The organism is Kitasatospora papulosa (assembly GCF_000717245.1).
GTDB classification, from domain to species: domain Bacteria; phylum Actinomycetota; class Actinomycetes; order Streptomycetales; family Streptomycetaceae; genus Streptomyces; species Streptomyces papulosus.
The window spans coordinates 1-113,039 of the sequence record NZ_JNYQ01000016.1 but is presented as its reverse complement, the minus strand read 5'-3'; the positions used below and the strand labels follow the sequence as shown (position 1 = coordinate 113,039).

Below are 113,039 nucleotides of genomic sequence, written 5' to 3'. Positions count from 1 at the left end.
GGTTGGCGACCGCCTGTTTGACCAGTGTCCGGCCGAAGTCCCACACCAGCCCGCCCCCGCTGTGCGCGTCGTCCATGACGGCGGTGAACGCGGTCACGAATCGGTCGACCTCCGGCTCCCCGATGACCAGCGGCGGGATCAGCTTGATCACCTCCAGGTGGTCGCCGGAGACCTGGGTGAGGATGCGGTGCTTCTGCAGCAGCGGCACCACGACCATCTGTGCGAAGAGCCCCTTGCGGGCGGCCTGCAGCATCGCCCACCGGCTGCGGAGCTTGAGGGAGGAGGGCCGGCCGAACTCGATGCCGATCATGAGTCCTCGTCCGCGGACCTCGTGCAGCAGTTCGTAGCGCCCGACGAGCGCGGCGAGGCGTTCGCGCAGCAGGTCACCGGTGCGACGGGCGTTCGCGACGGTCTCCTCGTCCTCCATCACGGCCAGGACGGCCAGTCCCGCCGCCATGGCCTGTGCGTTGGAGCCGAAGCTCGCCGAGTGGACGAGGACCCGGTCCATGGACGAGTAGACGCGCTTGAAGATCCAGTCCTTCCCGATCGTGGCGCCGACCGGCACGTAGCCGCCGGACAGCGCCTTGGCGACGCAGAGCAGGTCGGGCTCGACCCCCTCCTCGTGCTGGTACGCGTAGAAGTCTCCGGTCCTGCCCAGCCCGGTCTGCACCTCGTCCACGACGAGAACGGCCTTGTGCCGGTGCAGCAGGTCCTGCGCCTCCCGCAGGAAGCCGGGTGGTGAGGCGTGGACGCCCTTGCCCTGGATCGGTTCGACGACGAGCCCGGCCACGTCGCCGCGCTTCAGCTCGCGTCGCAGCGCGTCCAGGTCGCCGAGCGCGATGGCCGTGTCGGGCAGCAGGGGCGCGAACCCGTCCCGGAAGCCGCGCTCACCGTTGACGGAGAGCGAGCCGGCCGTGAGCCCGTGGAAGGCGTGGTCGCAGTAGAGGATCCGTGGCTTGCCCGTGGCGTACCGGGCGAACTTCAGGGCGGTCTCGACCGCTTCGGTACCGCTGTTGCCGAAGAACACCCGGTCCAGGTGCGGGCTGTGGGCGAGCAGCTTCTCGGCCAGCAGTCCGGGCAGTGGCTGGCAGTCGAAACGGGTGAGGTCGGCCAGCGGGGCGTCCAGGACGTCGTGGAGCGCCCGGCGTACGACGGGATGGTGCCTGCCGAGACCCATCACGCCGAAGCCGGCGAGCATGTCGAGGTAGTCGTTGCCGTCCGCGTCCCAGAAGTACGCGCCTTCGGCCCGTTCGTAGACCTTGTCGAATCCGAGGGTGTGGAGCATCCGTGGCAGCTGGTGGTTCAGGTGCCGGGTGTGCAGTTCGTAGCGCTCGGCCCCCCGTTCCTCGATGAGCCGTGCCAGGTCGAACCCCTGCGATCGGTCCTTCACGTCCCGCTCTCCTTCGGCATGCGGCGCCCTCCCGTCCCCCGTGCGGCGCTCCGGCGCGGCCTGCGGTCTCCGGCGTGAGCCCGGCCCCGGCGAGCGCCTCACCGCGGCCGCCACGGGCGAGGAACCGGCGAGGGCCGCCGGGGGCGGCGCGGGCGGCCGGACCGGGGAGGTCCCGGTGCGGCCGGCTCCGGCTCGCTCGTGTTGTCAGCGGCCCCCGCCGACGGTCTCCCGCGCCGCTCGCAGGGACTCCTTCAGCGACCCCATGGTGGCGAGCACCGCCGTGGGTTCGTACCCGCAGTGCGCCATGCAGTTGGCGCAGCGCGGGTCCTTGCCCCGGCCGTACTTGTCCCAGTCGGTGTCCTCGATGAGCTCCCGGTAGGTGGGGACGTAGCCGTCGCTCATCAGGTAGCAGGGCCGCTGCCATCCGAAGAGCGAGTAGTTGGGGATCGCCCAGGCCGTGCACGGGAAGTCGGCCTTGCCCTCGAGGAAGTCGAGGAAGAGCGGGGAGTGGTTGAGCCTCCACCGGCCGCGGTTGCCGCCCGCGAAGGACTTCTTGAAGAGCTCGCGGGTCTGCTCGACCCCCAGGAAGTGTTCCTGGTCCGGCGCCTTCTCGTAGGCGTAGGCGGGAGAGATCATCATCTCGTCCACATTGAGTTCGTCGTTGAGGTAGTTGAGGACCTCGATGACGGTCTGCGGGGTGTCCGTGTTGAAGAAGGTGGAGTTGGTGGTGACCCGGAAGCCGCGCCGCTTGGCCTCCTTCATGGCCTCCACCGCCTCGTCGAAGACCCCTTCCTTGGCCACCGACTCGTCGTGCCGCTCGCGCAGTCCGTCGATGTGCACGGCGAAGGCGAAGTAGGGCGACGGGGTGAACTTCTCCAGCTTCTTCCGCATCAGCATGGCGTTGGTGCAGAGGAAGACGTACTTCTTCCTGGCCACCAGCTGACGCACGATCTCGTCGATCTGCGGGTGCATCAGCGGTTCGCCACCGGCGATGGACACCATCGGGGCGCCCGATTCCAGCACCGCGCCGACGGCCTGCGCGACCGGCATGCGCTGCTTGAGCACTCCGGCCGGGTGCTGGATCTTGCCGCAGCCCTCGCACGCCAGATTGCAGGCGAACAAGGGTTCCAGCTCGACGATCAGCGGGAACTTCTCGCGCTTGCGGAGCTTCTGTTCGAAGAGATACGTCGCAACCTTGATGGACTGGCGAAGCGGCATGGCCATCTGGGCTCACCTCCTGGGGAGCAGCAAAGATCGGTGCCATTCATGGAAAGCCGGAAGGACGGCACGAAGAACGCGGAATGCCGATATTCCACCGCGGACCGTGCCGATACGGACGAGCTCATGCTCTGGAGCGTCCACGACCACCCGTACGGCCGCAACCGGGCGTGGGCCCGTCCGGACCGCGGTGCGCAGCGTGGCCGCGGACTCCATGTCCACCGCGACGGCACCGGCGGCCCGGAGCCCGGCCCGCTCGGCGCCCCGGACGACGTGTCCGGAGCCGGTCAGCGGGCCGGTGTGGACGGTGCGGCCGGGCACCGCCCTGACCAGTGCGTCGACCAGCAGCCCGGTTCCGGTGCAGGCGGTGGTGCCACCGGCGTCCCGGGTCTCCTCGGCCACCACGAGGTCCCCCGGGTGCATGCCCGGCTCAAGCCCGGCACAGAAGCCCGAGGCGATGACCGCGGTGCCACCGGCCCCGGGCCGTCCCAGCGCCTGGCGGACGGCGTTCTCCGCGGCCCGGGGTCCCATCCCGGACCTGATGATGCTCACGGGGCCGGGGCCCGGTTCGCCGCCCCTCCTGCCGGTCCGCAGGGCGAAGCGCTCGATGCCGAGCGCGCAGGCGATCAGCAGCGGTGTGGTGGGACCGGGCGGCACCTCGGCGCCACCCATCGGTTCAGGCCCCCTTGCCGGTGCCGGCGCCGATGGCGGTGGCGGTCGCGAAGGGGTCGCCGTAGACGTACCGGCCGAGGGCCGTCAGGGGGAACACCTGGCGGTAGAGGTGGTAGTTGATGGAGAAGTCCCAGGGGAACCCGGTCCCGGTGAAGTGGGGTTCGTCCCAGGAGCCGTCGGCCTGCTGCGTCGCGGCCAGCCAGGCGACCCCCCGCTCGACGGACCTGGTCTCCCGCTCCCCCGCGGCCAGCAGGGCGAGAAGCGCCCAGCCGGTCTGTGAGGCGGTCGAGCTGCCGTGGCCGATCCACTTCTCCTCACGGTAGGAGCGCAGGTCCTCGCCCCACCCGCCGTCGTCGTTCTGCACGGATCTCAGCCAGTCGACGGCCCTGCGCACCGAGGGGTGCGCGGCGGGCAGGCCGGCCGCGATCAGCGCGGGCACCACGGAGCCCGTTCCGTAGATGTAGTTGACGCCCCACCGGCCGAACCACGCCCCGCTAGCCTCCTGTTCGGCGAGCAGCCACTCGACGCCCCGCCGGGTGCGGGGGTCGTGCGCCCGTCCCTCGACGGCCAGCATCTCCACGACGTGTCCGGTGACGTCGGCCGACGGCGGGTCGATGACCTCGCCGAAGTCGCAGAACGGCAGCCGGTTGGGGAAAGGGCTGGTGTTGTCCGCGTCGAAGGCACCCCAGGCGCCGTTGCGCGACTGCATGCCGAGGTTCCAGCGCACCCCGCGTTCGATGGCGGCGTCGACCCTGGCCGGGTCCGGGTGGCGGACACGGCGGAGCGCCAGAGCGACCTCGGCGGTGTCGTCGATGTCGGGGTAGTTGACGTTGTGGAACTCGAACGCCCAACCGCCCGGGGCAAGTCCGGGCTTGCGGACCGCCCAGTCGCCGGGCCGCACGATCTCCTCGCCGAGCATCCAGTCCGCCGCCCTCACGAGCGCAGGGTGGTCGGGACTCACCCCCGCGTCGGCGAGGGCGATGGTGGCGAGGCAGGTGTCCCAGACCGGGGACTGGCAGGCCTCGATCATGCGGGCGCCGTCCTCCCGCCATACGGCGAACCGGTCCAGCGACTCCAGCCCGGCCCGCATGACCGGGTGGTCGAGGTCGTAGCCGAGCAGGTGCAGGGCGATGACGGAGTACACCGCGGGAGGCTGGATTCCGCCCCAGCAGCCGTCGTTCTCCTGGCGTTCGATGATCCAGCGGGCGGCCTCGTTCATGGCGATGCGCCGCAGCCGGCGCGGGGCGACCTTGTGGTAGAGGTGCAGCGCCTTGTCGAGCCGCTGGAACACCCCGTCCCAGCTGGCGGCGGGAGCGGTCGGCCTGGACGGATTGGGGCACGCCGGGTCGGTGTGCAGCTCGTCCAGGGTGAACGGGGCGGGGCGTACCGGCCGCTTCGCGGACACGATGGTGAGCGGCACGATGGTCTGGCGGGCCCAGCACCCGAAGTCGTAGATGTTGAGCGGGACCCATTTGGGGAAGAACATCAGCTCGGGCGGGAGCTCGGGCAGGTCGTCCCACTTCCACCAGCCGAAGAGCGCGAGCCAGATCCGGGTGAAGACCCGGGATTCCGCGATGCCGCCCTGTTCCCTGACCCAGCCGGCCGCGCGGATCATATGAGGGTCGTCGGGCCGGTCCCCGGCCAGCCGCAGCGCGACGTACGCCTCGACGGTGGCGGAGAGGTCGGGAGGCCCCTCGTAGAAGGTGTTCCAGGTACCGTCGCCGAGTTGCTCGCCCCGGATGAAGCGGGCCGCGGCCTTGACGGTCTCCGGGTCCTGGATGCCCAGGAACTGACGGAGCAGCAGGTCCTCCGCGTCCATGGTGACGTTGGTGGCGAGGTCGCCCTTCCACCAGCCCTGCTCGTCCTGCCTGCCGAGGAGGTGCTCCACCGAGCGCTCCGCGGCGTGCCGCGCCACGGCCATCATGTCGGGCGCGGCACTGGTCGATTCGGTCGGATCGCTCGCCGCTGCCGCGCGGAGGTTCGCGGCCCCGGTGCTTCCGTCGGTCGTCGCTGTCATGGCTTCCCCTTCGTGCAGTTTGGTCCTCTGCTGTGCTGGGGTCTCCGTCGGCGGGCGCCCCGTGGGGCGCCCGCCGGCGACTGCGAGTCATATCTGGATGGTGATCATCTCTTTCGTACGACCACGAAGTCGGCGAGCTCGGTGAGCTGCGCCCGCACTCGTTCCGGCATGTCGACGCCGTGCAGCGCCTCGATGGCTACCGCGTGCTGACGGCGGGCTTCCTGGGCGGTCCACTCGCGGCCGCCCGCCTCCTCGATGAGTGCCGCGCGGGCGGCGAACTCCTCTTCGGAGAAGCTGTCGAAGTCGCTGCTCTTGGCGTCGTCGGCGAGCAGCTCGCCGAGCCGCTCCGAGGCCGGTCCGCCCGCGGCGAGCGCGGCGACGACGGGCAGCGACTTCTTGCGCTGGCGCAGGTCGCTCCAGGTCTGCTTGCCCGTGGACTCGGGGTCGCCCCAGATCCCGAGCAGGTCGTCGACCGCCTGGAAGGCGAGGCCGAGGTGGTAGCCGTACGCCTCCAGGGTGTCGGCGGTGCGGTCGTCGGCTCCGCCGAGCACGGCGCCGATGGAGACGGCGCAGGCGAGCAGGGCGCCCGTCTTGTTGCCCTCCATCTCCAGGCACTCCTCGACGGTGACCCGCTCGCGGTGCTCGTACGAGATGTCCTGGGCCTGGCCGTCGATCAGCTTGCGGCTGGCCGTGGTGAGGCGGCGGGCAGCCCGGCCGGCCTCCACGGTGCCGAGCTCCAGCAGGACCTCGTTGGCCAGCGCGAAGAGCGCGTCGCCGACGAGGATCGCCTGGGCGGGGCCGTGCACCTTCCACACGGTGTCGCGGTGACGGCGCTGCTCGTCGCCGTCCATCAGATCGTCGTGCAGCAGCGAGAAGTTGTGCACGAGTTCGACGGCCACGGCTCCGGGGATCCCGGCCTCCGCCGGGGCGCCGGCCGCTTCTGCGGACAGCAGGGCCAGCGCGGGACGCACGGCCTTGCCGCCGTCGCCCTCGGCCGGACGGCCCTGGGCGTCGATCCAGCCGAAGTGGTAGGCCGCGACGGTGTCCATGGGCGGCGCCAGCCGGTCCACGGCAGCTCGCAGCACCGGCGCTGACAGGGCCCTTCCACGCTCCAGAAGCGCGGTGACGTCCGTGGGGTCCGCCACGGTGTCGTAAGCCGGATTCGCCGGGGTCACAGACTCTCCTCTTGTTCCGGTGGTACTGCTCATGCCGCCTCCTGCAGCGGATGTTCGTGTGGCCTGCCGAGGGCCTCGAGCGCGGCGTCCACGGCGGTGAAACCGCTGCGGACGGCGCCCTCCATCGTCGCGGGCCAGCCGGTGGCGGTCCACGCTCCCGCCAGGTGCAGCCCGGGGGCGCGGGTGTGGGTGCCCGGTCTCAGCCGCCCCACGCCCGGCGTGGGCGCGAAGGTCGCGGTGCGTTCGCGGGTGACGAAGAAGTCGCGGATCCCGGCTCCCCGCGCCGCCGGCAGGAGCCGCTCCAGCTCGGGTACGTAGCGGCGGCGCAGTTCGGCGACGGGCAGGTCGATCTCGTCCTGTGCCGCGGACTGGGACACCGCGAGGTACTGGCCGTGCCCCTGGAGGCCGGAGGACGCGGTGCGGTCGAAGACCCATTGCACCGGGGATCCGAGCGCGGCGAAGAAGGGCCTGCGCAGGACCTTGCGGTCGTAGACCACGTGGACGTTCAGGATGGGCGCGTCGGTCAGTTCGAGCAGCCGTCCCGGGTCGTCCAGCGCCCCGTCGGGCAGCAGCCGGTGGGTGTCGCCCTGCGGCACCGCGAGGACGACGGTGTCCGCGGCGAAGCGTTCACCGTCGGTCCCGACCGACCAGCGGCCGTCCTCGGTGCGCGTGAGGGAGTCGACCCGGGAACGCAGGTGGATCTCCACGCCCGCCGATTCGAGTGCCTTGCGGGCGAGGGTGTCATGGAGGTCCCCGAGCGGCACGGCCGCCCAGCCGATGTCGGCGGCGCCCGGTTCCGAGAGGAGCCCCGTCCTGAAGACCTTCGCGGCGAGCGCCGCCGAGGCGTTCGGCGCGGTGGCGTTGAGCGTGGCGACACCGACGAGGTCCCAGAGGGCCTCGATGGTGCGCTGCGACTGCCCCTGACGGCGCAGCCAGGTGGCGAAGTCGATGCCGTCGAGCGCGGGGTCGGCCGGATCGAGGCGGCCCAGTGCCAGCGCGGCGCGGGCGACGCCGGCCTTCTCCGCGAGTGAGATGTGCGGGTAGGCGGCGAGTCCGCCGGCCAGGTGCAGCGGGACGGGCAGCGCGGTACGGCGCAGTCGTCCGAGCCGGGGCCCGGCGGCCCTGCCGACGTCGAGCACGGGCACGTCGAGCCGGTCCTGCAGCGGGGCGAGGTGGGCTCCCTCGATCCGGTCGAGGAACCAGCGGTAGGCCGTGCAGCAGCGCAGGTAGACGTGCTGGCCGTTGTCGACGGACAGGTCGCCGCGCCGGAAGGAGAAGGCGAGTCCGCCGAGCCGGGGGCGGCCCTCGAGCAGCTTCACGTCGAGTCCCGCGTCGGCGAGACGCAGGGCCGCGGTGACGCCCGCGAGCCCGCCGCCGACGACGACCGCGCGGGAGTTGGCGGGGCTCCGGCCGCTCATGCCCGCTCCCTTCGCCGTGCCACGTCGGTCGGCGGCACACGCCGCGTCGTCGCAGACAGGGACGCACCGGGGCGCCCGGGGGTTGCCCGTTCCGGGCATCGGTCCGAGGCCGTCATGAGACCCTCCCCCGGGCCGTCCGGCGTGAGATGTACCGCGCGTCGAGGCCCGACAGTCCGCGCACCGCAACGTACGCCTTCTCGTGGCCGGGCAGCGAGACCCTGCCCCGCAGGACCGCCTCGGGATCACGTTCGATCCGGTCGAGGAGCCTGCGGTAGATGCCGGCCATCGCGGCCACGCAGGCGCCGCTGCGCCGGTCGAGCATGGGCAACAGCCGGTAGCCCTCGGCGAAGAGGGCCCTGGCGCGCCGTACCTCGAAGTGCACCAGACCGGCGAAGTCGGAGCCCGGCGGCGGTGTGGCCCGGTGGAACCCGGCGGAGCAGCCGAACTTGGCGAGGTCGTCGGCGGGCAGGTACGTGCGCCCGTTTCCGGCGTCCTCGCGGACGTCACGCAGGATGTTGGTCAGCTGGAGCGCGAGACCGAGGGTGTCGGCGTACTCCGCGGCCCGCTCGGCGCCGGGGGCGCCCGGCTGCGTGCCGAAGACGCCCAGGCTGAGGCGCCCGATGGCGCCCGCGACACAGCGGCAGTACGTCTTCAGGTCGTCCCAGGTCTCGTACGTCGCGCCCCTCACGTCCATCAGCACGCCGTCGATGAGCTCGTCGAGGCCGCCGAGCGGCAGCGGGAACCGGCGCGTGGAGTCGGCCAGCGCGACCGCGACCGGGTCGGTGTCGTCCTCGTCGACGGCGCCGTCCCGGATGCGGCCGAGCAGTCCCCGGGTCTCCTCCAGGCGGACGTGCTTGGTCTCCGGGTCCAGTTCGCCGTCGCCGATGTCGTCGACCCGACGGGAGAAGGCGTACAGCGCCGACATGGCCTGCCGCTTCTCGTACGGCAGCAGCCTGATGCCGTACGCGAAATTACGGGCCTGCTGTCCGGTGACGGCCTCGCAGTAGCTGTATGCGGCCTGTACCGGTGCCGACATGTACGTCGTCTGTCCCTCCACGGTCCGGCTCACCCCTCTCTGTGCGCTCTTCGCAGGACGTCTCCCACCTCGCGCAGCAGTCGCGGCGCGGTGGGCTTGGGCGGTCCGGGCAGTACGTCGAAGCCCGCGGCGGAGATCGCGCCGAGGGCTGCGCGCCCTCCGCCGACGAATCCGGCGAGCAGCAGCTTGAGCCGGCCGTGGACGCTGCCCACCAGGGGGACGCCCTCGTCGAGCAGCGCACGGGCGCGCTCCGCCTCGAACGCGACCAGGGAGCGTACGGCCGAGCCGGCTGACGGTGCGGCCAGTTCCCTCTCGCCGACGCGGAAGCGTGCCATGTCCTCGGCGGGCAGGTAGATCCGGTCGCGGCCGAGGTCCTCAGCCACGTCCTGGAGGTGCTCGGCGATCTGGAGGGCGGTGCAGACGGCGTCGGAGCGGCGGATCCGTTCGGGGCTCGCGGTGCCGGTGATCTGCAGGACGAGACGGCCGACGGGGTTGGCGGAGAGCTCGCAGTAGGCCAGCAGGTCGCCGTAGGTCTCGTAGCGGCGGACCTTCTGGTCCTGCCGGTTGGCCTCGAGGAGCCCGAGGAAGGGCTCGGGGGTGAGCGCGCAGCGCCGCACGGTGGGGCGCAGGGCGCGCATCAGGGGGTGGCGCGGGCCGTCACCGGTGGGCGAGAAGACGCGGTGGAGATCGGCTTCGAGGGCGTCCAGCGCGGCAAGGCGGTCCTCGTCCTGACCTGGTTCGAGGCCGAGGTGGCGGGCGTCGGCGCCGCCCGGGGCGAGGTCGCCGTCACCGATGTCGTCGACGAGGCGGGCGAATCCGTAGACCGCCATCAGGTCGTCACGCCAGGCGCGGGGCAGGAAGAAAGGAGCCACGGGGAAGTTCTCGTCCGCGGCCTTGTCGAGCGTGGCGGCGGCGTCGGCGCACGCCTGCTGGGGACGGGTCACTGCGTACCACCCGACGTGGGGACGGCGAAACCACGTCGGAGCTGGAGATTTTCCATCATTGCCGTCATATCTCCCGTTCTACACTGCTGACCCAAAACATCCCTTTTCGGACACGCCGCTCGTCCGGCCGAGTGCGACATGCTCACAACGGGCGATGCGCCGGGGGCATACGCCCCACATTGCCGCGAATCAGCACCGTTACAGCTTACGTTGTACAGCTCACAGAGCCGCGCCGGGGTGCGGTGCCCTCCCGCGCGACCCCTCGGTCTCCTTCAACCTTTACCGGACACCGAGCAGTTGACGTCATCCGCCGGGAGGAGATCCGCGCCGGAGCGCCTGCGGCCGTGCGGACCTCGGCCGACGCCCGACCCACGAGGGCCCCCGCCGTGCTCCGGCGGGGGCCACGGATGTCGACGGCTACTTGCCCGTCTCCCGTTCGTAGGCCTTCAGCACCTCTTCGGTGGGGCCGTCCATCAGGAGCTCGCCCTTCTCCAGCCACAGCACCCGGTCACAGGTGTCCCTGATGGTCTTGTTGTTGTGGCTGACCAGGAAGACGGTGCCCGCCTCCTTGCGGAGCTCGCGGATCCGCTCCTCGGATCTCACCCGGAACTTCCGGTCCCCGGTGGCCAGAGCCTCGTCGATCATGAGGACGTCGTGGTTCTTGGCGGCCGCGATCGAGAAGCGCAGCCGGGCGGCCATGCCGGACGAGTACGTCCGCATCGGCAGCGTGATGAAGTCGCCCTTCTCGTTGATCCCCGAGAAGTCCACGATGTCCTGGTAGCGCACGCGGATCTCCTCGCGGCTCATCCCCATCGCCAGGCCGCCGAGCACGACGTTGCGCTCCCCGGTCAGGTCGCTCATCAGGGCCGCGTTCACACCGAGCAGCGAGGGCTGGCCGTCGGTGTACACCTTGCCCTGCTCGGTCGGCAGCAGGCCGGCGATGGCCCGCAGCAGGGTGGACTTGCCGGAGCCGTTGGTACCGATGAGGCCGATGGCCTGGCCGCGGTAGGCGGTGAAGGAGACACCCCGCACCGCGTGCACCTTGCGCACACCGCGCGGCTCGCCCTTGCCCCGGCGCATGATCCGGCTCAGCGCCGCGGTGGCGCTCCCCTTGCCTCCGCCCGTGCCGTTGACCCGGTACACGATGTGCACGTCGTCCGCGATCACGGTGGGGATGTGCCCCTGGGACGTTTCCTCAGCCACGGCCGTACCGTTCCTCTGCCTTCCAGAAGTACACGAAGCCCACGACGCCCACCACGAGCGCCCAGGCGAGCCCGACGGCCCAGACGTGCTGCGGCAGGTTCTCGGAGCCGTAGCCGTCGATCAGTGCGAAGCGGACCAGGTCCATGTAGATGGCCGCCGGGTTGTACTGCAGCACGTCCGCGATCCACGCCGGCTTGCCCTCCAGCATCACCGGGATGGAGAACATGACGCCCGAGCCGTACATCCAGGTGCGCATGATGAACGGCATCAGCTGGGCGAGGTCGGGGGTCTTGCTGCCCAGCCGGGCCATGACGAGCGCCAGGCCGGTGTTGAACAGGAACTGCAGCGCCAGCGCCGGGAGGATGAGCAGCCAGGACAGCGACGGGTAGCTGCCGAAGCCCACCGCCACGGCGAACAGCACGATCATCGAGTACAGCAGCTGCTGGAGCTGCTGGAGCGAGAACGAGACGGGCAGCGAGGCCCGGGGGAAGTGGAGCGCCCGGACCAGGCCGATGTTGCCGGAGATGGACCGCACCCCCGCCATGACCGAGCTCTGGGTGAAGGTGAAGACGAAGACCCCGGTCACCAGGAAGGGGATGAAGACCTCCTGGCTCATCCCCCGGTTGGTGCCCAGGATCAGGCCGAAGATCAGGAAGTAGACCATGGCGTTCAGCAGCGGTGTCGCCACCTGCCACAGCTGGCCGAGCTTGGCCTGGCTGTACTGCGCGGTCAGCTTCGCCCTCGAGAACGCCAGGATGAAGTGCCGGCGGCCCCAGAGCTGCCGGACGTACGCGAACAGCCCGGGCCGGGCCCCGCTCACCGTCAAGCCGTACTTCTCGGCCAGCCGGCTCGCGCTCAGGACCTCGTCGGCGGACGGCGGGCTGCTCAGGGCAACTCCGCCGTCGTGGGTCGTGTCACTCACAGTTAAGAACTCTCGTCTTCACAATGCGCAGCCGGTCGCGGGCGCGGCCAAGGCGGACAGGGTCCCCGTACGAATGAATACGGCTCATGGTCTCAGAGGAGAGCCTCTCAGATCACCGGCGGCCGGCCCAGCCTGGTCAGCCGCCACACCGTACGCCACCGCATGGGGCGCCGGGGTCCGCAGGGCGTGGTCCAGCCTTCCCGGAACCCTCCGAACCATGCCTTGAGAGCGGGCAGGGAGGGCCGTCGGACCAGGGTGAGGAGCAGCCAGACCCCGACGTACACGGGGACCAGCGGCGCGGGCAGGTTCCGGCGGGCGAGCCAGACGCGGTTCCGGGCCACCATGCGGTGGTAGACCGCGTGCCGTGAGGGGGCGGTGGTGGGGTGGTTGAGCACCATGTCCGCCCGGTACTCGATCTGCCAGCCGGCGTCCAGGGCACGCCAGGCGAGGTCGGTCTCCTCGTGGGCGTAGAAGAACTCGCCGGGAAGCGGGCCGGCCTCGGCGATCACCTGGCTGCGGACGGCGTTCGCACCGCCCAGGAACGTCGTGACGCGGGACGAACGCATCGGGTCGGAGGCACGCAGCCGCGGCACGTGCCGCCGCTGGGTGACACCGGTGTCCGGGTCCGCGATGCGGAAGGTGACGATGCCGAGCCTGGGGTCCGCCTCGAACGCCTGCCGGCAGAGCTCGGCGGTGTCGGTGTTCGGCAGGTGCCCGTCGTCGTCGAGGAAGAGCAGGGCGTCCACATCGGCACCGGACGGGCCGAAGGCCTCGATGCCGACGTTGCGGCCGCCCGGAATACCCAGATTCTCGGGCAGCTCGACGGTCCGTACGCCCGCGGGGACGTCGGGGACCGGGGCGCCGTTGCCGACGACGACCACCTCGATCCGGTCGCCGTCCTGCCCGGCGACCGAATCGAGGAGGGCGCGGAGTTCGTCGGGGCGGTTGCCCATGGTGATGATGACCGCGCCGAGTTTCATGGGAGAGCTCACTTCAGCCTGCTGGAAGCCAGGATCGACACCAGGTGCAGGACGGTCTGGAGGAGGGCGATACCGGCCATGACCGCGACCGCGAGACGGCTGAAGAAGAAGTCGTCCCTGACGGTGTCAAGCACGGCCACCAGCAGGATGACGAACGACGCCTCGATGCCGAGGATCAGCCGGTGGAACTTGAGCGCGCCCGCCGCCCGGCGGGCCAGCGCCATGCCGGAGGAGCGCGGCTCGGACGCGGCCTCCTTGACGGGCGGCAGTCCGCCCTGGTGGCGCGCGACGCCGACGAGGTCGGTCTCGGCCTTGATGAGGATGGCGCCCAGCGCGGCGAGCGTGCCCAGGAAGGCCCACAGCCAGTCGATGCGCCCGGGGCCCCACAGGTCCGCGGCACGCAGGCCGAAGCCGACCAGGACCGCCGCGTCGCAGAGGTAGGCGGCCACCCGGTCCAGGTAGACACCGCCCAGGGAGTACTGCTTCTTCCACCGGGCCACCTCGCCGTCGACGCAGTCGAAGAGCAGGTAGAGCTGGACCGCGACCACGCCGAGCAGCGCCCCCGGGATGCCCGGGACCAGAAGAGCCGGAGCCGCGAGCACGCCGGCGACGGTCATCACGTAGGTCAGCTGGTTGGGCGTGACCTTGGTGGTCACCAGGCGCCGGGTGATGCGCAGCGAGACCTCGCGCATGTAGAGCCGACCCGCCCAGTGCTCGCCGCTGCGCCGGTCCTTCACACCCGGAGGGTGCACGACCGGACGGAGTTCAGCTATGGATGGCTTTTGCATAGTCGGCGTACGCGTCCCTGATCTGGTCGGTGGAGAGGTTGAGGTGTTCCAGGATCGTGAAGCGCCCCGGGCGCGTCTGCGGGGCGTAGTCGACCGCCCGCACGAACTCATCGGCGGTGAAGCCGATCTCGTCGGGCAGCACGGGCAGCCCGTGGCGCCGCAGCACGGCAGCCATCTGGGCGGACTCCTCGTGGGCGCCCCTCAGGTGCATGGCGAAACAGGCGCCGAGGCCGACCTGCTCACCGTGGCTGGCCGCGCGCTTCGGGTACAGCAGGTCGAAGGCGTGGTTGATCTCGTGGCAGGCACCCGACGCGGGCCGGGAGTCCCCGGCGATCGACATCGAGATGCCGGTGAGGACCAGCCCCTCGGCGAGGACCTTGAGGAAGGCGTCGTCGCCGACCCCTCCGGGATGGCGCAGCACCGCCTCGCCGGCCTGCCGGGCCATCGCCGCCGCGAGTCCGTCGATGTCCTCGCGGCGGATCTCGTGGGCGAGCTCCCAGTCGGCGACGCAGGAGATGTTGGAGACCGCGTCGCCGACGCCGGAGCGCACGTAGCGCGCGGGCGCCTCACGGATCACGTCGAGGTCGATGACCACGGCGATCGGGGTGGGGACGCCGTACGAGCCCCGCCCGTTGTCGTTGTCGAGGGTCGCGACCGGGGAGCAGAGTCCGTCGTGCGACAGATTCGTCGCGACGGCCACCATGGGCATGCCCACGCGCGCCGCGGCGTACTTCGCCACGTCGATGATCTTGCCGCCGCCGAGGCCGACCACGGCGTCGTAGCGGTTGCCCTTGATCTCGTCGGCGAGCCGCACGGCCGAGTCGATCGTGCCGTCGGTGACCGGGTACCAGTCGGCCCCCGGCAGCACCGGGGCGAGCCTCTCCCGCAGGGCGCGCCCTGAACCACCGCTGATCGCGATGGCGAGCTTGCCCGAGGCGGAGATCCGCTGGTCGGCGAGGAGACCGGCCAGATCGTCCATCGCGCCGCGCCGGATGTCGACGACGACCGGGGACGGGATGAGGCGGGTCAGTACCGGCACGCGATCTCCCTGCCGCGGGCGAGGTCGTCGTGGTTGTCGATCTCGACCCACGTCACCTCGCCGATGGGCGCCACGTCGACGGTGAAGCCGCGGTTCACGAGCTCCTGGTAGCCGTCCTCGTAGTAGAGGTCGGGGTCGCGCTCGAAGGTGGTCCTCAGGGCGTCGGCGAGCTCCTCGGCGGCCTCCGGCTCGATCAGCGTGACGCCGATGTACTCGCCGGTGGCGGTGGCCGGGTCCATCAGCTTGGTGATCCGCCGGACGCCCTTGCCGTCCTCGGTGATGACCTTCATCTCCTCGTCGGCGAGGTTCTTCACCGTGTCGAGGGCGAGAATGATCTTCCGGCCCTCACCGCGGGCGTCCAGGAGCGTCTTCTCGACGGAGACCGGGTGGACGGTGTCGCCGTTGGCGAGGATGACGCCCTTCTTCAGGACCTCACGCGCGCACCAGAGGGAGTAGGCGTTGTTCCACTCCTCTGCCTTGTCGTTGTCGATCAGCGTCAGAGTCACGCCGTACGTGGCCTCGAACTCGGCCTTGCGGGCGTAGACCGCCTCCTTGCGGTAGCCGACGACGACCGCGACCTCGGTGAGCCCGACCGCCGCGAAGTTGGCCAGCGTCAGGTCGAGGACCGTCTTCTCGCCGTCCACCGGCACCAGGGCCTTGGGCAGCGTGTCCGTGTAGGGACGCAGACGGCGTCCGGCACCGGCAGCCAGTACGAGGCCGATCATGCGAGTTCTCCTTCGTCGTGTACGGCGGGGGCCGAGGAGGACACCCAGAAGCGGATGGACTCCACGAGCACCACCAGAGCCACGGCGGCCGCCAGTGCGGTGAGGGCCGTGGTGAAACCTGAACCATGGGTCAGCAGGGCGGCGAGCACGGCCACGACGAGGGTCCGGCCCTCGTGTCCGCCGATGACGCGCACCAGCCACCCGGGCGGCGCTCCGGTGCCGCCCCGGATGCGGTACACCGTGTCGTAGTGATGGTAGGCGACGGCCGAAACCAGCCCGAAGGCCGCGGGAACGGCGTGCGGCACGTCACTGCGGGCGGCCAGCACCAGGATCGTGCAGTACTCGGCGGCCCGGAAGACCGGCGGGACCAGCCAGTCCAGGGCGCCCTTGAGCGGCCGCGAGACGGCCAGCCCGGAGAGCACCGCGTAGACCGCTGCGGCGCCCACGGCGGACCAGCCCCCGTACGGGGTGAAGACCGCCGCGCCCACCATCACCAGCGCTCCGACGAACGCGAGGAGCGGGGCGGTGAAGCCACCGCCGGGGCGCCGGACCGCCGCGGCGACGGCCTGGGCGAGCGGCCCCGAGTCGGCGAGGTCGGCCAGCGCCCGGGCGGCGCGGTCGGTGCGCTGCGCCTTGCGGGTCAGCGAGCGCAGCAGCCGGCCCGCCGTGGTGTAGCAGGCGGCCAGGGCACAGCCGACGAGCAGGGCGTAGAAGACGATCCGGGGCGCGGTCACGGCGGTGAGCACCGCGATCATGGCCCAGCGTTCGCCGATGGGCAGGACTATCATCCGGCGCAGCCAGACCGTCCAGCCGACGCTGTCGAGCTTGTCGGAGAGCGCGGCGGTGGGACTCGTGTTGGACACCGCGTCGTGGTTGGCCTCGTTGAACGAGAAGTCGACGACGTGGCGACACGCCTGGAGCACCATCGCGCCGAGCGCCAGGACCCATACGTCGTCGCCGGTGCGGGCGGCGCCGAGGGCCAGGCCGGCGTAGTACGCGTACTCCTTGGCCCGGTCGAAGGTGGCGTCCAGCCAGGCGCCCATCGTCGAGTACTGCAGGGAGTACCGGGCGAGCTGCCCGTCGGTGCAGTCCAGGACGAAGGAGAGGAGCAGGAGCACCCCGGCCGCGACGTAGCCGCCGCGGGTGCCGGTCGCCGCACTGCCCGCCGCGATCAGCGCCGTGACGAGCGAGGCCGTGGTGACCTGGTTCGGGGTGAGTCCCCGGCGCGCGCACCAGCGGGCGATGTAGCGGGAGTACGGGCTGATGAAGTAGGTGGTGAAGAAGCCGTCATGGGCCTTCACCGCGCTGCGCAGCCGTACGGCCTCGTCGTCGACGGCGGCCACGGCGGCCCGGGCGGTGTTCCGCTCCTCCGGGCGGTCCGGAACCGAGGCCGTGAGCGAGCCGAGTTCGGGGCGCTGCACCGCGGTGCCCTCCGCGTCCAGCGCGTCAGCCAGCCGGCCGGGGACCGTGCGGTCCTCGGCTACGGCGACGGCGTCGGTACCGGACGACGCGACGGGGGCTCCCGCGCCGCCGGCGGTCACGGCGCGCCGCAGGGCACGGAGCAGCGCCGGCCGGGCCTCGGGCTGCGCGGTGAGCGCTCCGGGGATCGACGCGGCGGCGAAACGGGGATCGGTCAGTCCGAGCCTGAGGGCGTGGACGTGCCCGATGAAGCGTGGGTCCACCAGCGCGACGCGCCTGCCCGCGGGGACTGCGGCGAGCAGCTCCGCGGCCTCGCCGGCGTCGGCTGCGGCAGTCACGTCAAAACCGAGTGACCTCAGATCGTCCTCGAGCGACGAGCCGGGTACCGGTGCACCGGTGAGGATGGCGGTCGACAGACGAACTCACTCCTTGGTGCTGACGGGAAGGGCGCGCGGCACAGCGGCCCGTGGGTGGGCCGGCGGCACGTCGGCTGAGGCTATCGGATGAACGGAAGACCGAGTTCATCACCCGTTTGTGCTCCGTTCGGGCGAATCGGCCACCATGCGGCGCCGTTCGCGATCATCATGGTCGATCAACACCTCGCCCCACAAACCGCGTCCGGTCAGCGCATAAGCTGACGGGCATGACGTGGTTGATCACAGGCGGAGCCGGTTACATCGGGGCACATGTGGCGAAGGCCATGACGGGTGCCGGGGAGCGGGTCGTCGTCCTCGACGACATGACCACGGGCATCGCGGGGCGGCTGCCCGCGGAGGTCACCCTGGTACGGGGATCCGCGTCGGACCGCGCGGTCCTCGACAGGGTCCTGGCGGAGCACGCCGTCACGGGGGTGGTGCACCTCGCGGCGAAGAAGCAGGTCGGTGAGTCCGTCGAGAAGCCGCTGCTCTACTACCGGGAGAACGTGACCGGCCTCGCCGTACTGCTGGAGGCCGTGGTCGCGGCCGGTGTGAAGCGTTTCCTCTTCTCCTCGTCGGCGGCGGTGTACGGCGTCCCGGACGTGGATCTCATCACGGAGGAGACGCCGTGCGCGCCGATCAACCCCTACGGCGAGACGAAGCTCGCCGGGGAGTGGCTTGTCCGCGCGGCGGGGCGGGCGCACGGAATCTCCACGGCCTGTCTGCGGTACTTCAACGTGGCCGGGGCCGCCGAGCCGGAGCTGGCCGACACGGGGGTCTTCAACGTCGTCCCGATGTTCTTCGACCGGCTCACACGGGGCGAGGCACCGCGGATCTTCGGGGACGGCTACCCGACACCGGACGGCACCTGCGTACGCGACTACATCCATGTCGCCGACCTGGCGGAGGCGCACCTCGCGGTGGCCCGGCACCTGGACGGGACGCCGGAGGGCGGCGACCTCACCGTGAACATCGGCCGGGGCGAGGGTGTGTCCGTGCGCCGTCTCGCCGAGCTCGTGGGTGAGGTCACCGGACTGCGCACGGAGCCCGTGGTCGATCCGCCGAGGCCCGGGGACGCGGCCAGGGCGGTGGCGTCGGCCGACCGGATGGCCGGGCAGCTGGGCTGGACGGCGCTCCGCGACATGCGCGAGATGGTCGAGTCGGCCTGGGAGGGCTGGTGCCTGCGCCACCCCGAGGCACGCGCCGCGAAGTGAGGGACGGCACGTGGGCGACGCTCTGACCTGCGATCGTTTTCGCAGGTCAGAGCACATGACAACGGTGTTCAGTGCCGTGTTGCCCCTTACCCCTCCCCCGTAGTTCACTGGCCGCGTCGGGCGAGGCTCGTCCGCGCTGCCCGGGAAGCACGACGGGCATGACGGGTGTACGGAGGCGTTCACATGGGGGCTGGCCACGATCACGGGCACACGCACGGAGGGCCGCCCCCGACGGGAACGGCGGCCGCCGCCTACCGGGGCCGGCTCCGCGTCGCCCTGGGCATCACGCTCGGCGTCATGGTCATGGAGATCGTCGGCGGGGTCCTGGCCGACTCGCTCGCCCTGATCGCGGACGCGGCCCACATGGCGACCGACGCCCTGGGGCTGGGTATGGCCCTGCTGGCCATCCACTTCGCCAACAAGGCCGCGGGCCCCAACCGCACCTTCGGATACGCCCGTGCGGAGATCCTGGCAGCCCTGGCGAACTGTCTGCTGCTCCTCGGGGTCGGCGGATATCTGGTCTTCGAGGCGGTGGACCGCTTCATCACCCCGGCGGAGACCAGGGGCGGTCTGGCCGTCGCGTTCGCCGCGGTCGGTCTGGTGGCCAACGTGGTCTCCCTGTCCCTGCTCGTGCGCGGGCAGCAGGACAGCCTGAACGTGCGGGGTGCGTACCTCGAGGTGGTGGCGGACACGCTCGGTTCGGTGACGGTGCTCGTGTCGGCCGGCATCATCATGGCCACCGGCTGGCAGGCAGCCGACCCCATCGCCTCGCTGCTGATCGGCCTCATGATCGTCCCCCGTACGGTGAAACTGCTGCGGGAGACGCTCGACGTGCTGCTGGAGTCGGCGCCCAAGGGTGTGGACATGGACGAGGTGCGCGCCCACATCACGGCCCTGCCCGGGGTGCTGGACGTCCACGACCTGCACGCCTGGACGATCACCTCGGGCATGCCCGTCCTCTCCGCGCACGTGGTCGTGCATCAGGAGATGCTGGACTCGATCGGGCACGAGAAGCTCCTTCACGACCTCCAGGGCTGTCTCGGCCACCACTTCGACGTCGAGCACTGCACCTTCCAGCTGGAGCCCAGCGGGCACGCGGAGCACGAGGCGCGGCTCTGCCACTGAGCGGCGCGGGCCGGGGCCCGGTGGCGATACCGTGCGGGTTCCGGTGGGCATGATCCGTTCCCGGCGGCCTTCCGGGGCCGCCGGGAAGTCAGCCCCCGCCCCGCTCCCCCCGCCGGGCGGGTCGGACATGCCAGCACCCGAAGTGCGGACAAGCGGCTTTTGTACGGCAGACTTGACCGCACTCGAGGGGTCCGGCGCACGAGGCCGGGAACCAAAGCGAAGGATGGGTATGCCGACCACACCAGCCACCGCGGCGCACAGCTCGTCGAACGGCACAGCAGACGCGATCATGCTCGAACTGGTCGACGAGAACGGCACGACCATCGGCACCGCGGAGAAGCTCGCCGCTCACCAGGCGCCCGGCCAGCTGCACCGCGCGTTCTCCGTCTTCCTCTTCGACGAGCAGGGCCGGCTGCTGCTCCAGCGCCGTGCGCTCGGCAAGTACCACTCCCCCGGCGTGTGGTCGAACACCTGCTGCGGTCATCCGTACCCGGGAGAGGCTCCGTTCGCGGCGGCCGCCCGGCGCACGTACGAGGAGCTGGGGGTCTCGCCCTCCCTGCTGGCCGCGGCGGGCACGGTCCGCTACAACCACCCCGATCCGGCGTCGGGCCTGGTGGAACAGGAGTTCAACCACCTGTTCGTCGGAATGGTGCAGGAGCGCCTCCGGCCGGACGAGGACGAGGTCGGCGAGACCGCGTTCGTGACCTCCGGTGAACTGGCGGAGCGGCATGCCGCCGCACCGTTCTCGGCGTGGTTCATGACCGTGCTCGACGCCGCGCGTCCCGCGATCAGGGAACTGACGGGACCGTCCGCGGGCTGGTGAGGCCACGGCCCGCGCAGGGGGCGGTCAGAGCTGCGTCTTGAGGGGCAGCGCCGCCCAGATGATCTTGCCGCCGCCCGCGGTGTGCTCCACGTCGCAGGTGCCGCCCGCCTCGGCGGTGATCTCACGGACCAGGAGCAGGCCGCGTCCGCCGGTCTGCGCGTGGTCGGTGACCAGGGCCGTCGGACGGTAGGGGTGGTTGTCCTCGACCGCCACCCGGATCCATTCGGCCCCGACGGCCACCTCGACGGCGAGCTCGGGCGAGAGCAGCGCCGCGTGCCGGACCGCGTTGGTGACCAGTTCCGACACGATCAGCAGCAGCCCCTGGAGGATGTCGTCCTCGACGGGTACGCCCTGCCGCTCGATCAGGTCCCGGACCGCGTGCCGGGCCTGCGGTACCGAGACGTCGACGGCGGGCGCGTCGAAGCGCCACACGCCCTCGTACGGCACGGGACGGGCCGGAACACTCCCACGGCTCTCCATGGACCGCCACCCGCTCTCGACTCGCATCTCACCGACCTCGCGTACCGAGTGTCGGGAGGAGCGTGGTCCGAGCCACAGCACTGACCACAAATGGTCACCTACGGATCGGATTTGACCGAGCGCGTATGACGCCGTCAGGTGAGGGGACTACTTCGCGCCCTCTTCGGGCTTCATCTGGTCCGTGACCATACTGACGACCCGTCTCCCGCCCACCCCGATCGCGACCAGCCCGAGCCCGTCGAACAGGAGGGCGAGAGAGAAGAAGCAGCCGAGCACGTAGAGGCTGCTGTGCGGCCAGTCGACGAGCACCAGCACCCCCAGGAGCAGCCCGAACGCGCCCTGCAGCAGCGTCCAGCCGAACTGGGGCCCTCGTACGACGACGCTGCCGACCAGCCGGAACACTCCCCCGGTGAGGAAGAGCAGGGCCGCGAACATCGTCAGCGCCTCGGCCGTGCCGACCGGGTTCTTGATGACGACGATCCCTGCGGCGATGTTGAGGGCGGCCACCACCACACCGAGCCAGAAGTACGCGGTGCCGCGCGCCTGGACGGCGTGCACGAGGCCGACGAGACCGCCGACGAGCAGCAGCCAGCCGAACAGGATCATCGAGGTGAGCGTGGCGACGCCGGTGTAGACGAGGCCCACCAGGCCCGCGACGACCAGCAGGACACCGAGCAGGGCGAGTCCGCCGAAGCTCCGGTGGAGTCTCTTCCCCTCGGTCGTGGGACCGGCCATCGACAGCTCCTCAGGGTGTGTGCGCGCTTCGCGGCCCCTTCTTGATCATAGGTTCGAGCCGTACGGATAGCATCCGGCGCATGGACCTCGGCGAACGGACGGCGGGCACCGGGCCACGGCTGGAGCACACGGTCGTGGACGGCGTCGCGACCGTCGTCATCAGCAACCCGGCCAAGCGCAACGCCATGACCGCGGACATGTGGCAGGCCCTGCCCGTACTGTTGGAAGGGCTGGCAGCCGATCCGGCGGTGCGCGTCCTCGTGCTCACCGGGGCCGGCGACACCTTCTGCGCGGGAGCGGACATCTCCTCCCTGCGGGACCCGGCAGGGCGGCCGCAGACGCTCGCCGTCCGCGCGGAGGAGGCCCTGGCCGCGTTTCCCGGGCCGACGCTGGCCGCCGTGCGCGGCTTCTGCGTCGGCGGCGGCAGCCAGCTCGCTACCGCCTGCGACCTGCGGTTCGCCGAGGAGGGCGCGTCCTTCGGGGTCACCCCGGCCAAACTCGGGATCGTCTATCCCTCGTCGTCGACGCGCAGGCTGGTCGCGCTCGTCGGCCCGGCCACCGCGAAGTTCCTGCTGTTCTCCGGGGAGCTGATCGGCACGGAACGGGCCCTGCGGACCGGGCTGGTGGACGAGGTCCTGCCCCGGGGCGGGCTGGAGGAGCGGGTCCACCGGTTCACCGAGGTGCTCGCCTCGCGTTCGCAGCTGACGCAGGCCGCGGCCAAGGAGTTCGCCGACGGCCGTGAGGACCGCGACGCGCACTGGTCGTTGCAGGCACGCGGCAGCGGCGACACCGCCGAGGGGGTCGCCGCCTTCCTGGAACGCCGCGCCCCCCGCTTCACCTGGACCGCGGGGAGTGCCGGGGACACGTCTACGTCAGGATGAAGCGGCTCCTGGCCCGCCACGTCTCCACCATGGCCGCCGGGGCCTTCTCCGGAGATCCGCAGTCGTAGGGCGGCCGGGGATCGTACTCGGTCAGCAGCTGGACGGCCCGGGCGTGTTCGTCGCCCGCGATCCTGCCGAGCAGGGTGAGACCCATGTCGATGCCGGCGGAGACGCCCGCGGCGGTGACGTACTTGCCGTCGGTGACCACCCGCTCGCCCGTCGGCTCGGCCCCGAGGGTCCGCAGGGTGTCCAGGGCCAGCCAGTGCGAGGTGGCACGCCGGCCGGTGAGCAGTCCCGCGGCGGCCAGCAGCAGGGATCCGGTGCACACCGAGGTCGTCCAGGTACTGGCGGCGTCGGCCGCCCGCAGCCGGCCGAGCAGCTCCCCGTTCTCCATCTGGGCACTCTGCCCCGGGCCTCCCGGGACGACCACCACGTCGGGCGCGGGCACGTCGGCGAGCGCCCGGTCGGCGACCAGGGCGAGGCTGCCGCTGTCGTTGCGCACGGCACCCGGCCGCTCGGCGACGAACACGGTCTCCGCTCCCGGAACACGGCTGAGCATCTCGTAGGGGCCCACGGCGTCGAGCGCGGTGAACCGGTCGAAGAGCACGATCGCGATCTGCATGATGGTCCTTCCGTCGTTTCACACGGGATGGGAGCGGAAGCGGCGCCGGTATTCGGCGGGCGCCGTCCCCAGGGCCTTGACGAAGGCGCGGCGCATCGCTTCCGGGGTGCCGTAACCGCTGGCACGGGAGATGCCGACGACGCCGTCGGCCGTGTCCTCCAGCAGCCGCCGCGCCTGTTCCAGACGTACGCGCTCGACGTAGCGGCCCGGGGTGAGGCCGGTCTCCGCCGTGAACGCGCGGGCGAAGTGGCGGGGTGAGAGTCCGGCCCGGGCCGCGAGCGCCTCGACCGAGAGGTCGGCGTCGGGGTGTTCGGTGATCCAGTGCTGGACGCCGCGGAGCGGTGCGCGGACGGCGGTCTGCGCGCTCAGCTGGGCGCTGAACTGGGCCTGGTTGCCGGGGCGCCGCAGGAACACGACGAGATGACGGGCGACGGTGAGCGCGACGTCCCGGCCGTGCTCCTCCTCGACCAGGGCGAGCGCGAGATCGATGCCCGCGGTGACACCGGCCGACGTCGCCAGCCGTCCGTCGCGCACGAAGATCGGGTCCGGGTCGACCCGCACCGCCGGGTACGTCCGGGCCAGCGTCTCGCAGACGGACCAGTGGGTGGTGACCCGGTGGCCGTCGAGCTGGCCGGCCGCCGCCAGCAGCAGGGCGCCGGTGCACACCGACACCAGCTGCCGGGCGCGGGGCCCGTGGGCGCGCAGCCAGTCGACCAGCTCCGGGTCGGGTGTCCTGGTCCCGGCTCCTCCCGGCACGAGGAGCAGATCGGGCGCCGGGGTGTCCGCGAGCGTGCCGTCGGGGACGAGCGTGAGGCCGCTGGAGCAGCGGACCGGCGCGCCGTCGAGCGAGGCGGTGCGCAGCTCGTAGGAGACCCCGGGGAAAGCGGGAGGCGCCGGCGAAGACCTCCGCCGGGCCGCTCACGTCGAGGCTCTGCACGCCCTCGAAGAGGACGACGAGGACGGATCGCTGCTTCATGTCCGCAATCCTGGCCGGACCACACGATGGCCGCAATGACGAGTTGCCCACCCATGCTGCCATGCACACGTCGCTTCGACCCGGGTCTTCTCCACGTACCAACCAGTCGGTAACGTGCGGGCATGAGTACTCTTCCCCCGCGCGCCGGACGCCGCTGCCACAACGCGCTCAACCCGTTGCACTCCTGTGTCTACTTCTCCCCCGATCTCGGCAAGGAGTTCGCGGAGCTCGGCGTCGACGACGCGAGCCGGGTCTACTTCGCCGCGCGCGGCGCGGCCCTCGGCGCGGCGGGCGCGGGCACGGTCACCGCGACCTTCTACAACTTCAACCACGATCTGGTGGCCCGGCACCTGCCGTCCGTGTGGTCGGAGATCACCCCGGGGGCGGCACTGGACGCACGGCTGAGGACGGCCGACTCGACGCTGCGCCGGGTGCTCGGCGAGGAGACCGTGGCCTCGCCGGAGATGGCGGAGGCGGCCGGGCTCGCCCTGCGTGCGGCCGAGGCCTGCACCCGCCACGCCCGTCCGCTGTACGCCGCGCACGCCGATCTCCCGGTCCCGGACGAGCCTCACCTGGCGTACTGGCACGCGGCGACGCTGTTGCGCGAGCACCGCGGCGACGGACACCTGGCGGCACTGCTCTCGGCCGGCCTCGACCCGCTGGAGGCACTGGTCAGCCACACCGCGACCGGCAAGGGCATGGCTCCGCGCTGGATCCTCGCCACCCGCGGCTGGCGGCGCACGGACTGGGACGCGGCGGTGGAGCGGCTGCGCGAGCGGGGCGTGCTGGACGCGGAGGGCGAGCTGACCGGTACGGGCACCGCGCTCAGGGCGGAGCTGGAGGAGGCGACGGACCGGATGGACGCCGCACCGTACGAGCACCTGGGCGCCGACGGCGTGGCGCGGCTCACCGAACTGGGCCGGGGATTCCTGTTCGCGGCGGCCTCCGCGGGCGCGTTCCCGGAGGATCTGGTCGGCAAGGGCTGAGCGCCGGAACGTTTACGGCGGATCTCACGGGCCAGGCGATCGGTACACCCTACGAAGGAGGCACACCGTGTTCCGTGCGATCGCAAACGCTCTGAGTACCGTCGGCTCGGCCATTGCCACCGTGGTGACTCTGCCCTTCCGGCTCCTGGCAGGTCTTTTCGGCGGCGCGTCGCGAGGCGGCAGGACCCGTCGCGCCTGACCGGGGCCTTCTCGGGCACGTCGGGGCCGTGATCGAGCAGGTCACGCGACACGGCCCCCGGCCACCCGGCACAATGCAGGCGAAGGGGACCACCCGGGTGTGGACCACCCCAGTGGCACAGCCAGCACAGCCAGTACGAGAAGGCGAGTCGGGAAAACCGTGACGACGTCCATCGAAGGCAGGATCGCCGAGGAGCTCGGCGTACATGAGCGTCAGGTGAAGGCGGCCGTCGACTTGCTCGACGGCGGCTCGACCGTGCCGTTCATCGCGCGCTACCGCAAGGAAGCGACCGAGATGCTCGACGATGCGCAACTGCGCACCCTCGAGGAGAGGTTGCGCTACCTGCGGGAACTCGAGGACCGCCGTGCGGCGGTCCTCGATTCCGTGCGTGAGCAGGGCAAGCTCGACGAGGCCCTGGAGGCGCAGATCCGTGCCGCCGAGACCAAGGCGCGGCTGGAGGACATCTATCTCCCGTTCAAGCCCAAGCGGCGGACGAAGGCGCAGATCGCGCGCGAGGCGGGCCTGACCCCCCTGGCCGACGGGCTGCTCGCCGATCCCTCCGTGGACCCGTTGACCGCGGCGGCGGCGTTCGTCGACAGCGAGAAGGGTGTGGCGGACCCGGCGGCGGCGCTGGAGGGCGCACGGGCGATCCTCACCGAACGCTTCTCGGAGGACGCCGACCTGACCGGTGAGCTGCGCGAACGCATGTGGTCGCGCGGCAGGGTCGTGGCCAGGGTGCGGGACGGCAAGGAGGAGGCGGGAGCGAAGTTCGCCGACTACTTCGACTTCGCGGAGCCGTTCACCGCGCTGCCCTCGCACCGGATCCTCGCGATGCTGCGCGGCGAGAAGGAGGACGTGCTCGACCTGGTGCTGGAGCCGGAGGAGCCGTCCAAGGAGCCTGGCCCCTCCTCGTACGAGAACATGGTCGCCCGCCGGTTCGGGGTCGCCGACCGCGGCCGGCCCGGGGACAAGTGGCTGGGCGACACGGTCCGCTGGGCCTGGCGGACCCGGATCCTCGTGCACCTCGGGATCGACCTCCGGCTGCGGCTGCGTACGGCGGCGGAGGACGAGGCCGTGCGCGTCTTCGCCTCCAACCTGCGGGACCTGCTGCTCGCCGCCCCGGCGGGCACCCGGGCCACGCTGGGGCTCGACCCCGGGTTCCGTACGGGGGTGAAGGTCGCCGTGGTGGACGCGACCGGGAAGGTCGTCGCGACCGACGTCATCCACCCGCACGTGCCGGCGAACCAGTGGGACCGGTCGCTCGCCACGCTGGAGCGCCTCGCAAAGGAGCACCACGTCGACCTGATCGCTATCGGGAACGGTACGGCGTCCCGCGAGACCGACAAGCTCGCGGGTGAGCTGTGCGAGAAGCACCCGGAGTTGAAGCTCACCAAGGTGATGGTGTCCGAGGCCGGTGCCTCCGTGTACTCGGCCTCGGCCTTCGCCTCGCAGGAACTCCCCGACATGGACGTCTCGCTGCGTGGAGCCGTCTCGATCGCGCGCCGGCTCCAGGACCCGCTGGCCGAGCTGGTGAAGATCGACCCGAAGTCGATCGGGGTCGGGCAGTACCAGCACGACCTGTCCGAGGTGAAGCTGTCGCGCTCCCTGGACGCGGTGGTCGAGGACTGCGTGAACGGCGTCGGCGTCGACGTCAACACCGCTTCGGCGCCGCTGCTCTCACGGGTGTCGGGCATCGGGTCCGGTCTGGCCGAGAACATCGTGGCCCACCGGGACACGAACGGCCCGTTCCGCTCCCGCCGGGCCCTGAAGGACGTGGCGCGGCTGGGCCCGAAGGCGTACGAGCAGTGCGCGGGCTTCCTCCGGATCCGGGGCGGCGACGACCCGCTGGACGCGTCGAGCGTGCACCCCGAGGCGTACCCCGTGGTGCGGACGATGGTGAAGCGGACCGGCGGTGACGTCGCCTCGCTGATCGGGAACACGCAGACGCTGCGTTCGCTCCGCCCGGACGACTTCGTGGACGAGAAGTTCGGCCTGCCGACGGTGACGGACATCCTGCGGGAGCTGGAGAAGCCCGGCCGCGACCCCCGGCCCGCCTTCAAAACCGCCACGTTCAAGGAGGGTGTGGAGAAGCTCGGCGACCTCGTACCCGGGATGGTGCTGGAGGGCGTCGTCACGAACGTCGCCGCGTTCGGCGCGTTCGTCGACGTCGGCGTCCACCAGGACGGCCTCGTCCACGTGTCCGCGATGTCGCGGACGTTCGTCAAGGACCCGCGCGACGTCGTGAAGCCGGGCGACATCGTCAAGGTGAAGGTCATGGACGTCGACATCCCGCGCAAGCGCGTGTCGCTGACCCTACGGCTCGACGACGAGGCCACGGCGGGTCAGGGCGGCGGGCAGGGCCCGAAGCGGGAGCGGAACACGCAGGGGGGCGGCGAACGGCCGCCCCGGCAGCGGCAGGGACAGGACAACCGTCAGGGAGGCGCCGGACAACGCCGCGACCGGCGCGGGGGCGGCGGCACGGGCGCACCGCGCCCCGCCGCGGCTCCGGCGAACAGCGCCATGGCCGACGCGCTGCGGCGCGCGGGTCTCACGGGCGGCTCCGACCAGGGCGGGCGCAAGCGCTGAGAGGCGTGCGAGGGCGGGGCCGCCCTCGCACGACGCCCGCCCGTCCCGGAGCTCCGGGACGGGCGGGTTCGCGGCGCGGCGGGGTCCTGTCAGCCGGACTCGGTGACCTTGCCGTCGGCCACCTCGACACGGCGGGTCGTACGGACGGCCTCCAGCATCCGCCGGTCGTGGGTGACCAGCAGCAGCGTTCCGGTGTACGCCTCCAAAGCCGACTCCAGCTGTTCGATCGCCGGAAGGTCCAGGTGGTTCGTCGGCTCGTCCAGGACCAGCAGATTGACGCCTCTGCCCTGGAGCAGGGCGAGGCCCGCCCGGGTGCGCTCGCCGGGTGAGAGCGTCGTCGCGGGGCGCAGCACGTGGGCGGCCCGCAGACCGAACTTGGCGAGCAGGGTGCGCACCTCGGCGGGCTCGGTGTCGGGGACCGCGGCACAGAAGGCGTCCAGCAGGCTCTCGGTGCCGTGGAACAGCTTGCGGGCCTGGTCGACCTCGCCCACCACGACGCCCGAGCCGAGGGACGCGTGCCCCGCGTCGAGGGGGAGCCTGCCGAGCAGCGCGGCGAGCAGGGTGGACTTGCCGGCCCCGTTGGCGCCGGTGATGGCGACCCGGTCCGCCCAGTCGATCTGCAGGGTGGCCGGTCCGAAGGAGAAGCCGCCGCGGACGACGGCCGCGTCGCGCAGGGTGGCCACCACGGAGCCGGAGCGCGGTGCGGAGGCGATCTCCATCCGCAGCTCCCACTCCTTGCGCGGTTCCTCGACGACGTCGAGGCGCTCGATCATGCGCTGGGTCTGCTTGGCCTTGGCCGCCTGCTTCTCGCTGGCCTCGCTGCGGAACTTGCGGCCGATCTTGTCGTTGTCGGTGGCCTTGCGTCGGGCGTTCTTGACGCCCTTGTCCATCCATCCGCGCTGCATCTGGGCGCGGCCTTCGAGCGCGGAGCGCTTGTCGGCGTACTCCTCGTACTCCTCGCGGGCGTGCGAGCGCGCGCGTTCGCGCTCCTCCAGGTACGAGGCGTAGCCGCCGCCGTAGAGGTTGATCTGCTGCTGGGCGAGATCGAGTTCCAGGACCTTGGTGACCGTGCGCATCAGGAATTCGCGGTCGTGGCTGACGACGACCGTGCCCGCGCGCAGTCCGGACACGAAGCGCTCCAGCCGTTCCAGGCCGTCGAGGTCGAGGTCGTTGGTGGGCTCGTCGAGCAGGAAGACGTCGTAACGGGAGAGGAGCAGCGAGGCCAGGCCGGCGCGGGCCGCCTGGCCCCCGGAGAGCCCCGTCATCGGCTGGTCGAGGCCGATGGTCAGGCCGAGGTCGGCCGCGACCTCCTCGGCGCGTTCGTCCAGGTCGGCGCCGCCGAGGGCCAGCCATCGCTCCAGCGTCTCGGAGTAGGCGTCGTCGGCGCCCGGCGCGCCGTCGACCAGGGCCTGGGTCGCGGTGTCCATGGCGGCCTGGGCGTCGGCGACCCCGGTGCGGCGGGCGAGGAACTCCCGCACGGACTCGCCCTCGCGCCGCTCGGGCTCCTGCGGGAGGTGGCCGACGGTGGCGGTGGGCGGGGAGAGCCTCAGCTCGCCCTCCTCGGGCCGGTCGAGCCCGGCGAGCAGGCGGAGCAGCGAGGATTTGCCCGCACCGTTGGCTCCGACGAGACCGATCACGTCGCCGGGGGCGATCACGAGGTCGAGGCCCGCGAAGAGTGTGCGGTCGCCGTGGCCGGCGGCGAGTTCCTTGGCGACGAGGGTGGCAGTCATCAGGGTGCCGATCCTAACCAACCGCGGGGGCCGGGCCTCCCTCCGGACCGGGGTGCGACCATGGCTCCTCCGGCCCCGGCTCGGGCGGGGTGGTCCGAGGACAGGGGTGGGCGCGGTGGCGGACGTGATCGTGGTGGGCGGCGGGGTCAGCGGGCTGACCACGGCGCTGCTGCTGGCGGAGCGCGGCCTGCGGGTGCGGGTCTGGTCCCGGGACCCGGCCGGGGCGACGACGTCGGCGGTGGCCGGCGCGCTGTGGTGGCCCTACCGGATCGAGCCCGCGGAGCTGGTGGGCGCGTGGTCGCTGGAGACGCTCCGGGTGTACGAGGAACTGGCCGCGGCCCCCGCGGAGACCGGAGTGCGCATGGTCGCGGGGGTGCACGAGGGCGAGCGGCTGGCGGCGCTGGGGCCCTGGGTCCGCGCTCTGGACCGGGCCTCCGAGGTGCCGGAGGGCCTGCGGGTCACCCTTCCGCTGATCGACATGCCGGCGCATCTGCGCTGGCTGGAGGGCCGGGTGGCCGCGGCGGGAGGCGTGGTCGAGCGGCGTACGGTGCGGGCTTTCGCGGAGGCGACGGCCGAGGCGCGGGTGGTGGTCAACTGCACGGGTCTGGGCGCCCGCGAGCTGGTCCCGGATCCCGGGGTACGGCCGGTCCGGGGCCAGCTGGTGGTGGTGGAGAACCCCGGCATCGACGAGTGGTTCACCCACGCGGACCCGTCGTCGAGCGCGACGACGTACTTCTTCCCGCAGCCCGGCCGGCTGGTGCTGGGAGGGACCGCGGAGGTGGACGATCCGCGGACGGAGCCCGACCTCCGCACGGCGAGGGAGATCGTGGAGCGTTGCGCACGGGTGCGGCCGGAGATCGCGGGGGCCCGCGTCCTCGGCCACCGGGTGGGGCTGAGGCCCTCCAGGGACGCGGGCGTGCGCATCGAGGCGGAGGACCTGCCGGACGGAGGTCTGCTGGTGCACAACTACGGGCACGGGGGTGCGGGCGTGACGGTCGCCAGGGGCTGTGCGCGGGCTGCGGCCCAGCTGGTGGACTGAGCCGCAGCGTCGGTCAGGCCGGCGGTTCGTGCTTGTGGCGTTCGTCGGTGGTGACCTCGGCCGTACCGGGTCCGATCCGGATCTCGAAGTCGCCGTCGTACTTGGCGTGCCCCTCGATGACGGCGGACTCGACGGCCTCGACGCCGAACTCCCTGCGGACGATCATCGGGTCGTGCCGCAGGTCCCTCATCAGCGCCACGCACATGCCGATCATGACGATGGTGAAGGGCGCCGCGACGAGGATGGTCAGGTTCTGCAGACCTGCCAGCGCGTCACCCTGACCGTCACCGATGAGCAGCATGACCGCGGCGACGGCGCCGGTGACGACGCCCCAGAAGATCACGACCCAGCGGGAGGGTTCGAGGACGCCCTTCTGCGAGAGCGTGCCCATCACGATCGACGCCGCGTCGGCACCGGAGACGAAGAAGATGCCGACCAGGACCATCACCAGGATGCTCATCATGGTCGCGACGGGGAACTGCTGGAGGACGCCGAAGAGCTGGGCCTCCGGGGTGTCGCCGATGCCCTTGAGCTGACCGGACTCCTCCAGCCTGATCGCGGACCCGCCGAAGACCGCGAACCAGATCAGGCTGACCGTGCTGGGGACCAGGATCACACCGCCGACGAACTGACGGATCGTACGGCCCCGGCTGATCCGTGCGATGAACATGCCGACGAAGGGCGTCCAGGAGATCCACCACGCCCAGTAGAAGACCGTCCAGCTGGCGAGCCAGTCGGCCACCTCCCCCTTCCCGGTGGCCTCGGTGCGCCCGGCGAGCTGGGCGAGGTCACCGAAGTAGGCGGCGATGGAGGTGGGCAGCAGGTCGAGCACGATGATGGTGGGCCCCGCGATGAAGACGAAGACCACCAGGATCAGCGCGAGGACCATGTTGATGTTGGACAGCCACTGGATGCCCTTCTCGACCCCGGACACGGCGGAGGCGACGAAGGCGACCGTCAGGGCGGCGATGATCGCGACCAGCAGGCCCGTGCCGGTCTTCTCCATCCAGTCGAGTTCCTGGAAGCCGCTGCCGATCTGGAGCGCGCCGAGCCCGAGCGAGGCCGCGGAGCCGAAGAGGGTCGCGAAGATGGCGAGGATGTCGATGACCCGGCCGAGCGGTCCGTGGGCGCGCTTCTCGCCGATCAGGGGGACGAAGACCGAGCTGATGGTCTGTCTTCTGTGCCGGCGGTAGGCGCTGTACGCGATGGCGAGCCCGACGACCGCGTAGATCGCCCAGGGGTGCAGGGTCCAGTGGAAGAGCGTGGTGGCCATCGCCGTCTGCATGGCTTCGGCGGCGTCCTCGGGGCGGGTGCCGGGCGGCGGGTCGACGAAGTGGGCGAGCGGTTCGCTGACTCCGTAGAACATCAGGCCGATCCCCATGCCGGCGCTGAACATCATCGCCACCCAGGAGACCGTCCGGAACTCGGGCTCCTCGCCCTCCTGACCGAGCGAGATCGTCCCGTAGCGGCTGATGGCGAGCCAGAGGGCGAAGACCACGAACCCCGAGGCCGCCAGCATGAAGGCCCAGCCGCCGTTGTGGATGAGGCCGGTCAGGAGCGAGCTGGAGACGTCCTCCAGCGAGTCCGTGGCCGTGGAACCCCAGATCACGAAGGCGACGGTCAGCACCGCCGTGACGCCGAAGACCACCCGGTCGGTCGTGGGGCGCCGACCGTGGAGCGGCTCGGCGGGTAGCTCGGCGGTGACCGGGAGATAGTCCCCCCGCCCGCCGGAACCCTGCTCGTCGTGTGACACAGATGGCACCTTTCACGCAGTGCGAAATTTCGCTCTCCGTAGGCAGTACCACACGCACCGTGTCACACACGGGACCAACAAGCGGTTCCTGCTTGACCATGTTCAGGGGCATATGTCCGCCGCCCGCTGTCCGAATCATCTGTCAGGTCGCCCGGACCGGGCGGTTAGGCTGACGGCGTTCGTGACGAACCCGCCGGTTCCAGCCGTTCCCAGCCGGGACGTGCGTACGAGGAGCGACTCTTGCCCGACCCGACCCCCGACCCGCACCGTGACGTCCGGCCCACCCTGGAAGCCGTGGCCGCCCGCGCCGGTGTGTCCCGGGCGACGGCGTCCCGCGTCGTCAACGGCGGTGCGGGCGTACGACAGCCCCTGGTGGACCAGGTGCGCAAGGCGGTCGAGGAGCTCGGCTACATCCCGAACCACGCGGCGCGGACCCTGGTCACCCGGCGCAACGGCGCGGTCGCGGTGATCATCGACGAGCCCGAGTTCAGGGTCTTCTCCGACCCGTTCTTCTCCCGGCAGATCCGCGGGATCAGCCGCGAGCTCAACGCCCACGACGCGCAACTGGTGCTGCTCCTCGTGGAGGGCAGCGGCGACTTCGACCGGGTCACCCGCTATCTGGCCGGCGGTCATGTGGACGGCGTACTCGCCTTCTCGCTGCACACCGACGACGAACTGCCCGCGATCATCCGGCGGTTCCGGGTCCCGACGGTCTACGGGGGTCGTCCGCAGCACGCGGCCCGGGGCCAGGACGACCCGGAACTGCCGTACGTCGACTGCGACAACCGGGGCGGCGCCCGCGAGGCCGTACGCCACCTGGTCTCGCTCGGCCGACGGTGTGTCGCGCACATCGCCGGGCCCCGCGACCAGGTGTCGGCGCTGGACCGGATCGACGGCTACCGCGACGTGCTGCCGGACGCGGCGGAGGAACTGGTCGTGGACGGCGACTTCACCACGGAGGGCGGGGCCCGTGCCATGACCGAGCTGCTGGACGCCCGTCCGGACGTCGACGCCGTCTTCGTGTCCAACGACCTGATGGCGTCGGGTGCGCTGCGGGTGCTGCGCGAACGGGGCGTGCGGGTCCCGGAGGACGTCGCCGTGGTGGGATTCGACGACATGGCATCGGTCGCCGAGGCCACCGAACCGCCGCTGACGACGGTCCGTCAGGATGTCGAGGGCATGGGGCGGCTGATGGTGAGGCTGCTGATGGAGCGGCTGAACAGCGGCACGGGGGCCTGGCCCGATTCCGTGATCACCCCGACCGAACTGGTCCGCCGGGCCTCGGCCTGAGGCGCGCCCGCGCCGGGTGCGCGGGCGCGTCGGGAGCTCACCCCCGGCCCGCCCTCCACGCGGCGCGCGCCGACCTGGCGCGCGGCAGGTAGCGCAGCCTCTCCGGGAGCACGGGCACGATCCGGCGCACCACGGCCCCGAAGCGCCTCAGCCGCCGCTCCTGCGCCGGGGTCCAGTCGAGCCCGATGGCCTGCCGGGCGTCCGGCGGCATCAGTCCGACGGTGAGGAACCGACGGAACCGGGCCAGCGGCGGGAGAAGCACCGGCCACAGCGCCCGCAGGAGCAGGCGCAGGAGGAGGGGGCCCCGGTCGGGTGGCGGCACGGGGGCGTCCGCGGCAACCAGTTCCCGTACGACGACGGTGGCCTCCACCTCCTCGGCCAGCATCCTGCGGTAGTAGGGCCAGAACTCCTCGATCGTCTGCGGCATGTCCCGGTCGTGGATGCCCAGGATCCGGCCGACCTGGAGCCACTCCCGGTACAGGGCGCGTTCCTGCGCCCCGGTGAGCGGACGGACGAGATAGCGCGACGCGTGCCGGTACACGGGGAAGCCGGTCGCGTGCACCCATGCGTAGTTCTCGGGGGTCAGCGCGTGGTACCGGCGGCCGCGGGTGTCGGTCCCCTGGATCGTGCGGTGCAGCCTCCTGAGCCTGCGCCCCTCCTCGGCGGCCTCCTCTCCCCCGTACACCCAGAGCAGGAGGGAACTCAGGGACCGTTCGCCGCGGCCCCAGGGGTCCGTGCGGAAGACGGAGTGGTCGTCGACGCCCGCCCCGACCGCCGGGTGGGCGACCTGGAGGGTGAGGGCGGCGGGCAGCATCAGCAGTCCGCGGACGTCGCCCGCCAGGCTCCACAGGACTCCGCCCGCCGGGGGCGGTGACGGCTCTCCCGTACTGGCCATGCGGGTGCTCCCAGCGTTCGGCGGCGCCCGGACCGCTGCCGGGTCCGTGTGCCTTCCAGTATGCGAGCACGGGCCCACCGGTGATCCGCGAGGGCGGGCACGCCCGTCCGGGCCTCCCTGCTCGAATCCGTGTCAGCAGTGTTGACGCACCCCATGAAACAAGTCAATAGTATTTGTAACTTTGACTCTCTCTCCGGCTCTCCCAGGACATCCGCCCCACCACGTGCCCCGCAGCCGGAACGGCCGTATCGACCAAGGAGGTCGCACCATGGGCCGCTACAGCAGACTGCGCGAGATCCGCCGGATGGATCCCGCCCGCGACTGCGCCGAGATACTCCAGCTGATGTCGCAGTACGAGTTCCCGTGGGACTACCGGCAGGGCATAAGCGTCGCGTTCCTGCGCGACTACGGCGTCCCGCGGATCTCCGTGCTGCTCGACCGCACCCAGGAGTTCGAGCGCAACGGCCAGAAGCGCTACGACGACACCGTCCTGTTCGGCTACGAACTGGCGGCGGAGGGGTTCGACTCCGAGCGCGCCAGGGCCGCGGCCCGCCACCTCAACCGGATCCACGGCAGGTACCGCATCCCGAACGAGGACTACCTCTACGTGCTGGCCACCACGGTCGTCGGGCCCAAACGCTGGATCGACCGTTTCGGATGGCGCCCGCTGTGCGCGCAGGAGACCGCCGCGCTGGCCGAGGTGGGGCGGCGGATGGCCGCCATGATGGGCATCGAGGGCGCTCCCGGCACCTACGAGGGCTTCGAGGAACTCCTCGACGCCTACGAGGACCGGATGTTCGCGTACGACCCGGCGAACCGCCGCGTCGCCAACGCCACCTTCCGGGTCATGGCCGCGTGGTACCCGGCACCGCTGCGCCCCCTGGTCGCCAGGTTTTCGCTCGCCCTCCTCGACGAGCCGTTACTCCGGGCGCTGGGCTTCCCCGCACAGCCGCGGTGGCTGCGGGCGGCGGCCGTGCGGACGGTGCGCGCCCGGTCGCGCGGTGTCCGCCTGTTGCCGGCGCGGCCCCGGTGGCTGCCCTCCCGCCCCCGGCCGCGCAGCTACCCCTTCGGATACCAGCTCGACGACCTCGGTCCGCACTGGGCGCAGAGCCGCCCGCTGGAGCCCCTGCCCATGGAGACCTCATGACGACCGGAACGAACCATCCCGCGCACACCGCCGAGGACGTCCGCGCCGCCGTGGCGCGGGCCAGGAGCGCCGGGCGGAGCTGGGCCGCGCTCGGGGCGCGGGAACGGCGCGCCGCACTGCTGCGGTGGAAGCGCGCCCTGGCGGCGCGGGCGGACGAGTTCGCGCAGGTGATCGCGTCCGAGACCGGCAAGCCGGTGCACGACGCGCGTGCCGAGGTGCTGCTGACTCTGGTCCATCTGGACTGGGCCGCGCGCAACGCGCGCCGGGTGCTGGGCCGGCGCCGGGTGCCGTCCGGTCTCCTGTCGGTCCACCAGCGGGCCACGCTCGCCTACCGCCCGCTCGGGGTGATCGGTGTGATCGGGCCCTGGAACTACCCGCTGTACACGCCGATGGGCTCGATCGGCTACGCCCTCGCGGCGGGCAACGCCGTGGTGTTCAAGCCGTCCGAGCTCACACCGGGGGTGGGGGCCCTGCTGGCCCGGAGCCTCGGGGAGGCCCTGCCGGATCACGCGGATCTGCTGCAGGCGGTCACCGGCCCGGGTTCCACCGGGGCCGCGCTCGCCGGTGCGGAGGGTCCGTCCGGGGTGGACAAGGTCGCCTTCACGGGCTCACCGGGCACCGCCCGCAAGGTCGCGGCGGCCTGTGCGGCCACGCTCACGCCGCTGCTCGCCGAGTGCGGGGGCAAGGACGCGGTGCTGGTCGCGGCGGACGCCGATCTGGACGCGGCGGCCGACGCGATCGTGTGGGGCGCGATGGGGAACGCCGGCCAGACCTGCGCCGGGGTGGAGCGGGTGTACGCGGTGGAGTCGGTGCACGAGGCCCTGTGCTCACGCATCGTGAGCCGGGCCCGGGCGCTGACTCCCGGTGAGGCGTACGGGCCTCTGACCCTGTCGTCGCAGCTCGACGTGGTGGAACGCCATGTGAAGCAGGCACTCGTGGACGGCGCCACGGCCAGGCTCGGCGGACCCGACGCCCTGCGGGCCCCGGTACTCGGCCCGGTGGTGCTTTCGGGGGTGCCGGAGGATTCACCGGCCGTGACGGAGGAGACCTTCGGCCCCGTCGTCGTGGTGAACCCGGTGCGCGACATGGACGAGGCGGTGGAGCGGGCCGACGCGTCGGCCTACTCGCTGGGCGCCGCGGTGTTCACCCGCGACCGGGCGGCGGGGGTCGCGCTCGCCGAACGCCTCGGATCCGGGGCCGTGTCGGTCAACTCGGTGCTGGGCTTCGCCGCGATCCCCTCCCTGCCGTTCGGCGGTGCGGGCGAGTCGGGGTACGGCCGGATCCACGGCGAGGAGGGGCTGCGGGCGTTCGCCGCTCCGCACTCGGTGACGGTGCGGCGGTTCGCACCGGCGGTGGACCTGACGTCGTTCGCGACGCCCCGGGAGAAGGTCGCCCGGGCGGTCGAACTGGGCAGGAGGCTGCACGCCCGCTTCTGACGGCGGTCACGCGGGAGCGGGCGCGGCGGTCGCGCGGCGCCTGACACGGCGTTCGCGGAGCGCCGGAGGACGGCCACCCGGCTCCGGGCGCGACGGTCAGCCGGCGCTGAGCAGGGGCACCAGGTAGCGGCGGGCGAAGGCCGCCACCTGCTCGTCGTCGTCCAGTTCGAAGCTGCTCACCGGGTTGAGGAGGAAGGAGACGGTGATGCGCACCATCAGTTCGGCGACCGGCGTCGGATCCGTCTCCGGCCGCCCTTCCGCGCGCTGGGCGTGGCGGAGCCGGTCCGCCAGGTATCCGCGCATCGCGAGGAAGGCGGGGCCGCTCTCCAGCGTGAGGAAGGGGAGCATGATCTCGGGCTCCAGCTTCAGCAGCCCGCCGACGAGCGGGTGTTCACGGATGTGCCGGAGGACCGTGACGAAGCCGGCGACGAGCCGGTCCTCCATGGTGGGCAGTGCGGCGACCGCCTCGTCCACGTCGCTGACGAATCTGCGGTACTCCCGCAGCAGGCAGGCGGAGACCAGGCTGTCCTTGTTGCCGATCCGGCGGTACACGGTGACGCGCGAGACCTTGGCGCGCTTGGCGACGTCGTCGACGGTCGAGCGGCGCAGCCCGAAGGTCATGAACTGCTCGCGCGCCGCGTCCAGGATCTGTTCGCTCAGCGCGTCGGACGGTGGTGTCGCGCCGAGCGCCCTGGCCAGCAGTGTCTCGTCGGTACCCGATGCCGCCATGAGCCCTCCCCGTCCGTTGCCCCCACTCAACCATACCGAATCCGCAACAGTGTTACCTGACCCGTTGCTTTGTAACTCCTTCCGGAGGTCTCCATGTCCACGGTCCACGCCCTCCCGCGCTCGCTCTCCGAGGAACAGCGGGCCTTCGTCACGGCCCTACGCGACTTCGCCCGGCGCGAGTGCGGCACGCGTGAGCAGCGCGACGCGCTGGCCGCCGAGGCGGGCGGCCCGCACGCCCCCTCGCTCTACGCCCGGCTCGCGGAGCTCGGCTGGCTCGGCGTGTGCCTGCCGGAGGCATACGGGGGCTCGGGCGGCGGGATGACGGACGCCTGCCTGTTCCTGCGGGAGACCTCACGCGGTCTGGTACCCGCCGGAGGGTTCATCACCTCGGTGATCACGGCGAAGGCGTACGAGCGCTTCGGGAACGAGGCACAGTGCAAGGCGGCGGTCGGCGGTGCGGTGGCCGGCCAGGTGCTGTCGATCGCGATGTCGGAGCCGGAGGCCGGGTCGGACGTGGCGGCCCTGCGGTGCGCGGCCGAACGCACGCCGGACGGCGGCTGGCTGGTCAACGGTCACAAGACGTGGATCTCCAACGCCCACCTGGCCGAGCACATCCTGCTGGTGGCCCGGACCGACGCGAGCGGCACGAAGCGCGAGGGCCTGACCATGTTCCACGTCCCCGCCGGGACGCCCGGGATCCGGATCCGTCCCATCGAGACGATGGGTGGCCGTGAGGTCAACGACGTCTACTTCACCGATGTCAGGCTGCCCGCGGACGCCGTGGTCGGCGTGGCCGACCACGCCTGGCCCCAGCTGATGGCCGGCCTGGACGCGGAGCGGCTCTTCCTGGCCGCGAACATGCTGGGGCTGGCCGAGCGGGTCCTGGAGGACACGGTCGCGTATGTGCGCGACCGCGAGCAGTTCGGCCGCCCGGTCGGCTCCTTCCAGGCGCTCCGGCACCGGCTGGCCGACCTGGCGACCGAGATCGAGTGCGCACGCCTCCTGGTCTTCGACGTGGCGGCGGCCTGCGACGCGGAGCCGGGCAGGCGGTTCTCCCGCGAGGCGTCCATGGCGAAGCTCAAGGCGACCGAGACGGCCCGGAACGCCGCACTGGAGGGCATGCAGATGATGGGCGGGTACGGCTACGCGACGGAGTACGACATGGAGCGCCATCTGCGGGCGGCGGTCGTGTCGACGGTCTACGGCGGCACGAGCGAGATCCAGCGCGACATCATCGGCCGGAGTTACGGCCTCTGAGCACCCGGGGCCCCCGCTCCGGCCGGGGGCACCCCTGCTCGGGTCTCATCCGTGGTCGTAGACCGTGACGTGGACCCCCCGGTCCACCAGGCGCCTGGTGACGAGGGGTTCCACCCTGGTCCAGGTGCCGCCCGCGAGGCCGCAGCCGATCCTCGGCATGTGCACCGAGGCGCCCAGCACGGCGGCCTGCTCCGCGACCTTGCGCAGCCCCTCGTCGATCGCCTCGTAGCGCACCGGAACGCCCTTGCTGCCTCGTCGCATGCCCCGCTGGCCCACGACGTTCGCCACCCACAGGAAGGGCTCGACCTGGACGAACTGCGCGGCCCCGAGCCCGAAGTCGTTGCCGGCGCGCTCGCGGTGCCAGCGCCGGTAGGCGGCCTCGGGGCCGGGCCAGCGCCGGGACAGGGCGAGGACGAACCCCTTGCCCCAGCCGCCCAGGTCGTTGCAGACGTGCACGATCAGCTTGACGCCCTTGCCCTGGGGCGCGGTGGCGTCCCCCCGCACATAGGTGATCCCCGACATGCCTCCACCGTACGGTCCGCCACCGACGACGGGCCCCCGCTCAGGCCTCTCCCTCCGCGTACAGCGCGTCGAGGACCTCGGCGTAGCGGTCTCTGATCACCCTGCGGCGCAGTTTCAGCGAGGGGGTCAGTTCGCCCGTCTCGGGGCCCCACTCCCGCTCCAGCAGCCGGTAGCGCTTGATCTGCTCGGTGCGGTTCAGCCGGGCGTTGGCGGCCTCGACCGCGCGGGCGATCTCCTCCCGCACCGCGGGGTGGGCCGCCGGGTCCCCCTCGATGCCGTGGGCCGCGGCCCAGGCCGGTGCCATCTCGTTGTCGAGGACGAGCAGGGCCACGAGGTAGGAGTGTCCGTCGCCGTGGACCAGCGCCTGGCCGATCAGCGGGTGTTCCTTGAGCGTGTTCTCGACGAGTGCCGGGGAGACGTTCTTCCCGGTCGAGGTGATGATCATTTCCTTCTTGCGGTCGGTGAGCCAGAGATAGCCGTCGTCGTCGACCCGGCCGATGTCGCCGGTCGGGAACCAGCCGTCCGCGTCGAGCGCCCCGTCCACGGTGCCGTCGGCGCGCAGGTACCCGGCGAACACCGTCTCGCCGCGCACCAGGATCTCTCCGTCGTCGGCCACGCGGAGTTCCAGGCCCTCCAGCGGGCGCCCCACCGAGCCGAGGCGGAAGGCGGACGGGCTGTTGGTGGTGAAGACCCCCACCGTCTCGGTCAGCCCCCAGGCGTCCATGACGACGATGCCGAATCCCGCCCAGAAGCGCACCACGTCCAGGGGCATCGGCGCGGAGGCACTGGCGGTCCACACCAGCCGTTCGAAGCCCGCGAGCGAGAGCAGGGGGTCAAGGACCGTCTCCTTGGCCGCCCGGTAGGCGGATTCCAGCTCGGCGGAGGGCTGCTCGCCGCGCTCGCGGCAGGACACGTGCTCCCGGGCCGTCGCGTTCGCCGCCTCGATGGCGGCCGTCTGCTCCTCGGGGAGCGTCGCCAGCGCGGCGCGCACGGAGGCGGCGAGCTTCTCCCACACCCGGGGTACGCCGAAGAACTGGGCCGGGTGCAGGGTGCGCGCGGTGGACGCGACGGCTGCGGTGTCCGCGCAGAGGTGGACGTGGGAGGCGCGGAAGACGGGCAGGTAGATGCCCAGCATCCGCTCGGCGATGTGCGCGAACGGGAGGTAGCAGATGTGCTCCACGTGGTCGGGCAGTTCCACCACCCGGTCCAGGGCGAGGGCGTTGACGACGACACTGCGGTGGGTGATCGGAACGGCCTTCGGGTCGCCCGTGGTGCCCGAGGTGTAGACGACCGTCAGCGGGTCCTGGGCACGGGTCTCGCGCCACGCCTTGTCGAACGCCTCCTGGCTCCCCAGGCGTTCGCCCGTCGCGCGCAGTTCGCCGTAGGACGGATGCGTCCCGGCGGCGGCCGGCTCCACCACCACGAGCTTCTCCAGCGGTACGGTGGCGTCCTCGACGAGGGATTCCCAGCGCTCGCGCTCCCGGGTGCCTTCGACGATCGCGAACCTGGCACGGCTGTGCCGGGCGATGTGGGCGATCTGGCCGGGTGCGGCCGTGCCGTACACGGTGACGGGAACGGCACCGAGGTGGGTGAGGGCGAGGTCGCTGAGCCAGTGCTCGGGCCGGTTTCCCATCATCATGAGGACCTGCTCGCCGCGTTCCACCCCGAGGGCGCTGTATCCGGCGGCGAGCACGGCCGCCTCCCGGCGTACCTCCCGCCAGGTGAGGGTGGTCCATTCCGCGCCGTCCCCGCCGCCGCCCGCGGCGCGCCAGGAGAGCGCGGGGAGGTCGCCGTGGTCCTCGGCGTTGCGCAGCAGCAGCGCGGGGAGGGTGAGTTGATCGGGTCCGGTGGGAAGTCGCAGGATCGTGGTCACGGCCGCCTCCTGTCCGTTGGGCCGGACCGGTGCGGTCCGTACCGGGGGTGGGACTGCGCTTCGATGCTGCCGGACACTTTCACAACAGTGGTGAGACAGCAATACTGTTGCACCGGATCGGTGCAGGGAAGGGGACAGGTCCGGACGCGGTCACGGGCCGCGCACGACGGCACCCGTCACCACCGCACACGAACGACGGCACAGGAACGACGGCACCGGCGACCTCGGTGCCCCGGCAAGGAGGAGTGGACATGGCGACCGGGACGGACGAGCCGACGCTGACCGTCGACGAACTGGCGGCGCGCGCGGGAGTCACCGTGCGCACCGTGCGCTTCTACAGCACGCGCGGTCTGCTGCCGCCCCCGGTGATCGGCCCCCGGCGCGTCGGGCACTACGGACACGTACACCTCTCCCGGCTGGCCCTGATCGAGGAACTCCAGCACCAGGGCATGACACTGGCGGCCATCGAGCGCTACCTCCAGCAGCTGCCGCCCGACCTGAGCGCGCAGGACCTGGCGATCCACCGCGCCCTGGTGGCGTCCTGGGCGCCGGACTCGGCCGAGGACATGGAGCGTGCCGAACTGGAGCGACGGGCGGGCCGGGAGCTCAGCGGTGAGGACGTGGACCGGCTGGCGGCCATGGGCGTGCTGGAGCGCCCGTCGAGGCCCGGGGGGCCCTTCCTGGTCGACCCGGGTCTGCTGCGGCTCGGGGTGGAGCTCCTGGAGGTGCCCATCGCGCACGAGACGATCCTGGCCGCCCGCACCGTCCTGCTGGAGCACACCCGTTCGGCCGCCCACGAGCTGAGCCGGCTCTTCCGGGACGAGGTGTGGACCCCCTACCGGGAGCGGGAGTCGGACCCCGAGCACGTGAAGGCGATGAAGTCGCTCTCGGCCCATATGCAGCCGATGGTGCTCCAGGCGCTGCTGACGGCCTTCCAGCGGTCGCTGAAGGAGGAGCTGCGGGCCGCGTTCACCGCGGACGAGGAGCGGTGAGCACGGCCCGCAGGGGCGAGGTCAGTCGTGGAAGGTCTCGCCCTTCCCGGCTTTCTCCACCAGGTACGCGGACGGCAGGAAGCGGTCCCCGTAGCGCTCGGCGAGCTGCTGGGCGCGCGCCACGAAGCCGGGCAGGCCGCCCTCGTACCCGTTGATGTACTGGAGCACTCCACCGGTCCAGGCGGGGAAGCCGATGCCCATGATGGAGCCGATGTTGGCGTCGGCGACGGTCGTCAGGACGTTCTCCTCCAGGCAGCGGACGCTGTCCAGCGCCTCGGAGAAGAGCATCCGCTCCTTCATGTCCTCGAACGGGAGCTCGGTGCCGGGCTTCGTGAAGTGCTCACGCAGGCCCGGCCAGAGGGCGCCCCGGCCGCCGTCCTCGCCGTACTCGTAGAAGCCCGCTCCCCCGCTGCGCCCGGGCCGCCCGAACTCGTCGACCATCCGGTCGATGACCGCGTCCGCGGGATGCGTGGCCCAGCTGCCGCCCGCCTCCTCGACGGCGCGCCGGGTCTCGTCACGGATCTTGCGGGGCAGGGTCAGCGTCAGCTCGTCCATGAGGGAGAGGACCTTCGCCGGGTAGCCGGCCTGTGCCGCCGCCTGTTCGACCGAGGCGGGCTCGACGCCCTCCCCGACCATCGCGACGCCCTCGTTGATGAAGTGGCCGATGACGCGTGAGGTGAAGAAGCCGCGCGAGTCGTTGACGACGATCGGCGTCTTCTTGATCCGGCGTACGAGGTCGAAGGCACGGGCCAGGGCCTCGTCCCCGGTCTTCTCGCCCTTGATGATCTCGACGAGCGGCATCTTGTCGACGGGCGAGAAGAAGTGCAGCCCGATGAAGTCCGCCGGCCTGCTCACGCCTTCGGCGAGCACCGTGATGGGCAGGGTCGAGGTGTTGGAGCACAGCAGCGCGTCGGGCTCGACGATGTCCTGGATCTCCTGGAACACCTTGTGCTTGAGCGCGGTGTCCTCGAAGACCGCCTCGATCACGGCGTCGCAGCCCGCGAGGTCGGCCGGGTCCCCGGTCGGGGTGATCCGGGCCAGCAGCTCGTCCCGCTTCGCCTCCGTCGTGCGGCCCCGGGAGAGCGCCTTGGCGAGGAGCTTCTCGCTGTAGGCCTTGCCCTTGGCGGCCGCCTCGGTGGAGACGTCCTTGAGGACGACGTCGATGCCGGCGCGGGCGCAGGAGTAGGCGATGCCGGCGCCCATCATCCCGGCGCCGAGCACGGCCACCTTGCGGACCTGGCGCTCCTCGACGCCCGCCGGCCTGCTGGCACCGGAGTTGACCGCCTGGAGGTCGAAGAAGAACGCCTGGATCATGTTCTTGGCGACCTGGCCGGTGACCAGCTCGGTGAAGTAGCGCGCCTCGATGGTCTGCGCGGTCTCGAAGTCGACCTGCGACCCCTCGACCGCCGCGGCCATGATGTTGCGGGGCGCGGGCATGGGCGCGCCGGCGATCTGCTTCTTGAGGTTGGCCGGGAAGGCGGGCAGGTTGGCCGCGAACTTCGGGTTCGACGGGGTGCCGCCGGGGATCCGGTAGCCCTTGACGTCCCAGGGCTGCTGCGACTCGGGATGGGCGTCGATGAAGGCGCGTGCCTTTTCGAGCATCTCCTCCCGGGTGGCCGCGACCTCGTGGACCAGGCCGTTCTCCAGCGCCCGCCGCGGGGTGTACTGGGTGCCCTGGAGGAGGACCTTGAGCAGGGCGTCCGTGATGCCCATCAGCCGCACGGTACGCGTGACCCCGCCGCCTGCGGGGAGCAGGCCGAGGGTGACCTCGGGCAGGCCGATACGGGTGCCGGGGGCGTCCAGGGCGACGCGGTGGTGGGCGGCCAGCGCGATCTCGTAACCGCCGCCGAGCGCCGCGCCGTTGATGGCGGCGACGACCGGCTTGCCGAGCGTCTCGATGGTGCGCAGCGACTTCTTGATCGCGGTTCCGGCGTCGAACGCGGCCTGGGCGTTCTCGGGACCGATCCTGATCATGTCCTTGAGGTCGCCGCCCGCGAAGAAGGTCTTCTTCGCGGAGGTGTAGATGATGCCCCGGATGGAGTCCTTCTCGGCCTCGGCACGCGCGGCGACAGCCGCGATGGAGTCCTTGAAGCCCTGGTTCATCGTGTTGGCGGACTGGTTGGGGTCGTCGAGTACGAGGGTGACGACGCCGGTCTCGTCCTGTTCCCAGCGAATGGTCGTGCTCTCGGTCATTGCTTGTCTTCTCCGTGAGAGGTCCGGGGACGGGACGGTCAGAGACGCTCGATGACGGTGGCGACACCCATGCCGCCGCCGACGCAGAGCGTGACGAGGCCGTAGCGCTTGTCCTGGCGCTCCAGTTCGTCGATGAGGGTGCCGAGGATCATCGCGCCGGTCGCGCCGAGCGGGTGGCCGAGGGCGATGGCGCCGCCGTTGACGTTCACCTTGTCGAGGCTCAGGCCCATGTCCTTGACGAAGCGCAGGACGACTCCGGCGAAGGCCTCGTTGATCTCCACGAGGTCGATGTCGTCGATGGTGAGTCCGGCCTTGGACAGCGCCTTGCGGGTGGCGGGGGCCGGTCCGGTGAGCATGATGGTCGGCTCGGAACCGGAGACGGCGGCGGAGACGATACGGGCGCGCGGGGTGAGCCCGTAGCGCTCGCCGGTCTCCTTGGAGCCGATCGCGACGAGGGCCGCGCCGTCGACGATCCCGGAGCTGTTGCCCGCGTGGTGGACGTGGTCGATCCTCTCGACCCAGTGGTACTTCTGGAGCGCCACCGCGTCGAAGCCGCCCATCTCACCGATGGCGGCGAACGAGGGCTTGAGGGAGGCGAGGGAGTCTGCGGTCGTGCCGGGGCGCATGTGCTCGTCGTGGTCGAGTACGAGCAGTCCGTTGCGGTCCCTGACGGGCACGACGGACCGGGCGAAGCGCTCCTCCTTCCAGGCGATCGCGGCGCGCTCCTGGGACAGCGCGGCGTACTCGTCGACGTCCCGGCGGGAGAAGCCCTCGAGGGTGGCGATGAGGTCGGCGCCGATGCCCTGCGGGGCGAAGCCGGTCTCGAAGCTGGTCATCGGGTCCATGGCCCAGGCGCCGCCGTCCGAACCCATCGGCACACGGGACATCGACTCGACACCGCCGGCGAGGACGAGGTCCTCCCAGCCCGAGCGGACCTTGGCGGCGGCGAGGTTGACCGCTTCCAGGCCGGAGGCACAGAAGCGGTTCTCCTGCACGCCGGCCACCGAGTCGGGCAGTCCGGCCGCGATCGCGGCGATGCGGGCGATGTCGGAGCCCTGGTCACCGAGCGGGCTGACCACGCCGAGGACGATGTCGTCGATCGCCGCGGGGTCGAGGCCGGGGAAGCGGTCGCGGATCTCGTGGATGAGGCCGACGACGAGGTCGATCGGCTTGGTTCCGTGCAGGGCGCCGTTGGCCTTGCCGCGGCCGCGCGGGGTGCGGATCGCGTCGTAGACGAATGCTTCGGTACTCAAGGCAGCTGCCTTTCGGGGTCGTTGCTGGGCGGGGGTTCAGGCGAGCAGCGAGCGGCCGATGATCTCCTTCATGATCTCGGTCGTCCCGCCGTAGATGGTCTGGATACGGCCGTCGGTGAAGGCCTTGGCGACGCGGTACTCCGTCATGTAGCCGTATCCGCCGTGGAGTTGCAGGCAGCGGTCGGCGACCCGCTTCTGCAGCTCGGTGGCCCACCACTTCGCCATCGAGGCGTGGACGGCGTCGAGGGTCCCCTCGGAGTGGTCGACGATGCACCGGTCGAGGAAGGTCCGGGTGACGGCGCACTCGGTGGCCATCTCGGCGATCTCGAAGCGGATGTGCTGGAGCTTGGAGAGCGGGCGCCCGAAGGCCTCGCGCTCCTTGACGTACCGGGTGGTGATCTCCAGGAGGTGTTCGGCGGCGGCGATCCCGGCGACCGCTATGCCCATGCGTTCCTGGGCCAGGTTGGTCATCAGGTGGACGAAGGCGCCGTCGAGCTCGCCGAGGAGGTTCTCCTTGGGGACGCGTACGTCGTCGAAGAACAGCTCGGCGGTGTCCTGGGACTTCTGCCCGATCTTGTCGAGGTTCCGGCCCCGTTCGAACCCTTCGGCGCCCCGCTCGACGACGAGCAGCGACAGGCCCTTGGCACCGCCCTCCGGTGAGGTCTTCGCGACGACGATCACGAGGTCGGCGAGGATGCCGTTGGAGATGAAGGTCTTGGAGCCGTTGAGGAGCCAGTGGTCGCCCTTGTCCTCCGCGGCGGTACGGATGCCCTGGAGGTCGGAGCCCGCGCCGGGTTCCGTCATGGCGATGGCGGTGATCGTCTCGCCGCTGCAGAAGCCGGGCAGCCAGCGGCGCTTCTGCTCCTCGGTGCCGAGTCCGGTGAGGTAGGGGCCGATGATGTCGTTGTGCAGGCCGAGGGCCAGCCCGGACACCCCGGCCCGGGTGAACTCCTCGGCGAGCACGGCGCTGTAACGGAAGTCCGTGTTGCCTCCCCCGCCGTACTCCTCGGGGACGGCGAGGCCGAGCAGCCCCTGCCGGCCGGCCGCGCGCCAGGCCTCACGTGAGACGATGCCGTCCTTCTCCCACTGCTCGTAGTGCGGAAGGACCTCCTTGGCCAGGAAGGTGCGGACCGTCTCGCGGAACGCGTCGTGCTCTTCGGTGAAGATCTGCCGCTGCACTTCAAGCCCCCTGGAGCCAGTTCTTGACGGTGGAGATCAGCCTGGCCGGCTCGGGGCCGACGGGCGTGACGTTGAGCATGGTGACCCCGGCCTCGCGGAAGGCCTCGATGCGGTCGCGTACGTAGCCCTCGGGGCCGCAGAGCGTCATGAGCTCGCAGAACTCGTCCGGGACGGCCGCCTCCGCCTCCCGCTTCTTCCCGGAGAGGTAGAGGTCCTGGATGGTGGCGGCCTCCTTCTCGTAGCCGTAGGCGACGGCGAGGTCGTTGTAGAAGTTCTTGCCGCGCGCGCCCATGCCGCCGACGTACAGCGCGATCTGCGGGCGGGCCATGTCGCGGACGGCGGCCGCGTCGTCGCCGATGGCCAGCAGGCCGCCCGCGACGGTCTGCAGGGGGCCGAGCTCCGGGTCCCGCTTCGCGGCGCCCTCGGCCAGGGCCGCGCCCCACACCTGCCGGGCCTTCTCCGGGATGTAGAGGGTGGGCAGCCAGCCGTCGGCGATCTCGGCGGTCATCCGGACGTTCGCGGGGCCGAGCGAGGCGACGTGGAGCGGGATGGTGTCGCGTACCGGCCGGGTGAGGATCTTCAGCGGCTTGCCGAGCTTGCCGCCCTTCTCCTTCGGCAGGGGCATGTCGGTGATGCCGTGGTGGTCGATGACCTCGCGGCGCCAGATGCGCCGGCAGAGCTCGACGGTCTCGCGGGTCCGGCCGAGCGGCCTGTCGTAGGGCTTGCCGTGCCAGCCCTCCACCACCTGCGGGCCCGAGGCACCGAGCCCGAGCAGCGCGCGGCCACCGGAGACCGCGTCGAGCCCCGCACCGGTCTGGGCGATGAGGGCCGGGGTCCGGGAGTAGACGTTGAGGATCGCCGCGCCGATCTTCATGCGCTCGGTGCGGGCGGCGAGGTAGCCCATGAGGGTGGGTGAGTCGAAGCCGTACGCCTCGGCGACCCACACGGCGTCGAGGCCGGCGGACTCGAGTGCGGCGACCTGGTCACAGGCGGCGCGCGGGTCGCCCGCGTAGTTCAGCGGCAGGGAGAGTTCCATCAGCCGGTCGTTTCCTTCCCGGTGGTCGGCAGGCCCGGCAGGTCCCAGTCCGCGGCGACGGCCTCGGTGTCCGCCCCGGGCAGCGCGGGTCCGCTGCGGACGGAGGTGGGCGTCGCGGAGAAACGGGGCGCGGGGGCGGGCTGGGTGAGTCCGCCGTGCTCCACGAAGGTGGAGCGGGCGGAGAGGTGGGGGTGTCGGGGTGCCTCACGAAGGGAGAGGACGGGGGCCACGCAGGCGTCCGTCCCCTCGAAGACCTCGGTCCACTCCGCGCGCGGGCGGGCGCGGAACCGGTCGGCGACGAGGGCGCGCAGTTCCTCCCAGCGTCCGAAGTCGTTGCGGTCGGGGGCCTCGTCCCCGAGCCCGAGGAGCTCGGCGAACTCCTCGTAGAAGCGCGGCTCCAGGGGACCGACCGCCATGTACAGGCCGTCGGAGGTCTCGTAGGCGCCGTAGAAGGGGCAGCTTCCGTCGAGGAGGTTGGAGCCGCGCCGGTCCTGCCAGCTGCCCGCCGCCAGCATGCCGTGGATCATCGTGGCGAGGTGGGCGGCGCCGTCGACGATGGCCGCGTCGACGACCTGCCCGGCCCCGTCCGGCGTACGGGCGTGCTGAAGGGCCGCCAGCACGCCGACGACCAGGTAGAGCGATCCGCCGGCGTAGTCGCCGACGAGGTTGGCGGGCACCGTGGGCGGTTCGCCCGATCTGCCGATCATGGACAGGGTGCCGGTCAGGGCGATGTAGCCGATGTCGTGGCCCGCGCGGTCGGCGAGCGGACCGTGCTGGCCCCAGCCGGTCATCCGCCCGTAGACGAGCCGCGGATTGCGTTCCAGGCAGGCGTCCGGCCCCACGCCCAGGCGCTCGGCGACACCTGGGCGGTAGCCCTCGATCAGGACGTCGGCGCGCTCGACGAGGTCGAGGACCCGGTCCGCTCCGCCCTCGGCCTTCAGATCGACGAGGACCGACCGTTTGTTGCGGTTGGTGAGGTCGAAGGCGGGTTCGATGCCGATCACCGAGCCGCCGGGCCGGTCGACGCGCACCACGTCGGCGCCGAGGTCGGCGAGGAGCATCGCCGCGAACGGCCCCGGGCCGATGCCCGCCAGTTCGACGACGCGCACCCCGGCCAGCGGGCCCCGCGGCCCCTGTCCTGTCGTTGCCATCAAGCCCCCAGCGGTATGACACAACTGATGTAACATCGATGATGCTAAGAACCGACCGCGCTCCGCACAACCCTTTTGGCCGAGCAAGCGCTTAGTACTTTCCCTCGGATCCTCTCTCACCGAAGCCCGCCCGGCCGCGCGGCACCCCGAACGCCTCGGCTACCCTCTGCCTGCTACATCGGCGCCGGCCCCTGCGGAGGCAGTCATGAACAGGCAGAACGGGGCGGAACGCCCTTACGACGTCATCCTTTTCGGGGCCACCGGCTTCGTGGGGGAACTCACCGCCGCCTACCTGGCCGCGCACGCGCCGGACGGCTGCCGCTGGGCACTGGCGGGCCGCAGCCTCGGCAAGCTGGAGCGGCTGCGTGACCGCCTCGCCGCGACGCACCCGCGCTGCGCGGACCTGCCCCTGGTGCGGGCGGACGCGGACGACCCCGCCTCCCTGCGCGAACTCGCCGAGTCCGCGCACGTGGTGGCGTCGACCGTCGGACCGTACGTCTGGTACGGCGAGGCCCTCGTGGCCGCCTGCGCGGAGGCGGGGACCGACTACACCGACCTCACCGGGGAGGCGGAGTTCGTCGACCGGATGTATCTGCAACACGACGGCCGGGCCCGCGAGACGGGTGCCCGGCTCGTGCACGCCTGCGGGTTCGACTCCGTCCCGCACGACCTCGGCGCATACTTCACCGTGCGGCAGCTCCCCGAGGGGGTGCCGCTGACGGTCGACGGCTACGTCCGCACCGACGCGGTCTTCTCCGGGGGCACGTTCGCCTCGGCGCTCACGGCGATGGGCCGCGGCCCGCAGATGCTCCGGGCCGCACAGGAGCGACGTCTGCACGAACCGCGGCTCGTCGGACGCCGGGCGCGCGCCCCGCAGGGTGCTCCGCACTTCAGCCCGGAGACCGGCACCTGGGCGCTTCCGCTGCCGACCCTGGACCCCCGTGTGGTGGAGCGGTCGGCCCGGGGGCTGGAGCGCTACGGCCCCGACTTCCGCTACCGGCACTTCGCCTCGGTCAAGCACCTGCCCATGGCGATCGGCGGCACGGCGGCGATCGGCCTGCTGGTGGGCGCGGCCCAGATCCCGGCAGCGCGGAAATGGCTCTCCGCCCGGGTCGAACCGGGCACGGGCCCCGACGAACAGCGCAGGCGGCGCAGCTGGTTCACGGTCCGCTTCGTCGGGGAGGGCGGCGGCCGCCGGGTGTACACGGAGGTCTCGGGCGGCGACCCCGGCTACGGCGAGACGGCGAAGATGCTGGCCGAGGCGAGTCTGGCGCTCGCCCTCGACGACCTGCCGGCGACGTCGGGTCAGGTCACGACGGCCGTGGCGATGGGCGACGCGCTGCTGGAACGCCTGCAGGCCGCGGGACTGCGCTTCCGGGTCGCTGCGTCGCGCTGAGCCCGGACGGGACGGTGCTGCGGTCAGAGCATCCAGGACGCCAGCGTGACGACCATGGACACGGTCCAGCCTGCGCCCGCCAGAACGCCCAGGGTCATGCCCACGGCGACGCCGCGCTGGGAAAGACGTACGGTTCCGGTGCTCATCTGAGGTGCGTGGTGGTCGATCATGTGTACAAGCCTGCCCCTGATGTTCGACGAAGAACATCCGTACTTGTACTCAGTTGGCAACAGAACCCTGAGCGGATCCCCGCCCGCCGGCGACAGCTTCCCGGAGGGCGGACCGGCACAGGGCATCGGCCCTGCGCGTGGTCTCCGGCTGGCGGAAGTCGCGGGCCAGCGCGAGCGTGTGGACGCAGGCGTTGTCCAGGGTCGTGCGGTGGCCCACGGAGACGAAGAGGGGCTTCGTGGCGTCCTGTGTGCGAAGCGCGCGTCCCACTTCCTCGTCCTCGTCGAGGAGCGGGGTGAAGTCACCGCGCCGGGGCCCGGGTTGTTCGTAGCGGAAGGTGAAGGGGTTCTTCGCGACGCCGATGACCGGCAGCCCGGTGAGCACGCCGAGGTGGCTGGCGAGCCCGAACCTGCGCGGATGCGCCTGCCCGTAGCCGTCGCAGACCACGAGCCCCGGGTCGACCGGCAGGCCCTCCAGCGCGGAGAGGACGGCCGGGATCTCCCTGAAGGCCAGGAGCCCGGGGACGTACGGGAACGTCACGCGGCCCTCGGCGGTGGACGCGGCGATCACCTCCAGGGTCGCCGCGTCCAGGACGACGGCCGCCGCGACGACGAGATCCCTGTCGTCGTCGTACGCGACGTCGACCCCGGTGACGCGGCCGGTTCCGGGCGGGGGCCCCGGCTCGTCCAGCACCACCCGCGCACGCAACGCGTCCTGGACGGCGCGGGCTTCGGCCTCGTCGGCGGGCATGCGGAATGTCGTCATGACCGGTCAGTCTAGGAGCCGGCCGGACCGGCGACCGTGCTCGCGTGCGAGTCGGCCCGCGGCGCCCCGGCACAGGAGGGCGACGGACCGCGCACACCGGCTAACCGACGGCAGGGCCCTGCCGCAGCCGCGCGACACGGCCCTTCTCACCCGCGGCCCAGCACCCGCCGTCCGGTGCGCAGTCGACCGTGTCGTACGAACCGGTGTCCACGGTCCGCCAGCTCCGGCCGCCGTCGCGCGTGACGTCGGTGCCGGTCGGTCCCACGGCCAGCGCCGACCGCCCGCTGTGCGGCAGCCAGGTGACGCCGGACCGGTAGGCGGGTGGCGGGGTGTCCGCACGCCGCCAGCTCCGGCCGCCGTCGCCGGTGACGGACCCGGCGTCCGCGGACTCCTGGCCGGCCCGGTAGTCGCCGCCCACCGCGATGCCGTGGGTCCGGTCCCGGAAGGCCAGACCGAACACCCCCCGCGCCGGGTCCCCCGCCGGGATCGGTGACGCGGAAGCCTTCCAGGTGAGCCCGCGGTCACCGGAGTGCAGGACCCGGGCCGTCGCGCCTCCCCCGGTGGCGAGCCAGACGTCCCTGTCGCCCGCGGAGACGAGACACTGGCCGCTCGCGGCGAATCCGGCCTCGCCGGGCTGCGCCTCGGGCATCCCCGCGTCGGGCAGCACACGCCAGTTGCGCCCGCCGTCCGAGGTGGACAGGACGCGGAACCGCCCGTCCACCGGGTCGCTCATCGCGAGCCCGTGGCGGTGGTCGAAGAAGGTCAGACAGTCGTAGAACGCCCGGGTATCGGTGTTGCGGAAGGATTCCGTCCAGGTCGCGCCGCCGTCGTCGGTGCGGAAGACCCGGGACGCCTCGCCCTCGCCGATGGACAGTGCCACCGCCCGCCGCCGGTCGAACGCCTCGATGTCACGGAATTCCAGTCCTGCCGCGCCGGCCGGCGAGACATCGCGCCAGTGGCGCCCGCCGTCCGTGGTGCGCAGCACCACGCCTCCTGAGCCGGCGACCCACGCGGTGTCGCGGCCGACGGCGGCGAGGCCGCGGAAGCGTGCCTGGGTGTCCGTGCCGGTGAGTACCCATCCAGGGCCGCGATCCTGGTGCCCGCCGGGCGTGGCCTGCGCCGTCGGCGCGGCCAGTGCGGCCGTCACCGCCGCACCGCACAGCACCGAAGCCACCAGCCGTCTCGTCTTCCCCATGGCCGTCATGGCGCTGGAAGCTAACCCACCGGGGGACGGACGTCCAGGGTGCGCCTCGCGAAACGGGGCAGTTGATCAGGGAGAGAGTGGGGGCGGTGACGCAGCTCACGCCACCCGGCAGTGCACGGATGGAGACGTTCCGTCGTCTACTCCAGTGCCGGGAGCCGTTCGTCCGAGGCGAGAGGGAGCAGGTCTTGTCCACCGTAATCGAGCAGTCCGTGCAGGCACGCATGGTCGCGTCCGCACCGCGCATGGAGACGCTGCCCGCCACCCTGCACTACGACCGCAAGGACCCCTTCGCCGTCCGCATGGCTTTCCCGGCGCCCGCGACCCTCGAAGGCACCGAGGTCTCCTGGGAGTTCTCCCGCGAACTGCTCGCCACGGGCATGGACGCACCGGCCGGGGTCGGGGACGTCCGGGTCCGGCCGTTCGGTTACGACCGTACGGTCCTGGAGTTCCACGCGGTGGAGGGCATCGCGATGGTGCACGTGCGGACGTCGGAGCTGCGCCGTTTCCTGAAGCGGGCGCAGGAACTCGTCCCGGCGGGCGACGAGTCCCTCTTCCTGGACCTGGACGGCGACCTGACGGATCTGCTGGGCGGTTCCGGCTGAGCCGGCGTCCGACCCCTGCCGCCGGGACACGCGGCCGGCCGCTCCGGCACGGGGCGGGCAGGGCGGGCATCGCCGCGAGGCCCCCGCTCCCCCGCCCGTAATTCCGTTGCCCTGCGCCCGGGTCCGCTCGTAACGTCACCTGTGTCCCTGTCGTCGTCGGATCGGAGAAGGACGTTGCTCCACATCTGAGGTGTCCGCTCACCGCGTCGTGTGCCCTGCCGCGCCGCCGTGCCCTGCGTGACCCCAGTGTCCGAGCCGTTCTCCGTGATTCCTCCGACGCAGCCGGGAGACCCTTGTGTCCGCATCCACCACGCACATCCTCTGCTCCTCCCTCTCGTTCGCCTGGCCCGACGGGAGCAAGGTCTTCGACGGCTTCCAACTGACCGTGGGCGGCGGCCGTACCGGCCTGATCGGTCTCAACGGCTGCGGGAAATCGACCCTGCTGCGGCTGATCGCGGGTGAACTCGATCCGACGGACGGGCACATCAGGACCGCCGGCGACATCGGCCACCTCCCCCAGGACATCACCCTGGACACCGCCCTCCGGGTGGACCAGGTGCTGGGTGTCGCCACGGCACGCGCGGCGCTCCTCGCCATCGAGGCGGGCGATGCCGACGAGGCCCACTTCGCCGCCGTCGGGGACGACTGGGACGTCGAGGAGCGCGCCCGCGCCGTGCTCGACCAGCTGGGCATGTCCGCGGTCGGTCTCGACCGCACCGTCGGCGAGCTGTCCGGCGGCGAGTGCGTGCTGCTGCGCCTGGCGGCCCTGCTGCTCGCACGCCCCTCCGTCCTCCTGCTGGACGAGCCGACCAACAACCTCGACCTGTACGCCCGCCGGCGGCTGTACGACGCCGTCGACGCCTGGGCGGGGGGGGCTGGTCGTCGTCAGCCATGACCGGGAGCTGCTGGAGCGGGTGGACCGGATCGCGGACCTGCGCGACGGCTCGGTCACCTGGTACGGCGGCCCCCTGTCGGCGTACGAGGAGGCGCTGGCCGTGGAGCAGGAGGCCGCCGAGCGGATGGTGCGGGTCGCGGAGGCCGATGTGCGGCGGCAGAGGCGCGAACTCGCCGACGCGCAGGTCAAGCTCTCCCGTCGCAAGCGGTACGGGCAGAAGATGTGGGACACCAAGCGGGAACCGAAGGCCGTGATGGGCCGGCGCAAGCAGACCGCCCAGGAGTCGGCCGGCAAGCACCGCATCATGCACACGGAACGGCTCGCGGACGCGGAGGGGCGTCTCGACGAGGCGGTCGAAGCGGTACGGGACGACGAGGCGATCCGGATCGAGCTGCCGCACACCCGGGTCCATCCGGGCCGTGGCGTGCTGGTGCTGCGCGATCTCGAACTCGCCCACGGCGCACGGCTGCGGGGCGAGTGGGATCTGCGCGGCCCCGAGCGGATCGCGCTGATCGGCCGCAACGGCGCGGGGAAGACGACTCTGCTGCGCACGATCGCGGGCGAGCTCGAACCGGTCTCCGGCGACGCCGTCGCGCAGGTGCCGACGGGCTTCCTGCCCCAGCGTCTCGACGTGCTCGACGACGCGTTGTCCTTGGTGGGGAACGTGGCACGCGTCGCGCCGGGCACCACGGACAACGGCATCCGGGCGAGGCTGGCGCACTTCCTCTTCAAGGGCGGCCGGGCCGACCGCCCGGCGGGGACCCTCTCGGGCGGTGAGCGCCTGCGGGCCACGCTGGCGGCGCTGCTCCTCGCGGATCCGGCTCCGCAGCTGCTGATGCTGGACGAGCCGACGAACAGCCTCGACCGGTCCGGCGTGCACCGCCTGGCGTCGGCGCTGGCGGCGTACGAGGGCGCGCTGATCGTGGCGAGCCACGACCTGCCGTTCCTCGAGTCGCTGGGAATCACCCGGTGGCTGCTCCTGGACGCGGACGGACTCCGGGACGTGGCCCCGTCGGAGCTGCCGTGGGCGGGCGACGAAGGCGCCTGACTTGTCCCCTCCGTTTCAGCCTTGACCTGTTCTCATGACAGTGAGTGATCACGCGGTACGAGGACCGGGCTTGGCTGTGGCCTTACTGCCGCCTTAACCTACGGTCACGTAACCTACGAAGCCGTAGGTAATTCTCCCGTCCCCAGGAGCCCCCGTGACGATCACCTCTCCCCACCTCGGCAGTTCGAAGGCGTGGACAGACGCCCAGCTGCTGTACGCACTGGAGGAGGTGGTGGAGAAGGAACTCAACCGCCATCTCAAGGTCGCCAAGGACTGGATGCCCCACGAGTACGTACCGTTCTCCGACGGCCGGAACTTCCCCGGCATCTTCGAGGACGGCGAGGCGTGGGAGACCGGCCAGTCCAAGGTCACCGACATCGGGCGCATCGCCCTCGTCGTGAACCTGCTGACCGAGGACAACCTCCCCAGCTACCACCACGAGATCGCCTCGCTCTTCGGCCGCGACGGCGCCTGGGGCACCTGGGTGCACCGATGGACCGCGGAGGAGGGCCGGCACGGCATCGTGATGCGTGACTACCTGCTCACCTCTCGCGCGGTCGACCCGGACAAGCTGGAGCAGTTCCGCATGGCGCACATGGCGGAGGGCTTCGAGTCCGACAACCGCCACTCCATGCTGCACTCCGTGGCGTACGTCGCCTTCCAGGAGCTCGCGACCCGCGTCTCGCACCGCAACACCGGCCACCAGTCGGGCGACCCGGTCTGCGACCGGATGCTGGCCCGTATCGCGACCGACGAGAACCTGCACATGGTCTTCTACCGCAATCTGCTGGGCGCGGCCTTCGACCTGGCCCCGGACCTGACGATGCAGTCCGTGCGTGACGTCGTGGTCAACTTCCGGATGCCCGGACACGGCATGCCCGGCTTCGAGCGGGCCGCCGCGCAGATGGCGATCGGCGAGATCTACAACATGCGCATCCACCACGACGACGTCATCCAGCCCGTCCTGCGGTACCTGAAGGTCCTCGACATCGACGGCCTCGGCCCGGAGGGCCTCAAGGCGCAGGAGGAGCTCGGGCTGTACATGAGCGGCCTGGACAGCGAGGCGTCGAAGTTCGACGAGAAGCTGGCGGCCCGCAAGGCCCGCGTGGCGGCGAGGGCCGCCCAGGGCTGACCGTCCGCACGTCCACCCGGCCAGGGCTCGGTATCCGCTCCCCGACCCGCCGGACCGCGGCGCGCGCGTGACGCGTGCGCCGCCGCCGTGCGTCCCACTGCCGCCCGGGCCCGCCGCCCGGCGGCGGAGGACGGCCCCGGAGGCAGGACGGCTCGGGCCCCCGGGTTCTCAGCCACGCCCTCTGCGCAGCCGCTCCCGCTCCTTCTCGGACAGGCCGCCCCACACGCCGAAGCGCTCGTCATGGGTGAGTGCGTACTCCAGGCAGGCGACGCGGCCCTCGCAGGCGTTGCACAGCTGCTTGGCCTCACGGGTGGAGCTTCCCGGCGCCGGGAAGAAGAACTCCGGCCCGGCCTGCGCGCACAGCGCGGTCTCCTGCCAGGTGAGTTCGTCGGTCATGGTGTTGATCGGCATGGCGGCCACGATGCCCGGTGGCGATAAACGTGTGATCAACGATGGTTCAACGCACGGTCCCGCCGGGGCCGCGCGCCGACGGTCCGGACCGTCGGCGCAGGTCAGGAGGTCACGGCATCGGCGCGGGCCTGATCACCGCGAAGGTGGCCCCCGCAGGGTCGGCGATGGTCGCGATCCGGCCGACCTCGGGCAGGTCCGTGGCCGCCATGGTCACGCCGCCGCCCAGCCGCTCCGCGGCGGACACCGTGGCGTCCGTGTCGTCCACGGCGAAGTACGGCAGCCAGTGCGGTCCGGCCGCGGTCTCGCTCGGCACCTGGTCGAGGGGGACGAGTCCTCCGAAGGCGGACTCGTCGTTGTCCGTGCCCGCGGGCCGTACGACCGTGTAGGCGCCGCCGGGGAAGCTCATCTGGTTGGTCTGCCATCCGAAGACCGTGTTGAAGAAGGCGGCCGCCGAGGGCACGTCCGGGGTGTACAGCTCGGACCAGATCAGCGAACCCGGCTCCATGATCATGCCGAGACCCGGGTTCGTACCGGGCTGCCAGACGCCGAAGTACGCACCGTTGTTGTCGGTGAAGCCGCCCATGCGCCCGTAGTCCAGTACGTCCATCGGCGGGAAGGCCGCGGTGCCCCCGGCCTGCTCGACCGTCCGCGCGGTCGCGTCCGCGTCAGGGGTCTGGAAGTAGACCGACCAGGAGGGCTTCCCCTGGCCCTCGGGTACGGTCATGACGCCCGCCACGCTCCGGCCCCGCAGCTGGTACGTCCCGTAGCCGCCGGTCTCGGGACCGCCCGGCTGCAGTTCCCAGCCGAACAGGCCGTTGTAGAAGGCCGTGGCCGCGTCGATGTCGGGTGTGCCGAGATCGACCCAGTCCGGGGCGCCGGTCTCGAAGGACGGGTCGAGCATGGTGTGCTCCTCGGGCGGATCCTGTGCCTCGCGTGGTCCGTCACGCCAGGCTTCCCTGACCCTCCGAGTCTGGCACCGGGCACCGGCGACCGCAGCCCCGGCGGGCGGGCCGGGCGCCCGGTCCACGGAGCGCGGCCCGCCGGCGGCAGGCACGCGGCGCCCGGCGCGGCAGGACACCGGGCGGCGGGCCTCCTGACGGGCTCCGGCGCGGGCCGCGGAGCTCAGTGCGCGTGTTCCTTCGCCGCCCCTGCCGCGTGGTGCGGCGGGTCGTACCCCGGGACCGTGCCGTCCGCCTTGGCGACGAGCAGCAGTCCGGCCATCCCCATGTCGGAGTGGCTCTGGACGTGGCAGTGGTACATCCAGGCGCCGGCCCCCACGTGCTCGCCCGCGATGATCTGGAAGCCGAAGGAGTCCGCGGGGCCGCAGATCTTCGTGTCGACCACGCGGCTGGGGTCGTCGGGTCCGGTGAGCAGCCCCGTCCGGTTGTCCGCCCAGCGGTGCCCGTGGATGTGGAACGTGTGGTAGTACTCGCCGTGCGTGATCATCACGACCTCGACCCGGTCGCCCACGGTCGCCTCGAAGTTCGGGCTCTCGTGGGCCGCCTTGTTGTTGATCGTCATGTCGTTGAAGACGATCGTGATCGTCTTGTCCGGCAGGACGTCCCCTTTGCGGCGCACGACAAGGGGCCCGTACAGCCCTTTGCGGATGCCGCCCGTGCCGTGGTCGGTGCCCACGACGTGGTCGTGGTAGTGCCAGTAACCGGCGCTGCCCGCCTGCCAGGTGCCGTCCTTGCGGCGGCCCGGGGCGTGGGTGCGCCAGGTGTACGTACGGGTGCCGCCCGGTTCGACGTGGCTGCGGTTCATCCGTGTGCCGTCGCTGGCGATGTCGTAGTCGACGCCGTGGACATGGAGGCTGGCGTCGACGTCCGTGGTGTTCTCGAACTCGATGTGCAGCGTGTCGCCCTCGGTGATCTCGATGAGCGGTCCGGGTACCGACGCCTTGCCCTTCTCGAAGCCGTATCCGAGTTGGCCGTCCGCCAGCTTCTCCGCGTACAGCTTGAGATGGCGGACGGCGCCGCCCGCGGGCGCGGTCTTCGCGGGGTTCTCCGCGGAGGTGGCCTGCACCGCGCCGAGTGACATCGATGTCACGCCGGTGGCCGCCGCCACTCCGCCGCCCACCAGCATCCGGCGGTTGAAGGTCCTTCGGTCCATGTCGAACTCCCCACTGCGAGACGGAAACTGACGCGCTGTTCCCCTGGACGGCCCACACGGTAGCCGGGGGCCGTGCGTTTATCCACACTCAGGACAAAGTTCGTTCGATTGCTGCCATACCTATTGGCGAGTCACGAAAAGAGGTCTAGCTTCGTGCGCTGTCGCAGTGACCACAGAGGTGCGGTGACGAAGTAGTGACCGGAGAAGTGACCAAGAGGGGTGGGTGACCACATGCAGCGCACACCACATCGCAGGTCCAGATCGCGTCGCGGTGTCGCGGCGGCCGTGGCGGCAGGGGCTCTGACCGCGTCCCTGCTCGGCGGCCAGGCGGCCACCGCCAGCCCGTATCCGGATCCAGGGCTGAAGGAGAGGATGGCGACAACGTTGTCCCTGCCTTCGCCGCCGGGCGGGGCCGATGTCCGAGTCCTGGTGTTCCACGCCTCGGCGGGCGAGGAGCCCCCGACCGTGGACGCGGGCATCGCGGCCATCGAGAAGATCGGACTCAGCGGTCCGGAGTCCGGGCGCTTCAAGACCGTCGCCACGGACGACGCCGGGGTCTTCACCAACGGCAAGAAGCTGGGCAGGTTCAACGCGGTCGTCTTCCTGACCGGCGGCGGCGACGTGCTCGACCCGGAGCAGGAGGCGGGCCTGGAGGCGTACATGGAGGCCGGCGGCGGCTTCCTCGGCATTCACGACGCCGCGCGCACCGAACCGTACTCGGACTGGTTCACCGGTCTGGTCGGCGCCCGTCCGGCCGCGGACAGTCCGACGGCCGTCCAGCGCGCCACGGTGGAGATCGGCGACCGGCAGCACCCGGCGACGAAGAACCTCCCGCTGGAGTGGAAGCGCCCGGACAAGTGGCTGAACTGGAAGGACAACCCGTCCGGCGACGTCCACACCGTGGCCCGCGTCCGCGAGCTCACCTACTCCCCCGGCAAGAGCGCAAACGGCTGGGACCACCCGGTCTCCTGGTGCCGTGACTACGACGGCGGCCGCTCCTTCTACACCGCCATGGGCGGTACGGCGGCCGGCTTCGCCGAGACCGACTTCCGGGACCATCTGCGCGGTGCGCTGGCCTGGACGAACCGTATCTCGCAGGCCGACTGCAAGGCGACCATCGACTCCAACTACACGGCGCAGCGGCTCACCCAGCCCAACCAGCCGGGCCGGAACGACCAGATCGGCGAGCCCCACGGCCTGGTGACCGCGAAGGACGGCCGGGTCTTCTACATCGGACGCGGCGGCGCGGACAGCAGCGTTCCCGTGGTCACCGACTGGAAGGACCCGAACGTCGGCAAGGGCGAGGGCGAGATCCATGTGTACGACCCCGCGACGAAGAAGGTCACCCTCGCCGGCAAGCTGAGCGTCTTCGGCAACAAGGGCGGCGGCGACGAGCTGGTCAAGGTCGAGGAGGGGCTGCTCGGCATCGAGCTGGACCCGGACTTCGCCACCAACGGCTGGGTCTACCTGCACTACACCCCGCACGCGAAGATCGACCGCGACAAGCAGATGGCGGTGCGGCAGGTCTCGCGGTTCACCTTCGACCACGCCACGGACAAGCTGGACCTGGCGTCCGAGAAGGTGCTGCTGCACTGGCCGGTCCAGATCCACAGCTGCTGCCACGCCGGCGGCGGCCTGGCCTGGGACTCGAAGGACAACCTCTACATCGCCACGGGTGACAACAACTCCTCGGGCTTCAGCGACGGTTACTCGGGCAACAACCCGCAGCCGAACTACAAGGGCGTGTCGTTCGCCGACGCCCGCCGCACCGCGGGCAACACCAACAACCTCAACGGCAAGATCCTGCGGATCCACCCCGAGGACGACGGCACCTACACCCTGCCCGAGGGCAACCTCTTCACCGGCAAGGAGCCGGACGAGGGCGGGGGCAAGACCCGTGGCGAGATCTATGTGATGGGTGTCCGCAACCCGGCGCGCATCTCCGTCGACACGTCGACCGACACGCTGTACGCGGGCTGGGTCGGCCCCGACGCGGGCGCTCCCAGCACGACCTGGGGTCCCGCGAAGTACGACACGTTCGCGGCGATCACCAAGGCCGGCAACCACGGCTGGCCGTACTGCATGGGCAACAAGCAGCCCTACCGGGACCGCAACCTGCCCGACCCGTCCAAGCCTCTGGGCTGGTACGACTGCAACGCCCCGAAGAACGAGTCGCCCAACAACGACGGCCTGGTCAAGCTGCCTCCCGTCACGTCGAACACCATCTGGTACTCGCCCCAGGGCGGCGGCGTGGACTACCCGCGCGACGCGAACGGCGTCCCGAGCTACAAGGTCGAGGACCAGAAGCAGCTCCTGCCCTGGCTCAAGGGCGGCGGCCAGGCCACGATGAACGGCCCGGTCTACCGCTACGACGCGGCGAGCACGAGCGAGGCCAAGTGGCCGTCCTACTGGGACGGCAAGTGGTTCGTCGGTGACTTCTACGACGACACCCAGCCGCGTCACGCCGTGCTGACCGACCCGAAGACGGTCGGCAAGGGCGGCCTGCCCACGCACGCGGAGTCCCTGAAGAAGATCATTCCGGTCGGTGCGGACGGCATCCGCAACCTCATGGACTGGAAGTTCGCCCCGGACGGATCGCTCTACGTCCTGGACTACGGTCGCGGCTTCTTCACCTCCGACTCCAAGTCCGCGCTGTGGCGCGTGACGTACAAGGGCGGCGGTCCGACCCCGGCCGCCGCAGACCTGGCCAGGAAGGCGGCAGCGCAGTGAGACACCCCTCGCTCCTCGCTCGACGGCGGTACGGGCCCGCACGCTGGTGGCTCGCCCTGCTCGGATCGTTCCTGATGGTTCTGGGGCTGGCGTCGACCGCCGCCTACGGACGGGACGACGACCGGTCGGCGGCCGCCGCCGACCAGGTCCTCAACTGGACCGCCGGTGACCCCATCGACCACTACCTGACGGCGCCGAGGACCGCGGTGGCCGGCGCCGCGACGATCGTCTTCGAGAACAGCACGGCCACGGGCAACACCACGGGCATGCCGCACACGCTGACCTTCAGCGTCTCGGACCCGGAGTTCAACGACGACGTCGCGGTCAACATCCTGGCCAACCCCAGTGACAGCGAGGGCGGCAAGCACAGCGTCGAGGTCACTCTCACGCCGGGCCGGTACTTCTACCACTGCACGATCCCCGGCCACGGCTCGATGCAGGGCATCCTCACGGTGACCGAGGACGGCGGCGGCGAGGACACCACCGCTCCCGAGACCTCGGCGACCGTGGACGGCGACAAGAACGCCGACGGCGCGTACATCGGCCAGGCGACCGTCACCGTGGCGGCGACCGACGCGGGTTCGGGCGTCGACACGGTCGAGTACGCCGTCGGGGCGGACGGCGCCTGGCAGCCGTACACCGCACCCGTCGTGGTGAACGAGGTCGGATCGCACTCGATCCGCTACCGCGCCACCGACAAGGCGGGCAACGCCGCGGCCGAGAAGAAGGCCGACTTCGCGGTCGCCGCACCCCCGACGGACGACAGCACCGCGCCGGAGACCTCGGCGACCGTCTCGGGCGAGAAGGACGACGCCGGGGCCTACCTCGGCATGGCCACGGTCACCGTGACCGCGTCCGACACCGGCTCGGGCGTCAACACCATCGAGTACGCGATCGGGGCGGACGGCGCCTGGCAGCCGTACACCGCACCCGTGATGGTGCACGAGGTGGGTACGCACAGCGTCCGCTACCGCGCCACCGACAGGTCCGGCAACGTCGCCGCGGAGAAGTCCGTGGACTTCACGGTCGTCGAGCCGCCGTCGCAGGACGGGAAGCCGCCGGAGACCTCCGTGGTGGTGTCGGGCGACAAGAACTCCGACGGCGCGTTCATCACCAGTGCGAAGGCCACGGTCACCGCGACCGACGCGGACTCGGGTGTGGACAAGGTCGAGTACTCCCTCGACGGCGGCCCGTACCTGGCCTACTCCGCCCCCGTCGTCGTCGACCGGGTCGGCCGCCACACGTTCGCCCACCGGGCGACGGACAAGGCGGGGAACACCTCGCAGGCGAAGCAGGCCTCGTTCACCGTCGCGCGGAGCGGCGGCGTACCGGCGCCCAACTGCCCGGAGTTCGACGAGCGGCTCACCGTCATCGTCGGCACGGTCGACACGGGCGTCCCCAACCGGCTCACCGGCAACCGGTGCACGATCAACGAGCTGATCGAGGACGAGAAGGACTGGTCCTCGCACGCGCTGTTCCTCAAGCACGTCGACAAGGTCCTGGACAAGCTCCTCGCCGACGGAGTCGTCGACGCCCGTGAGCACAAGAAGATCTACAGGGCAGCCAAGCAGTCGGGCATCGGTAAGCCGGGCCAGGACGAGGGCTACCGCAAGCTGTTCGACGGCACCGCCGACTCCCTCGCCCAGTGGGAGCAGGTCGGCGGCGGGAAGTTCGGGCTCAACACCGAGGACGGTTCGATCACCAGCTCCACCACGGTGGACGGCATGGGGATGCTGTGGTTCCCGGCCAGGCAGTACGGGGACTTCTCGCTGAAGCTCCAGTGGCGTGACGACGCGCCCGGCGCGGGCAACGCCAACGGCGGGGTCTTCGTCCGCTTCCCGGACGTCCACGACCACCCGGAGGAGTCCCGTCCGGAGTGGGTCGCCATCAAGTACGGCCATGAGATCCAGGTCAACGACCGGCCCGACGGCGACATGTACAAGACCGGGTCCGTCTACGGGTTCGACCGGGTCGGCCTGGGCGGCGCCGGTGTCACGCCCAAGGGCACCTGGAACGACTACGAGATCCGGGTGGTGGACCAGCACTACTCGGTCTACCGCAACGGTGTCCTGCTGAACGAGTTCGACAACAACGGCGGTCAGCTCTTCGAGCCGCCGCGGGGCGACGACCCGGGCACCGACGGCCGACGGTACGCCTCCGGCTACGTCGGGCTCCAGGTCCACAGCACCACGGACGTGATCTCGTACCGCGACATCCGCATCAAGGAGTTGTAGGCGCGAGGCACACTCAGGCGGCCGCGGCCGCGTGCTCCGGCACGCGGTCGCGGCCTCCCGGGTGCCGGTGGCGCCAGACCCAGAAGACCGTGCAGGACACCAGTGCCCAGGCCGCCAGCACCAGGTACGGGAAGACGTACTGGTGGCCCTGGTAGTAGACCGCCGTGTGCTGGGCGTTGACGGAGGCACCGGGCGGGAGCCAGCGCCCCACGTGCCCGAGGACCGAGGGCAGCAGGGGCCAGGACACCGCCCCGCCGGACGAGGGGTTGCCGAGCAGCACCATGACACCCCAGGTCGGGATCATCGCCCAGCGGCCGATGAGGGTGTTGAACATCGTGAAGACCATCCCCGACGTGAACATCGTGAACGCCAGGATCAGCCACGACTGCACGAACGGCAGATCGAGCGCGCCGAGCCCCCAGTCGACCACCGCCGCGATGGCGAACCCGCCGAGCAGGGCGTAGGCGACGGTGAACAGGATCCGCTCCAGCGGGTTGAGCGCGCGGGCGTGGACGCTGAGCTGGATCGCCCCGACGAAGCCGATGATGACGGCGGCGAGCGAGATGTAGAAGAGGGCGAGACCGCGCGGGTCCCCCTCACCGAGCGGTTTGACGTCCTTGACGGTGAGCGGGACGCCGAGGGTGCGGGCGACCTTCACCCCGGTCTCGCCCAGCAGCTGGGCCACGGTGGCGCCGGAGGCCCCGGCGACCTCCATCGCCACGCCCTTCCCCTTGCTCCGCAGGATCGCGAAGACCTTCTGCTCGTCGAGCGCCTCCTCGGCCTGTGCGCCGTCCGGGTACCGGTGGAGTTCGAGCGAGGCGTCGAGGGCCTTCTCCATCCCCTGGACGAACCGCGCGGCATAGGGAGACCTGGGGCCCTCGACGACGGCGACCGGAATGCGGTGCGGGGTCGGGTTGGCCATCGCATAGGTGTACGAACCGGCGAAGAGTCCGGCCGCGGCCGCGAGGATGAAGAGCAGGACCACCGCCGGAAAGTACGGCGACTTCTTGTACGACTCCCACTTCTCCCGCCGGGTCGGCGGCCTGCCGTGCGCTCCGTGGGCGCCGGAGGCCCCGCCCGTCATGCCGGGTCACCGTCGTCGCGGCGGGCGCGGCTGGGCTGCACCCGTTTCGGCTCACCCGGCATCTTCGGGTACTCCGGCGGATAGGGCAGGTCGCCGAGTTCGTGCTCGTGCTCGTCGCGTCGGGCCAGTTCGAGCAGCCCGTCGAGGCGGAAGGCGTGGTCGTCCATGTCGGCGTGCAGGTCGCCGGCCTCCGCGTACCGCGCCGGCATGGTCCGGAGGTCGAAGTCGCGGGGCTCGGCGTCGTCGATCTCCTCCCAGCGCAGCGGGGCGGAGACGGGGGCGTGCGGGAAGGGGCGTACGGAGTAGGCGGAGGCGATGGTCCGGTCGCGGGCCGTCTGGTTGTAGTCGACGAAGATCCGCTCGCCGCGTTCCTCCTTCCACCAGGCGGTGGTCACCCGGTCGGGCATCCGGCGCTCCAGCTCCCGCCCCACCGCGATGGCCGAGCGTCTGACCTGGGTGAACGTCCACTCGGGGACGAGCGGGACGAAGACGTGGATGCCGCGGCCGCCGGAGGTCTTGGGCCAGCCGCGCAGGCCGTGGTCGTCCAGGACCGCGCGCAGTTCGTGGGCCGCCCTCACCGCATCGGCGTAATCCGTGCCGGGCTGCGGGTCGAGGTCGATGCGCAGTTCGTCGGGGTGGTCGGTGTCCGCCCTGCGCACCGGCCAGGGGTGGAAGGTCAGGGTGCCCAGGTTCGCCGCCCAGAGGACGGCTCCGAGTTCGGTGGGGCACATCTCGTCGGCGTGCCGGCCGCTGGGGAACTCGATCCTGGCGGTGGGGGTCCAGTCGGGGAGGTTCTTCGGCGCCCGCTTCTGGTAGAAGAAGTCGCCCTCGACACCGTCGACGAAGCGCTGGAGCGTGGTGGGCCGCTCGCGCAGGGCCCGGAGGATCCCCGGCCCCACGGCCTGGAAGTAGTCGGCCACGTCCTTCTTGGTGTAGCCCTTCTCGGGGAAGTACACCTTGTCCGGGTTGGACAGGCGCACGGCCCGTCCGTCCACGTCCAGCTCCACCGCTGCTCCAGCTCCCATGTCGGACACCGTAGGCCGGGGCCACATACGCCGCATATCGGGAGACGTGCCGCGTGCGGTGGGTGAGAATCGGGACCATGGACCTGCCGGTGATGCCTCCCGTGAAGCCGATGCTCGCCAAGTCCGTGTCCGCGATTCCCCCCGGGATGCAGTACGAGGCGAAGTGGGACGGGTTCCGGGCGATCGTGCACCGTGACGGCGACGAGGTGGTGATCGGCAGCCGGACGGGCAAGCCCCTGACCCGCTACTTCCCCGAGGTGGTCACAGCCCTGCTGGAGAACCTTCCCCGGCGCTGTGTGATCGACGGTGAGATCGTCCTGCCGTACGACGGGCGGCTGGACTTCGACCGGCTGAGCGAGCGCATCCATCCGGCCGACTCCCGGGTCCGGACGCTCGCCGAACGGACCCCGGCGAGCTTCGTCGCCTTCGATGTCCTCGCCCTGGACGACACGTCCCTGCTGGCCGCTCCGCAGACCGAGCGGCGCAGGATCCTGGAGGAGGCGCTGGCGGAGGCCTCGGCGCCCGTCCATCTCGCCCCCTCCACCACGGATCCGGCCCTCGCGCGGGAGTGGTTCGAGCGGTACGAGGGGGCGGGGCTCGACGGAGTGGTCGCCAAACCGCTCGATCTGCCGTACCGGCCGGACGCCCGCGTCATGTACAAGATCAAGCACGAACGGACCGCGGACTGCGTGGTGGCGGGCTACCGCTTCCACAAGAGCGGCCCCGTGGTGGGCTCGCTGCTGCTCGGGCTGTACGACTCCGGGGGCGCCCTGCAGCACGTGGGGGTGTGCGCCGCCTTCTCGATGAAGCGGCGCGCCGAACTGGTCGACGAGCTGGATCCGTTGCGCATCGAGCCGGCGGAACATCCGTGGGCCGCCTGGGCGGACGCGGCGGCGCACGAGGGTTCACGGCTGCCGGGCGCTCCGAGCCGCTGGTCGGGCAAGAAGGACCTGTCCTGGGTGGCGCTCGCGCCCGAGCGGGTCTGCGAGGTGGCGTACGACCACATGGAGGGTGACCGCTTCCGCCACACCACCCAGTTCCGCCGGTGGCGGCCGGATCGCACCCCCTCCGGCTGCACGTACGCGCAGCTGGAGGAAGTGGTGCGCTACGACCTGGCCGAGGTGCTGAGCACCCGCTGACCCGTCAGGCGGTGGGGGTGGGGCAGGGCTCGGCCTCACCGGTGGGAGCCGCCGGGTCGGGCGGCCCGGCGGGGGTGGTGGGGCAGCCGGAGTCCGACGGCGTGGGCTCCGGGTCGGGAGTCGTGGTCGGGTCGGGCGTCGTGGTCGGATCCGGAGTGGTGGTCGGGTCGGGCGTCGTGGTGGGGTCCGGTGTCGGGGTGGGCCCGGTGGGGCCGCTGTCCGTCGGGCCGGGGCTCGGGGTCCCGCCGGGGCCGGGGCTGCCGGAGTCCGTCGGCGTGGGGGTGGGCGTGACGGTGGGTGAGGTGGACGGCCGCGGGGTGCCGCCGGGCTGCGGGCCGACGACGATGCCGCCGCCGCCCTTGCCGGGGTCGCTCGGGCTGCCGGGGCCTCCGACCGGGGCCTTCGGCGTGTGGGTGCTGCCCGCTCCGGGGCTCTTCGGGACGACGCCCTTGCCGTCGGGGACGGCGTGGGTGCCCTTGCGGTAGAACTCCAGCCAGGACAGGACCGTGCGCAGATAGGTGTCGGAGTGGTTGTAGCTGAGGACCGCCCGGTCCAGGTCCGCCCGTGCGGACAGGTCGCGGGTCCCCGCGCAGAGGTAGTGGCCTGCGGCGAGGGCCGCGTCGGCGATGTTGCCGGGGTCCTTGCGTCCGTCGCCGTTGCCGTCCCTGCCCCAGTGCGCCCAGGTCGAGGGGATGAACTGCATGGGCCCGACGGCACGGTCGTAGCGGGTGTCGCCGTCGTACGCACCGCCGTCCGTGTCGGGGATGTTCGCGAAGCCGGCTCCGTCGAGGACGGGGCCGAGGATCGGGGTGAGCGTGGTTCCGGCGGCGTCCACCCGCCCGCCGCTCGCGTGGCCGGACTCCACCTTCCCGATCGCGGCGAGCAGTTGCCAGGGGAGGTTGCATCCGGGGTCGCTCCGGCCGAGGGCGCTCGCCGCGGCCCGGTAGGCGGCCAGGACGGTGGTGGGGATGCCCGCCTCGGCCCAGCTCTGCACGACCGCGGGGCCGGGCTTCTTCCCGCTGTGCGGACTCCTGGGCGGCTCCGGTGACCGCAGGGGCGGAAGCTCGGTGTGGTAGCTGTCGTCGTTCGGCACCTCGGTCCACACGACGTCGTCCGCCGCCACGTTCTTCATGTCGTCGCCGGTGCCGCCCACGAGCCCGGGGGCCTGGGACGCGGTGAGCGCCGCCATGGCGGCCACGGCGGTGGCCGTCCCGGTGAGTCCGCGGCGCATCGTTCCGTTGAACCTCATGTGTCCTCCCTCTCCTGGGTCATCGCGCGAAGGTGTCGATGGCGGCGATCCGCCAGGTGTCACCGCGACGCACGGCGTCCACGGCGAACATGGCCGCCGCGTAGGTGGTCTCCTCCTCCTTGCCCGTACGGGTGTTGCTCTGGTCGGCGAAGACCAGCAGCCGGGCCCGGTCGCCGTCGAGCAGTTCGACGCCGCTCTCGGTGACGGTCGTGGTGAGCACCAGCTTCTGCTTCGGCGCCTGGGCGCGTACCTCGGCGAGCATGTCCTTGTGCTGCTGGACGGCCTTGCCGGTCAGGTACTTCTGCGCGGCCAGGTCCGACTTGCCCGGCGACGCGTACGTGTACGAGAAGACGGCGCCCACGGCCTCGGAGATCTGGCCCTTGACCTCGCTCGTCCGGCTGATGTCGGTGAGCGCGGTGTTCTGCCGCGTGGGGTCCTCCCGGAGCGTCGCCGCGGAGCTGAACGCCCAGGCCGCGAAGGCGCCGAGCAGCACGGTGGCCGCGCAGAGCACGGCGGGGAGCCGGATGCGGAGGCGGGGAATCCGGCGAGGGGGGCGTACGTCCCCGGCCGCCTCGTCGGAGGCCTCGCCGTCGGCCTGCGCATCGGGGTCGGCATCGCCCTCGGGGTCCTCAGGAGGCTCGTGGGCCTCGGAGGGCCCCGCCGCCTCGGCCGCCTCGGCCGCCCCGGTGGCCGGTTCCGGGGCCGAGGATGTGCGCGCCGGTGCGTTCGTCGCGGTGACGGTGGCGAGCCTGCGACGGCGGTTGACGAGGTGTCGGGTCGTCGACATGTCGGTGGTCCTCTCGAAGGGCTTCGGTCGGGCGGGGTTCAGCCGGCTGTGTTGCCGACCGGGGCCTGGCCGAGGGCGCTGAGCTTCCACCCCTCGGAGGTGCGGGTGAGTTGGCCCAGCATCCGGCTCTCCTTGACCGCGGGCTTGCCCTCCGGGGCCGTCACGGTGACCCTGAGGGCCACCATCACCCCCGCCTTGCCGGCCCGGTCGTCGAGCTCCGTCACCGCGCCCGACAGGATCTCGGCGGTGCTGACGGTCCTGGCGGCCTCGATCTGCTCGACGAACGCGTCCCTCCCGTCGACGAGTTGCTTGTGCAGGTCGCCGGTGGTCGACTCCTCCCAGCTGTCGAGCCCCTGCTCCACCTTCGCGTGGTCGAGCGTGTTCATGTTCTGCACGGCCTGCTCCCCCGCGGCCAGCGCCTCGTCGCGGGCCCCCGCGTAGGCCGCCGCGTCGTCGTGCGTCGCCTCGTAACGCTCCCAGCCGCCCCAGCCCGCCGCGCCGGCCGCCGCGACCGCCAGCACGATCGCTGCCACCACCAGCGGATTCCTCGTCGTCCGTACCCGTGCCATTGGTGCCTCTCCCCTACCTGGAGGTGATGTCGACGATGATCCAGCGGTCGCCACGCAGTTCCGCCGTCACCGAGAGCTGCGCGGCCGCCGTGGTGGCTGCCTTGCCCTCGCGCTCGGAGACCTGGTCGAGGAAGACGAGCAGGCGGGCGCTGCGGGTGCCGAGCCGGGTGACCCCGGCGCGTACGGCCTGCGAGGTGAGCGTGAGCTTCTGGTCGGCCGCCTGCTTCTCGACCTGGCCGAACAGGGCCGCGTACTGCTGCAGGGCCTTGCCCGCCAGCAGCCGCTTCGCCGATTCCTTGGTGGCCGCGGTGCTCCGGGGGTTGTACGTGAAGACCTTGCCCAGGGCGCTGCTGACGTCGCCCACGACCCGGTTGGTCCCGGCGGTGTCGGTCAGCGCCCGGTTCGAGGTCGCCGGGGTATCGCGCAGGTGCCGCCCCTGGACGAAGAGGACGGCCCCGGCGGCCAGCAGGGCGACGGCCAGGGTGGCCGCGAGAACACGGCGCCAGGCAGCGCGGGGCGTACCGGTACCGCCCTCCTCGGTGCCGGTCCGCGTCGCCGTCCCCGGCTCGCGCTCCGGCTCCCGTTCCGGCTTCGAGGAGGTGTCCTGGACCGTGGTCCCTCCGGACTGTGTCATCCGCCGCTCCCGACCGGTATCGCGTCCAGTGCCTTGATCTTCCAGCCGTCGCCGGTCCGGGCCAGGGTCGCCTCGAAGCGTTTGCGCTCGGTTCCGCCCTTGCCGGTGCGGGGGGTGACGGCGACGTCCACGGTGGCGATCAGCACCGCTGTGCCGGCGCGTACGTCGAGCGCCGTGAGGGCGGCGTCGGTGACCTTGCCGCGCGCGGTCGCCCCGGCTTCGGCGAGCTCGGCGGTGTCCTTCTTCCGGGTGCGCTCCAGCTGTGTGCGCAGCGGGCCCGTGGAGGCGGCGAGCCAGGCCGTGAGCCCTGACTTCACACTCGCCGCGCTGGTGCCGTCCATGCTGTTCAGCCGCGCGAGCCGGCTCCTGCCGTCGGCGGTCGCCGCGTCACGTGCCTTGGCGTAGGCCAGGGTGTCGTCGCCGCGTGCCTGTGTGTAGGACCAGCCTCCGAGTGCGCAGACCAGCGCGGCCGCGAGCATGACGGCCCATCCGCCCAGGCTCCTGGTACGGGCGTTCACGCGCCGCCTCCCAGGCCGAGCAGTCCGGCCATACCGCCGGCCGGACGTGGGGTGTCCCCCGGGGCGCCGAGGGCGCCGGGAAGTCCGGAACCCTCCGTACCGGCGATCAGCGAGCCGGGCTTCGCCGGCGTCGGCACTCCGCCGCCGTCGGGGGCGTTGCCGCTGCCGCGTACGTTGATGCCGCTGCCGGGCGAGGAGGCGCAGCGGGCCTTGGTGTTCACCGGCGGTGCCGCCGAGAGGTCCTTGCCGGGGCGGTAGGTGGTGGCGCCGTATCCGGAGGTGCAGGGCAGGGGCTCGAAGAAGGTGACGGCCATCCCGAACCGGGCGGCGCCGTCCTCGTCGATGATGCTCGCCCCGGCCGCGGCGACCGCGGGTACCTTCACCAGCAGTTCCTCCAGCCCCCGTTGCCGGGTGACGGCGACCTCCGAGGTGGTGAGGAGGTTGGCGACGACGACTCCGAAGCCGGGTTCGAGGTCCCTCAGGAGCCCGCTGATCTGGGCGGTGGCACCGGGCGCCGCCGCGATCAGCCGGCGCAGGTCGGTGTCGGAACCCTTGAGTTCGGCGGCGAGTTCCTCGGCACCCGAGGCGAATCCCTTGAGCGCCTCGCCCTGTTCGGCCTGGGTGCGCAGCACGGTCTCGCCGTCCGTCATCAGCTTGGTGGTGGTCGGCAGGGCCTGGTCGGCGGCCTCGACGAACTCGCCGCCGGTGTCCAGCAGCACCTGGAGGTCGTCCCCGCGTCCCTCGAACGCGGCGCCGAACTCCTCGACCACCGTGCGCAGGTCCTCGGTGTCGACGGAGGCGGTGAGGTCGTTGACGCTGGTGAGGACGTCGGTGACCGGCGCGGGGACGGTGGTGTCGGCCTGGTCGATGACCGAGCCGTTCTCCAGGAACGGACCGTCCTTGCGGGTGGGCCGCAGGTCGACGTACTGCTCGCCGACCGCGGAGAGGCTGGCGACGACGGCTTCCAGACTGTCGGGGATGCGCGGTGCGTCGTTCTCGATGCGCAGCTCCGCCTCGACTCCCTCGTCGGTGAGCTCGATCGGACCGACCCGGCCGACCGAGACACCGCGGTAGGTGACGTTGGAATGGGTGAAGAGGCCACCCGTCTGCGGCAGTTGGATCTTCACCGTGTAGTAGCCGCGCAGGCCGACGTAGTGGCCGAGGTCGGCGTAGCGGGCGCCCAGGTAGCCGAGGACGAGGACCGCGATGACCAGGAAGGCGATGTTCTTGAGACGGGTGGCGAGGGTGATCATCAGGAGGTGCCCTCCGTGCCGGATGCGGTGACCGACGGGAGCGGCAGGGGCAGCGCCGATCCGGACTTCTGAGCGGTGCCGGCCGCCGGCGGGGTGAGTGCGGGGATGATCTGCGTGCCGGGCACGGCGGTGACGTCCAGGTAGACGTTCAGGTAGTCGCCCTTCACCCCGCGCAGCACCTCGTCCGTGAACGGATAGGTGAGCAGCACCTGCAGGGAGTCGGGGAGGTCCTTCCCCGAGTCGGCGAGGGCCTTCAGGGTGGGGGCGAGGGCCTTGAGGTCGGCGATCATGTCCGCCTTGCTCCTGTTGACCGTGTCGACGGCGACGGTGGAGAGCGTGTCGAGCGAGCGCAGCATGGTGAGCAGTGATCCGCGCTGCTTCTCCAGCACCTTCAGGCCCGGGCTGAGGCCGGTGAGCACGGTTCCCACGTCCTGTTTGCGGGTGGCGAGTGTGGCGGCGAGCCGGTTGACGCCGTCGAGTGCGTCGGTGATGTCCTCCTTGTGGGTGTCCAGGTCGGTGACCAGGGTGTCGACGCGGCTCAGCATCGAGCGGATCTGGGGTTCCTGGCCGGCGAGCGCCTTGTTGAGCTCGGTGGTGATGGTCTTGAGCTGGGCGATGCCGCCGCCGTTGAGCAGCATGGACAGGGCGCCGAAGACCTCTTCGACCTCGGGGTTGCGGTTGGTGCGGACGAGCGGGATGCGGTCGCCGTCGGACAGCGAGCCCTTCGCCGTGCCGTCGGCGGGCGGTGAGAGCTGGACGTACTTCTCGCCGAGGAGGCTGGACTGTTCGAGGTGGGCGTAGGCGTTGGCGGGCATCCTGATCTTCCCGTTGACGCGCATGGTCACCTTGGCGGTCCAGCTGCCCGGGGTGAGGGAGATCTTGGTGACCCGGCCCACGGCCACGTCGTTGACCTTGACGGAGGACTGCGGGGCGAGGCTGAGGACGTCCCCGAACTCGGCGGTGATCTCGTACGGGTGGTCGCCGAGGTCGGCTCCACCGGGCAGTGGCATCTGGTCGATGCCCGAGAACGACGGCAGTCCGGTGGTGGTGGCGACGAGTGCGAAGCAGACGCCGGCGGCCACCAGGGCTCCGAGGCCCGCGACCGCGCGGGTGCCGGGTCTGCGCAGGTCGGGGGTCATCGGTCCGCCTCCTTCTTCTCGCCCGCACCGGTCTTCTTCTCGGTCCCGGTGTCCTCGGGGGTGCCGTAGACGGTGCCGACGGCGGGTAGCGGCAGGACGGGCAGGGCCTTCTGCCGGGTCGTGTCCACCGGGGCGAGCCCCTGGAGGCCGGCGTTCCCGGCCACGGGTTCGGTGAGCGGGCCGCCCATGGACAGCTCGTTGAGGTTCGTGCGCCCGTCGAGGGTCCGGTTCGCCGGGTCGTAGGCGTTGAGCACGTTGCCCGCCGCGAGCGGCAGCGTGTCGAGCGACTCGGCGAGCGAGGCACGCTGGTCGACGAGCGTTTGGGTGAGCGGGACGAGGAGGTCCACGTTCTTCTTGAGCGCGCCCCGGTTCTTCTGGATGAAGGTCTTCACCTGGCCGAGTGCGGTGCCCAGTTCCTTCAGGGCCGCGCTGAGGTTCTCCTTGTCGTCGGCGAGGAAGCCGGTGACGGTGTTGAGCTGCTGCTCCGCGGCGCGTACGTCGCCGTCCTTCTCCTTCAGCATGGTGGTGAAGGTCTGCAGGTAGGACAGCGTGTCGAAGAGGTTGCCACTGGACTTGTCGAGCGTCTTCGTGGCCTTTCCGAACTGTTCGATTGAGTCTCCGATGGCCTCGCCGTTGCCCTTGAGGTTCTTGGAGCCTGTCTCCAGGAGTCCGGCGAGCGCACCGTCGGCGTTGGCCCCGTCGGGGCCGAGCGCCGTGGAAATCTCCGTGATCGACTCGTAGAGCTGGTCCACCTCGATGGGCGTGGCGTTGTTCGCCGCGGGGAGGACGGCTCCGCCCTCCAGCCGCGCTCCCCCGGTGTAGGCCGGGGCGAGCTGGACGTACCGGTCGGCCACGAGGCTGGGGGCGACGACGACGGCGTGGGCGTCCGCGGGCACGTCGACGTCCTTGTCGAGCCGCAGGGTGACGCGGACCTCCTCGCCGCGCGGTGTCACCGATTCGACGGTGCCCACCTTCACCCCGAGGATCCGCAGATCGGACCCGGGGTACACGCCGGTGGCCCGGTCGAAGTAGGCGGTGACGGTGGTGCCGTCCTGGTCCAGGGCGCTCACGCCCGAGCCGACGGCCACGGCCACGACCGCGAGTCCGGCGCCGATGCCGATGATGCGGATGCGTCGCATGTCAGCGGCCCCCCTGCTTCGGCGGCATGCAGTCGTTCGCCGGAGGAGTGTCCTTCGGCAGGTAGGTCTTCGGGACGACTCCGCAGACGTAGTTGTCGAACCACCGCCCGTTGCCGAGGGTGTTGCCGACGAGCCGGTTGTAGGTGCCGGCCATGGAGAGCACCTTGTCGAGGCTCTTGCGGTTCTTCACCAGGACGGTGGTGACCCGTCCCAGGGAGTCGAGGGTGGGTTTCAGCTGCTTGTCGTTGTCGGTGACCAGACCGGTGAGCTGGGTGCCCAGGTCACGGGTACCGGTGAGGAGCAGGTGGATGGAGTCGCGGCGGGCCTGGATCTCGCCGAGGAGCAGGTTGCCGTCCTCCAGCAGCGTCTCGAAGCTGCTCTTCTTCGTGGCGAGCGTCTTCGTGAGCTGCCTGCTGCCCCTGAGGAGGGTGGCGAGCTGCGCGTCACGCTCGGAGACGGTCCTGGACAGCGCGGAGAGGCCTTCAGCGGCGCTGCGCACGTCGGGCGGCGAGTCCTTGAAGGTGTCCGAGATGGTCTCGAAGCTCTGGGCGAGCTGTGCCGTGTCGATCTCGTCGATGGTCTCGCCGAGTCCGTCGAACGCCTGGGTGACGTCGTACGGGGAGGTCGTCCGGCTCGACGCGATGCGGGAGTCGGGGTCCTGCGGCGCGTCGCCGAGCGGGTCGACCGCGAGGTACTTCTCGCCCAGGAGGGTCTTGACGGCGATACCGACGGTGGAGGAGTCGCCGATCCAGGCGTCCTTCACCTTGAAGTCGACCTTCACCTTCGCCCCGTCGAGGGAGACGCCGGTGACCTCTCCGACCTTCACCCCGGCGATGCGGACCTCGTCCCCGGCGTCGAGTCCGGCCGACTCGGTGAAGTCGGCGCTGTAGGTGGTGCCTCTGCCGATGAACGGGAGAGCGTCGGCCCGGTAGGCGGCGAGGCCCACGAGGGCCAGGACGACGAGGCCGATGACCCCCAGGGCGACGGGGTTGCGTTCCCGTACGGGCTTGATCCTCATCCCGTGCACCTCGATCCGCCGATCGTGATGCCGGTGGGCGGCGCGCTGCCGTCCTCGGTGGTCACCCCGGTGACCTTCGCCTCGCACAGGTAGAGGTTGAGCCAGGATCCGTACGAGGTGAGGCGGGTGATGGCCTCCATCTTGGCGGGAGTCCTCCGCAGGAAGTTCTCGATCTGCGGGGCGCCCTCGTCGAGCTCTCCGCTGAGCCGTCCGAGCTGCGCGATGTCCTTCTTCAGGGGGGCGCGTCCGTCCTGGAGCAGGTCCGCGGTGACGGTGGTGAGGGCGCCCATCGCGGTGACGGCGTCGCCGAGCGGCTTGCGGTCGCCGGAGAAGCCCTTGACGAGTTTCTCGAGGGTGACGACGAGGTCGTCGAAGCCCGCCTCGCGGTCGTTGACGGTCTTGAGAACCGTGTTGAGGTTCTTGATCACCTCGCCGATCACCTTGTCCTTGGCCGCGACGGTGCCGGTCAGCGATCCCACGTGGGAGAGGATGCTGTCGACGGTGCCGCCCTCCCCCTGGAGGACCTGCACGATGGAGCCGGCGAGCTGGTTGACGTCCGGCGGGGAGAGCCCTTCGAAGAGCGGCTGGAAGCCGTTGAAGAGCTGGGTGAGGTCGAGCGCGGGGGTGGTGCGCGAGAGCGGGATCGTCGCCCCGGACCTGAAGGTCGCCCCCACGGCCCCGACACCCTGGTCGAGGTCGATGTAGCGCTGGCCGACCATGTTGAGGTACTTGATCGACGCGGTCACCGAGGCCGGGAGTCTGCGGCCCTTGCGCACGGCGAAGCCGACCTCGGCCTCCCGCCGGTCGGCGACCTCGATGGACTCGACCTGACCGACCTTGACGCCCGCGATCCTGACGCTGTCGCCGACGACCAGTCCGGTGGCGTCGGTGAACCTCGCCTTGTACGAGGTGGTGTCGCCGATGCCGGTGTCGGCGATGGACAGGGCGAGGACGGTGGTGGCCAGCGCGGTCACCACGACGAAGACGAGGGACTTGACGAGCGGTCCCGCGAGGGAGCGGCGCTTCACTTGAGCTTCACCTCCGCACCGCGGAACGCCGGACCGATGAGCACGCTGCTCCAGTCGGGCAGGGACTGCGGCTGGACCTTGAGTGAGGGTGCGACGAGTTCGTTGACGAGGCGGCTCTCCTCGGGGGAGTTCGGCATGCCGAGCCCGCTGCCGGCGTCGGGTGCCTCCACCGCGTCCGCGCCGTCCGCGGCTTCCGTGCCTCCGGCGCCGTGGGTCGCTGCGGATGCCCTGCGCGCGTCGGCCGTCGGGACGGTTCTGCCGGTGTAGGGCACGGAGTAGCAGTGCGGGCCGCCGGTCGCGTCGTAGACCGGGGTGTCCTGGCCGGCGACGTACTTGCCCTTGGACTCCACCGCCTCGACGGAGACGTGGAGCCCCGGCGCGTCGGTGCCCTTGCCGAGCGCCTTGTCCATGGCGGGGACGAACCCGGCCATGGTCCGCAGGGTGCAGGGGAAGGCGTCGGAGTACTCAGCGAGGAGCTCCAGGGTGGGGCGGCCGGAGGCGGAGAGACGGATGAGGTTGTCCTTGTTCTTCCGCAGGAAGGCGGTGACGTCGTCGGCGGAGGCGGTGGTGGATCCGTACAGGTCCGCGAGTTCCGCCTGCTGTTCGGCGATCGTGCCGCTGGTGGTGGTGAAGTCGGTGAGCGCGTCCAGGACGTCCGGTGCCGCGTCCGCGTAGAGGTGGCTGACCTTGACGAGCTCCTTGATGTCCGCGTTGAGCGTGGGGAGCTGGGGGTTGAACTCCTTCAGGTGCGCGTCGAGGGTGACCAGCGTGTCGCCCAGCTTGTCGCCGCGTCCTTCGAGCGCCTGGGACACGGCGTTGAGGGTGGCGGCGAGCTTCTCCGGCTTGACCGCGGTCAGCATCGGCAGGACGTTGTCGAGGACCTCCTCCAGCTCGATGGCGTTGCTGGAGCGGTCCTGCGGGATCACCGCCCCGGCCCGGAGTGTCTCCGCGGAGGGGACGGCGGGCGGCACGAGGGCGACGAAGCGTTCTCCGAAGAGGGTGGTGGGCAGCATCTGCGCGGTGACGTCGGCCGGGATCTGCCCGAGCCGGTCCGGCCGGATGGCGAGGGTGAGCCGTGCCCCGTCGCCGTCGGACGCGATGTGGCGCACCTCGCCGATCACCACGCCGCGCAGTTTCACCTCGGCGTTGTCGTGCATCTCGTTGCCGACGCTGCCGGTGCGTACGGTCACGGTGGCGTCGTCGGTGAAGTCCTTCTCGTACACCGAGACCGACACCCATACGAGGACGGCGGGCACGAGCACGAAGGCCACGCCGGCGAGTCTGCGGCGCACCGTCTGCGCCGTGGAGGAGGTCATCAGCCGGCCACCTTCACCGTTGTCGTCGCGCCCCAGATGGCGAGCGAGAGGAAGAAGTCGGTGACGCTGATGAGCACGATGGCGTTGCGCACCGACCGCCCCACGGCCACACCCACCCCGGCGGGTCCGCCGGTGGCGTGGAAGCCGTAGTAGCAGTGGGCGAGGATCACCAGCACGCTGAAGATCAGCACCTTCAGCACCGACAGCAGCACGTCGTCCGGGGAGAGGAAGAGATTGAAGTAGTGGTCGTAGGTGCCCGCCGACTGCCCGTTGAACAGGACGGTGATCCAGCGGGACGCCAGGTAGGAGGAGAGCAGCCCGATCGCGTATAGCGGGATGATGGCGACGACGCCGGCGATGATCCGCGTGGTGACGAGGTAGGGCATGGAGCGCACACCCATCGCTTCGAGGGCGTCCACCTCCTCGTTGATCCGCATCGCGCCGAGCTGGGCGGTGAAGCCCGCGCCGACGGTCGCGGAGAGCGCGAGTCCGGCGACGAGCGGGGCGATCTCCCGGGTGTTGAAGTAGGCGGAGATGAAGCCGGTGAAGGCGGAGGTGCCGATCTGGTCGAGGGCGGCGTATCCCTGGAGGCCGACGACCGAGCCGGTGGCGAGGGTCATCGCGATCATCACGCCGATGGTTCCGCCGATGACTCCGAGGCCGCCGCTGCCGAAGGCGACCTCGGCGAGCAGCCTCTGCACCTCCTTGAGGTAGCGGCGCAGGGTCCGGGGTATCCAGACGAGGGCCCTTACGTAGAAGGTGAGTTGCTCACCGGAGCGGTCGAGCCAGCCGAGCACGGACATCGCTCAGCCCCCCTTCGGGGGGACGATCTGGAGGTAGATCGCCGTGAGGACCATGTTCACCGCGAACAGCAGCATGAAGGTGATGACCACGGACTGGTTGACCGCGTCGCCCACTCCCTTGGGGCCGCCCCGGGGGTTCAGCCCTCGGTAGGCGGCGACGATGCCCGCGATGAAGCCGAAGATCAGCGCCTTGAGTTCACCGACGTAGAGGTCGGGCAGCTGGGCGAGGGCGGAGAAGCTGGCGAGGTAGGCGCCGGGGGTTCCGCCCTGCATGATCACGTTGAAGAAGTAGCCGCCGAGCGTGCCGACGACGGAGACCAGCCCGTTGAGCAGGACCGCGACGAACATGGTGGCCAGGACCCGTGGGACGACGAGGCGCTGGACGGGCGAGACGCCCATGACCTCCATGGCGTCCAGTTCCTCGCGGATCTTGCGGGAGCCCAGGTCCGCGCAGATGGCGGATCCGGCGGCCCCGGCGATCAGCAGGGCCACGATGAGCGGGCTGGCCTGCTGGATGACGGCGAGGACGCTGGCGCCGCCCGTGAAGGACTGGGCGCCGAGCTGTTCGGTGAGCGAGCCGACCTGGAGGGCGATGACCGCGCCGAAGGGGATGGAGACGAGGGCCGCGGGCAGGATGGTCACGCTCGCGACGAACCAGAACTGCTCGATGAACTCCCGCACCTGGAAGGGCCGGCGGAAGATGGCGCGGGCCACCGCCAGGGCGAGCGCGAAGAGCTGACCGGTCTGGCGGAGGGGTGCGAGGAGCCGCGAGGGCGGCTTCCGCCCCGGCGTCCCGGTGGCCTTCTCCGTGGCGGGCTCGGCCGGTGGCCGTACGGGCGGCGGTGCCGTCATCGGCGCCCACCGCCCAAGGTCGGCGTGTAGCTGTTCATGATGGCCGTACGGGCCGCCTCCGGGAGCTGGCCCATCATGGAGACGACCCGCTCCCGGCGGCGCAGGGCCGCCTGCCTCACGGGCATGCCCGGGGAGGGCTCCAGCTGCGGTACGACGGTGCGCGGGGCGGCGTGGCCCCAGCCGTTGCCGCTCGTCTGCTCCGCGGCGAGGGTGGCCGCGTCCTTCTCCTCCGACATCCCGATGGGGCCTTCGCGGCGTCCGGCGAGGAACTGGGAGACCACCGGCATGTCGCTGGTGAGCAGCACCTCACGGGGGCCGAAGGTGACGAGGTTGCGGCAGAAGAGCATGCCCATGTTGTCCGGGACGGTGGCCGCGATGTCGAGGTTGTGGGTGACGATGAGCATCGTCGCGTCGATCTGCGCGTTGAGATCGATGAGGAGTTGCGAGAGGTAGGCGGTGCGCACCGGGTCGAGTCCGGAGTCGGGCTCGTCGCAGAGGATGATCTGCGGGTCCAGGACGAGGGCGCGGGCCAGGCCGGCCCGCTTGCGCATACCGCCGGATATCTCACCCGGAAGTTTTCCCTCCGCACCGAGCAGGCCGACGACGTCGATCCGTTCCATGACGATGCGCCGGATCTCCGACTCCTTCTTGCGGGTGTGTTCACGCAAGGGGAAGGCGATGTTGTCGAAGAGCGACATCGAACCGAAGAGGGCGCCGTCCTGGAACATGAGGCCGAAGAGTTTCCGGGTCTCCATGATGTCCCGTTCGGGGCTGTTCACCATGTCGACGCCGTTGATGAGCACACGGCCCTTTTCCGGCTTCAGCAGTCCGATGATGGACTTCAGGAAAACGGTCTTCCCGGTACCGGACGGTCCGAGCATGACGCTCACCTCACCGGCCGGCAGGGTGAGGCTGACGTCCTGCCAGATGTTCTGCTTGCCGAAGGATTTCGTCAGGCCTTCGACGACTACTTCGATTCCCATCGGCCCTCCCTCGAAGTGGTGGTGAACGACGTCATCTGTCTGCGCTCCGGCTCCGGTACATGCAAGGACGGCTCGTCACCCGTGCACCAGGAGGCGCACGGTATGTCCGTCGAATCCGCCAGGACAAGCCGTTGAGCAGCGGAAATCGCCGGATGTCGATCTCGGTGTGGATCACTTGTCACCGATTGACAAACCCGCTCGGCGGCTTTGTCGCAAACTGCGCAATCTTTCCGGGGTGCACCGCGGTCCTGCGGCCCGGGGGGCCGGAACCACGAGACCCCGGGAGAGGAGGACATCCCCCGAATGAAGGTCCGGGGCCGGAGGAACTCCCGGCGGAATCCCGGACCAAGAGGGCTCGACCAGCACTCCACGTACGTCGGACAAGCAGGTACGGACGTGTTTCCGAGCTGCTCAAGCGGGACGTTACGGGCCAGTAACCTGAGTCCGCAATAGCACTTCACGAACTTTCTCCGAGGTAATCACTCAGCCCCGTTTTCTTATGCCCTGGTGAGTAATCGGCGCGCGAAACCTGTCGAAAAGTGAGGGCCTTCGGGTAGTCACGGCCGGCTCCGTGAGGGCGCCCCGGACATGCCGAAGCCCGCCCCGACCAGCGTGCATGCGGTCGGGGCGGGCTCATGGGCGGAGAGGGCCGGGGCGCATCAAGTGACAAGAACAGGAGGTGTCACCGGCCTTCTGCGGCGCTACTTCACCGCGGAGTGCCAGCCCTCTGCGAGCTCCTTGCCGGCGTCGGGCACGGACAGACCGGGGGCCGTGAGGCCGGCCGTGTAGGTCTTGGCATCGTTCAGGACGAGGTTGTTCGAGCCGGCCGCGGCGGGCAGGCCGACCTTGAGGTCGATGGCCCAGCTGAGGAGGCCGCCGAGACCGCACCCGCTGGCCTTCGGCACGGAGAACTGGCTGTCCCCCTGCGCGGCGCCGGACAGAGCGATCTGGATCATCGACCCCTCGTCAGGGTTCTCGGAGCCGTCGGCGTTGAACCTGGCGGCGGAGATGCCGGGGGCGCTGAGGTTGCCGGGGCGCAGAAGCACGGGGTTGCTGCTGCTTCCGATGTAGCAGTTGGATCCGAGCAGCGGGTTCTCCAGGCGGATCTTGACGGGCAGCTTGACGATCGGGCCCGAGGATATGCCGGCGACCAGGCTGAATTCGGTCGGCGTACCGGCCGACTCGACCGTGGCGGTCACCTTGTTCAGCGTGGCGTTGGTGATCTGCCCGCAGACGGCGGAGACGACGGGGACGTTGCTGGGGCACATGATGCCGAGGAGACCGCCGGGGATGGTGGTCTTGCCGCTGACGATGGAGCCGGCCGCCGGCGGGACGACCGTGTAGGTCCCCTCAGCAGGGTGCTGGACGACACCGAACTGCAGGTTCGTCGAACCGGTCGTCGCCGTCACGTTGCCCAGCTTGATCGTCCCGCTGGGCGAGGTGGACGTCACACACAACGGGACGTCGACGTCACCGTCGGTCGCGAGCATGGCGGGTGCGTCCACCGGACAGCGGTCGAACGGAGCCCAGGAGCCGTTCAGCTGGGCGGCGGCCGTGGCGGCCCCGGCCGGGGTGGCAGTCAGGGGCATGACCAGTGCGGCGGACGCGGCGACCGCGCCGGCGGCCTTGATCCAGGTCTTCGAGGCAGGTCTCATGGTTCCCTCAATTCGTGAGCGGGGCGGGAGAATCTGCTGTGCTCCGTGCGGTTGGTCGGTTCGGCTGCGGGTCAACGGCGCGCTTCGGGCACGTCCACCGGTTCGAGGGCGTCCGTGCACACCCCGCCGTCACCGGGCGTGTGCTGCGAGGGCGCGCAGGGCGCCCCCTGCACCTGCTTGACGTAACCCGGCACCCCGGACAGGGACGCGGTGAAGAGGTTGTCCAGGTCCTCGTCGGCGCCGCACCCGCTGAAGGGGGGCAGCGTGACCGAACCGGTCAGCTCACCGCCGGTCACCAGGGTGTACCCCTCCTGGACCCCGTCCTTCAGCGTCATGCGCCCCTCCAGCTTCAGCGAGAAGGGCTTGCTGGTGCGGCAGTTGTCACCCACGTCCAGGGGCACACCGTTGACCTCGACGTCATGGAGTCTGAGCATCAGCTGGAGGGTCACGGTCGTGACGGCCTTGGTCGACCCTTCGGCGATGTTGATCGCCAGGTCGGACTTGATGTTCGGAACACGCGTCCCGTCGGGGTTGGTCGCCGGGGGGATCTGAGTCATTTCCAGGGTCGCGGTGGTCGGCATGAATCCGAACGTCAGGAAGGTGCCGGAAGCCGGGGGGAGCTGCGTCTTCCCCTTGTAGTCGAGGTCCACCGCCGAGTCCTGGTACACGTGCAGGAATTCGCCGTCGGGCACGATCCGGCTCTCGCCCTGTGTGATCCGGGCACAGGCCAACGGGAATTTGGTCGCCCCCTTGAGCTTCGCCACGTTGGCGTAGCCGGTGACGAAGGCGTTCATGCTCAGGTCGTCGGCCGCGTCCCCCACGCAGGGGGGTGCGTCGGCCGCGGCGGGCTGCCGCGCCGGCTTTCCGACCTTCGGAAGCTCGTCGTCCTCCTCCGCCGGCTGGTCCTCGGGCCAGGATTCGCCCGGGGTGGGATCCGCCTCCGCCTCGCCGCTCCCCGCGCTCACGGGGACCACCGCCAGTCGGGCGTCCTGCCCGGTGTCGGGCGAGCAGCTCAAGGTGAGGGCGGACGGTTCGGCGGGTGCCCCGTCGGCCGCCTTCAGGGTGAGTTCCACGGACAGGGCGCCCGCCTCGAACTCCAGATCGCCGGGCACCTCGGGCTTCACGTAGGGGACGTTCCCCGACGTACTCAGCGTCAGGTCACCCGTCTCGGGCACCCGTACCGCGTCGCCGGTCCGCCCGATCCACTCCGTACGAGCGCGCTGATCGCCCTGGGCCACATCGACCGAGAGGCGCGTCTGCGCGCTCACGGTCGCCGCTCCGGAGCCGGCGAGCACGGCCGACGCGTCCTCGGGGAGCGTCAGGTCCACGGCTTGTTCCTCGGGCTGCACGGTCTGGCCCGCCCGACCGGCCTCGGGGAGTTTCGCGGTGATCCTGGCCGTGGTCTTCACCTCCTGTCCGCCCTCCGGAAGGCGGCAGGTGTAAGCCAGCGCCGTATCGACGTCCTGCACACCGGCTGCGGCCCGCGCCCCGGGAACCATGCCTCCCAGCAGCACCGCGGTGGCCACTGCGGCACCGCGTGCCGTGCGCCTGCGTGCTTCCGTCGTACGAGTGCCTCTCACTGGCGGTCTCCCCTTTCGGACCGGTCGGACGTCTGTCGCGCGGCGGACGGACCCGCGACGGGAGGTGCTGCTCGCTCAGGTCCCGTGGGTACCCGTCCGGATCAGGGGTGCACACGACGCTCGGCCCGCACGGCCGGCGCCTCCGTCGCGCGGAGGAGGGTCGGGCACGGGGATCGCACGGCGGACGGTTCCCGCCGTGCGATCCCTGCTCACTCCTGAGCCGTTTCCGGATCAGGGGGTGTAGACGATCGTCGGCTTGGTGGTGCCGCCGCTCGGCGTGACCGCGTTGTAGTTGGCGGTGTAGGTCGGGTTGTTGCCCACGGCCGCGATGCCCGCACAGCCCGCGGTGACGGTGGCGACCGTCAGCTTGTAGGTGGCGTTGTTGCTGACCGCCAGCACACCGGTGGAGTTGGTGTACTTGGCGACGACGTTGCCCGTCACCGTGAAGGTGCAGGTGAGGACCTTCAGCGTGGCCTTCACTCCGGAGATGTATCCGTTGGTGACACCGGCGCTGTAGGTGTTCGCGTTCAGCTTCCACGGGGTGGACGTGTCGGCGGTCGGGGTCACCGGGCCGAAGGGGCTGGTGCAGTTGCTCCAGGTCAGCGGAGCGATGGTGCCGACCTGCACGTTCGTCGTGCCGGAGGCGCTGGCCAGGTTGCCCGACGCCGCGGAGGACGTACACGTCATCGGGATGCCGTTGAGGGAGAGGGTGACGGTGCCGGAACTGGCCGAGAACGTCTCCGGCGAGTTGGGGCCGACCGTCCACGTCGGGGCGGCGACGCCGGCGGTGGCGGTGGTGGCTCCGAGGGTGACGGCGGCCGCGGCGGCACCAGCCGTGAGTGCGATCTTTCTGAGGGTGTTGCGCACAGTGAGTTCCTCCGATTCGGCAGTGCGGATGCACTGTTGCGGGGACAGCACTCGAATTCCTGCAAAGACGCAGCGAGTGCCGCGATGAATCGTTGCGTGGGGGGCCGTGCTGCTCTTTCAGCCACACACGTTCTGTGACAGGGCGTGACGTTACTTGCGGGAAACTTGGAGCACAATCCTGCGGGTCAAGATTGGCCGGGTGAGTTTTTTTCCTCGTCAGCAGGTCACTAATTCGCGCGGCACACTTGTCACTTGGTGCGCAATATCTCGGTGGAATGTCTTCCTTCGGCACGATGCCGGACCCGGCCCTTGTCGCCGCCGCCCGCACAGAGGCCCGGGGGTGACGGGTGGAGGCGCACGGAACACCTCGCCCCCGCGACGGGAGGGTCGTTCGTCCGGGGGGCCCGCAGGGGGAACGATGCAAGACACGGCCGAAAATTTTGTCCGGAAGTGAGCATGTAGCGCGCGACCTGCACGGGAGCGCCACAACAGGGCCATGATGTGTGCCCCTTGCACTTCGATCTTGTCCAGGCGGTGTGCACCCCGCCCGACTTGGTCTATCTTCGGCGCCGATGTTGGTATACACCTGTCGGTCCGTGGGAGCGCTTTCCCCCACCTGCTCCGCCCAGCCGGACCCAGGAAAGCGAGGGGACGTCATGCCGAGACTCATCCAGCCGCTGGACACCGGAGATCCGCTGGGGCCCCTCCCCCAGGAGTTCGCCGCGATCATGCGACCCGAACTGCCGAGCCTGATCAAAGAGATAGGCATGGAAGTGACCCGGGCCTATCCGGAATACGCGCGTCTCCTGAACGGCCCCAACGGCGCTTCCATCCGCATGGGCGTCGAACAGAGCCTTTCCTCCTTCGTCGACCTGGTCGCCGAGCCCACCTCCCCCACGGTCCTGCGCGACGACATGTGCCGTCGATTCGGCCGGTTCGAGGCGTACGAGGGCCGCACCATGGACGCGCTGCAGGGCGCGTACCGGCTGGGCGCGCGGGTCGCGCTGCGCAGGGCGAAGAAGGTGGGCCGGAGCTACAACTTCTCGCCCGCGCTGATGCTCAGCTTCGCCGACGCCCTGTTCGCGTACGTGGACGAGCTCGAGTCGCTGTCCCGCCAGGGCTATCTGGAGGTGCAGGCCCAGTCCGACCAGCAGAGCGAGGCGGTACGCCGCCGGCTGCTGCACCTGATCCTCACCGGCAGGCCGGTACCCCGCAGCGCCATCGCCGAGTTGTGCGAGCAGACGGGATGGGCGCTGCCCGAGCAGGTCACCCTCGTCGCCGTACGCCCCCCGTCCGGACTGGACCGGATCAGCGCGGACCACGACGTCCTGATCGATCCCGGCGACCCGCAGCCGCACCTGCTGATCCCGGGGGCGTTCGACGACGCGCGCAGGGAGATGCTCGACCGGACGATTCCGGGCGGGGGCGCGGCGATCGGGCTCACCGTGCCGACGGCGCTCGCCGCGGACTCGATCCGCTGGGCACGCCGCGTCCTCGAACTGGTGGACGCGGGAGTGATCGAGGACGCGCCCTTCATCCCGTGCGAGGACCACCTCATCACCCTGTGGCTCCTCTCCGATCCCGCCCTGCTCGACCAGCTCGCCACGCGTGAACTCGCCCCCGTCTCCGGCATCAGCGCCACCCGCCGGGAGAGGCTGATCGAGACCCTGCGGATCTGGCTCGACACCCGGGGCACCGCCGCGCAGATGGGCGAACTCCTCGACGTGCACCCCCAGACGGTCCGCTACCGGATGCGCAGCCTGGAGGCCATCTTCGGCACCCAGCTGACCGACCCGGAGAGCCGTTTCGCCACCGAAGCCGTGCTGCGCGCGACGCAGTTACGTGCCCGCAGCGGCCAGATCCTCAACTGAGGGCCCATCACACGCGGTACACCAAGTCAACTTACTGCCAGGTAACGCGAAATAGACGGTCAGTCCCAAACGGTTGCGACACGGAGACGTTCTCAACGAGAAACCAGGAACTGCGTCCCGTTACATAAGGAGGAGCCACGGCCCACCGGTCGTGGCGGAGCACCACCTCCTGGCCAACCATCCGAGAGGGAACCCCCCATGACCGCCTCGCACCTCCTCGTCCCCGTGCCGATCCCCGACCGGGTCGCCGCGCTGATCGGCGCCTGCACCCCGTCGCACATTTTGGAGGCGGAGTTCGACGCCGACTGTGCCGCCCGTGAGGTGCGTAGGTTCCGGGGGCCGAGGCTCGGCATCGAGGACCAGGCGGACCGCGAGCAGGCGCTGTCCGAGCTCGCGTGGGCCAACAAGGTGCTGTCCGCCCATCACCCGCATCTCGCGGTCCGCCCGAACAGCGCCTGGTGACGCTTCTTGCGCTGCGGCGACGGCCGCCTTACCTTACCCAGAAGTAAGTTTACTCTGGAGTAAGGATTTGGCGTGCCCGACCACAGCAGCGGCAACCTCACCGACGAACTGTCCGGGCTCGACTTCGCCTCCGTCTCCCCCGAGGACTTCGCGCGGATCGTCAAGGGCCTGTCCGCCAGGCAGCTCGACGAGGTCATGCACGGTGACCTGCGCGCCCGGGTGCTGCGCGAGGTGTTCGGGCGTATGCGGCAGCAGTTCCGCCCGGAGGCGGCCGGCCGGCTGAAGGCCCTGATCCGTTGGAAGATCACCGGTGAGAGCGAGGAGGTCTACGAGACCTCCATAGCCGACGGCGCCTGCGTGGTGAGCGCGGGCCGCTCCGACGCCGAGCCCCGGACGACCCTGGTGATGGGCGACGCCGAATTCCTCCGGCTGGTCTCCGGCAACGGCAATCCGGTGACCATGTTCATGATGCGCAAGCTGAAGGTCGTCGGCGACGTCGGCCTGGCCTCGGGTCTGACCCGTTACTTCGACATCCCGAAGGCCTGAGTCCATGAGCTACTTCTCCCTCGCCCTGACCGAGGAGCAGCAGGACCTGCGCGACTGGGTGCACGGCTTCGCCGCCCAGGTGGTGCGCCCCGCGGCGGCCGAGTGGGACGCCCGGGAGGAGACCCCGTGGCCGGTCATCCAGGAGGCCGCGAAGATCGGTCTCTACGGATTCGAGTCGCTCGCCGACATGTACGGCGATCCCAGCGGGCTCTCCCTCCAGATCGCCAACGAGGAGCTCTTCTGGGGCGACGCCGGGATCGGCATGGCGCTGTTCGGCACCTCGCTCGCGGTCGCCGGGATCTTCGCCTCCGGCACCCCCGACCAGCTCGCCGAGTGGGTCCCGCAGTGCTACGGCGACGAGGACGACCCGAAGGTGGCGGCCTTCTGCGTCTCCGAGCCCCAGGCCGGCTCCGACGTCTCGGCGATGGCCACCCGGGCCCGCTACGACGAGGCCAGGGACGAGTGGGTGCTCGCCGGCCAGAAGGCGTGGATCACGAACGGCGGGATCGCCGAGATCCATGTGGTGGTCGCCTCGGTCGATCCCACGCTCGGAGCCCGCGGGCAGGCCGCCTTCATCGTGCCGCCGGGGACCAGGGGTCTGGAGGCGGGCCGCACCGTCAAGAAGCTCGGTCTGCGCGCCTCGCACACGGCGGACGTCTTCCTCGACGACGTACGCGTCCCGGGGCACTGTCTGCTGGGCGGGAAGGAGAAGCTGGACAGGAGGCTGGCCCGGGCCAGGGAGGGCGGCACCGCCAAGGGCCAGGCGGCCATGGCGACCTTCGAGGTCAGCCGCCCCACCGTGGGCGCGCAGGCCCTGGGCATCGCCCGGGCGGCGTACGAGTACGCGCTGGAGTACGCCGGGGAGCGCGAGGCGTTCGGCAGGCCCATCATCGAGAACCAGTCGATCGCGTTCGCCCTCGCCGACATCCGCACGGAGATCGAGGCGGTGCGCCTGCTGATCTGGCAGGCCGCCTGGATGGCCCGCAACGACCGGGCCTTCGACGCCGGCCAGGGCTCCATGTCCAAGCTCCGCGCGGGCGAACTGGCCGTCGCGGCGACGGAGAAGGCCGTGCAGATCCTCGGCGGTGCGGGCTACAGCCGGGAGCACCCGGTGGAGCGGATGTACCGGGACGCCAAGATCTACACGATCTTCGAGGGCACGAGCGAGATCCAGCGCCTGGTCATCTCCCGGGCCATCTCGGGGCGTCACATCCGCTGACGCCGCGGAGCCGGTGCGCGGTCCAGCGCACCGGCTCCCCCTGCTCAGCCCGCTGCCGGTGTGAACCGCACCGGGAGCGACGCCGGGCCGCGGGTGAAGACGCCCTCCTCGACGGGCTGGAACCCGTCGGCGAGGCGCAGGTCCGGCATGGCGTCGAGCAACTGGTTCACCCCGGTCTCCACCTCGGCGCGGGCCAGCAGAGCGCCCACGCAGAAGTGCCGGCCCAGCGCGAACGCCAGGTGGTCGGCGGCCGCCGAGAACGCCGTCGTGCTCGTCAGGTCGTCGCGGAACAGGTCGAACCGGTCCGGGTCGGCGTAGCGTGCGTCGTCCCGGTTGGCCGAGCCGATGAGGCAGGTGACGGTGGCGCCGGCCGGGACCGTGCCGCCGGACAGCTCCACCTCGCCCGCCGTCTGGCGCATGATCATGTGGACCGGCGGGGTGTAGCGCAACGTCTCGGCGAAGGCACGGTCGACGAGGGAGCGGTCCCGCCGCACGGCAGCGAGCTGCTCGGGGTGGGCCAGCAGGTTGGCGAAGACCGAGGCGATGGCCTTGTCGGTCGTCTCGCCGCCCGCGGCGAGCAGCAGGCTGCAGAACGCCTTGATGTCCTCGTCGCTCATCCGTACGCCGTCGACCTCGGCGGCGCACAGCGCGGAGAGCAGGTCGTCCCCGGGCTCCTCCCGGCGCCGCTGGATCACCGGGATCATGTACTCGGCGAACTCCTGGCGGGTGCGCTCCCCGGCCGCCATGACCGCGGGGTCGCCCGCCAGGTTGCCGAGGAACGCGATGACGTCGGTGTACCAGCCGTGGAAGCGCTGGTGGTCCGCCCGGTCCAGGCCCAGCATATCGGCGATGACCAGGACGGGGAAGCGCGTCGCGAACGCCTCGACGAGGTCGGTCTCCCCGGTGTGCCGGAAGGCGTCGATGAGCTCGCGGGCGTTGCGCTCGATGACGGGCAGGAACTTCTCCTGGAGGTCCGCCCCGCGGAAGGCCGGAGCGACCAGGGCCCGGCGCACCGCGTGTTCCCTGCCGCTGAGCTGGAGGATGGTCCGGCCGTGGACGGGCTCCAGCTGCCAGTCGTAGTTCTCGGTGGTGAACTCCTGGGCCCGGTCCTTGAAGACGCGCTCGACGTCCTCGTACCGGGAGACGAGATAGCTTCCCGTGGGCTCGTGGTGGATCAGGGGGGCACGCTCGCGCATCGCCCGGTAGGCCCCGTAGGGATCGGCGGCGAAGGCGGGCGAGAGAATGTCGGGCGGTGACGAAGCCTGGGACACGTGTGACTCCTGCGGGGCAGAGATCAGGGTGCTTCATGACGGTGAACGGGCTGCACCGGCAAGGCTATTGACGTCCGGCCCGATACCGAACCCCCTGGGAGCACTCTTGACCGCCGCGTCCGGCCCACCACGCCCCTCCGTCCTGTTCGTCACCGATCTCGCCTACGAGGCGCGCGGACGGCGCTACTGCGACGAGGACATCTTCCTGACCTCCCGGCTCCGCGAGACCTTCGACGTCGCCCTCTGCCACCCCCGGGACGCGGCGGCCCTGCTGGACGGCTTCGACGCGGTCGTCGTCCGCAACAGCGGACCGGTGCTGCACCATCAGGAGGCGTACGACGCGTTCGTGGCCCGGGCGCGGCGGTCGGGTGCCCGGGTCTGCAACACGCTCGACGGACGCGGGGACATGGCGGGCAAGCAGTACCTGGTCGATCTGAGCCGGGCCGGCTTCCCGGTGATCCCGACGGTGGACAGCCGGGACGATCTCGGGCTGCTCCCCCGGTCGGACGGGTACGTGGTCAAGCCCAAGCTCGGCGCGGACTCGATGGGCCTGCGGTTCACCGAGCGGCCGGAGCTTCCCGAGGGCGCCGGGGGCACCCTTCTCGTCCAGCCCCGGATCGACTTCCGCTACGAGGTGTCCTTCTACTTCGTCGACCACGACTTCCAGTACGCCCTCCACGCCCCGCATCCGGAGCGGCGCTGGGTGCTCGAACCGTACGCGCCGAGTTCCGAGGACCTGGACTTCGCACGCCGGTTCGTCGAGTGGAACACGCTCACGCACGGCATCCAGCGGGTGGACGCCTGCCGGACACCGGAGGGCGACCTGTTGCTCGTCGAGCTGGAGGACCTCAATCCGTACCTGTCCCTCGACCGTGTCCCGGAGGAGGTCCGTGACGCGTTCGTGGCCCGGATGACGGCCTGCGTACGGGAGCTGCTGGCCTGACCCGTCCGGCTCGCCCCCGCATGCGTGCCCCCGGGCCGGGTGTGAGGGTGCGAGGGTGACCACTGCCAGCGAGACCTCACCCGCCGCGCAGAGTGCCGCAGCGCCACCCGTCCTCGACCCCCGGCGCCGGAACATCGTCTTCGCCACGATCGTGCTGGGGATCCTGCTCGCCGCACTGGACCAGACGATCGTGGGGACGGCGCTCCCCACGATCGTCTCGGACCTCGGCGGCGCGGAGCACATGTCCTGGGTGGTGACGGCCTATCTGCTGGCCGAGACCGTGGCCACGGTGCTGGTCGGGAAGTTCGGTGATCTCTTCGGCCGGAAACTGATCTTCCAGATCTCGGCGGTCATCTTCATCACCGGCTCGTTCCTGTGCGGGCTCGCCTCGAACATGCTGCTGCTGATCATCTGGCGGGGTCTCCAGGGCATCGGCGCGGGCGGGCTCATGGTCACCTCCATGGCACTGATCGCCGACGTCATCCCGCTGCGGGAACGGGGCAAGTACCAGGGGGCCATCGGTGCGGTGTTCGGCGTGGCCACGGTCGTCGGCCCCCTGCTGGGCGGACTGTTCACCGACCATCTGACCTGGCGCTGGGCGTTCTACGTCAATGTGCCGATCGCGATCGTGGTGGTCGTCGCCGCGGCCCGCACCATCCCTTCCGTACGGGCGGCCGGACGCCCGGTCATCGACTACCCGGGCATCGGGCTGGTCGCCGTAGGGTCCGGCGCGCTGATCCTCGGCACGAGCTGGGGCGGCAACGAGTACGCGTGGGGTTCCCCGGTCATCATCGGCCTGTTCGTCGGAGGGCTGATCGCCCTGGCGCTCTTCTGCCTCGTGGAGACACGGGCGAAGGAGCCGATGCTGCCGATGCGGCTGTTCCGCGGCCCGGTGTTCGCGGTCTGCTCCATCCTGAGCTTCATCGTGGGCTTCGCCATGCTCGGCGCGATGATCTACCTCCCGACGTACCTGCAGTACGTCGACGGCGACTCCGCCACCCTCTCCGGGGTGCGGACCCTCCCCCTGGTGATCGGCCTGCTGGCCGCCTCGATCTTCAGCGGCAACGTGGTCAGCAGGACGGGCCACTACCGCTTCTTCCCGGTGATCGGTTCGCTCGTGATGGCGGCCGGTCTCTACCTCCTGTCCCGGATGGGCCCGGGCAGCGGGGTGTGGCTGGAGTCGCTGTACATGCTGGTGCTGGGCATCGGCATCGGCCTGTCGATGCAGGTACTCACCATCGCCGTGCAGAACACGGTCGACTACGCGGACCTCGGCACCGCGACCTCCGGCGTGACGTTCTTCCGCACGCTGGGCAGCTCGTTCGGCACGGCCGTCTTCGGCACGATCTACGCGAACGCGCTGCGTCCGAATCTGACCCAGGGTGTCGAGCAGGCGGCGCGGGCGGGAGGCGATCCGGCGTCCCTGGCGCGGGTCGCGGAGAGCCCGCAGGCCGTGCACGCCCTGCCGCCCGAACAGACCGCGCCCCTGGCGCAGGCCTACGCGGACACCCTCCACACGGTCTTCCTGTGGACGGTGCCGGTGGCCCTGCTGGGGTTCGTGGTCTCGCTCTTCCTGAAGCAGGTGAAGCTGCGCGACAGCGCCCGCGCGAGCTCCACGGACATGGGCGAGGGCTTCGCCCAGCCGAGCACCGGGGACCCGGCGAAGGTCCTCGAATCGGCCGTCGCCGGAATCCTGCGCCGGGCGGGGCCCGACACGGCACGGCGCATCGTCGCGGAGTCCGACACCCGCCTCGACACGGCGGGGGCCTGGGCCGTGATGCAGGTCGACCTCTTCACCCGGATGGTGGGCCACGCCGGGCTCCGGCTGATCGCGGCCAGGCACCGGATCCCCCCGGAGGTCCTGGTGCCGGTCTTCGACCGGATGATCGAGGAGGGCTACCTCACCGGGGACGGCCGGCTCTTCGCCCATACGGCGGCCGGCAGTCGTGAGGCGGCGACGATCTCGGCGGCCTGGGGCCGCTGGCTCAACGAGCGGCTCGCCGAGGACGGGGCGCGGCCGGACGACCGGCAGCTGCGGGCGGCGGTCGACGTGATCGCCAAGCGGCTGCTCGCGGAGGACCTGGAGCAGCAGCTCGCGCCGTCGACCGAGCGGTCCGCCGCACCGGTGTGACGGTGCCCGCTCAGAGCTCCCAGGACCGGGGACGGTCCAGGGCCTCCCATTCCGTGCGGAGCAGGGAGAGCACGGCGTTGTCGTAGCGGCGGCCCCGGTGGAGGCAGGACGAGCGGCGTACCCCCTCCGGCGTGAAACCGGCGGCGCCGAGGACCGAGAGGGCGGGGGCATTGTCGGTGTGGGTGAAGGCCTCGATCCGCTGCATCGGCAGTTCGCCGAAGGCCAGGTCGGTGAGGGCGTCCAGGGCGGCGACGCCGAGGCCGCGCCCCCGGTGCTCCCGGTCCAGGATCAGATAGGCCTCCGCGGTGCCTTCGGCCAGCTGCTGGTCGTGCAGGGCGACGATGCCTGCCGGGGTGCCGTCGGGCAGCAGGACGAGGAAGTCGTCGCGCGAGTTGTCGTCGAGGTGGCGTTCGATGCGCTCGGTCAGCTCGTACAGCGAGCCGGGCCAGACACCCGTCTCGTGCGCCGCCGCCGGGTCGGACCGCCAGCGGTGCACCAGCGGTGCGTCCGTGATCTCCAGAGGTGCGAAGGCGATACCGCGGCCGCTCCAGCAGTGTGTCCGTCCGGCGTCCTGCTCCGTCGCGCTCTCGCTGTCCATCCGCGGATCCTAGGAAGATCCGTCCGGCCGGGGCAACGGGATTTCAGTCGACGAAGACCGCTGCCGCGTAGACCCACGCGCCCTCGTGGCGGACGAATCGGCTCTTCTCGTGGAGCGCGTCGGGGCGTCCGCCGTCGGTGTAGCGGGCCCGGAAGGTGACCGTCCCCGCGCTGTGGAAGGCGCTGCCGTCGGTCGTCTCCAGGATCTCCAGACCCGTCCAGCGCATGGCCGGGTCGAAGTCGACGCCCGGCGGGCGGGTGTCGGGGTGCCAGGTGCGCAGCAGGTAGGCGGCGTCCCGGACCACGAAGGCCGCGTACCGCGAGCGCATCAGTGCCTCGCAGGTCGGGGCGGCCGCGGCCCCCGAGTGGTACCTGCCGCAGCAGTCGGCGTACGTGGCAGGCAGGCCGCACGGGCAGGGGGACTCCGGGCCGGTCGGCCCGGGGTCCGCTCCGGCGGAGGCCCTGGCGGAGCGGGCGCCGGATCCGGCCGGGCGGGAGGTGCGTCGTGACATGCCCCCATTGTCGCCGGTGGCCCCGGCGCCCGGTGGGCCGGGTTCCGGCTCCGGGTCAGCGCTTGCGGGCGACGCCCGCGTACCCGGGGATCGGCTCATGGCCGGGGACGTCGATGACCTCGCCGAGCTCCGGACGCCACTCCGCGGAGAGCGAGACGCCCGGCTCGACGAGTGCGAGGCCGTGGAAGAAGGCGGTGAGCTCGGCGCGCGAGCGGGGCCTCAGGGTCATCCCCCGGGCCTTGTACATGGCGCGGGCCTTGGCCGCGCCCTCCGGGTCGAAGTCCCCCGTGGTGTGCGAGAGCACCAGGTAGCTGCCGGACGGCAGCTGCTCCACGAGCCGGTCGACGAGCTCGGCGGCGCCGTCCTCGTCGTCCACGAAGTGGAGCAGGGCGAGGAGGGAGAGGGCGATGGGCCGGTCGAAGTCGAGGACCTTGCCCGCCGCCTCCAGGATGGCCTCGGGCCGGCGGGCGTCGGCCTGGATGTACTCGGTGGCGCCCTCGGGGGCGGAGCGCAGCAGGGCCGCCGCGTGCGCCAGCACGATCGGGTCGTTGTCGCAGTAGACGACGCGGGCGTCCGGGGCGGTCCGCTGGGCGATCTGGTGGAGGTTCGGCTCGGTGGGTATGCCCGAACCGATGTCGAGGAACTGGCGCACGCCGTTCTCGGCGAGCCAGCGGGTCGCCCGGTGCATGAAGGCACGGTTGACACGGGCCATGTCACGCCCCCGGGAGTCCAGGGCGAGCAGCTGGCGGGCCATCTGCTCGTCGACCGGGTAGTTGTCCTTGCCGCCGAGGAACCAGTCGTACATCCGTGCCGGATGCGGCTTGCTCGTGTCGATCTCGACGGCCTGGGATTCCTGCCCGGTCATGGCGCACTCCGTTGGTCGGGGACTTCGGCGAACAGCGTGTGGTGCGAGCGCGGGCGGTCGTGCGTCAGGTAAGGAGGAAATCGGCCTGACCGGACTTGGCGCCCTGGATGAAGGCGGCGATCTCGCCGTTGGAGTAGATGAGCGCGGGGCCGTCCGGGTCCGCCGACTGGCGGACCGCCACTCTGCCGTCGGCCAGTTTCATGGCCTCGATGCAATTGCCCCCGTTACCACCGCTCCACGGCTTGTACCAGCCTTCGGTGCCGAGGTCGGCGGCCGGCATGCCGTTGTATATGTGGTTCATCACAGCTCCTTGCGGAAGTCCCTGAGGATTTCCTTCGTGCGTTGTGCAGTCGCGGCCTGAGCCGCCATGCGGTCCATGACCTCGAGATAGGAAGCCACCTCGGGGCGCGCGTCGAAGTAGACGGCGCCGGTCAGGTACTCGCTGTAGACCATGTCCGGGAGTTCCGGGACGGCGAAGCGGAAGAGGACGAACGGGCCGTAGGTGCCCGGGTGGTGACCGGTCGCGAACTCGGCGATCTGCAGGGTCACGTTGGGCAGGTCCGTCGCCTCGAGCAGGCGGTCGACCTGTGCCCGCATCGCCTCGGGGCTGCCGACGGGACGGCGCAGGACGGTCTCGTCCATCACCACCCACAACTTCGGCGCCTCGGCCTTGGTGAGCAGGGACTGCCGCTCCATCCGCAGCGCCACGTGGCGCTCGATGTCGGCGGGTCTGGTCTGGCCGACGGCGCCGGTGCGCAGGACGGATCGGGCGTAGTCCTCGGTCTGCAGCAGGCCGGGGACGAAGTGCGGTTCGTAGGTGCGCAGGAGGCTCGCCGCGCCCTCCAGGCTGACGTACATGCTGAACCAGTCGGGCAGCACGTCGTGGAAGCGCTGCCACCAGCCGGGCTTGTTGGCCTCTTCGGCGAGTTCGACGAAGGCGTCCGTCTCGTCGTCGGCGATGCCGTAGGCCTTGAGGAGGAGCTGGACGTAAGGGATCTTCAGCCCGACCTCGGCGGTCTCCATCCTGCGTATGGTCCCGGGGGCGACACGGAGCACCTTCGCCGCCTGGTCACGGCTCAGGCCGACGCGCTCCCGCAGATCCTGCAGGCGCTTGCCGAGAACGACCTGACCCACGGTCGGGGCGGACCGCGGTTCGCTCACTTCAGACCTCCCGATGCGCTGTGTGCGAGCAGTGTGCCATGCGCACGGCTCCGGGGACACTGCCACTCTGAATTTTTCAGAGTGCCTCTTGCCAAGTGTTCATGTCGGGGGGAGAGTTGGTGACCGAACCAAGTTCGCGGTCGTTCCCGCCCCGTTCCGGGGTGGCGCGAAGCGTGACGCAGCCCCCACTGTGAGGAATCGGTCGTGGCACCTGGCAGTGCGCTCATCCCCCGGCTCATGGACCTCAGCCCCGGGACGGAAGCGCTCCGTTACTGCTTCGCGCTGCCCGCGCACCCCGATTCCGTGGCCGGTGCCCGGCGCCTCACCCGTGCCCGGCTGGCGGACTGGCAGCTGACCGGGGACACCCACGACGCGGCGGTCCTGGTCGTCTCCGAACTCTTCACCAACGCGGTCGTGCACACCGCGAGCGCCCGGGTCGTCTGCGAGCTCCGCTGCGACGCCGCCCGTCTCCGCGTCTCCGTGCAGGACCAGGGGCACGAGCCCGGCGGTCCACGGCTCTCCCTCACCTCCGACGGGGAGCACGGACGCGGACTGCTGCTCGTCGACTCCATGAGCGCCGCCTGGGGATCCCACGACGCGGGGTACCACTCCGGGCGCATCGTGTGGGCGGAGCTGCCGTACGGTCCGGAGCGGACATGCTGAGGAACGCCCTCTCCCAGCTCCTCGGGGCGCGCAGGGGACGCCCCGAGGAGGAGGACGGCGCGCCTGACCGGGTCCGGCTCCCGCTGCCACCCGCGCTGTCGGCGAGCCTCGGCTGCGACGCCGTGGGCGTGCCCGCGCAGTACGGTTTCCGGCTGATGTCCCATCTGCCGCGCGCGGGATGCGTGTTCGCCGACGCCGACCGCTGGTGGTGGATCGTGCCGGCGGGTTCCGACCTCGATCTGGACTGGCCGGAGCAGGCCTCGTACGCCGCCGGGGCGTACGTCCCGGCCGGGCGTCCCCGGCTGATCCACACACCGGAGAGCCGCACGCCCTACACGCCGCCCATCCCTCTCTTCCTCATGGTGTGCCAGGTCACCGGCGTCGCCCCGACCTGGGGCCCGTCCGGCCGGCCGAGGGCGGTACCCGCTCCCTGAGGCCCACGCCGTTCAGGGGCGGTCGAGGTACCCGAGCCCGGGGTGCGCCCGGGTGTATCCCTCGACGAGTCTGCGGGCCACGGAGACGGAGTCCACCAGTGGGTGCAGGGCGAAGGCCCGCACGGCCGCCGACCGCGAGCCGCTTTCCGCCGCCTCCAGCACCGCACGCTCCACCGCCTTCACCGCGGTGACCAGCCCGACCGCGTGGTACGGCAGCGGGTCGACGGCGACGGGACGGGCGCCGTTGGCGTCGACGAGACACGGCACCTCGATGACGGCGTCCTCGTCGAGCACCGGGAGGGCGCCCCGGTTGCGGACGTCGAGGATCAGCGAGGTGCGTTCGTCGCGGGCGACGGCCCGCATCAGAGCCAGGGCGACCTGCTCGTACCCGCCGGACTCCAGGTCGCTCTCCTCACGCTCACCGGCCCCCGCCACGTCCCGGTTCTCCGACATGTACGTGGCCTCACGTTCGGCACGCGTACGGTCCCAGGTGGCCAGAGGCGGTGCGGCCGGGTCCTTCATCCGGGCGTAGAAGCCCTCCTGCTGCTCGCGGAGGAAGGCGCCGCGGGTCTGTTCGGCGTCCTGGTAGGCGCGGACCGCCTCGCGGTTGAAGTAGTAGTAGTGCAGGTATTCGTTGGGGACGGCGCCCAGGGAGCGCAGCCAGTCCGCGCCGAACAGCCTGCCCTCCTCGAAGGAGCCGAGCAGGGCGGGATCGGCGAGCAGACGGGGGAGTTCGTCGCGTCCGTCGACGTGGAGCCCGCGCACCCAGCCCAGGTGGTTGAGTCCGACGTAGTCGATCCAGGCCCGGTCGGGGTCCACGCCCAGGACGCGGGCGATACGTCGGCCGAGTCCCACCGGTGAGTCGCAGATGCCGATGACCCGGTCGCCGAGGTGCCGGGCCATCGCCTCGGTGACCAGGCCCGCCGGGTTGGTGAAGTTGATGACCCACGCGTCGGGGGCGAGCCGGGCGATGCGCCGTGCGAGGTCGGTCGCGACGGGAACGGTACGCAGCCCGTAGGCGATGCCGCCCGCCCCGACCGTCTCCTGGCCCAGTACGCCTTCGTCGAGGGCGACGCGCTCGTCGGCCGCCCTCCCTTCGAGGCCGCCGACCCTGATCGCGGAGAACACGAAGTCCGCGCCCCGCAGGGCCTCGTCGAGGTCAGCGGTCGCGACGACGGCGGGCGCGTCGTCGATGCCGGCGGCCTGTTCGGCCAGGACCCGTGCGACGGCCGTGAGCCGGTCGGCGTCGGTGTCGTACAGGGTCACCCTCGTCACGCGGCCTTCGGCGTGGTCGCCGAGGAGTGCCCCGTACACCAGAGGGACCCGGAATCCGCCGCCACCAAGAATTGTCAGCTTCACGCTGCTCGATGGTACGGGGCGGGGAGCCGGGTGCCCCGGACCTGGGGGCACGGGCACCCGGCGCCGCGGACCGCCGCGCGGGTCAGTGGCCGTTCCACCACCGCACGACGGCGTGCCAGATCCTCGTCGGTCCGCTGCGCTGCGCCGGGACGACGGCGCCCTCTCCGGACGCGGCGTCCGCGGGGGCGGTGGGCGCCGCGGGCGACACGCGGCCGACGGGCGCGGCGCCGCGGACGGCGGGTGAGGCGACCACCCAGTCGCCGGGTGTCCGCGGACGGGCCACGGCAGGCAGCGGTTCCTCGTCGATCTCCTGTTGCGGTGCCGGGGCGAACGTCGCCGGGAGGTCCACGAGATGCCGCGACATGAAGTTCCCGGCGCGGCTCAGCTTGTCCTCGTCGACGGCGAGTTCCAGGTCGGGCAGGCGCATCAGGAGGGCGTCGACGCCGACGTCGGCGATGGCGCGTCCGATGTCCTGGCCCGGGCACTCGTGGGGGCCGCTGCTGAACGCCATGTGGGCACGGTTGCCCTCCATGCTGAGGGTCAGGTCCGGCCGTACGGCGGGATCCGTGTTGGCCGGCGCGATGCCGACGATCAGCGCGTCGCCGGCCTTGATCTGCTGCCCGCCGAGCTCGGTGTCGCCCACCGCCCAGCGGCCGAGGACCGCGGTGAAGGGCGGCTCGTCCCACAGGGTCTGCTCGACCGCCTCGGGCACGGTCATGTGCCCTCCGCTGAGCCTGGCGCGGAACCTGGGGTCGGTGAGCACCATGCGGAGCACGTTGGCGATCAGGTTGGCGGTCGTCTCGTAGGCGACGATCAGGACCACCCGCAGGTGCTCGCTGATCTCCTTGTCCGTGAGCTCCGCGGGGTGTTCGACCAGCCAGGTGGCGAAGTCCTCGGCGGGTACGGCCCTGCGGCGCTGGACCAGCCGGTCCAGGGCGCCGATCACGTAGGCGTTGCTGGCGACGGCGGTCTCCGAACCACGCGTCATGTCACGGGCGGCCTGGACCAGTCGGTCGTCGTACTCCTCCGGCATGCCGATGATCGCGCACATCACCATCATCGGGAGCCGCTCGGCGAACTGGGTGACCAGTTCGGCCCTGCCCTCCGCGCAGAAGTCGTTGACGAGCCGGTTGGAGTACCGGTTGATGTGGCGGCGCACGCCCCGGGTGTCGATGCGCGCCATGCTGTCGGTGACCGCGCCGCGCAGCCGTTCGTGTTCGGCGCCCTCGGCGAAGGAGCAGACGGGCTGCCAGGTGAAGAGCGGGGCGAGCGGGTGGTCGGGGGCCACGCTGCCGTCCTGCAGGCCACGCCAGCGTCGCGAGTCACGGGAGAACTGCGAGGGGGTGCGGGTCATGTGGAGGTTCTCGCTGTGTCCGAGCACCAGCCAGGCGGGGACGTCCTCGTGGAGCAGGACGGGCGCCACCGTGCCGTGTTCGGCGCGCAGCTTCTCGTACAGGCCGGCGGGGTCGGCCTCGGCCTCGGGACCGTAGAGCCTGCGCAGCCCGCCCGGCCCGATTCCCATGGTGTGCGCGGGACATTGCGGGGGCGGAACCGGGCCTGCGGACGATCCGGGTTCGTACTGGAAGGGGGTGGTCACAGTGGCTCCAGGAATAGGACGTTCCGGAACAGGGCTGTTGGGGACAGGGCCCGTTCGACTACAGAGGTGGGTGCCGTCGTCAGGTGAGCGGCACGGCGAGGCTGTGCAGATAGCGCATCAGGGTCATCAGTACGTCGCGGCTGGAGGCGCGCAGCCGCGCGTCGCAGTCGATCATCGGCACCTCGTCCGGCAGGTCCAGGGCGCTGCGCAGGGCCTCGACGGGGTGTTTCGGGGCGCCGGGGAAGGTGTTGACGGCGACGACGAACGGAACGCCGCGCTCCTCCAGCCGGCCGATGACGTCGAAGCTGACCTGGAGCCGCCGGGTGTCGATGAGGACGACGGCTCCGAGCGCTCCTTCGAAGAGCCCGTTCCAGAGGAACCAGAAGCGTTCCTGGCCGGGGGTGCCGAACAGGTAGAGGATCAGTTCGTCGCTGAGACTGATCCGGCCGAAGTCCATGGCGACCGTGGTCGCCGTCTTGGTCTCCACTCCCACGTTGTCGTCCACGCCGACGCCGGCCTGGGTCATGGTCTCTTCGGTCGTCAGGGGCCGGATCTCGCTGACCGAGCCGACCATGGTCGTCTTGCCGACCCCGAACCCGCCGACGACGACGACCTTGACCGCGGCCGTGGCCGTGTCGGGAAGGACGTCCTCGCTGCGGGGGCCCGTGATCGTGTCAGAGCTTCTGAAGTCCATGCATCACCGCTTCGAGGAGGGACCGGTCCGGGAGCGCGGCGCGCACGATGGGCGCGCGCGACTCGATCAGTTCGGTCGCCAGGAGTTCTGTCAGGAGCGAAGTGACCACGCTGAAGGGGAGACTCAGGTAGGCCGAGATCTCGGCGACGGACAGCGGCGCCTTGCAGAGCCGCAGGATCGCGGCCTGTTCGGGCTGGACCGTCGGCGACGGCTCGGCCTGCGCCACCACCATCGTGACGAGGTCGAGCGCCGCCCTCTCGCCGTCGGGGGCACCGGTGATCACGTACAGCCGTTCGGGGTCGCTCACCGCCGGGTCGGCCTTCCGGCGTTCTCGTCGGGGAGGACTCATCCGGCCTGCCCGTCGTGGCGCGGGGGACTCGTCAGATGGGCGCCGATACGGACGACCATGTCGCGCATGCGGGCACCCACCAGTCCGGCGTCGACCGTCTCGCCGGCCAGGACGGCGAGGTAGGCGCCGGCACCCGCGGCCATCAGGTAGAAGAACCCTCCGGTGACCTCGATGACGACGAGCTTCATCAGGCCGTCGCTGTAGGGGATCTCGGTGGCGACGGCTGCGGCCAGGCTCTGCAGCCCGGCGCAGGCGGCGGCGAGACGGTCGGCGACGTCGGGGTCGCCGCCGTGCCGGGCGATGCGGAGGCCGTCGGCGGAGAGCACCACGATCTGGTGGATGCTCGGTACGTCGTCGGCCAGTTCCTTGAGCATCCAGTCCATGTTTCCCCGCTGCTGGATCACTTCTCGTCTCCCTTGTCCCACGCGTCGTCAGAGTCCGTGTCGTTCCCGGGGTCCTTGGGCACACCGTTGACGGCCTGGGTGAAGGCCTCCAGCCAGAGGCCGGGCGGCGCGGTCGCGCCGCCGCCGTGTCCGTTGTGCCCGTTGCGCGCGGCGGGTTCGGCGGCCGGCGCGGACTGCTGCGGGAGGTTGTGCGATCCGAGGGGTGCGCGCCCTCGGCTGCGGCGCTGCGGGAGCCCGCCCTCGGTCCACTCGGTCACGACGATCTCGTCGTCGCCCATGGCCGCCGAGGCGGCGGGCGCGGGCCGTGCGGCGGAGGCCGCCGGGGCCGGTGCGGGGACGGGGGTCGCGAGCGAGGGAACGGGGCCGGTCGCGGCGGGGCGCGCCTTGTGCTTGCCGCGCGGGGGGACGACGTGCTGCATCTGCGACATGTCGAGCGAGCTCTGGGGCCGCGAGGTGGCGCCGATGCCGTGCGCGATGCCGGGAGCGGGGCCGGTGGTGATCATGTCGCGCGGCACGATGAGTACGGCGCGGACCCCTCCGTACGCGGACTGCCGCAGGGAGACCTGGAGTTGGTACATGCGGGCGAGCCGGCCGACCACGGCCATGCCGAGGCGCGGGGACTCCCCCAGGTCGTTCATGTTGATGCCGGCCTGTGCCTGGGCGAGCATGTTCTCGGCCCGCACCCGGGCCTCCTCGCTGAGGCTGACGCCGCCGTCCTCGATCTCGATGGCGATGCCCGTCTGCACCTCGACCGCGGTGACGTGCACCCGGGTCTGCGGCGGCGAGTAACGCGTCGCGTTGTCGAGGAGTTCGGCGCAGGCGTGGATGAGCGGCTCGACCGCGGTGCCGACGATGGCGACCTTGGCGATGGAGTGCAGGTCGACGCGCTGGTACTCGAGGATGCGGGACATGGCGCCGCGCAGCACGCTGAACAGCGGTACGGCCTTGGGCCACTGGCGGCTGGGGCGCGCGCCGCCGAGTACGGCGATGGAGTCGGCGAGGCGGCCGATCAGCGCGGTGCCGTGGTCGATGCGGAGGAGGTCGTCGAAGACGTCGGGGTTGCGCCCGTGGTGGTCCTCCATCTCCCGGAGTTCACTGGCCTGCCGGTGGACGATGGCCTGGACCCGGCGGGCGACACTGACGAAGGCCCGCTGCGCGGAGTCACGCATGGCCTCCTCGTTGTCGATGATGTCGAGGACCTGGAGGACGAGTGCCCGCTGCGCCTTGGGGAGGTTGCGGTAGGACGCGTCGGCGTCGACGATGTCGCGCATCACCTCCTGCGGGGAGTTGCTGGCGCGCAGCCGGCGGATGGCCGCGGGCAGGAGTTCCTTGCTGAGCCGTTCGGTCTCCTGGTCGTAGGTGGCGATCCTGTGTTCCAGGGCCGCGATGCGCCGTTCGTACTCGGCCCGCTGGACGCGCATCGCCCGGCGTCGGCGGTTCAGTACGACGGCGAGCGTGGCGACCACGGCGGTGGCGACCGCGCCGCACACGACGACTGCCGCCCGTGCGGCGCCGGTGACCGGCACCGCGCCGGCCGCGGTGGCGCCCGCCATCAGCACGACGGGCAGGAGCGCGGCACGGACTACGGGGATGTCTCTTTTGGTCGGCGGTGATTCAACACGGACCATCTAAACCCTCTGGCGGTTGATTTCGGGAGGTATACGCATGTGCACGGATAGTTGTGCACAAGCGCTCGAATTCATATCAACTCGACTTCACTGCGCGTGAGCCTAACCAGATCAGAACAGTGCCTCGGCATATTCGCCCAACCCCCTGCGCGAGGGCGTCCGCGGTAATACACTCGCCAGTTTTTGCACTCAGCGGTGCCGAGCGTGCGCAGGGAGTGACGTGCGCGCGGAATCGGGAGAAAGTAGACCCCGGTGTCCCACTGTGCGGGACACCGGGCCCCGACGAGCGTCGACCCGGGAAGCCCAATCACCAGTGGATTAACGAAAATTCAGGCACACAAGAGCGAACAACGCCGATGTGAGCGAATACCGAGGAACCGCAGAGCGGGACAAGCGCACATGCGATCGAATCGGATCGAAAGGAGCAGATCCCTGATCGACGAACGAATGTACGGACAGGAGGGCGCAGGCGGCGGTACCGGATCGGAGGTCGGCGGCGGACGGGCCGGGCCGGATTCAAGGTCCTCACTCTCCGTGAGGCTCACCCCCGCCGCCCGGGACGCCCGTGCACTCCTCCCGGGGCCCGCCGGATGTCAGCGACGGCCGCCGAGCCGGCCTTCCAGGTGCACGAGCAGTGCACCGAGCTGTCCGCCGAGACCGCTGCGCGTCTCCTCGTCGAGCCCCGAGAGCACCGACCGCTCGTAGGCGAGCTGTTCGGGCAGCAGCCGGTCGACCAGGTCGCGCCCCGCGTCCGTGAGCCCGACGTGGACGACCCGGCGGTCCCTGGCGTCGCCGCGCCGGTCGATCAGGCCGGACTCCTGCAGGGCGCGCAGACGCTTCGTGACGGCGGCCCCCGACGAGAAGGTCTCGCGGGCCAGTTCGCCGGGGGTGAGCTCCCGGTCGGTGCGCCGCATCGCTCCCAGCAGGTCGAATTCGGCACGGTTCAGCCCGGCGGACCGCAGTGGCGCGTCCTCGGCCTGCTGGAGCAGGGCCGCGCAGCGGTTGATCCGGCCGATGAGCTCCATCGGGCCGGTGTCCAGCCCCGGGTTGACGGCCTGCCACTGCCGTACCACCGAGGCCACGATGTCGTCGGTCACACCGCTCCGTTCGCCGGGGGCAGGGTGATCAGCCCCTGCCGTTGTGCTGTCGCCGCGAGCGTACGGTGTCCTGCCTGCTCGGCGGCGAGCAGTTCCTCCTCGGGAAGTGCGCGCTGCCACCATTCGCCGGAGGCGACGTCGCCGGCGTCGCGCAGTTCGACGAGCGCGGCGGTCAGCCTCCTGCGGGCCTTCTCCAGCGCCGGAGGATCGGCTGCCGGGTCGGCGACCGCGCGCTCGGCGCGGTCCCGGGCGTCCCCGGCCGCGGCGAGGGCCCGCTCCACGCGTCCGGACGCCCTGCGGTTGGTGACGGCGACGGCGGCGAGAAAGCCGACCGCGACGCCCACGAGGGTGTCCAGGGCCCGGTCCGTGATCAGCCGGCCCGCCGGCTGGAACCCTCCGAACTCCAGGATCAGCAGGGCCATCGGGGTGACGGCGACGGAGCCGAGCCAGTAGTTGCGGGTGATCAGCGCCTCGGCGGCGAAGCTGAAGAACAGGACGCACAGGACGAGGGCGAGCGGGCCGGTCCGGGCGAGGGGGATCACGGCCGCGAAGACCAGGACGCCGAGGAGGTTGCCGACGGTCCGCTGCAGCCCGCGGCTCCAGGAGAGAGCGAGGTTGGGCTGGTAGACGGAGGCCGCGGTGACGATCGCCCAGTACGGGTGACCGACGCCGAGCGCCGAGGACACGTAGCCGGCCAGGGCGCAGCCGACGAGCGTGCGGACGGCGACCGGCAGCACCGGTGAGCCGGGGCCGAGGGCGCGCAGCAGCCGGCGCCTGGCCTCGCGCCGGCCTCTCCGCATCCGCTGCCCGGCCCGTTCGGCGTCGATCCCGAAGAGCTGCTCGAGGGTGCCCGGTGCGGGCGGAGGGCTGGGGACCGGACCTCGGGCACGGGTCTTCGCCGCCCATCGGCGCAGCTCGTCGGGGTCGGTTCCCGGGACGTGGCCGTCGGCCGCGGGGGTGGCGAGGGCACGCTCGGCGTGGACGACGAGGCGTTCGAGTTCCTGGCGTACGGGGGTGGGGCGGCCCGAGGCCAGCAGTGACTGCCACGCGCCCTGTACGGCAGCGGCGGCGGCGTGCCGGCTCCGGGCGTCGGGCGCCGTCGCGTACGCCGCGGCGGCGTCGAGCGCGCGGGCGGTGGCGAGACGCTCGGGGCCCTCCCGGCGCCACAGCGCGGGGCCCGCGGTGACCAGCCAGGAGAAGGCGCCCGCGGCCAGCATCAGCGCCATGTGTCCCGGGACCTGGCCGAGCTCCTGCGGCGCGAAGAGCGCGGCCGAGGTGACGAAGGCGAAGATCACGTTGCCCGGCGGGCCGATGCGGGTCGCGTCGCAGAAGGTCTTCTGCACGGCGGCGAGCAGCGCCCCGACGGCGATCAGCACGGCGGTGGAGTCCGTGAGCGAGGCGGTGACCAGGGCTGCCGCGAGCCCGGCTGCCATCCCCAGGATCACACGGAGGACGGTGTGGGCCCTGCGGGCGTACGGCAGGTTGTGCCCGTAGAGCGCGCACAGCGAACCCGCCATGGTGTACATGACCAGGTCGAGCCGGCCGAGGGAGTACAGCAGCAGATTCGGGACGGCGGACGCCACGACCACACTCAGCGCGGGCTTGTACCAGATCTCCGCGGGGCTGTTGAGCCGCAGGACACCGGTGACCGGCAGTTTGTGGACGGATGGCTTCCGGGATCGCACAGCTGTATCACTCACTCATTTACTTTAACAGGTGTTATACCCGTAAAACATTTTCGCCGGAGGGCTCCGGCCCGGGTAGCAGCCGGCCATCGGCGGACCTAGCGTGCTGCACAACAGCGTAGGAACACCACGGATCGCCCGCCTCGGGAGGAAAGCGCATGAAGCTCACGGAGCCGGTACCCGGCGGGCCCTGCTGGGTCGAACTGAGCACTTCGGACGTGGGTGCGGCGCAGGCGTTCTACGCGGCGCTCTTCGGCTGGCGGTCCGAGACCGACCCGCGGCCCGAGGCGGGCGGCTACACCACGGCGCGGCTGGGCGAGGACGCCGTCGCGGCCTTCAGCCCCCTCTACCGCCCGGAGCAGGAGCCGGCCTGGACGGTCTCCTTCGCCACGGAGGACGCGGACGCGTCCGCCGACGCCGTCCGGTCGGCGGGCGGCACGGTGCTCATGGGCCCCGTGGACGTCTTCGACCAGGGCAGGTTCACCGTGGTGGCCGACCCGGCGGGTGCGGTGTTCTCCCTGTGGCAGGCGCGCGCGTTCCCGGGCGCGGGCCGCTTCAACGATCCGGGGACCCTGGGCTGGACCGAGCTCCGGACCCCCGACCCGCAGGGCGCTCTCGCCTTCTATCCGGCGGTGTTCGGCTGGACCGTCAGCGATTCGGCGCACTTCACCCACTGGGGTGTGGACGGAGCCGACTTCGGCGGGATGAAGCAACAGGGCGACGAGGAACGGGCGCGGACCCCCGCACACTGGCTGCCCTACTTCACCGTCTCCGACACCGAGCGGACCGCGGCCGGGGCCCTGTCCGCGGGCGGCCAGCCGCTGGCACCCCCTGCGCACATCCCCGGCGGCCCCTGGGTCGCGACGCTCCGCGACCCGCAGGGGGCGAGGTTCGGCATCCACACGCCCTGATCCGGGCCCTGGTGCGCACGCCTCGGCAGCGGCCGGGCGCGCACGGGCCGTGATCCGGCCGGAGCGTCGTCGCCCCGTATCCGGTGGGACCCGGATGATCAGCCGAGGCCGCGTGCGTCCTGCTTGAGCGCGGTGTCCACGGTCAGCGCCGTCGCCACCACGAGGCTCAGCAGCGGTTCGGGGAGGCGGTGGTGGATCTGGAGCACGTAGTTGTCCGCCGTGGTGAACATGGTCTTCGCGAGACCCTCCCAGGTCTTGGTGATCCTGGCGATCTCGACGCCGTCGTGGTCGACGATGGCGAAGTTCCAGGCGCGCCAGTTCTCGGCCTTGATCGCTCCGACCTGCCGTCCGTCGGCCGTCATGGCGAAGTTGATCTTGCCGATGGCGTTCTGCTGGACGATCTCCCCGACGGGCCGTCCGTCCGGACGCTGCACCACAACCCGGGACTTGATGAACTTCGCCGGGCGGGTGAGGAGCAGTTGCGGCTGCCCGTGGGCGTCACGGATCTCCAGGCGGTGCGTGAGGTACTGGTCGATGCTGGAGACGAACCTGAGAACCTTGCGCAGGGCGCTCTGACCGACCTGGACGACCGACCCGACGGTGTTGCCCTGCTGGTCGAAGACGCTGTACTCGTTCGTGAGCTCGATCAGCTTGGCCTTCTGGTTCACCACCAGCACCTGCTGGTCGAACAGCGTGCCGGAGCCGGGCGCTCCCTGCGGAGGAACGGCCTGCCCGGGGGCCGCCTGCTGCGGGGCGAACGGCTGCTGCGGCATCGCGGCGTAGGGACCGCCGGCCTGCGGCTGGGCCTGTCCGGCGTAGGGGCCGGTGGCCTGCGGCTGGGCCTGGGCCGGTGCCTGACCCTGGGCCGGATGCGTGTGTTCCGTCCACCGGGAACCGTCCCAGTAGCGCAGCAGCTGCGGTGCTCCGTAGGGGTCCGGATGCCAGCCCGCAGGTATGTTCGATTGCGTTGTCACCGGGGCACACTATCCTGCCGAACTGCGGGCCGGACTCATTGAACATTCACACACCATCTACGATGGCGGCGATGACCAGAGTGCGCACACGGACGGACCGGCGACGGAGCGGCAGCGGCCTGCTCACCGCGCCGGTCTGGGCACTCATGCTCCTGGCGGTCTTCCTCTGCTGTTCCCCCGCCGCGACGGCCGCACCCCGCGCGGAGGCCCCCTCGGCCTCCGCCGTCCGGGCCTTCACCCCGGTGCAGGCGCCCGCCGTGTCCGTCGTGGTGGCCGACGCACCGGACGAACGCGGCATCGGAAGCTCCTGCCACGGACCGGTCGACCACACGACGGCCGTCGTCCTGCCCGGCCATCCCGCTCCTCTCGCGCCGCCCTGCCCCTCGGCGTCCTCCCGGACGGCTCCGCTCACCGGGGCCGACGCCATCCGGGGCCCGTCGAACGACAGCGTGGGCTCCGTCGACCAACTGCGTCTCCAGGTCCAGCGGACGTAGGCGTCCCGGATCCCCCTTCCACGCCGCCGAGGCGCGGGAGGCGGGTCTCCGTGTGCCCTTCCCCCCGCGTGGCGCGTCGTCCGCGCACGCGGCCCGCCGAACCCGAGGACCTGACATGGCATCCGCCAAGAACCAGAACAGCCCTGCCGCCGCGCGCCGCGCCAAGCTCGAGGAGGCCCGCCGCAAGGAGCGGGCCCGCGAGCGGCGCAGCCGGATCATCACCATCACCGCCGCCGTGGCCGTGCTCGCCGGCCTCGTCGCCGGGGGCGGTTACCTGATGTCGGCCGCCGACGAGAAGGACAAGGCCGAGGACCAGGCCAGGACCTCCCCCGTCACCGGGGAGAAGTCCTGGGACGACCTGACCCAGGACCACGTCGAGACGCCCGTCGACTACCCGATGAACCCGCCTGTCGGCGGCAACCACGATCCGGTCTGGATGAACTGCGACGCGGACGTCTACACCGAGGCGATACCGAACGAGAACGCCGTCCACTCGCTGGAGCACGGCGCCGTCTGGGTCACGTACAACGACAAGGCGCCGGACGCCGACGTCAAGGCGCTCGCCGAGCGCGTCGGGAAGACGCCCTACTCCCTGATGAGCCCGGTGGCCGACCAGAAGGACCCGCTGATGCTCAGCGCCTGGGGCAAGCAGCTCACGGTGAAGAGCGCCACCGACGCCCGCGTCGCCCAGTTCTTTACCAAGTACGTCCAGGGCGCGCAGACCCCGGAGCCCGGTGCCGCCTGCTCCGGCGGGGTCGCCAAGTGAGCCCGGCCGTCCGTACCTCCCGTTCGCTGGTGTGGGCGGGGGTCATGGTGTTCGTCGTGGCCGTGGGGCTGGTGCTGCTGATGGTCGTACGCCCCTCGGCCGCCTCCCCCGCCGGCTCGGGGGCGGCCGGCGCCGTCCCTGCGGAGGGGTCGGCCGACGTGGGGTTCGCCCGCGACATGTCGGTCCACCACCAGCAGGCGGTGGAGATGGCGTTCCTGGTCCGGGACCGCACCGACGACGAGGACGTGCGCAGGCTGGCGTACGACATCATCAACACCCAGGCCAACCAGCGCGGGATGATGCTGGGCTGGCTGGAGTCGTGGGACCGGCCCAAGAGTTCGGACCGGCCGCCGATGGAGTGGATGGGGCACCCCGTCACCCCGTCCGACGGCTCGCTCATGCCGGGCATGGCGACGGACACCGAGCTGGACCGGCTGCGCGCGGCCGACGGGAAGGACGCCGAGGTGCTGTTCCTCCGGCTGATGACCGTCCACCACCGCGCGGGGGCCGACATGGCGCGCGCGGCGGCCGGCGCGGCGGGCACGGACGAGATCAGGAGCCTGGCGGCCGGGATGGCCCGGGCCCAGGAGTCGGAGAGCTCGTTGATGGCGGACATGCTGAAGGCCCGGGGCGCGCAGCCCTGAGGCGACCGGTGACCGGGCGGGTCCGGCGACGCGTGTCGCCGGACCCGCCGTGTCCGCGGCACCGCGAATTCACCCGGCGCCCATGTCCTCCTCATGAACGCGACACCGGGGCAGCGCTCCGCCACCCGACACTTCCTGACGAGTCATGGACATGTCCCTCTCACGACAGGAAGCATCCGTGCGCATGCACCGCTCCCCCCGGCTGGTGGCGACCGCCGTCCTCGGCACCGCGCTCGTCGCTCTCGCCCCCCTCTCCCCCGCCCACGCGACGTCGCTCCCGTCCGTCGGCGCGACGGCGGAGACGGCCGCGCTGTACGACGACGAGGCAGGCGGCAACGCGAACGCCGACGACCCCGCGATCTGGCGCAACGACGCGGATCCCGGCCGCAGCCTGGTCGTCGCCACCGCCAAGGAGGGCGGGCTCCGGGTGTACGGACTCGACGCCTCCCTCGTCCAGACGATTCCGGCACCGGCGCCCGTCACGGAGGACCACGCCCCGGGCCGGTTCAACAACGTCGACCTCGTGTCCGGGCTCCGCACCCCGGCCGGCCGCGCCGACTTCGCCGTGGTGAGCGACCGGGGCAACGACCGCCTCCGCGTGTACCGCGTCGACCCCTCGCAGCCCGGTGGCCCGCTGAAGGACGTCACGGATCCCGCCGCCGCCCCGGTGTTCTCGTCGGACCAGGCCGAGATCGACGAGCAGCGCACCGCGTACGGCCTCGCCACCTGGCAGGACCGTTCCACCGGGCGGGCGTACGCGCTCGTCAGCCGGCGCAACACCACGGACCTCGCGCTGCTGGAGCTGCGGCCCACGGCGGCGGGCACGGTCGGCTACCGCCTGGTGCGCACCCTCTCCCTCCCCTCCTCCTTCCGGCTCCCGGACGGCCGCTCGTGGACGCCGTGCGGCGAGCCGGGTGAGCTGCCCCAGGTCGAGGGGATGGTCGTCGACCCGGCGAACGGCATGCTCTACGCGGGCCAGGAGGACGTCGGCATCTGGCGCCTGCCCGCCGGTCTGCGAGGGCGCCCGGTCCTGGTGGACAAGGTGCGCGAGTACGGCGTCCCCGGGACGTACGACCCGGAGACCGAGGAGTGCGTCCCGGGCGCCGACCCGGGCTTCGGCGGCAAGCGCCTCGCGGCCGATGTGGAGGGTCTCACCCTCGTCCGCGAGTCCGGCGGTGACGGCTACCTGCTGGCGTCGGGCCAGGGTGACGACACGTTCGCGCTGTACGACCGCGAGGTGTCCGAGGACAACGAGTACGAGGGCGGCTTCCGGGTGGGCGCCGTCTCGGCCGACCTGGACGGCAGCGAGGAGTGCGACGGTGCCGCCGTGCTCGACGAGCCCCTGGGCGCCCGGTACCCGCACGGGCTCCTCGTGGTCCAGGACGGACACGAGACCTCCGCGTCGGGCGCCGAGGAGGGCCGGGAGGCGACCGGCTTCAAGTTCGTCGACCTCCGCGCGGTGAAGGACGCGGCGGGCCTGTAGCGCGGGTCCCGTACCCCCCGGCGCGAGCCCTCCGCCACCCGGGGCATCGCATAGGCTCGTCGACGATATGAAGAGCTACCTCACGCCCCTGGGGTCCAAGGCCGACAAGGACACCGTGCGGCGCCACAACCTGAGCCTCGTGCTGCGCGCCGTACGGGACGAGGGCGAGGCCGGTGAGGCGACCCGTGCCGGGGTGTCGGCGCGGGTCGGACTCACCCGCGCCGCGGTGTCCTCCCTGGTCGAGCAGTTGCTGGACAGCGGCTTCGTCACGGAGTCGGGCAAGACCTTCAGCGGCCAGGCGGGGCGCCCGGGTACGGCCCTGAAAGTGGCGCGCACCGGGCCCGCCGGGCTCGGCGTGGAGATCAACATCGACTACGTGTCGGTGTGCGTCGTGGATCTGGCGGGCACCGGCCGGGTACGGCAGACCGAGCACCTGGACAACCGGGGAGCCCCGCCCGGGGAGGTGCTGGCCCGGGCGGCGGGGATCGCCGCGCGCACCCTGGACTCGGCGAGGGAGCAGGATCTGTGTCCGGTCGGCACGGCGCTCGCACTGCCGGGACTCGTCTCGGGCGGCTCGGTCCGCCAGGCGCCGAACCTGGGCTGGAACCAGGTCGCGGCCGAGGACCTCTTCGGTGAGGCGCTCGCCGGTCTGCGCCCCGGCACGGCCGCGCTGCCCGTGCGTTCGGAGAACGAGGCGAATCTCGCGGCGCTGGCCGAACTGTGGTTCGGCGGGCTCGGCACGGTGCGCAGCTTCCTCTATCTGACGGGCGAGATCGGTGTCGGCGGCGCCCTGGTGCTCGACGGCGAACTGCTGCGCGGCGCGCACGGTTTCGCCGGGGAGATCGGGCACGTGGTGGTGGACCCGGCCGGCCCGGAGTGCCGGTGCGGTTCGCGCGGCTGCCTGGAGCAGTACGCCGGCCAGTCGGCCCTGCTGCGCGCGGCCGGCATCGGTGAGGGGGCGGGCGGTGCCGCGGGGGTGATGGAACTGGAACGGCGGGCCCAGGCCGGCGAGCCGGTGGCCTTGGCCGCCGTCGCCGACGCGGGACGGATGCTGGGACAGGTGCTGTCGGGCGCGGTCAATCTGTTCGACCCGGACGCGGTCGTCCTCGGCGGGATATACCGCGGCCTGATGCCGTGGCTCGCGCCACCGGCGGACGAGGAACTGACGGGCCGTGTGGTGTCCGGACTCTGGTCCCGGGGAGGCGGCAGGCTGCGCGCGTCCTCCGTCGCGGGCGACGCGGCCCGGGGCGCGGCGGCGCTGGTGGTGCAGGACGTGCTGGCGGACCCGGTGGCGTACTCCCGGTCCGTCCCGGCGGGCCTCTGACGGCGTCCGCCGCCGGTCCGGGGGCCCGCCGGTGCGGGCCGGCCCCCGGCCGGTGGACGTGGTGGGGTCAGCGGACGCCGAGGAGGTGTTCCATGGCGAGCTGGTCGAGGGCTTCGAAGGCCATGGAGCGTTCCGCGGCGGCGGTGGCGTCGAAGT

At 71.3% G+C, this 113,039-nt stretch carries 102 protein-coding genes and 2 pseudogenes (1 of these 104 running past the window's edge); 34 read left to right on the top strand and 70 right to left on the bottom strand.

Features of this window, described 5'->3' with window-relative positions; genetic code table 11:
• From IA22_RS0129775 to IA22_RS0129705, 15 genes are all read right to left on the bottom strand, one after another.
• Positions 1-1,390: the 5' portion of an aspartate aminotransferase family protein gene (locus tag IA22_RS0129775; protein WP_030125368.1), read on the bottom strand. It extends 5 nt beyond the left edge of the window; only the first 1,390 of its 1,395 coding nucleotides appear in the window; its start codon is at positions 1,388-1,390; its stop codon lies beyond the left edge, outside the window.
• Positions 1,391-1,594: 204 nt separating this feature from the next.
• A complete protein-coding gene (hpnH, locus tag IA22_RS0129770; protein WP_030125367.1) occupies positions 1,595-2,614 on the bottom strand; it encodes an adenosyl-hopene transferase HpnH in 1,020 nt (339 codons plus the stop codon).
• A gap of 6 nt (positions 2,615-2,620) precedes the next feature.
• Entirely contained in the window at positions 2,621-3,280 is a 660-nt protein-coding gene (locus IA22_RS0129765) for a phosphorylase family protein (RefSeq protein ID WP_030125366.1), read from the bottom strand.
• A 4-nt stretch (positions 3,281-3,284) separates the two neighbouring features.
• On the bottom strand, positions 3,285-5,297 hold the full coding sequence (gene shc / locus IA22_RS0129760; protein ID WP_015579671.1) for a squalene--hopene cyclase: 2,013 nt from the start codon (positions 5,295-5,297) through the stop codon (positions 3,285-3,287).
• A gap of 104 nt (positions 5,298-5,401) precedes the next feature.
• Positions 5,402-6,505, bottom strand: coding sequence for a polyprenyl synthetase family protein (locus IA22_RS0129755; RefSeq protein ID WP_014152782.1), 1,104 nt, complete (start codon positions 6,503-6,505; stop codon positions 5,402-5,404).
• Positions 6,502-7,890: a hydroxysqualene dehydroxylase HpnE gene (gene hpnE, locus IA22_RS0129750; RefSeq protein WP_015579669.1), complete on the bottom strand. Its 1,389-nt coding sequence runs from the start codon at positions 7,888-7,890 to the stop codon at positions 6,502-6,504. The genes IA22_RS0129755 and hpnE overlap by 4 nt, the downstream gene beginning before the upstream one ends.
• A 112-nt stretch (positions 7,891-8,002) precedes the next feature.
• Entirely contained in the window at positions 8,003-8,926 is a 924-nt protein-coding gene (gene hpnD / locus IA22_RS0129745) for a presqualene diphosphate synthase HpnD (protein ID WP_179831220.1), read from the bottom strand.
• A 29-nt stretch (positions 8,927-8,955) separates the two neighbouring features.
• Positions 8,956-9,870, bottom strand: coding sequence for a squalene synthase HpnC (gene hpnC, locus IA22_RS0129740; RefSeq protein WP_014152785.1), 915 nt, complete (start codon positions 9,868-9,870; stop codon positions 8,956-8,958).
• Between the two features lie 417 nt (positions 9,871-10,287).
• Entirely contained in the window at positions 10,288-11,073 is a 786-nt protein-coding gene (locus IA22_RS0129735) for an ABC transporter ATP-binding protein (protein ID WP_014152786.1), read from the bottom strand.
• Complete coding sequence (locus tag IA22_RS0129730) at positions 11,066-11,995, bottom strand: ABC transporter permease (protein WP_030125364.1); 930 nt, start codon at positions 11,993-11,995, stop codon at positions 11,066-11,068. Before IA22_RS0129730 ends, IA22_RS0129735 begins: the two co-directional genes overlap by 8 nt.
• Before the next feature lie 107 nt (positions 11,996-12,102).
• Positions 12,103-12,975: a glycosyltransferase family 2 protein gene (locus IA22_RS0129725; protein WP_014152788.1), complete on the bottom strand. Its 873-nt coding sequence runs from the start codon at positions 12,973-12,975 to the stop codon at positions 12,103-12,105.
• An 8-nt stretch (positions 12,976-12,983) separates the two neighbouring features.
• Positions 12,984-13,763 carry a CDP-alcohol phosphatidyltransferase family protein gene (locus IA22_RS0129720; protein ID WP_014152789.1) on the bottom strand — a complete coding sequence of 260 codons (780 nt, stop codon included), beginning with the start codon at positions 13,761-13,763 and terminating at the stop codon, positions 12,984-12,986.
• On the bottom strand, positions 13,741-14,802 hold the full coding sequence (locus IA22_RS0129715; RefSeq protein WP_014152790.1) for an iron-containing alcohol dehydrogenase family protein: 1,062 nt from the start codon (positions 14,800-14,802) through the stop codon (positions 13,741-13,743). The genes IA22_RS0129720 and IA22_RS0129715 overlap by 23 nt, the downstream gene beginning before the upstream one ends.
• A complete protein-coding gene (locus tag IA22_RS0129710) occupies positions 14,790-15,527 on the bottom strand; it encodes a phosphocholine cytidylyltransferase family protein (RefSeq protein ID WP_015579667.1) in 738 nt (245 codons plus the stop codon). The genes IA22_RS0129715 and IA22_RS0129710 overlap by 13 nt, the downstream gene beginning before the upstream one ends.
• A complete protein-coding gene (locus tag IA22_RS0129705; RefSeq protein WP_030125362.1) occupies positions 15,524-17,284 on the bottom strand; it encodes a DUF5941 domain-containing protein in 1,761 nt (586 codons plus the stop codon). Before IA22_RS0129705 ends, IA22_RS0129710 begins: the two co-directional genes overlap by 4 nt.
• Before the next feature lie 305 nt (positions 17,285-17,589).
• Here IA22_RS0129705 and galE point away from each other — a divergent pair, with 305 nt between their 5' ends.
• The 3 genes from galE (at position 17,590) to idi (ending at position 20,524) form a co-directional block, all read left to right on the top strand.
• On the top strand, positions 17,590-18,576 hold the full coding sequence (gene galE, locus IA22_RS0129700; RefSeq protein WP_030125361.1) for a UDP-glucose 4-epimerase GalE: 987 nt from the start codon (positions 17,590-17,592) through the stop codon (positions 18,574-18,576).
• A 183-nt stretch (positions 18,577-18,759) separates the two neighbouring features.
• Positions 18,760-19,701, top strand: a complete 942-nt coding sequence (locus IA22_RS0129695; RefSeq protein WP_015579664.1) for a cation diffusion facilitator family transporter — start codon at positions 18,760-18,762, stop codon at positions 19,699-19,701.
• A gap of 229 nt (positions 19,702-19,930) precedes the next feature.
• Positions 19,931-20,524 (top strand): isopentenyl-diphosphate Delta-isomerase, encoded by a 594-nt coding sequence (idi, locus tag IA22_RS0129690; RefSeq protein WP_014152795.1) that lies wholly within the window; start codon positions 19,931-19,933, stop codon positions 20,522-20,524.
• Between the two features lie 24 nt (positions 20,525-20,548).
• Here the strand turns inward: idi and IA22_RS0129685 are convergent, their stop codons facing one another.
• Together IA22_RS0129685 and IA22_RS0129680 are read right to left on the bottom strand one after the other, a co-directional pair.
• Positions 20,549-21,004 (bottom strand): ATP-binding protein, encoded by a 456-nt coding sequence (locus tag IA22_RS0129685; RefSeq protein ID WP_030125360.1) that lies wholly within the window; start codon positions 21,002-21,004, stop codon positions 20,549-20,551.
• Positions 21,005-21,151: 147 nt separating this feature from the next.
• Positions 21,152-21,739, bottom strand: coding sequence for an HdeD family acid-resistance protein (locus IA22_RS0129680; RefSeq protein WP_014152797.1), 588 nt, complete (start codon positions 21,737-21,739; stop codon positions 21,152-21,154).
• A gap of 80 nt (positions 21,740-21,819) precedes the next feature.
• On the opposite strand from IA22_RS0129680, the gene IA22_RS0129675 reads away from it, so the two are divergent.
• Positions 21,820-22,620, top strand: a complete 801-nt coding sequence (locus tag IA22_RS0129675; protein WP_014152798.1) for an enoyl-CoA hydratase/isomerase family protein — start codon at positions 21,820-21,822, stop codon at positions 22,618-22,620.
• On the opposite strand, the gene IA22_RS0129670 is transcribed toward IA22_RS0129675, so the two are convergent.
• Both IA22_RS0129670 and IA22_RS34315 read right to left on the bottom strand, forming a co-directional pair.
• Positions 22,607-23,242, bottom strand: a complete 636-nt coding sequence (locus tag IA22_RS0129670) for a DJ-1/PfpI family protein (RefSeq protein WP_014152799.1) — start codon at positions 23,240-23,242, stop codon at positions 22,607-22,609. The two genes, IA22_RS0129675 and IA22_RS0129670, sit on opposite strands and share 14 nt — an antisense overlap.
• A gap of 18 nt (positions 23,243-23,260) precedes the next feature.
• A pseudogene (locus IA22_RS34315) lies at positions 23,261-24,218 on the bottom strand (GlxA family transcriptional regulator).
• Positions 24,219-24,340: 122 nt separating this feature from the next.
• On the opposite strand from IA22_RS34315, the gene IA22_RS0129660 reads away from it, so the two are divergent.
• The 3 genes from IA22_RS0129660 to IA22_RS0129655 all read left to right on the top strand — a co-directional run bounded on the left by IA22_RS0129660 (position 24,341) and on the right by IA22_RS0129655 (position 27,989).
• Positions 24,341-25,204: an SCO6745 family protein gene (locus IA22_RS0129660; RefSeq protein WP_014152801.1), complete on the top strand. Its 864-nt coding sequence runs from the start codon at positions 24,341-24,343 to the stop codon at positions 25,202-25,204.
• Positions 25,205-25,271: 67 nt separating this feature from the next.
• Positions 25,272-25,403, top strand: coding sequence for an LPFR motif small protein (locus IA22_RS38045; RefSeq protein WP_258310621.1), 132 nt, complete (start codon positions 25,272-25,274; stop codon positions 25,401-25,403).
• 159 nt (positions 25,404-25,562) lie between these two features.
• On the top strand, positions 25,563-27,989 hold the full coding sequence (locus IA22_RS0129655) for a Tex family protein (RefSeq protein ID WP_030125359.1): 2,427 nt from the start codon (positions 25,563-25,565) through the stop codon (positions 27,987-27,989).
• An 89-nt stretch (positions 27,990-28,078) separates the two neighbouring features.
• Here IA22_RS0129655 and IA22_RS0129650 read toward each other — a convergent pair whose 3' ends face one another.
• A complete protein-coding gene (locus tag IA22_RS0129650; RefSeq protein WP_014152803.1) occupies positions 28,079-29,719 on the bottom strand; it encodes an ABC-F family ATP-binding cassette domain-containing protein in 1,641 nt (546 codons plus the stop codon).
• A 106-nt stretch (positions 29,720-29,825) separates the two neighbouring features.
• Here IA22_RS0129650 and IA22_RS0129645 point away from each other — a divergent pair, with 106 nt between their 5' ends.
• On the top strand, positions 29,826-30,758 hold the full coding sequence (locus IA22_RS0129645; protein ID WP_015579658.1) for an FAD-dependent oxidoreductase: 933 nt from the start codon (positions 29,826-29,828) through the stop codon (positions 30,756-30,758).
• Positions 30,759-30,771: 13 nt separating this feature from the next.
• Here the strand turns inward: IA22_RS0129645 and IA22_RS0129640 are convergent, their stop codons facing one another.
• Positions 30,772-32,511: a BCCT family transporter gene (locus tag IA22_RS0129640; RefSeq protein ID WP_014152805.1), complete on the bottom strand. Its 1,740-nt coding sequence runs from the start codon at positions 32,509-32,511 to the stop codon at positions 30,772-30,774.
• A 240-nt stretch (positions 32,512-32,751) separates the two neighbouring features.
• On the opposite strand from IA22_RS0129640, the gene IA22_RS0129635 reads away from it, so the two are divergent.
• Entirely contained in the window at positions 32,752-33,801 is a 1,050-nt protein-coding gene (locus tag IA22_RS0129635) for a LacI family DNA-binding transcriptional regulator (RefSeq protein WP_014152806.1), read from the top strand.
• Between the two features lie 37 nt (positions 33,802-33,838).
• On the opposite strand, the gene IA22_RS0129630 is transcribed toward IA22_RS0129635, so the two are convergent.
• Positions 33,839-34,696: an oxygenase MpaB family protein gene (locus tag IA22_RS0129630; protein WP_030125358.1), complete on the bottom strand. Its 858-nt coding sequence runs from the start codon at positions 34,694-34,696 to the stop codon at positions 33,839-33,841.
• A 268-nt stretch (positions 34,697-34,964) separates the two neighbouring features.
• Between IA22_RS0129630 and IA22_RS0129625 the strand changes: the two genes are divergently transcribed.
• The gene (locus IA22_RS0129625; RefSeq protein WP_014152808.1) at positions 34,965-35,843 is read left to right on the top strand and encodes an oxygenase MpaB family protein; all 879 of its coding nucleotides are present in this window, start codon (positions 34,965-34,967) and stop codon (positions 35,841-35,843) included.
• Positions 35,840-37,279 (top strand): aldehyde dehydrogenase family protein, encoded by a 1,440-nt coding sequence (locus IA22_RS0129620; protein WP_015579656.1) that lies wholly within the window; start codon positions 35,840-35,842, stop codon positions 37,277-37,279. Before IA22_RS0129625 ends, IA22_RS0129620 begins: the two co-directional genes overlap by 4 nt.
• Positions 37,280-37,375: 96 nt before the next feature.
• Here IA22_RS0129620 and IA22_RS0129615 read toward each other — a convergent pair whose 3' ends face one another.
• A complete protein-coding gene (locus tag IA22_RS0129615; protein ID WP_014152810.1) occupies positions 37,376-38,008 on the bottom strand; it encodes a TetR/AcrR family transcriptional regulator in 633 nt (210 codons plus the stop codon).
• A gap of 93 nt (positions 38,009-38,101) precedes the next feature.
• Between IA22_RS0129615 and IA22_RS0129610 the strand changes: the two genes are divergently transcribed.
• Positions 38,102-39,265, top strand: a complete 1,164-nt coding sequence (locus IA22_RS0129610) for an acyl-CoA dehydrogenase family protein (RefSeq protein WP_030125357.1) — start codon at positions 38,102-38,104, stop codon at positions 39,263-39,265.
• 45 nt (positions 39,266-39,310) lie between these two features.
• Here IA22_RS0129610 and IA22_RS0129605 read toward each other — a convergent pair whose 3' ends face one another.
• A complete protein-coding gene (locus IA22_RS0129605) occupies positions 39,311-39,787 on the bottom strand; it encodes a macro domain-containing protein (RefSeq protein ID WP_015579654.1) in 477 nt (158 codons plus the stop codon).
• A gap of 40 nt (positions 39,788-39,827) precedes the next feature.
• Positions 39,828-41,660 carry an AMP-dependent synthetase/ligase gene (locus IA22_RS0129600; RefSeq protein ID WP_030125356.1) on the bottom strand — a complete coding sequence of 611 codons (1,833 nt, stop codon included), beginning with the start codon at positions 41,658-41,660 and terminating at the stop codon, positions 39,828-39,830.
• A 251-nt stretch (positions 41,661-41,911) separates the two neighbouring features.
• Here IA22_RS0129600 and IA22_RS0129595 point away from each other — a divergent pair, with 251 nt between their 5' ends.
• On the top strand, positions 41,912-42,652 hold the full coding sequence (locus IA22_RS0129595) for a MerR family transcriptional regulator (protein WP_014152814.1): 741 nt from the start codon (positions 41,912-41,914) through the stop codon (positions 42,650-42,652).
• 21 nt (positions 42,653-42,673) lie between these two features.
• Here the strand turns inward: IA22_RS0129595 and IA22_RS0129590 are convergent, their stop codons facing one another.
• The 5 genes from IA22_RS0129590 to IA22_RS0129570 are packed head-to-tail and all read right to left on the bottom strand — an operon-like array spanning position 42,674 to position 49,464.
• Positions 42,674-44,845, bottom strand: coding sequence for a 3-hydroxyacyl-CoA dehydrogenase NAD-binding domain-containing protein (locus IA22_RS0129590; protein ID WP_014152815.1), 2,172 nt, complete (start codon positions 44,843-44,845; stop codon positions 42,674-42,676).
• Between the two features lie 38 nt (positions 44,846-44,883).
• Complete coding sequence (locus IA22_RS0129585; RefSeq protein WP_014152816.1) at positions 44,884-46,098, bottom strand: acetyl-CoA C-acetyltransferase; 1,215 nt, start codon at positions 46,096-46,098, stop codon at positions 44,884-44,886.
• A gap of 36 nt (positions 46,099-46,134) precedes the next feature.
• Entirely contained in the window at positions 46,135-47,277 is a 1,143-nt protein-coding gene (locus tag IA22_RS0129580) for an acyl-CoA dehydrogenase family protein (protein WP_015579650.1), read from the bottom strand.
• A gap of 1 nt (position 47,278) precedes the next feature.
• Complete coding sequence (locus tag IA22_RS0129575) at positions 47,279-48,313, bottom strand: LLM class F420-dependent oxidoreductase (protein WP_030125355.1); 1,035 nt, start codon at positions 48,311-48,313, stop codon at positions 47,279-47,281.
• Positions 48,313-49,464, bottom strand: coding sequence for a CaiB/BaiF CoA transferase family protein (locus IA22_RS0129570; protein WP_051694855.1), 1,152 nt, complete (start codon positions 49,462-49,464; stop codon positions 48,313-48,315). Before IA22_RS0129570 ends, IA22_RS0129575 begins: the two co-directional genes overlap by 1 nt.
• Before the next feature lie 205 nt (positions 49,465-49,669).
• On the opposite strand from IA22_RS0129570, the gene IA22_RS0129565 reads away from it, so the two are divergent.
• A complete protein-coding gene (locus IA22_RS0129565) occupies positions 49,670-50,860 on the top strand; it encodes a saccharopine dehydrogenase family protein (protein WP_014152820.1) in 1,191 nt (396 codons plus the stop codon).
• Between the two features lie 23 nt (positions 50,861-50,883).
• Here the strand turns inward: IA22_RS0129565 and mmpA are convergent, their stop codons facing one another.
• The 3 genes from mmpA to IA22_RS0129550 form a co-directional block, all read right to left on the bottom strand.
• Positions 50,884-51,030, bottom strand: coding sequence for a morphogenic membrane protein MmpA (gene mmpA / locus IA22_RS38040; protein WP_014152821.1), 147 nt, complete (start codon positions 51,028-51,030; stop codon positions 50,884-50,886).
• Positions 51,031-51,079: 49 nt separating this feature from the next.
• The gene (locus tag IA22_RS0129555; RefSeq protein WP_030125353.1) at positions 51,080-51,793 is read right to left on the bottom strand and encodes an endonuclease V; all 714 of its coding nucleotides are present in this window, start codon (positions 51,791-51,793) and stop codon (positions 51,080-51,082) included.
• Between the two features lie 100 nt (positions 51,794-51,893).
• Positions 51,894-52,997 carry a WD40/YVTN/BNR-like repeat-containing protein gene (locus IA22_RS0129550; protein WP_015579646.1) on the bottom strand — a complete coding sequence of 368 codons (1,104 nt, stop codon included), beginning with the start codon at positions 52,995-52,997 and terminating at the stop codon, positions 51,894-51,896.
• 185 nt (positions 52,998-53,182) lie between these two features.
• Between IA22_RS0129550 and ssgD the strand changes: the two genes are divergently transcribed.
• The 3 genes and pseudogenes from ssgD (at position 53,183) to IA22_RS0129535 (ending at position 56,674) form a co-directional block, all read left to right on the top strand.
• Complete coding sequence (ssgD, locus tag IA22_RS0129545) at positions 53,183-53,599, top strand: spore wall synthesis regulator SsgD (protein WP_014152824.1); 417 nt, start codon at positions 53,183-53,185, stop codon at positions 53,597-53,599.
• A gap of 295 nt (positions 53,600-53,894) precedes the next feature.
• A pseudogene (locus IA22_RS34310) lies at positions 53,895-55,542 on the top strand (ABC-F family ATP-binding cassette domain-containing protein).
• A gap of 154 nt (positions 55,543-55,696) precedes the next feature.
• Positions 55,697-56,674, top strand: coding sequence for an acyl-ACP desaturase (locus IA22_RS0129535; RefSeq protein WP_014152826.1), 978 nt, complete (start codon positions 55,697-55,699; stop codon positions 56,672-56,674).
• Between the two features lie 168 nt (positions 56,675-56,842).
• Here IA22_RS0129535 and IA22_RS0129530 read toward each other — a convergent pair whose 3' ends face one another.
• The 3 genes from IA22_RS0129530 to IA22_RS0129520 all read right to left on the bottom strand — a co-directional run bounded on the left by IA22_RS0129530 (position 56,843) and on the right by IA22_RS0129520 (position 59,197).
• Positions 56,843-57,085, bottom strand: coding sequence for a WhiB family transcriptional regulator (locus IA22_RS0129530; RefSeq protein ID WP_014152827.1), 243 nt, complete (start codon positions 57,083-57,085; stop codon positions 56,843-56,845).
• 109 nt (positions 57,086-57,194) lie between these two features.
• Positions 57,195-57,986, bottom strand: coding sequence for a VOC family protein (locus IA22_RS0129525; RefSeq protein WP_014152828.1), 792 nt, complete (start codon positions 57,984-57,986; stop codon positions 57,195-57,197).
• A gap of 221 nt (positions 57,987-58,207) precedes the next feature.
• A complete protein-coding gene (locus IA22_RS0129520) occupies positions 58,208-59,197 on the bottom strand; it encodes a multicopper oxidase domain-containing protein (RefSeq protein ID WP_015579641.1) in 990 nt (329 codons plus the stop codon).
• 231 nt (positions 59,198-59,428) lie between these two features.
• Here IA22_RS0129520 and IA22_RS0129515 point away from each other — a divergent pair, with 231 nt between their 5' ends.
• Positions 59,429-61,927, top strand: coding sequence for a ThuA domain-containing protein (locus tag IA22_RS0129515; RefSeq protein WP_245229616.1), 2,499 nt, complete (start codon positions 59,429-59,431; stop codon positions 61,925-61,927).
• Positions 61,924-64,161 carry an OmpL47-type beta-barrel domain-containing protein gene (locus IA22_RS0129510; protein ID WP_030125351.1) on the top strand — a complete coding sequence of 746 codons (2,238 nt, stop codon included), beginning with the start codon at positions 61,924-61,926 and terminating at the stop codon, positions 64,159-64,161. The genes IA22_RS0129515 and IA22_RS0129510 overlap by 4 nt, the downstream gene beginning before the upstream one ends.
• 13 nt (positions 64,162-64,174) lie before the next feature.
• On the opposite strand, the gene IA22_RS0129505 is transcribed toward IA22_RS0129510, so the two are convergent.
• Positions 64,175-65,245: an ABC-2 transporter permease gene (locus IA22_RS0129505; RefSeq protein ID WP_015579637.1), complete on the bottom strand. Its 1,071-nt coding sequence runs from the start codon at positions 65,243-65,245 to the stop codon at positions 64,175-64,177.
• Entirely contained in the window at positions 65,242-66,252 is a 1,011-nt protein-coding gene (gene ligD, locus IA22_RS0129500; RefSeq protein ID WP_014152833.1) for a non-homologous end-joining DNA ligase, read from the bottom strand. The genes IA22_RS0129505 and ligD overlap by 4 nt, the downstream gene beginning before the upstream one ends.
• A 95-nt stretch (positions 66,253-66,347) precedes the next feature.
• On the opposite strand from ligD, the gene IA22_RS0129495 reads away from it, so the two are divergent.
• Entirely contained in the window at positions 66,348-67,409 is a 1,062-nt protein-coding gene (locus IA22_RS0129495; RefSeq protein WP_030125350.1) for an ATP-dependent DNA ligase, read from the top strand.
• A 4-nt stretch (positions 67,410-67,413) separates the two neighbouring features.
• Here the strand turns inward: IA22_RS0129495 and IA22_RS0129490 are convergent, their stop codons facing one another.
• The 17 genes from IA22_RS0129490 to IA22_RS0129410 form a co-directional block, all read right to left on the bottom strand.
• Positions 67,414-68,658, bottom strand: a complete 1,245-nt coding sequence (locus tag IA22_RS0129490) for a lytic transglycosylase domain-containing protein (RefSeq protein WP_030125349.1) — start codon at positions 68,656-68,658, stop codon at positions 67,414-67,416.
• Between the two features lie 19 nt (positions 68,659-68,677).
• Positions 68,678-69,445 carry a hypothetical protein gene (locus IA22_RS0129485; protein WP_030125348.1) on the bottom strand — a complete coding sequence of 256 codons (768 nt, stop codon included), beginning with the start codon at positions 69,443-69,445 and terminating at the stop codon, positions 68,678-68,680.
• A gap of 38 nt (positions 69,446-69,483) precedes the next feature.
• The gene (locus tag IA22_RS0129480; RefSeq protein ID WP_014152837.1) at positions 69,484-70,014 is read right to left on the bottom strand and encodes a nuclear transport factor 2 family protein; all 531 of its coding nucleotides are present in this window, start codon (positions 70,012-70,014) and stop codon (positions 69,484-69,486) included.
• Between the two features lie 13 nt (positions 70,015-70,027).
• Positions 70,028-70,648 (bottom strand): hypothetical protein, encoded by a 621-nt coding sequence (locus tag IA22_RS0129475; RefSeq protein WP_030125346.1) that lies wholly within the window; start codon positions 70,646-70,648, stop codon positions 70,028-70,030.
• Entirely contained in the window at positions 70,645-71,166 is a 522-nt protein-coding gene (locus IA22_RS0129470) for a hypothetical protein (RefSeq protein ID WP_030125345.1), read from the bottom strand. The genes IA22_RS0129475 and IA22_RS0129470 overlap by 4 nt, the downstream gene beginning before the upstream one ends.
• Positions 71,163-72,419, bottom strand: coding sequence for an MCE family protein (locus IA22_RS0129465; protein ID WP_014152840.1), 1,257 nt, complete (start codon positions 72,417-72,419; stop codon positions 71,163-71,165). Before IA22_RS0129465 ends, IA22_RS0129470 begins: the two co-directional genes overlap by 4 nt.
• On the bottom strand, positions 72,419-73,558 hold the full coding sequence (locus IA22_RS0129460) for an MCE family protein (protein WP_014152841.1): 1,140 nt from the start codon (positions 73,556-73,558) through the stop codon (positions 72,419-72,421). The genes IA22_RS0129465 and IA22_RS0129460 overlap by 1 nt, the downstream gene beginning before the upstream one ends.
• The gene (locus tag IA22_RS0129455; RefSeq protein WP_014152842.1) at positions 73,555-74,697 is read right to left on the bottom strand and encodes an MCE family protein; all 1,143 of its coding nucleotides are present in this window, start codon (positions 74,695-74,697) and stop codon (positions 73,555-73,557) included. The genes IA22_RS0129460 and IA22_RS0129455 overlap by 4 nt, the downstream gene beginning before the upstream one ends.
• Position 74,698: 1 nt before the next feature.
• Positions 74,699-75,715, bottom strand: a complete 1,017-nt coding sequence (locus IA22_RS0129450; RefSeq protein WP_014152843.1) for an MCE family protein — start codon at positions 75,713-75,715, stop codon at positions 74,699-74,701.
• The gene (locus tag IA22_RS0129445) at positions 75,712-76,743 is read right to left on the bottom strand and encodes an MCE family protein (protein WP_014152844.1); all 1,032 of its coding nucleotides are present in this window, start codon (positions 76,741-76,743) and stop codon (positions 75,712-75,714) included. The genes IA22_RS0129450 and IA22_RS0129445 overlap by 4 nt, the downstream gene beginning before the upstream one ends.
• On the bottom strand, positions 76,740-78,059 hold the full coding sequence (locus IA22_RS0129440; RefSeq protein ID WP_014152845.1) for an MCE family protein: 1,320 nt from the start codon (positions 78,057-78,059) through the stop codon (positions 76,740-76,742). The genes IA22_RS0129445 and IA22_RS0129440 overlap by 4 nt, the downstream gene beginning before the upstream one ends.
• Positions 78,059-78,862 (bottom strand): MlaE family ABC transporter permease, encoded by an 804-nt coding sequence (locus tag IA22_RS0129435; RefSeq protein WP_014152846.1) that lies wholly within the window; start codon positions 78,860-78,862, stop codon positions 78,059-78,061. The genes IA22_RS0129440 and IA22_RS0129435 overlap by 1 nt, the downstream gene beginning before the upstream one ends.
• 3 nt (positions 78,863-78,865) lie before the next feature.
• Positions 78,866-79,714 carry an MlaE family ABC transporter permease gene (locus IA22_RS0129430; RefSeq protein ID WP_014152847.1) on the bottom strand — a complete coding sequence of 283 codons (849 nt, stop codon included), beginning with the start codon at positions 79,712-79,714 and terminating at the stop codon, positions 78,866-78,868.
• Complete coding sequence (locus IA22_RS0129425) at positions 79,711-80,697, bottom strand: ABC transporter ATP-binding protein (RefSeq protein WP_014152848.1); 987 nt, start codon at positions 80,695-80,697, stop codon at positions 79,711-79,713. The genes IA22_RS0129430 and IA22_RS0129425 overlap by 4 nt, the downstream gene beginning before the upstream one ends.
• A gap of 701 nt (positions 80,698-81,398) precedes the next feature.
• Positions 81,399-82,352, bottom strand: coding sequence for a hypothetical protein (locus IA22_RS0129420; RefSeq protein WP_014152849.1), 954 nt, complete (start codon positions 82,350-82,352; stop codon positions 81,399-81,401).
• Positions 82,353-82,423: 71 nt separating this feature from the next.
• Positions 82,424-83,932, bottom strand: a complete 1,509-nt coding sequence (locus tag IA22_RS0129415; RefSeq protein ID WP_030125344.1) for a DUF6801 domain-containing protein — start codon at positions 83,930-83,932, stop codon at positions 82,424-82,426.
• A 231-nt stretch (positions 83,933-84,163) separates the two neighbouring features.
• Entirely contained in the window at positions 84,164-84,799 is a 636-nt protein-coding gene (locus IA22_RS0129410; RefSeq protein WP_014152851.1) for a hypothetical protein, read from the bottom strand.
• 656 nt (positions 84,800-85,455) lie between these two features.
• On the opposite strand from IA22_RS0129410, the gene IA22_RS0129405 reads away from it, so the two are divergent.
• From IA22_RS0129405 to IA22_RS0129390, 4 genes are all read left to right on the top strand, one after another.
• Complete coding sequence (locus IA22_RS0129405) at positions 85,456-86,670, top strand: PucR-like N-terminal domain-containing protein (RefSeq protein WP_014152852.1); 1,215 nt, start codon at positions 85,456-85,458, stop codon at positions 86,668-86,670.
• Between the two features lie 198 nt (positions 86,671-86,868).
• Complete coding sequence (locus IA22_RS0129400) at positions 86,869-87,132, top strand: hypothetical protein (RefSeq protein ID WP_014152853.1); 264 nt, start codon at positions 86,869-86,871, stop codon at positions 87,130-87,132.
• 72 nt (positions 87,133-87,204) lie between these two features.
• Positions 87,205-87,678 (top strand): SCP2 sterol-binding domain-containing protein, encoded by a 474-nt coding sequence (locus IA22_RS0129395; RefSeq protein ID WP_014152854.1) that lies wholly within the window; start codon positions 87,205-87,207, stop codon positions 87,676-87,678.
• Between the two features lie 4 nt (positions 87,679-87,682).
• Positions 87,683-88,897 (top strand): acyl-CoA dehydrogenase family protein, encoded by a 1,215-nt coding sequence (locus tag IA22_RS0129390; RefSeq protein ID WP_014152855.1) that lies wholly within the window; start codon positions 87,683-87,685, stop codon positions 88,895-88,897.
• 44 nt (positions 88,898-88,941) lie between these two features.
• On the opposite strand, the gene IA22_RS0129385 is transcribed toward IA22_RS0129390, so the two are convergent.
• Positions 88,942-90,168 (bottom strand): cytochrome P450, encoded by a 1,227-nt coding sequence (locus tag IA22_RS0129385; RefSeq protein ID WP_030125343.1) that lies wholly within the window; start codon positions 90,166-90,168, stop codon positions 88,942-88,944.
• Positions 90,169-90,274: 106 nt separating this feature from the next.
• On the opposite strand from IA22_RS0129385, the gene IA22_RS0129380 reads away from it, so the two are divergent.
• Together IA22_RS0129380 and IA22_RS0129375 are read left to right on the top strand one after the other, a co-directional pair.
• Positions 90,275-91,111, top strand: a complete 837-nt coding sequence (locus IA22_RS0129380) for an ATP-grasp domain-containing protein (RefSeq protein WP_014152857.1) — start codon at positions 90,275-90,277, stop codon at positions 91,109-91,111.
• A gap of 55 nt (positions 91,112-91,166) precedes the next feature.
• The gene (locus IA22_RS0129375; RefSeq protein ID WP_014152858.1) at positions 91,167-93,242 is read left to right on the top strand and encodes an MDR family MFS transporter; all 2,076 of its coding nucleotides are present in this window, start codon (positions 91,167-91,169) and stop codon (positions 93,240-93,242) included.
• Positions 93,243-93,252: 10 nt separating this feature from the next.
• Here the strand turns inward: IA22_RS0129375 and IA22_RS0129370 are convergent, their stop codons facing one another.
• From IA22_RS0129370 to IA22_RS0129350, 5 genes are all read right to left on the bottom strand, one after another.
• Entirely contained in the window at positions 93,253-93,840 is a 588-nt protein-coding gene (locus tag IA22_RS0129370; protein ID WP_030125342.1) for a GNAT family N-acetyltransferase, read from the bottom strand.
• Between the two features lie 43 nt (positions 93,841-93,883).
• On the bottom strand, positions 93,884-94,351 hold the full coding sequence (locus tag IA22_RS0129365; RefSeq protein ID WP_014152860.1) for a YchJ family protein: 468 nt from the start codon (positions 94,349-94,351) through the stop codon (positions 93,884-93,886).
• 55 nt (positions 94,352-94,406) lie between these two features.
• Positions 94,407-95,216, bottom strand: coding sequence for an SAM-dependent methyltransferase (locus tag IA22_RS0129360; RefSeq protein ID WP_015579619.1), 810 nt, complete (start codon positions 95,214-95,216; stop codon positions 94,407-94,409).
• A 64-nt stretch (positions 95,217-95,280) separates the two neighbouring features.
• Positions 95,281-95,517 carry a DUF397 domain-containing protein gene (locus IA22_RS0129355; protein WP_014152862.1) on the bottom strand — a complete coding sequence of 79 codons (237 nt, stop codon included), beginning with the start codon at positions 95,515-95,517 and terminating at the stop codon, positions 95,281-95,283.
• Positions 95,517-96,377 carry a helix-turn-helix domain-containing protein gene (locus IA22_RS0129350; protein ID WP_014152863.1) on the bottom strand — a complete coding sequence of 287 codons (861 nt, stop codon included), beginning with the start codon at positions 96,375-96,377 and terminating at the stop codon, positions 95,517-95,519. The genes IA22_RS0129355 and IA22_RS0129350 overlap by 1 nt, the downstream gene beginning before the upstream one ends.
• 204 nt (positions 96,378-96,581) lie before the next feature.
• Here IA22_RS0129350 and IA22_RS0129345 point away from each other — a divergent pair, with 204 nt between their 5' ends.
• Both IA22_RS0129345 and IA22_RS0129340 read left to right on the top strand, forming a co-directional pair.
• Entirely contained in the window at positions 96,582-97,040 is a 459-nt protein-coding gene (locus IA22_RS0129345) for an ATP-binding protein (protein ID WP_014152864.1), read from the top strand.
• Positions 97,034-97,474 carry a hypothetical protein gene (locus IA22_RS0129340; protein WP_014152865.1) on the top strand — a complete coding sequence of 147 codons (441 nt, stop codon included), beginning with the start codon at positions 97,034-97,036 and terminating at the stop codon, positions 97,472-97,474. The genes IA22_RS0129345 and IA22_RS0129340 overlap by 7 nt, the downstream gene beginning before the upstream one ends.
• Positions 97,475-97,486: 12 nt before the next feature.
• On the opposite strand, the gene IA22_RS0129335 is transcribed toward IA22_RS0129340, so the two are convergent.
• The 8 genes from IA22_RS0129335 to IA22_RS0129300 form a co-directional block, all read right to left on the bottom strand.
• Complete coding sequence (locus tag IA22_RS0129335) at positions 97,487-98,833, bottom strand: 6-phospho-beta-glucosidase (RefSeq protein WP_015579618.1); 1,347 nt, start codon at positions 98,831-98,833, stop codon at positions 97,487-97,489.
• 82 nt (positions 98,834-98,915) lie between these two features.
• The gene (locus tag IA22_RS0129330) at positions 98,916-100,430 is read right to left on the bottom strand and encodes a cytochrome P450 (RefSeq protein WP_015579617.1); all 1,515 of its coding nucleotides are present in this window, start codon (positions 100,428-100,430) and stop codon (positions 98,916-98,918) included.
• Between the two features lie 79 nt (positions 100,431-100,509).
• Positions 100,510-101,124 carry a GTP-binding protein gene (locus IA22_RS0129325; RefSeq protein ID WP_014152868.1) on the bottom strand — a complete coding sequence of 205 codons (615 nt, stop codon included), beginning with the start codon at positions 101,122-101,124 and terminating at the stop codon, positions 100,510-100,512.
• Positions 101,105-101,473, bottom strand: a complete 369-nt coding sequence (locus IA22_RS0129320) for a DUF742 domain-containing protein (protein WP_014152869.1) — start codon at positions 101,471-101,473, stop codon at positions 101,105-101,107. Before IA22_RS0129320 ends, IA22_RS0129325 begins: the two co-directional genes overlap by 20 nt.
• Positions 101,470-101,877, bottom strand: coding sequence for a roadblock/LC7 domain-containing protein (locus IA22_RS0129315; RefSeq protein ID WP_014152870.1), 408 nt, complete (start codon positions 101,875-101,877; stop codon positions 101,470-101,472). The genes IA22_RS0129320 and IA22_RS0129315 overlap by 4 nt, the downstream gene beginning before the upstream one ends.
• A complete protein-coding gene (locus IA22_RS0129310) occupies positions 101,874-103,505 on the bottom strand; it encodes a sensor histidine kinase (protein ID WP_015579616.1) in 1,632 nt (543 codons plus the stop codon). Before IA22_RS0129310 ends, IA22_RS0129315 begins: the two co-directional genes overlap by 4 nt.
• A gap of 593 nt (positions 103,506-104,098) precedes the next feature.
• Positions 104,099-104,602 (bottom strand): MarR family winged helix-turn-helix transcriptional regulator, encoded by a 504-nt coding sequence (locus IA22_RS0129305; protein ID WP_030125340.1) that lies wholly within the window; start codon positions 104,600-104,602, stop codon positions 104,099-104,101.
• Positions 104,599-106,302 (bottom strand): FUSC family protein, encoded by a 1,704-nt coding sequence (locus IA22_RS0129300; RefSeq protein ID WP_030125339.1) that lies wholly within the window; start codon positions 106,300-106,302, stop codon positions 104,599-104,601. The genes IA22_RS0129305 and IA22_RS0129300 overlap by 4 nt, the downstream gene beginning before the upstream one ends.
• A 143-nt stretch (positions 106,303-106,445) precedes the next feature.
• On the opposite strand from IA22_RS0129300, the gene IA22_RS0129295 reads away from it, so the two are divergent.
• Positions 106,446-107,198 carry a VOC family protein gene (locus IA22_RS0129295; protein WP_015579613.1) on the top strand — a complete coding sequence of 251 codons (753 nt, stop codon included), beginning with the start codon at positions 106,446-106,448 and terminating at the stop codon, positions 107,196-107,198.
• A gap of 98 nt (positions 107,199-107,296) precedes the next feature.
• On the opposite strand, the gene IA22_RS0129290 is transcribed toward IA22_RS0129295, so the two are convergent.
• Positions 107,297-108,172 carry an LURP-one-related family protein gene (locus IA22_RS0129290; RefSeq protein ID WP_030125338.1) on the bottom strand — a complete coding sequence of 292 codons (876 nt, stop codon included), beginning with the start codon at positions 108,170-108,172 and terminating at the stop codon, positions 107,297-107,299.
• Positions 108,173-108,234: 62 nt separating this feature from the next.
• Here IA22_RS0129290 and IA22_RS0129285 point away from each other — a divergent pair, with 62 nt between their 5' ends.
• The 5 genes from IA22_RS0129285 (at position 108,235) to IA22_RS0129265 (ending at position 112,883) form a co-directional block, all read left to right on the top strand.
• Positions 108,235-108,666 (top strand): hypothetical protein, encoded by a 432-nt coding sequence (locus IA22_RS0129285; protein WP_038273129.1) that lies wholly within the window; start codon positions 108,235-108,237, stop codon positions 108,664-108,666.
• A 115-nt stretch (positions 108,667-108,781) separates the two neighbouring features.
• The gene (locus IA22_RS0129280; protein WP_014152877.1) at positions 108,782-109,432 is read left to right on the top strand and encodes a DUF3105 domain-containing protein; all 651 of its coding nucleotides are present in this window, start codon (positions 108,782-108,784) and stop codon (positions 109,430-109,432) included.
• Complete coding sequence (locus IA22_RS0129275) at positions 109,429-110,076, top strand: DUF305 domain-containing protein (RefSeq protein ID WP_030125336.1); 648 nt, start codon at positions 109,429-109,431, stop codon at positions 110,074-110,076. Before IA22_RS0129280 ends, IA22_RS0129275 begins: the two co-directional genes overlap by 4 nt.
• Positions 110,077-110,260: 184 nt before the next feature.
• Entirely contained in the window at positions 110,261-111,559 is a 1,299-nt protein-coding gene (locus IA22_RS0129270; RefSeq protein WP_030125335.1) for a phytase, read from the top strand.
• A 67-nt stretch (positions 111,560-111,626) separates the two neighbouring features.
• The gene (locus IA22_RS0129265; RefSeq protein ID WP_030125334.1) at positions 111,627-112,883 is read left to right on the top strand and encodes an ROK family protein; all 1,257 of its coding nucleotides are present in this window, start codon (positions 111,627-111,629) and stop codon (positions 112,881-112,883) included.
• Positions 112,884-113,039 lie beyond the last annotated feature (156 nt).

What these genes read in the sequence shown, in the direction of transcription:
- hpnH (WP_030125367.1), bottom strand. Translation starts at nt 2,614, where the DNA reads ATGGCCATGCCGCTTCGCCAGTCCATCAAGGTTGCGACGTATCTCTTC.
- IA22_RS0129765 (WP_030125366.1), bottom strand. Translation starts at nt 3,280, where the DNA reads ATGGGTGGCGCCGAGGTGCCGCCCGGTCCCACCACACCGCTGCTGATC.
- shc (WP_015579671.1), bottom strand. Translation starts at nt 5,297, where the DNA reads ATGACAGCGACGACCGACGGAAGCACCGGGGCCGCGAACCTCCGCGCG.
- IA22_RS0129755 (WP_014152782.1), bottom strand. Translation starts at nt 6,505, where the DNA reads ATGAGCAGTACCACCGGAACAAGAGGAGAGTCTGTGACCCCGGCGAAT.
- hpnE (WP_015579669.1), bottom strand. Translation starts at nt 7,890, where the DNA reads ATGAGCGGCCGGAGCCCCGCCAACTCCCGCGCGGTCGTCGTCGGCGGC.
- hpnD (WP_179831220.1), bottom strand. Translation starts at nt 8,926, where the DNA reads ATGTCGGCACCGGTACAGGCCGCATACAGCTACTGCGAGGCCGTCACC.
- IA22_RS0129725 (WP_014152788.1), bottom strand. Translation starts at nt 12,975, where the DNA reads ATGAAACTCGGCGCGGTCATCATCACCATGGGCAACCGCCCCGACGAA.
- IA22_RS0129720 (WP_014152789.1), bottom strand. Translation starts at nt 13,763, where the DNA reads ATGCAAAAGCCATCCATAGCTGAACTCCGTCCGGTCGTGCACCCTCCG.
- IA22_RS0129710 (WP_015579667.1), bottom strand. Translation starts at nt 15,527, where the DNA reads ATGATCGGCCTCGTACTGGCTGCCGGTGCCGGACGCCGTCTGCGTCCC.
- galE (WP_030125361.1), top strand. Translation starts at nt 17,590, where the DNA reads ATGACGTGGTTGATCACAGGCGGAGCCGGTTACATCGGGGCACATGTG.
- IA22_RS0129695 (WP_015579664.1), top strand. Translation starts at nt 18,760, where the DNA reads ATGGGGGCTGGCCACGATCACGGGCACACGCACGGAGGGCCGCCCCCG.
- idi (WP_014152795.1), top strand. Translation starts at nt 19,931, where the DNA reads ATGCCGACCACACCAGCCACCGCGGCGCACAGCTCGTCGAACGGCACA.
- IA22_RS0129685 (WP_030125360.1), bottom strand. Translation starts at nt 21,004, where the DNA reads ATGGAGAGCCGTGGGAGTGTTCCGGCCCGTCCCGTGCCGTACGAGGGC.
- IA22_RS0129680 (WP_014152797.1), bottom strand. Translation starts at nt 21,739, where the DNA reads ATGGCCGGTCCCACGACCGAGGGGAAGAGACTCCACCGGAGCTTCGGC.
- IA22_RS0129675 (WP_014152798.1), top strand. Translation starts at nt 21,820, where the DNA reads ATGGACCTCGGCGAACGGACGGCGGGCACCGGGCCACGGCTGGAGCAC.
- IA22_RS0129670 (WP_014152799.1), bottom strand. Translation starts at nt 23,242, where the DNA reads ATGCAGATCGCGATCGTGCTCTTCGACCGGTTCACCGCGCTCGACGCC.
- IA22_RS0129660 (WP_014152801.1), top strand. Translation starts at nt 24,341, where the DNA reads ATGAGTACTCTTCCCCCGCGCGCCGGACGCCGCTGCCACAACGCGCTC.
- IA22_RS0129650 (WP_014152803.1), bottom strand. Translation starts at nt 29,719, where the DNA reads ATGACTGCCACCCTCGTCGCCAAGGAACTCGCCGCCGGCCACGGCGAC.
- IA22_RS0129630 (WP_030125358.1), bottom strand. Translation starts at nt 34,696, where the DNA reads ATGGCCAGTACGGGAGAGCCGTCACCGCCCCCGGCGGGCGGAGTCCTG.
- IA22_RS0129625 (WP_014152808.1), top strand. Translation starts at nt 34,965, where the DNA reads ATGGGCCGCTACAGCAGACTGCGCGAGATCCGCCGGATGGATCCCGCC.
- IA22_RS0129620 (WP_015579656.1), top strand. Translation starts at nt 35,840, where the DNA reads ATGACGACCGGAACGAACCATCCCGCGCACACCGCCGAGGACGTCCGC.
- IA22_RS0129615 (WP_014152810.1), bottom strand. Translation starts at nt 38,008, where the DNA reads ATGGCGGCATCGGGTACCGACGAGACACTGCTGGCCAGGGCGCTCGGC.
- IA22_RS0129610 (WP_030125357.1), top strand. Translation starts at nt 38,102, where the DNA reads ATGTCCACGGTCCACGCCCTCCCGCGCTCGCTCTCCGAGGAACAGCGG.
- IA22_RS0129605 (WP_015579654.1), bottom strand. Translation starts at nt 39,787, where the DNA reads ATGTCGGGGATCACCTATGTGCGGGGGGACGCCACCGCGCCCCAGGGC.
- IA22_RS0129595 (WP_014152814.1), top strand. Translation starts at nt 41,912, where the DNA reads ATGGCGACCGGGACGGACGAGCCGACGCTGACCGTCGACGAACTGGCG.
- IA22_RS0129590 (WP_014152815.1), bottom strand. Translation starts at nt 44,845, where the DNA reads ATGACCGAGAGCACGACCATTCGCTGGGAACAGGACGAGACCGGCGTC.
- IA22_RS0129575 (WP_030125355.1), bottom strand. Translation starts at nt 48,313, where the DNA reads ATGGAACTCTCCCTGCCGCTGAACTACGCGGGCGACCCGCGCGCCGCC.
- IA22_RS0129570 (WP_051694855.1), bottom strand. Translation starts at nt 49,464, where the DNA reads ATGGCAACGACAGGACAGGGGCCGCGGGGCCCGCTGGCCGGGGTGCGC.
- IA22_RS0129565 (WP_014152820.1), top strand. Translation starts at nt 49,670, where the DNA reads ATGAACAGGCAGAACGGGGCGGAACGCCCTTACGACGTCATCCTTTTC.
- mmpA (WP_014152821.1), bottom strand. Translation starts at nt 51,030, where the DNA reads ATGATCGACCACCACGCACCTCAGATGAGCACCGGAACCGTACGTCTT.
- IA22_RS0129555 (WP_030125353.1), bottom strand. Translation starts at nt 51,793, where the DNA reads ATGACGACATTCCGCATGCCCGCCGACGAGGCCGAAGCCCGCGCCGTC.
- IA22_RS0129550 (WP_015579646.1), bottom strand. Translation starts at nt 52,997, where the DNA reads ATGACGGCCATGGGGAAGACGAGACGGCTGGTGGCTTCGGTGCTGTGC.
- IA22_RS0129530 (WP_014152827.1), bottom strand. Translation starts at nt 57,085, where the DNA reads ATGCCGATCAACACCATGACCGACGAACTCACCTGGCAGGAGACCGCG.
- IA22_RS0129525 (WP_014152828.1), bottom strand. Translation starts at nt 57,986, where the DNA reads ATGCTCGACCCGTCCTTCGAGACCGGCGCCCCGGACTGGGTCGATCTC.
- IA22_RS0129520 (WP_015579641.1), bottom strand. Translation starts at nt 59,197, where the DNA reads ATGGACCGAAGGACCTTCAACCGCCGGATGCTGGTGGGCGGCGGAGTG.
- IA22_RS0129515 (WP_245229616.1), top strand. Translation starts at nt 59,429, where the DNA reads ATGCAGCGCACACCACATCGCAGGTCCAGATCGCGTCGCGGTGTCGCG.
- IA22_RS0129505 (WP_015579637.1), bottom strand. Translation starts at nt 65,245, where the DNA reads ATGACGGGCGGGGCCTCCGGCGCCCACGGAGCGCACGGCAGGCCGCCG.
- IA22_RS0129495 (WP_030125350.1), top strand. Translation starts at nt 66,348, where the DNA reads ATGGACCTGCCGGTGATGCCTCCCGTGAAGCCGATGCTCGCCAAGTCC.
- IA22_RS0129490 (WP_030125349.1), bottom strand. Translation starts at nt 68,658, where the DNA reads ATGAGGTTCAACGGAACGATGCGCCGCGGACTCACCGGGACGGCCACC.
- IA22_RS0129485 (WP_030125348.1), bottom strand. Translation starts at nt 69,445, where the DNA reads ATGTCGACGACCCGACACCTCGTCAACCGCCGTCGCAGGCTCGCCACC.
- IA22_RS0129480 (WP_014152837.1), bottom strand. Translation starts at nt 70,014, where the DNA reads ATGGCACGGGTACGGACGACGAGGAATCCGCTGGTGGTGGCAGCGATC.
- IA22_RS0129475 (WP_030125346.1), bottom strand. Translation starts at nt 70,648, where the DNA reads ATGACACAGTCCGGAGGGACCACGGTCCAGGACACCTCCTCGAAGCCG.
- IA22_RS0129465 (WP_014152840.1), bottom strand. Translation starts at nt 72,419, where the DNA reads ATGATCACCCTCGCCACCCGTCTCAAGAACATCGCCTTCCTGGTCATC.
- IA22_RS0129460 (WP_014152841.1), bottom strand. Translation starts at nt 73,558, where the DNA reads ATGACCCCCGACCTGCGCAGACCCGGCACCCGCGCGGTCGCGGGCCTC.
- IA22_RS0129455 (WP_014152842.1), bottom strand. Translation starts at nt 74,697, where the DNA reads ATGCGACGCATCCGCATCATCGGCATCGGCGCCGGACTCGCGGTCGTG.
- IA22_RS0129450 (WP_014152843.1), bottom strand. Translation starts at nt 75,715, where the DNA reads ATGAGGATCAAGCCCGTACGGGAACGCAACCCCGTCGCCCTGGGGGTC.
- IA22_RS0129440 (WP_014152845.1), bottom strand. Translation starts at nt 78,059, where the DNA reads ATGACCTCCTCCACGGCGCAGACGGTGCGCCGCAGACTCGCCGGCGTG.
- IA22_RS0129435 (WP_014152846.1), bottom strand. Translation starts at nt 78,862, where the DNA reads ATGTCCGTGCTCGGCTGGCTCGACCGCTCCGGTGAGCAACTCACCTTC.
- IA22_RS0129430 (WP_014152847.1), bottom strand. Translation starts at nt 79,714, where the DNA reads ATGACGGCACCGCCGCCCGTACGGCCACCGGCCGAGCCCGCCACGGAG.
- IA22_RS0129425 (WP_014152848.1), bottom strand. Translation starts at nt 80,697, where the DNA reads ATGGGAATCGAAGTAGTCGTCGAAGGCCTGACGAAATCCTTCGGCAAG.
- IA22_RS0129420 (WP_014152849.1), bottom strand. Translation starts at nt 82,352, where the DNA reads ATGAGACCTGCCTCGAAGACCTGGATCAAGGCCGCCGGCGCGGTCGCC.
- IA22_RS0129405 (WP_014152852.1), top strand. Translation starts at nt 85,456, where the DNA reads ATGCCGAGACTCATCCAGCCGCTGGACACCGGAGATCCGCTGGGGCCC.
- IA22_RS0129400 (WP_014152853.1), top strand. Translation starts at nt 86,869, where the DNA reads ATGACCGCCTCGCACCTCCTCGTCCCCGTGCCGATCCCCGACCGGGTC.
- IA22_RS0129390 (WP_014152855.1), top strand. Translation starts at nt 87,683, where the DNA reads ATGAGCTACTTCTCCCTCGCCCTGACCGAGGAGCAGCAGGACCTGCGC.
- IA22_RS0129370 (WP_030125342.1), bottom strand. Translation starts at nt 93,840, where the DNA reads ATGGACAGCGAGAGCGCGACGGAGCAGGACGCCGGACGGACACACTGC.
- IA22_RS0129365 (WP_014152860.1), bottom strand. Translation starts at nt 94,351, where the DNA reads ATGTCACGACGCACCTCCCGCCCGGCCGGATCCGGCGCCCGCTCCGCC.
- IA22_RS0129360 (WP_015579619.1), bottom strand. Translation starts at nt 95,216, where the DNA reads ATGACCGGGCAGGAATCCCAGGCCGTCGAGATCGACACGAGCAAGCCG.
- IA22_RS0129355 (WP_014152862.1), bottom strand. Translation starts at nt 95,517, where the DNA reads ATGAACCACATATACAACGGCATGCCGGCCGCCGACCTCGGCACCGAA.
- IA22_RS0129340 (WP_014152865.1), top strand. Translation starts at nt 97,034, where the DNA reads ATGCTGAGGAACGCCCTCTCCCAGCTCCTCGGGGCGCGCAGGGGACGC.
- IA22_RS0129325 (WP_014152868.1), bottom strand. Translation starts at nt 101,124, where the DNA reads ATGGACTTCAGAAGCTCTGACACGATCACGGGCCCCCGCAGCGAGGAC.
- IA22_RS0129320 (WP_014152869.1), bottom strand. Translation starts at nt 101,473, where the DNA reads ATGAGTCCTCCCCGACGAGAACGCCGGAAGGCCGACCCGGCGGTGAGC.
- IA22_RS0129310 (WP_015579616.1), bottom strand. Translation starts at nt 103,505, where the DNA reads ATGGTCCGTGTTGAATCACCGCCGACCAAAAGAGACATCCCCGTAGTC.
- IA22_RS0129295 (WP_015579613.1), top strand. Translation starts at nt 106,446, where the DNA reads ATGAAGCTCACGGAGCCGGTACCCGGCGGGCCCTGCTGGGTCGAACTG.
- IA22_RS0129285 (WP_038273129.1), top strand. Translation starts at nt 108,235, where the DNA reads ATGGCGGCGATGACCAGAGTGCGCACACGGACGGACCGGCGACGGAGC.
- IA22_RS0129280 (WP_014152877.1), top strand. Translation starts at nt 108,782, where the DNA reads ATGGCATCCGCCAAGAACCAGAACAGCCCTGCCGCCGCGCGCCGCGCC.
- IA22_RS0129270 (WP_030125335.1), top strand. Translation starts at nt 110,261, where the DNA reads ATGCACCGCTCCCCCCGGCTGGTGGCGACCGCCGTCCTCGGCACCGCG.
- IA22_RS0129265 (WP_030125334.1), top strand. Translation starts at nt 111,627, where the DNA reads ATGAAGAGCTACCTCACGCCCCTGGGGTCCAAGGCCGACAAGGACACC.